Consider the following 112,354-nt stretch of genomic DNA (forward strand, 5'->3'; position numbering starts at 1 on the left):
GCGGCGGCTTTGTGGGCTTTGACCGTGGTCGAGTCGACCAGCACCCAAGCATAATCCGGCTCCTGCACCGCCTGGAACAGGCCCTCCCAGACCCCAGCCAGCGCCCAGCGGCGAAAGCGTCGGGCTACCGTGTTCCAAGGGCCAAACCGTTCGGGCAGGTCGCGCCAGGCGCAGCCCGTGCGCACCCGGTAGACCACGGCGTTGACAAAATGGCGGTTGTTGCGGCCTGTGCCGCCTGCCGTACCGGCCTGCCCAAGTGTGTGCGGCTGAATCAGTTCCCATTCACGCTCAGTAAGTTCGTGGCGTCGCATCCCGCAAATTTAAACATGACTGTCCACACACTCTAACTCCTTTTTTGAAAAATACGGCAACCCCACCGGCAGCAATGCCGCGTCCACTAGATCGGCCGGGTACTCGACGCGGCACAGGAACAGGCCACCGGCCAGGGCTGCGCCGCTGGCGTGTACCCGACTCAGGCTCCGAAAAATCTCGCCGAACTCGGCCGGGCTCAACTTGCCGCGGCCCACGCTCAGCAGCGTACCCACTACCAACCGCACCATGCCCCGCACAAAGCGGTTGGCCCGGATGCGGAACACCAGCCCGCCCGGCTCCAGGTGCCAGCCGGCCTCGAAACAGGTGCAGTTGTAGTGCTTCTCGGCCCCTTTTACCTTCGAAAAGCTGGTGAAATCGTGGGTGCCTACCAGCATAGCGGCGGCCTCGTTCATGGCTTCCAGGTCGGGCGCACGGTCGAGGTAGAGGCTGAAACGAGTGGCGAACGGGTCGGGAGTGAGGCGCACGTGGTACTCGTAGGTGCGGGCCCGGGCAGCAAAACGGGCGTGGGCGTCGGGCGGCACCGGGTGCAGCACCTGCCCCCGGATGCCGGTGGGCAGCGCCCGGTTGAGGCGGTAGAGCAGCGTGGCTAAATCAAGGGTGTCGGGCAGGTCGGCATCGAAATGCGCCACCTGGTGGCTGGCATGCACGCCCGAATCGGTGCGGCCGCTGCCCAGGCAGTACACCGGCTGGCGCAGCACCTGGCTCAGGCAGCGGTCCAGTTCCTGCTGCACCGTCGTCACGCGCGGCTGAATCTGCCAGCCGTGGTACTCGGTGCCATCATAGGCCAGGTGCAGGAAGTAGCGCATTATTCTTAAGCTATTAGCTATTAGCTTTTTTGTGAAGTTGTTTATCAGGGGAAAGCTAACAGCTGTCAGCTAATGGCTAACAGCTCAAAACAGCTATACCACCAGCGCGTAGAGCAGCGAATCCAGGGTCTGGTTGTCCTTGACCACGCTACGGCGCATGCGGCCCTCCAGCTCGTAGCCGGCTTTTTCCAGCACCCGGGCCGAGGCGGGGTTATTAGCGAATACCACTGCGTAGAGCCGGCATACGTCGAAATGGGCCAGCAGGTAGGCAGAAGTAGTGCGCAAAGCAGCCGTAGCCAGCCCCCGGCCCCAACAGGCGGGCGTGAGCCAGTAGCCAATTTCGGCTGAGCGGCGGCGTACATCAGTTTTGAAGTGTACGCCCACGCTGCCCACCGGCTCGCCATCTACCTCAATGGCCAGAAACAAGTCGCGGTTACTGTCGACTACCAGACACAGAAAAAACTCCGCGTCGCCGGCCGAATATGGAAACGGAAACGTGTCGCGCAGATGGCGGGCCACCCGTTCGTCGTTGGCATAGCGGGCCAGGGCCAGCGCATCAGCGAAGGTCCAGGGCCGCAGCCGTGCCCCGGGCACGGGCAGCTCCAGCGTCGGGTTAAGCAGCGGGTCGGGCATGTATGCGTTTCGGAGTTGGTGAGGTTTGGGGTATCGAATAGCAGCATTCCATCCAGTATCCCAAACCAGCCTACAGCTTCTCGTAAATGATGGCCGCGCCCTGGCCCACGCCTACGCACATAGTAGCCAGACCATAGCGCACGTTTTCGCGGCGCTGCATCTCGTGCAGCAGCGTAGCCGTAATGCGGGTGCCGCTGGCGCCCAGTGGGTGGCCGATGGCAATAGAGCCGCCGTTCACGTTCACCTTGGCCGGGTCGATGCCCAGCTCGCGCATAGAAGCCAGAGCCTGGGCGGCAAAGGCCTCGTTGAGTTCAAACAGGTCGATATCGTCGATGTTGAGGCCCGCGCGCTCCAGCACTTTGCGGGTGGCCGATATTGGCCCGATGCCCATGTAGGCGGGGTCGACGCCGGTTACGGCCGAGGCCACTACCCGGGCCATGGGTTTGAGGTCGTACTTTTCCAGGGCCGTTTCGCTCACCAGCAGCAGGGCGGCAGCCCCGTCGTTGATGCCGGCCGAGTTGCCGGCCGTTACGCTGCCATCTACCTGGAAAGCCGGCCGCAGCGTGCCCAGCTTTTCGAGCGTGGAAAGGCGCGGGTGCTCATCCTGGTCGAAGAGGGCGGCGTGGCCTTTGGGGTTGGCAATGAACACGGGCACGATTTCGTTGCGGAAACGGCCTTTTTCGAGGGCCCGCTGGTACTTGCGCTGCGAGTCGAAGGCGAACTGGTCCTGGTCGGCGCGGCTTACCCCATACTGGCGGGCCACGTTTTCGGCCGTTTCGCCCATGGCGTAGGGGTGGTGCAGCTTCGAGAGCTTGGGGTTGACAAAGCGCCAGCCCAGCGTGGTGTCGTGGGCCGTAAAGTCGCGGTCGAAGGCCATGGTCGATTTGGCCATTACGAAGGGCGCGCGGGTCATGCTTTCGGTGCCGCCGGCCAGGTACACGTCGCCCTCACCGGCCCGAATGGCCCGCGAGGCATCCATGATGCTTTGCAGGCCCGAAGCGCAGAGACGGTTGACGGTTGTGCCGGGCACCGTAACGGGCAGGCCCGCCAGCAGCGCGGCCATGCGGGCCACGTTGCGATTGTCTTCGCCGGCCTGGTTGGCGGCCCCCAAAATCACGTCCTCAATGGCGCTGGGGTCGAGCGTAGGATTGCGGCGCAGCAGCTCACGCAGCACGTGGGCGGCCATATCGTCGGGGCGGACGCTGCTGAGCGCCCCGCCGAATTTACCAATGGGAGTGCGGACGGCGTCCACGATATAGGCGGTAGGCATGGGGAAGAATCCGGTTTTTCTGGTCGTAGTTGGCTACTTTTGTCGGCCCGCAGGGGCGTTTTTAGTCAGCCAGAAAGTCAATTCACAAAGATGATACAAAGAATCCAAAGCGTATTTCTGCTGCTGCTGGCCCTGTCCATGCTCAGCGTATTGGTGGTGCCTATCTGGAGCAAAGTAGACCCCGCAAGCCAGGGCACGGCCCTGCTGACGGCCTTTTCGCTCAGCTTCGCCAGCGCCGCGCCGGGCGGCAGTACTCTTGGTGCCACCAGCACCTGGCCCATTGCGGCACTGGCCGTAGCTTCGGCCGCCGTGGCGCTGTTTGCCATCTTTCAGTTCCGCCACCGCTTCAACCAGCTCAAGCTGGGCATGATCAACTTCCTGCTGATTGTGGGCACTATCGGAGCCAATTTCATTTACTCCAACATGGGTGAGGGCCTGCTCAACATCAAGCTCATCGGCACCTACCAGGCCGGCTTCTACCTGCCCACGCTGGCCCTGATCCTCAACCTGCTGGCCAGCCGCTTCATCCGCCGCGACGAGCGCCTGGTGCGCAGCATGGACCGGCTCCGGTAGTGGTAAACTAGTGAGCTGGTGAAATGGGGAGTTGCTGTTTGAGGGGCCTGATTGCGCAGCCTGCGCCGGTAGACCCCTCAAACAGCAACTCCCCATTTCACCAGCTCACTAGTTTACCCTAAAGCCCCCACACCAGGGTCAGGAGTTCCTGCTGGATGGCGCGGGTTTTATTGTGGGCATACCAGCCGTGGAGCTTCTCGGCGAATTCTTCGTGGGTGGCGCCGGCGGCTTTGGTTTCCAGAAACAGGTCCTGGGCTTCGGCGGGGCGCGGGCCCCAGTTGGCTACTTCGGTGCGGGTGTCAGCATGCAGCACCAGCAGCTTCGGAATGGCGCGGCCGCCGTTGGTGAGGTAATGGTCCATCAGGTCCAGGTTTTCATCGCGCAGCAGATAGTGCGTGCGGATGCGGCCCTGGCTGGCCTGGGCCACCTTTTCGAGCACGGGCACAATCTGGGCCGCGTCGCCGCACCAGCCTTCAGTAATCACCACCCAGGCATAATCGTGCGTCAGGGCCTGCAGGGCCTCCTGCAATTCGGGCGACAGCTCTGCTTTTTTGTCGAGGCGCTCCATCCGCTGGATGTTGAGCTTGGCATAGGCCGTCAGCTCGGGCGACTGGTTTTCGCCGGTCGTCTGGCCCACGGCCATCAGGTTGTCGATTCGCTGGCGGTACTCGGTATAAGAGAGGGCGGCGGCGAGGCGTTCGGCGGTAAGTACGGGCGGCTGGGCCGGAATAGGTGAGTTGATCATGGAGAGTGGAATGGATGAGGACTGCCCGACCGCACTAGCGGGGGCCGATGTAGGCTAACAAACGCAAACCCCCTTCGGTTGGCTGCCTAAAGCCACTCGAAAGGGGTTGGTGTTTGCCAGCCGATAGCTGGCAGCCAGTATGGCCGCTACTTATAAGCTGGGTACGTCGGCCGCAGCAGCCTTGGCCGACAGTTCGCGGCAGTAGGTAATGAAATCGGTGTTGATGGGCTCCAGGCCGGCGGCGCGCAGCTCCTTGGCTACCTGCGCACGGTGGTAATTGCCGTGGATGGGCATGTGCGTCAGAATATCAGAAACCTGGCTGGTGAAGCCGTCGCCCGCCGAATTGGTGTAGGTAATGAGGCGGTTCAGCTCGGTGTCGTCGGCCTGCTGGCCGTACTCGTGGAACCGCGCCGATGTTTGCTCGTGCCAGTGGTGCAGGCCGGCCAGATCGTGCTCCTGCCACACCTTCACGGGGCTGGCCGTATTGGTAAGGCGAGCCAGCCAGATAGACTGGGCGTTAAGGGCGTGGCTGTAGATGCGCATCCCGCCGGCGGGCAGCGTGGCGCCCTGGGCCACGAGGCCGTCGAGGTGGCCGAGTAGGGTTTCGTTGGCCCATACGTTGTAAGCGCCGAGCTTCTCAATGGTGTTTATCATAGTATAGAAGGGAGGGGTGAGACAGGAAAAGTGAGACCCAGGTGCCAGCAGGAACTGCGGGACGACACAAAACTACGTCATCTTACTTCCCCTGTCCCGCATCTCACTTCTATTAAAAAAACTACCGAGGGTCTTCCCAGATAAGCTTTTCTTCGGTTCGTTTTTCGGTGAAATCAGCGCACTGACCGTCGCCGCGGCCGGTGAGGCCCCCATCGGGGTGGCAGAGCAGCTTGCCGTCGGCGGCGTAGAGGTTGCTGAACTGGTCGCAACAGCCAACCGTTTCGAAATACACGGTGGCCCCGTTGTACTTGTAGCTGTAGATGTGGATGGGCGGGTTGGCCTTCTTGGCCTGAAAATGTACACGGATCTTTTCCTCCAGCCAGGCCGGGCGCTTAGCGGTGCTGAAAGCCGGCTCGGGATTGGGAGTGGGCTCGATGGTGTTGGCGCTGGTAGGTGCGGGCGTTGATACGCCGTTGGCATTGCCCGACTGCGGCGGATCGGTGGGGGTAGTAACGGCCACGCCGCGCTGGCAGGAGGTGGTGGTGCTGAACAAAGCTGCCGCCAGAACGGCCGTCAGAAGGAAAGAATTTTGCATACGAGCAGGAGGGTAGCGGAAAAGCAGCCTTCACCAGCAACTGCCGGAAAGCCGCAACGCACCCCGCCCATGGTACGAAGCCCCGCTGTAGTTCGTTGGCCGGCCCGGCCTGTACGACTGCTTCTGGCTCCTGCCTTCTAACTCCTAGCTTCCAAAAAAATATGGTCCGAACACCAGCCCGCCCACCGCCAGCGCGGCCAGGGCCATTGCCAGCACGGCCCCGGCGGCCACGTCTTTGGCGCGGCCCGCCAGCGGGTGGTACTCCGGCGACACCAGATCGACCACCGCTTCAATGGCCGTGTTTAGCAACTCGGCGCACCACACCGCGCCCACACTCAGGGCCACGGCCACCCACTCCCAGCGTTGGAGCCCGCAGTACAGCCCCAGCCCCAGCACCGCGGCCGCGGCGGCGGCATGAAGCCGCAGGTGCACCTCGGTGCGCAGGGCCGCCCCCACACCCCGCACCGCGTGGCCGAAGCTGGCGGCGCGGCGGCGCAGCAGGGTAGGGCGGGGGCCAGCTGGCGGAGGCAGCTTAGATTCGGTCGTCATCGGTCTGGCGGAACACGCGGGCCCGCAGCTCGTTCCAGTCGGCGCGGATGACGCTGAAAATCACCGTGTCGCGCCGGATGCCGCCCTGGGTGTAGCGGTGGCTGCGCAGCGTACCTTCCTCGGTAGCGCCCAGCCGCCGCATCGCCTCCCGCGACTTGGTGTTGCGGGCATCGGTTTCCAGCTCCACCCGCTCGCAGCCCAGCTCCTCGAAGGCGTAGCGCAGCAGCAGGTACTTGCAGGCCCGGTTGAGGCCGGTGCGCTGAAACTCGGTGCCCAGCCAAGTGTAGCCGATGCTGACACGCGCCTCCTCGGCACTTATGTTATAGAAGCTGGTGCTGCCGGCCGCCAGCCCGGTTTGCTTATCGATGATGAGAAAAGGGTAGCGCTGGCCCTGCTCGCGGCCATCCAAAGCCTGGGCAATGTAGGCGGCCAGCCCAATGGTGTCGTCGGCGCGGGTGAGGGTATAGGCCCACAGCGCGGGGTCGGCGGCCACGGGCAGCAGGGCTTCGTAGTCGGCCGTGGTCAGGGGCCGCAACTGGGCCCGCTCGTTTTCAAGGATGATGTTCTGAGAGAAATTCATAGCAGAATCAATTTACGGATATTAGTAAAGATGCCCGGAAAAAAAGTAAGCCGCCACCCCGGGCGGGGCAGCGGCTTACGATTGGATAGCCGAAACGCCATTGCGTGCGGAGTACCGCCCTATGTTCTTCAGCAGGCCGCTAAAACCTACATGCCCACCATTTCTTCGGGTTTCATCCAAGCATCAAAATCTTCGGCCGTGATGTAGCCGAGCTGGATGGCGGTTTCCTTCAGGGTTGAGTCGTTTTTGTGGGCGGTCTGGGCAATTTCGGCGGCTTTGTAGTAGCCGATGTGCGGGTTGAGGGCTGTTACCAGCATCAGGCTGCTGTCGACGTGCTTCTTGATGTTGGCCTTGATGGGCTCGATGCCCACGGCGCACTTGTCGTTGAAGCTCACGCAGGCGTCGCCAATCAGGCGGGCCGAGTGCAGGAAGTTGTAAATCATCATTGGCTTGAACACGTTCAGCTCGAAGTGGCCGTTCATGCCGCCGATGTTGATGGCCACATCGTTGCCCATTACCTGGGCGGCTACCATCGTCAGGGCCTCGCACTGCGTGGGGTTCACCTTGCCGGGCATGATGCTGGAGCCGGGCTCGTTGTCGGGAATGTGCAGCTCGCCGATGCCGGCGCGCGGGCCCGAAGCCAGCAAACGGATGTCGTTGCCGATTTTCATCAGCGAAGCGGCTACCGTTTTCAACGCGCCGTGGGCTTCCACAATGGCGTCGTGGGCGGCCAGGGCCTCAAACTTGTTTTCGGCCGTGATGAAGGGCAGGCCGGTAAGCTGGGCAATGTGGCGGGCCACGTTTTCGGAGTAGCCGGCGGGCGTGTTGATGCCCGTGCCGACGGCCGTGCCGCCCAGGGCCAGCTCGCTCAGGTGGGCCAGCGTGTTCCGGATGGCGCGCAGGCCGTGGTCGAGCTGGCTCACGTAGCCCGAAAACTCCTGGCCTACGGTCAGTGGCGTGGCATCCATGAGGTGGGTGCGGCCGATTTTGACAATGTGCATGAACTCCTCGCTCTTGGATTTCAGCGTATCGCGCAGCTTCTCGATACCGGGGATGGTGAGCTCCATCAGCATTTTGTAGGCCGCAATGTGCATGGCCGTCGGAAAGGTGTCGTTGCTGCTCTGGCTCTTGTTGACGTCGTCGTTGGGGGCCAGCACCTTCTTCTCGTCGGTGAGGCTGCCGCCTTGCAGCACGTGGCCGCGGTAGGCAATTACCTCGTTCACGTTCATATTGCTCTGGGTGCCCGAGCCAGTCTGCCACACCACCAGCGGGAACTGGTCGTCGAGCTTGCCTTCCAGGATTTCATCGGCCGCGCGGCCAATCAGGGCGGCCTTGTCGGCGTCGAGCACGCCGGCTTCCTGGTTGGTGAGGGCGGCGGCTTTCTTGAGGTAGGCGAAGGCCCGGATAATCTCCTTGGGCATCCGGTTGATGTCCTGGGCAATCTGGAAGTTGTCGATGCTGCGCTGGGTCTGGGCGCCGTAGTAGGCGTCGGCCGGCACCTGCACGGTGCCCATCGTGTCTTTTTCCTGGCGGAACTGGGTCATAATCAGCAGTAGAATGGTAATAGATGAAGGGGAAGCCCTGCGGCAAAAGTACGCAGCCCGGCGTGAGCCGCCCAAAGCGGCCGGCCGCGGCCGCGGCGCGGGTGCAAAAAAGAGCCGACCATCTGCGGCCCGCGCCCGTAGAAGTACCGGGTGCGGAGCCGCTTCGGCCCCGGCCTTTCCATGTTTATCTATCAGCCCATCCATCCCATGAAAAAGACTTTCGAAGACGAATCGGACGCCCTGGCCACGCCCGGCACTCAGCCCACTACCAGCCAGCCCTCGGCCATTACACCACCGCACACCGAAAACAAAGAGGCCCCCGCCCCCCGCCCCGGTGATGGCAACGCCAGTACCGAGGGCGAAGAAACGCCAGTGCCTACCGAGGGCAACGGCACCCCCGATTACAGCAACGTGCAAGTGAAAACCGAGTCTGACCTGCCCGCGCCCGACAAGGCCGGCGGCAGCGCTACCGCCCCCGAAAGCGGCGGCGGCTACAGCGGGTAGCTTTACGAAGCAAAGAGAAAAAGGCAAAGCCATTGAACCTCAATAGTTGATGAGGTTCAATGGCTTTGCCTTTTTCTCTTTGCTTCGCTGCTTATCTATTCTCCAAAAAAAACGGCACTTTCAGCTCGACCTTGCGGGCAGTACGGCGGTTGTTCTGAACGCCCGAAAACCAAGCCGGTCCTTCCTTTAGTAGCCGGATGGCCTCCTCGTCGCACTCGGGCGAGAGTTTGCTTACCACTCTGATATCGGTCAGCTTGCCATCTACGCCCACCACAAACTGGAGGCGCACATACCCTTCGAGGCGTTTGTCGCGGGCTACTGCGGGGTAGTCCAGGCTGTCGCGCAGGTACTGCTGGAAGGCCGGGTAGCCTCCGGTCGGCAGTGGCCCCAGGCTGGGCAGACCTGGGGGCGCTTCGCGGCGCACCATCGCCGCTTCGCTGAGGTGCTTGGTGTCGGGGGCCAGTGCCAGGGTTAGGGTCGAGTCGGAGGGTTGCAGGGTATGCACCTGAGATTTGTAGCCTGCTGCGCTGATGTAAAGTAGAGAGGTGCCAGTACCTGTTTTCCGCGAAAAATAACCCTCGAGGTCTGTGCTTACCCCATTTGGCTCGCCGGCAATTGTAATGAGGGCACCGGGCACTGGCTGGCCAGTCAAATCTACAATGCGGCCCTGCACCGTGCGGCCAACGTTGGGCGTTCTAAGTGCGGCGGCCGGGGCCACTGCCCGTAGGGCTCGGGCCGTTTCGCCCGGCTCGGCAGTACGTCGGCTGTTGCTGGCATAATCGGCCGCTGGAGCGGCGGCCTTGGCGGTAGCGGCGGAGTTTCCAGAAGCGGCCACTACCTCAGCAGTAGTGGCCGCCACGGCCGGCGCCGCGGCGGCTGGTGTTTCTGGAACCTCATCAGCTGCCACTTCTGCCGCTATCAGCCGTGCGCCTTCTGCCCCAGAACTGCTCCGTAGCAGTGGCGCCGGATATGCCGGTTTAACTGGCTGCTGGCGGGGAGCAGCAGCTACTGTGCCCGATAAGTCAGAAGACGACGCGGCAGCCCCGGGCCTTTCAGCGGTTGCGCCGGCCCCGTCGAGGTCGGCCACCGGGTTGTCGGCCGGCCGGACCTTTGAAGCGGCCGGAACCGTACGAGCGGCCAACTCAGGCTGGGCCACGGGCCGCAGCACCAGCCAGGCTACCGCGCCGAGCATGAGCAGCAGCACGGCCGCCGCCGCCAGCGGCCGCCACCACACGGGCACTACGGGCGGCGCGGGCGTGTTTTCAGTGGCTAGCTCGGCTACCCGGGCGTGCAGGCGCTGGCGCAGCTCAGCCAGACTGGCATCGGTAACGGGGGCGGGCTGCATTTCCAGGCCCTCCAGCACCTCGGCGCACTGTTCGCATTCCAGGGTGTGGGCTTCCACGGCGTGCTCCTGGGCCGCGCTCAGCTCGCCGGCCACGTACCGGCACAGCAGCTCCGTCGGCAGGTGCCGGGCAGAGGGTAGGGCAGGCGTGAAGTCGTCAGGACGAGGCATTGGGGTGGCTGGCTTGCAGGTGGCGGCGCAGGTTGCGTTTACCGTTCTGGAGGTGGCTTTTTACGGCTTTCAGGTCGAGGCCGGTGAGGTCGGCCACTTCGCGGTAGCTTTTCTTTTCGAGGTAAAACAACTCCAGGCACTGGCGCTGGTCGGGGGGCAGCTCGGCGAGGGTGCTTTCGAGGCGCTGCAGCTGCTGCTCGTGCTCCTCGGCTTCGGCGGCCTCCTCGGCGGCGCTAGCTCCCTGATGCCGGGCGGCGGCCGATTCCATACCGGCAGCATCGGGAAAGTGCACTACCAGCGCCCCGCCGGCTGCGGGGCCAGCCCGCTGCCGGGCCCGCAGCTGCATCAGGCAGTGGTTGCGGGCCGTGGCGTGCAGCCAGGCCGGAAAGTTGTCCACTTCGTGTCGGCGTAGCTTCTGCACCAGCTGCTCAAACAGCTGCATCACCGCATCCTGGGCATCGGCCTCGTCGCGCAGGTAGCGGCGGGCTACGGCCAGCACCGCCGTCATGTGCCGCTCGTACAGCATCCCCACATCGTGCACATCACCCTGGGCGCGGTAGCGCGCCAGCAGCGCCGCATCAGTCGGCGGCTCGGTAGCAGCGGGCGCAGGACGGCGAAAGAACATGCGGGAAGATAGGGAGTTGAATTGAGTACCGAGAAGTGAGCGGGGAGACGTTCGTGCTGATGGCCCTAATTAGGTAGGATGCCAGCACGAACGTCTCCCCGCTCACTTCTCGGTACTCGATGCTAAGAAACTATTTCTTCTCCAGTGTGCTGCTGTAGGTATTGGCCTTGCCAAACGACTCCTTGATTTCGTCGACGGCGGCGCGGCTGCTCAGGCGCTTGGGACGGGTGTTGAGGAAAGTGCCGTCTTCGGCCAGCAAAAAGTACGTGGGCACATCCTGCACGCCGTAGGAGCGAGCCACGGCCGAGCGCAGCCCCCCACCGGCCCGCACATGCATGCCCGGCAGCTTCTTGCTGACTACCAGTTGCTTCCAGGCGCCCTCGTTCTCATCAAGGGCCACGTTCAAAAACACGATATTCTTGCCCTCGAAACGCTTGGCCAGGTCGGCGGCGTAGGGCAAATCGCGCAGGGCCAGGCCGCTGGTGGTGCGCCAGAAGTTGAGGTATACCAGCTTGCCCGCGAACTGCCGCAGGCTGGTAGTGTCGCCGTTGGTCGAAATCAGCCGAAAATCGGGGGCCGGCGCTCCAATAGCGAAGGCCTTGTGCAACTCGTAATCAGCCATCAGCAGGGGGTAGTACTGATTGGTTCTGTCCACGGTCCGGTAGTCGTTGAGCATAGTCGCCGACTGCTTGATGTGTCCGAAACGAAACGACTCCTTCAGGATGCGACCCATTACGATGGGTTTGATGGGGCCGCTCAGCCGCTGGCCAGCCAACTCGTAGCATACCTGGTAGAAATCGGGGTCGTTACGCTGCTTGCCGCTGCTTGTGGCCAGGTAGTGGATATAGTTAAGTAAAAACTCCTGGTACAAGCCGTTCTGGCTGGCTGAGGGGTTTTCAATCAGGCTTTTGTCTTTGAGGAAATCGTAGTAAGTAGGCGACATTTTCAGCCGGCCCTCGGTAGCTACCACCTGCTCGCGCAGGTCTTGGAACGTGAGCCGGTCGTTGGCGTAGCTGTACGTAATACGGGCCCGCACGAAGTCTTTGAAAGCCTGGCTGAAACCATCGGCGTTGTTTTCCAGAAACTTGAGCTCCTCTTTGCGGCGGTACTCCAGAAATTCCAGAAAAGGCGTTTCATAGAACATAATGTTGTCGGGCAGCACCTGGAAGCCTTCGTTTTCCACGAATTTTTCTTCCATCTCGGCCAGGAATGCATTGGCCTCAGACCCGCGGCCCTTGTAACGTACCGTGCCTGCCAGGTCGGTGCTTTTGAAGCGCACATCGAGCTGGTTGCCCGGCTCCAGAAACAGTTCCGTCACATCGTCGTCGTACACCAGCTCGGCCCGGGTGGGGCCCTGCAACGCCAGCGCCAGCCGAAACTCGCCCTTACTGTCGAGGCGGGCGTAGGTAATTTGCTCATGCGCTTCCAGCGGGTTTTCACGCACCGATACGGCTACCGTGTCGCTACTAGGCCGCCCACTGACTTTGCCCGTCAGCACCACCGTGCCCTGGGCCAGGGCCAGCACCGGCGTCAGCAGCAGGCCAACCCAAACCATAATCGGAAGAAGCGAAAAGCGAAGCGTCATCGGGCGAAAGCAAAGGAGCGGTTTACCGGTAGCCCGCCCCCGAAGGAGAGATTGGGTCGCGGTAAAAGTCAATTTCAAATTCGAAGATACGTTGGAATAAACCACAACGACCAACAAGAACCAGCAGTTTTTTCGGCGGTTCAGGCAAAAGAGACAAAGTTTTATACGCTTGCTGCACGGGGCGGCATCAGTTCCGGAAAAGATAGGATTTTATAACGGCAGTAGTTGTTGCAGCTGCCATAAATTATAGCGACCCCTTAGCTGGCTAACTCAGCCAAACAAGCCCGTCAGTACCTCATCAAGGCGGCCGGCGGGGTGTACCCTGATACCGTAGCGGGCCAGATCAACCCCCTTGGCATTAAACTGCGAAATGTACATTTCCGCAAAACCCAGCTTCTCGGCTTCGCTTAAACGTTGGTCGAGGCGGCTCACCGCCCGGATTTCACCGCTCAGCCCTACTTCCGCTGCCAGGCAGATTTCGCCCCGAATGGGCACGTCATTCAGCGAGCTAACCACGGCCGCGCACACGGCTAAGTCCAAGGCCGGGTCTTCGAGGCGCAGGCCCCCGGCAATGTTCAGAAACACGTCGTGCTGGCCCAGGCGCAGGCCGCTACGCTTCTCCAGCACGGCCAGCAGCATTTGCAGGCGCTTGCCGTCGAAGCCGGTGGCCGAGCGCTGGGGCGTGCCGTAGGTGGCCGGCGTTACCAGGGCTTGCACCTCTACCAGCAGCGGCCGGTTGCCCTCCACGGTGGCCCCAATGGCCAGCCCGCTCAGGATTTCGGTTCGCTGGCTGAGCAGGATTTCGCTTGGGTTGCTCACCTGCCGCAGCCCCGCGCCCTGCATCTCGTAAATACCCAATTCCGAAGTCGAGCCGAAGCGGTTTTTGATGGTGCGTAGGATGCGGTAAGTCAGGTGCCGGTCGCCCTCAAACTGCAACACGGTATCCACCATGTGCTCCAGAATTTTGGGGCCCGCAATGGAGCCGTCTTTGGTGATGTGGCCGATGAGCAGCACCGGCACGCCCGTGTCCTTGGCGTATTTGAGCAACTCGGTGGTACACTCGCGCACTTGGCTCACCGAACCCGCACCCGACTCAACCAGCGTACTGTGCAGCGTCTGGATGGAGTCGACCACGACCACGTTAGGCTGGAGCTGGTCGATCTGGCGGAAGATATTCTGGGTGTTGGTTTCGGTGAGGATGTAGAGGCCGGGTTGCTGGCGGCCCAGGCGCTCGGCCCGCATCTTTATCTGCTGCTCGCTCTCCTCGCCGCTCACATACAGAATCTTCAGGCCGTCGAGCTGCATGGCAATCTGGAGCATGAGCGTGCTTTTGCCGATGCCCGGCTCGCCGCCGATGAGCACCAGCGAGCCGGGCACCAGTCCGCCGCCCAGCACCCGGTTCAGCTCGTCGTCGTGGGTGTTGAGGCGCGATTCCTCCTCGTAAATAATCTCGCCCAGCGGCTTGGGCTTGGCGGCTTTAGAGGTGGTACCGACCGAAGAGGAGGCCTTCCAGGCGTTGGCGGCCGTGTTGGGGTCGGTTTTCTCGATCACTTCTTCCACGTAGGTGTTCCACTCGCCGCAGCTGGGGCAGCGGCCAATCCATTTGGCCGACTGCGCCCCGCAGTTCTGGCAGAAATACAACGTTTTGATCTTGGCCATGCCCGGCAGTAAAATCAGAGAGGAGAAAACTAAGAAATGCGGCACAAAGCCAAAAAGTTTGGCAATAAACATCTTTCCTGCCAAGCCCGGCGCAGTCTGTAGCTGGCAACAAGAGTGGCACCTGCGCGAAGGCAGCAACGCACGCGCTGAGCCATCGGGTTAGTGTGCTCATAATGAGTAATTTTTCACCGGTCTGGCTATGTGTGCGGGCCTCGGTTCCTCCTGTATTCTGGTGGCTGCGCAGTTTTGGCGGCCTCCAAAGCGGCTCGTTCGCGACCCTGATGCGGCTGGTACCGGCCGCAGAAAATGGAGCCAGCAGACCGGTCACCGGTAACGGAATGAGTTTGTACTGAAAATTTTTGCCGGAAACTCAGATTTTCTTCAGATTGTCTGCCGCTTTGGTTTTTCCGGTCAGCTTCTTCTAAAGGGACTTCTGGTTGGAAACGCGGCGCCTTGGGTGCGCTGTGCTGGAGCTCAGGCGTGACTCTGGGGTCAACAAACCGCCTTTTTGCACGGTATTAGGTATTGCCCGTTCAGCAACGACCTTCTGTTGCTGCCCGCGAAGCATATAAATCGAGCAGCATGTTTTCTTCTTTTTCCTCTGCCTTTTTGCGGACGGCACTTATCGGGGCGCTGGCTACCGGATTGAGCGCCTGCGAGTTGGTGGAGTATAGCCCCAACGACCACCGCGCCCCCGCCGACCAGAAAGATCTGACGGCCAAAAACCTGGCCCGCCTGGCCGCTGCCCCGCTACCGCCCGGCGATACGCTGCGCTTCGTATTCAGCGGCGACTCGCAACGTTTTTATGATGATGCGCAGGACCTGGTAAAGAGTGTCAATCAGCAGCCCGGCATCCAGTTTATGCTGGTAAGCGGCGATATTTCTGACTTCGGGCTGGGCCGCGAGATGCGCTGGGTGGATAATGAGCTACGCCAGCTGAAAGTGCCCTACCTAACCGTCATCGGCAACCACGACCACGTAGCCAACGGCCGCGACGCCTACCAGGAAATTTTCGGCCCCCTGAACTACTCCTTTGTGTTCGGCGACACGAAGTTTGTGCTGATTGACACGAACAGCCGCGAGTACAACTTCAATGGCCGGGTGCCCGATGTGCCGTGGCTGCAGGGGCAGCTGGCCGACCTGGGCGGGGCCCGTCGCTCGGTGGTTATCAGCCATGTACCGCCCCAGGATGGGGATTTCGACCCGACCCTGCGCGACGCCTACGCGGGAACCCTGCGCGAAACGCCTAGCCTGGTATTCGAAATGAACGGCCACCGCCACGACTACGGCGTGACTCAGCCCTTCAACGATGGGGTTACCTACGTCAACTCTTATGCCTTTGAGAAGCGGCGCTACATCCTCGTGACGGTGTGGGGCGACAAGCAGTTCCGGCTCAAACAAATCAACTTCTAATGGTCCCGACTCTCCTTCTGGCGGCGCTGTTAGCCACCCCGGCTGCGGCGGCCACGCCTGCCACCAGCAGCCCCACTGGCTCCGATTCGGCTGCTGTATCCGTAGCAGCCCCGCCTGTTTTGGGCCTGCTACGGCCGGCCCCGCAACGCGCAGCCGTTTACCGGCCGCGCCACCTGCTGCTGCAAACCGGCGGTGGCGTGGGGATGCTGAGCGTGGGAGGGGGCCTGAGCTTCGCCCACCGCCACCTCGACTTTGATGGGCTGCTGGGTTACGTGCCGGCCCGCCACGCCGGTACGGCCCTCACGATTGCCTCGCTAAAACTGAAATATGCGCCCTGGGAACTGCCGCTGGGCGGCTCTGGACTGGCCCTCACGCCGCTGGCGGTGGGCGTGTACGGTAGCTATACCTTCGGGGTGCGCAATGTGGGCGAAGATGGCCAGTACCCCGACGATTACTACTGGTGGTCGCGCACCATGCGCGTGGGGCCGGTGCTGGGCAGTAGCCTGAGCTACGCGTTGCCGGACGCCGCCAGCGGCCGGGCCCGCCGCCTCACGGCCTATTACGAGCTGGCCACCAACGACCTGTACGCCATCAGCTACTACCAGAACCGCCGGGCCCTTTCGCTACGCGACATTGCCACGCTGGCCCTGGGCCTGAAGCTGGAGTTTTAGCCGCGGCGGAAACCCTTACGCTACGGCGCTCTGCCACCTTTCGTCCTCAGTTTAGCTCCTGTTTCTACTTCGGCCTTCGTTGGTCTGGTAGCGGCGGGGGCTTTCTTTATGGGCCTTGGCTTCCCGGTACTTTCAACGGCCCGCTCACCGGCCGCCGTCGCCTCGTTCCCACCTCGTTCCGGCTGCTGTACGCCACCATGATGAGCGCCCGCCTGGCCGACCCCACCGGCCAGTACATTTCGCTGCTGCCGACGCTGCAAGAAGTGGACAGCCGCATGGCCACGGTCCAGGCCGCCGCCCCCGGCAGCCGGCCCGTGTTGCGGCAAGGAGTCGGAAACAAAATTCTTTGATACAGGCACTTGTATATGGCCTGACAAGCCTATAGCTTACTTGCAATATATCTTCATCCGCTACCGGCTGGGGCCTTATCGCTCCCTCTCTCAGATTGATTCATCCCCGCGTCTTTTTCCGCCTTTTCCCATTCGCTGCTATGAAATACGCAACCCTACTGCTGGCGGCCCTGCTGGGCCTGAGCCAGTGCCACAAGAAAGACCAGGGCCCGGCCCCCGCGCCCGAAAGCCTGCTGCCGCCCGCCACCCAGACCGGCGCCAATACTTTCGGCTGCCTGCTCAACGGCCAGCCCTGGACTCCAAGCGGCTTCAACGGCACGTCAAATTACAGCGTGTCTTATGACCCAACTTATAATGGGGGGACATTTGACTTACGCACGTATCGCTACCCAAGCGGCAACCAAAACAGTGATAAAGACCAACAATACATTATTTTATATGCTCGAGGGTTAACTCAGATTGGAACACATGATTTAGCAAACGACAATAAGGTGAATTCGACTGCTACTCTAAATGATAGAAAAAGTGGTTGTGATTATCATGATAGATATCCACAGTTTTACCGCCGAGGCAGCCTTATGATAACCCGCCTAGACCTACAAGCGGGCATCATCTCAGGCACGTTTGACTTCACGCTCTACAAGCCCGGCTGCGACACGATAAAGATAACGAACGGCCGCTTCGACAAGAAGCTGTAGGCGACTGACAAATCACTCTTTGTTAGTCCTAACGACCTGCCTCCCAAAACCCGCGCCCCAATCCGGGAGTTAGCCTGGCATGAACCTGTACCTGCGTACCCACGTTGCCGCCGCGCCCGCCGAAGTCTGGGAGGGCTTCACCCGCGAGTTATTTCTGGCCCTGGCCCCGCCGTTTCCGCCGTTTAAGCTGCTGCGCTTCGATGGCTGCCGCCGCGGCGACGAGGTGCACCTGGAGCTGGGCGCCGGCCCGCTGCGCCAGCGCTGGACTTCGCTCATCACCGACCACGGCATCACGGCCAACGGTGCCTATTATTTTGTGGATGAAGGTGATAAGCTGCCCGCGCCGCTGCGCTACTGGCAGCACCGACACCTGCTGCAGCCCGCGCCCGGCGGCGGTACGTATATTGTGGAGGACCTGGAATACCGCACCGCTTCGCCGCTGCTCGACCGCCTGCTGTGGCCGGCTGTATGGGCACAGTTTGCCTGGCGGCAGCCCATCTACCGGCGCTGGTTCGGGCGGCCCGCTGCCGAATAACCGTTGTGTTGGGCGACGCCATTGGGCCGGTTGCCGTATAGGGCCCGGCAAGCCGCGTATCTTGCCGCCTCTCAGCCCAATGCCCATGCTCTTTTTTACTGCTCCCGCCCGTCGCCTTCTCTTCTCGTGCGCTGTTGCCGCAGGGCTGCTGGTGGCGGCCACTGGCTGCCGTAGTACCCAGTCGGCCTATCAGTTCCGGCCCGGGCCCACGGTTGCCAGCGCGCCCCAACCAACTGCCCCGGCCCAGCCACTACCGGCTGTTGCTCCCGTGCCGGTGGCTGTGGCGGCCACCCCAGGGCCACTGTCGCCGCTGCCACTGCAGCCGCTGCAGCCGCTGCAGCCGCTGCGGCGGTCCACCCGCCCGGCCGCGTTGGCAGTTCCGTCGCGGCTGGCCCAACAGCTTTCTTCCCCGGTCCGGAAGGCGTACGCGGCCGTAGCGCGACCCGCCCGGCGCGGTGCTACCGATGGGGCGCAGGCCACGGCCGAAGTGGGGTTGGGCACCACGGTGCTGGGCGTGCTGGGCCTGATAGTGGGGCCAATTTCACTTATTGGCCTGCTGATTTGGGGTGGGCCGGTGTGGGCCATACTGCTGGGCCTGTCGGCGCTGGCGGTACTGGTGGCTTACCTCGACCCGTTCCGGTAGGGCCGCCGTATCTTTGCGGCTTCATTTGCTACTTCCTGTTGCCATGTCTGCCGCCACCATTACGCTCAAACCCGGAAAAGATCAGTCGCTACGCCGCCGCCACCCCTGGGTGTTTTCGGGGGCCATTGGCCGCATGGAGGGTGAAGTGACGGAAGGAACCCCAGTAACGGTGCGGGCGGCCAATGGCGAAGTGCTGGGCGTAGGCCACTACGCCCCCGGCTCGATTGCCGTGCGCCTGCTCGATTTCGGCCCCGATGCACAGCTGCCCGATGCTGTGTTCTGGGAAAACCGCCTGCGCAACGCCTACCAGCTGCGCCAGGGCCTGGGCCTCACCGGCACCGGCAACACCGATGTGTACCGCCTCACCCACGCCGAGGGCGACGGCGTGCCGGGCCTCATCATCGACGTGTACGGCGACACGGCCGTGGTGCAAACCCACAGCGCGGGCATGTACCAGTCGCGCCCGCTGATTGCCGCCGCTTTGCAGGCCGTGATTCCGGGCCTGCGGGCCATCTACGATAAGAGCGCCGAGACTGTGCCCGCCAAGGCCGCGCCGGGCGCCCAGAACGGCTACCTGCTGGGCGAAAGCAGCGGCCAGGAGCACCTTGTGCACGAAAACGGCCATCCGTTTGCCGTGGACTGGGAAACGGGCCAGAAAACCGGCTTCTTCATCGACCAGCGCGACAACCGCAGCCTGCTGGCCCGCTACGCGCCCGGCCGCCGGGTGCTCAACACGTTCTGCTACACCGGCGGCTTCAGCAGTTATGCCCTGCAGGCCGGCGCCGAGCTGGTCCACTCCGTCGATTCGAGCAAGCGGGCCATCGAGCTGACCGAGCGCAACGCCGCCCTCACCGGCCTGGCCCACAAGCACGAGGCCTTCGCCGAGGACGTGTTCAGCTTCATGAAGCAGCACCGCGACGAAAAGTACGACCTCATTGTGCTCGACCCGCCCGCCTTCGCCAAGCACCTCTCGGCCCGCCACAACGCCCTGATGGGCTACAAGCGCCTCAACGCGGCCGGTATCAGCCAGATTGCGCCCGGCGGCCTGCTGTTCACTTTCAGCTGCTCGCAGGTAGTGTCGCCCGAGCTGTTCGAGGGGGCGGTGCTGGCCGCCGCCATCGAGGCCGGCCGCCCCGCCCGCATCCTGCACCGCCTCACCCAGCCCGCCGACCACCCCGTCAGCCTCTTCCATCCCGAAGGCGCTTACCTGAAGGGCCTGGTGCTGGCCGTGGAGTAGGTTTTTTGAGAGCTGTTAGCTTATAGCTGTTAGCCGTTAGCTTTCGTGCTGACACTGTACGGTCGCCTCGGGGCTGCTTTCCTGTAGTTTTCGCAGGAAAGTGGCCGGGCTTAAACCGAACGAGCCGTAGCAGGTTTGCAGGTGGGTTGCTTTCGGGCAGCGTACTCCGGCTGCTTTTTCGGAAATGCGAATTCAGCCAGCACAAGAAAGCTAACAGCCATCAGCTAATAGCTAAAAGCTCCAAAAACAATGATTCCATCCACTGCCATCATCGGGGCCGGAATTGGTGGCATTGCCACGGCCGTGCGCCTGGCCGTGGCCGGGCACCGCGTGGTCGTATTCGAGGCCCAGGAAAGCTTTGGCGGTAAAATGCACCAGCTGGAGCTGCCCGGCGGCTACCGTTTCGATGGCGGCCCCTCGCTCTTCACGCTGCCGCACTTGGTGGATGAGCTGTTCCGGCTGGCCGGCCGCCGGCCCGCCGACTACTTCCGCTACCAGCGCCTCGACCCGATTACTGAGTATTTTTTTGCCGACGGTACCCGGGTTACAGCCTGGGCTGATGAGAAGAAATTTGCCCGCGAAGTAGAGGAGAAGCTGAACGTGCCGGCCGCCGACGTGCTGGCGTTTCTGGCCCGCAGCGGCCGGGCCTACGACGCCACGGCGGGCACGTTTCTGCAGAAAAGCCTGCACAAAGCCGGCACCTACCTCAGCCCCGAGGTGCTGAAGGCCCTGGCCGCCCTGCCCCAGCTGGGCCTCACCAGCACCATGCACCAGCGCCACGAGGCCGCGTTTTCCGACCCGCGTCTGGTACAGCTCTTCGACCGGTTCGCCACTTACAACGGCTCCGACCCCTACCAGGCCCCGGCCACGCTGAGCATGATTCCGCACCTGGAGCACGGCATTGGGGCTTTCTACCCCGAAGGCGGCATTTATGCCATTGCCCAAAGCCTGGTGCGGCTGGCCGAGGAGCTGGGCGTGGAGTTCCGCTACAACGAGCCGGTGCGCGAAATAACCACCGAAAACGGCCGCGTAACCGGCCTGCGCACCGACCAGGATACCTACCCCTTCGGGCAGGTGGTGAGCAACATGGACGTGGTGCCCACCTACCGTCACCTGCTGCCCACCCAACCGGCCCCCGAGCGCACGCTCAGCCAGCCCCGCTCGTCGTCGGCGCTTATTTTTTACTGGGGTATAGCCCGCCGATTTTCCGAGCTGGGCGTGCACAATATCTTCTTCTCCGAGGATTATAAGCGCGAGTTCGAGGCCATTTTCCAGGAGCAAACCGTCAGTTCCGACCCCACGGTGTACGTCAACATCACCAGCGGCCACACGCCCACCGATGCGCCCGAGGGCCACGAAAACTGGTTTGTGATGGTGAACGTGCCTCACGACCAGGGCCAGGACTGGCCCGCGCTGGTGGCCCAGACCCGGGCGGCCGTCATCAGGCGCGTAAACCGCGCGTTGGGCACTGATATCGGGCCACTGATCTGGGCCGAGCATGTGTGGGACCCGCCGGGCATTGCGGCCCGCACTTCCTCGTTTGGCGGGGCGCTCTACGGCAGTTCCAGCAACAACGCGCTGGCCGCTTTTCTGCGCCACCCCAATTTTTCGCGCCGGCTGAAAGGGCTGTACTTTTGCGGTGGTTCGGTGCATCCGGGTGGTGGTATCCCACTCTGCCTGCTCTCGGCCCGTATTGTTTCTGATTTAATTAGTAATTGAGAATTAGGAATTAATAATTGAAGCCCGGGTATTACCAATCCTTCGTCCGACGTTGGAGCCGCCCTGTTTCATGACGAGTTGCTAATTACTAATTCACCCATATGCCCGAATTCACCCAACAACATCCGGCGGCAGTTGCGGTAGCTGAGGCCCGCACCGAACAGCTACAACGGCGGTTGCGCTGGGCCCAGGGCGTGCTGCTACTGTTTCACGTTACGGGCTTCGCGGGGCTGGCTTTCTCCGAGAGCCCCGAGTTTTTCCTGCGCTTCATGCCCCTCACGCTGCTGCTCACGGTGGGGCTGCTGCTGTCCTTCCAGGCCCGGCGCACGCCGGCGTTTTGGGGTTTTTGCGCGGTAATTGCCGTTGCTGGCTTCTTCGTCGAAGTGGTGGGAATTCGTACGGGCCTGTTATTCGGGAACTATGAATACGGGGCCTCACTGGGCTTCAAGTGGCTGGACGTTCCCTTAATCATTGGCATCAACTGGATTATTGTGACCTACTCGGCGGGTATTCTGGCTACCTACCTGCCGGTGCCGGGCTTTGTGCGGGCCGTGGCCGCCGCCCTGCTGATGGTTGGGCTTGATGTTTGCATTGAGCCGGTGGCCGTGCATTACGACTTCTGGAGCTGGCAGTACGATGTTATTCCGTTGCTCAATTTTAAGGGCTGGTTTGTAGTGAGCCTGATTTTTCAGGTGTATTTCAACCGGGTCGAATTCAGTAAGCGCAATGCGTTGGCGCCTTTTGTGTATCTGGTGCAGTTGCTGTTTTTCTTTAGCCTGGGGATGTTGCTCTGAGGGTGCACGGCGCCAGTCAAATTTCTCTCTGTCGCCTTCATCTACTTACTATGGAGCAACTTGTACGTCAGAAACTTATTGAGCGCGCTGCTTCCCTATTTCGGCAGGTAGGAGTGCGCCTGCCCCACGAAGAACAGCTGGCGGCTTTTCTCGACTATACGCCCGACGAATTCCGGCAGATCTTTTGCTCGAAGGAAAGCCTGCTATATGCCGTAATCGAAAGCAATCTGGCCCGCCAGCGCCAGGAGCACGCCGAGCTGTTCGCCAACCTCGATACGCCCGCCGAGTGCCTGGTAGGACTGCTCCGCTACAGTATGAACGAGCTGCGCCAGGCCTCCCACTACGATTATCACATCATGCGGACGCAGTTTCCGCAGGCGTGGCAGCTTATCGACGAGCAACTGCACCACTATACTCGTCCGTTGCTGGTGCGGCTGCTACAGGGCGGCATCGACCAGGGCCAGCTCCGGGCCAGCCTTGATGCCGGCCTGATTGCCCACATTATTTTGGCGCAGTTTAGCCTCGTGGTCAACGAGCAATTCTTCCCGCCCGACGAATCAGACCTGCCGGTGGTATACCACAATATTTTTGCGCCCTACGTGCGCGGCCTCTGCACGCCCGCTGGCTTACGCGCCGTCAGCAGCCACTTCGAGCGGTTCTAGCGACGGGCGAGCCGCTGATTCATTGCCAGTTGAAACCACGGCAACTTTTCTTTCGCCCTGCACAAAGCCTTGTACAAGCAGCAAGCCCCTGACATCAGCACGGATATCAGGGGCTTGCTGCTTGTACAAGGTGTATGTATCAAAAGAATGTGCCAGCGGCGCATACTAGCTTTAGGCTTTGCACGCCTCGCACTAACAGCCCGCAAACATTGAGCGGTTTACGCAGCTGCAATCTTGCTCACCCGGGTTTGGTGGCGGCCACCTTCGAAGGCGGTGTTGAGAAACTGGCTGGCAATGGCCCGGGCAGTTTCATCGCTCACGAAGCGGGCCGGGATGCAGATAACGTTGGCGTTGTTGTGCTGGCGGGCCAGCGTAGCCAGCTCGGGCTCCCAGGCAATGGCCGCCCGGATGCCTTGGTGCTTGTTGGCCGTAATGCAAACGCCATTGGCCGAGCCGCACAGCAACAGCCCCAACTCAAACTCCCCGTTTTCCACGGCCGTCGCCAACGGGTGCACATAGTCAGGGTAGTCCACCGAATCGGCCGAATCGGTGCCAAAATCCTGCACCTCGTAGCCATTGTCGCGTAGCCACTGCAGCAACATTTGCTTGTAGTCGAAGCCCGCGTGGTCGGAGCCGATTGCTAGTTTCATGGGGTGAGAGAGTTAGTGGGGTGATTAGCGGGAACCGAGTTGTCATCCTGAGCGGAGCGAAGGACCTTGTAATACAAGGTAGTCCGAGTGGTATGAGGTCCTTCGCTCCGCTCAGGATGACAGCTCGGTTCCCGCTAAGTCTCAAAAAGCGTTACTCCGCTACGCCTTTATTCTCGGCCAGCTGGGCGTTGAGGGAGGCAGTGCGGTTGCGCGCTACAACCCGGGCAATATTGATGCTCAACTCGTAGAGCAGAATAATGGGGATGGTAACGATGATTTGCGACGTGACTTCGGGCGGGGTGATGATGGCGGCAATAACGAGCACGACCACAATGGCGTGCTTGCGGTACACGCGCATGATTTCGGGCGTAATCAGACCCGCTTTGGCCAGGAAAAACACAATCATCGGTAGCTCAAACACGAAGGCACATGAGAGGCTCATGGTGGTGAGCGTGCTCAGGTAGCTCTGCATGTCGATCTGGTTCTCGATGCTGGCATCGACCACGTAGCCGGCCAGGAACTGGATGCTCATGGGCGCGGCAATGTAGTAGCCGAACAGCAGACCCAGAACAAAGAGCACCGACACGAAAAACACCGCGCCGCGCGAGTTCTGCCGCTCGTGTGGGTAGAGGCCCGGCTCGATAAAGCGCCACAGCTCCCAGAACAGGTACGGAAAGCCCAGCACGATGCCCACGATAAAGCTCGTGCTGATGTGCATGGTCAGCTGCCCGCTCATCTCGCGGTTCTGAATCACGAACCCGATTTTATCAATGCACAAACCGGGCGCACCCAGCCACGCCGCCAGCTTGCACGACATTTGATAGGTCCAGAAGTCGGACCGCGAAGGGCCCAGCATCAGGTCGTGGAACAGAAAATCTTTGGCAAAGAATGCGCCGGTGGCAAATACCACCACGGCAATGGCCGCCCGGATAACGTGCCAGCGCAGCGCCTCTAGGTGGTCGATAAACGACATTTCCTGCTGGTCGCCCAGCATGGGTTGAGTTGCAGACACTGAAGGAAGGAGTGAATCGGTGGATGAGCGACTCGGTGAATGAGGGAGCCGGTGAATGAGTGAGAACTAACGGAATTATAAGCTGTCGGGATGTTAGTGCGTCACCAACTCACGCGTTCGGCTAGGCGAAGAGCGGGTACTGCTGCATCCACTCGTTGATTTCGCCGCGCACTTTGGCCAGGCGGGTATCGTCGGCGTTGTGGGTCAGGGCCTCGTCGATAAACTCCACGATGCGCACCATATCGGGTTCGAGCAGGCCGCGCGTGGTTACGGCGGCCGAGCCAATGCGCATGCCCGACGTCACGAAGGGCGACTTATCGTCGAAAGGCACCATGTTTTTGTTGATGGTGATATCGGCCTTCACGAGCGTGTTTTCGGCCAGCTTGCCGGTCAGGCCCTTGCTGCGTAGGTCAATTAGCATCAGGTGGTTGTCGGTGCCACCGGAAATCAGCTGGTAGCCGCGCTCCACAAAGGCGCCGGCCAGCGCCTGAGCATTGGCAATTACCTGGCGGGTGTAGTCGGCATACGTGTCGGTGAGGGCCTCGCCAAAGGCCACGGCCTTGGCCCCGATAACGTGCTCCAGGGGGCCGCCCTGGGTGCCGGGAAACACGCCCGAGTCGAGCAAAGCCGACATCATGCGGGTTTCGCCCTTGGGCGTCTTCAGGCCGAAGGGGTTTTCGAAATCCTGGCCCATCATAATCAGGCCGCCACGGGGGCCGCGCAGGGTTTTGTGGGTGGTGGTGGTTACGATGTGGCAGTGGTCGAAGGGATTGTTGAGCAAGCCCTTGGCAATCAGGCCCGAGGGGTGCGAAATATCGGCCAGCAGCAGCGCGCCCACTTCGTCGGCGGCTTCGCGCAGGGCCTGGTAGTCCCAGTCGCGCGAGTAGGCCGAGGCGCCGCAGATGATGAGCTTGGGCTTTTCGCGGCGGGCCGTTTCCTTCACTTTCTGAAAGTCGATGAGGCCGGTTTCCTTGTCTACCCCATAAAAGCTGGGCTGGTAGAGTTTGCCCGAGAAGTTGACCGGCGAGCCGTGCGTGAGGTGGCCCCCGTGGCTCAGGTCGAAGCCCAGAATTTTGTCGCCGGGGTTGAGGATGGCCAGCATAACGGCCGCGTTGGCCTGGGCGCCGGAGTGCGGCTGCACATTCACCCACTGCACGCCAAACAGCTCCTTGGCCCGGTCGATGGCCAGTTGCTCGATCTGGTCCACGATTTCGCAGCCGCCGTAGTAGCGCTTGCCGGGCAGGCCCTCGGCGTACTTGTTGGTCAGGATGGAGCCCTGGGCCCGCATCACCTGCTCCGAAACGTAATTTTCGGAAGCAATGAGTTCAATTCCGTGGGTTTGCCGGGCTTTCTCCTGCTTGATGAGGTCGAAAATGGCAGTATCGGGGGCGAGGATGCGGGCTTGAGTTTCCATATCTTCAAAGGTAAGGCGAATGAGTGAATGAGACGATGAAATGGCAAGTTTGCTATCCGGCAGGGGCAACGGCGCAAGTACGGCCATCAAGCCTGCCGAACGAGAACTCAACCTTGCACTACCTCGCTCATTCACTCATTCGCCTTACCTTGTCCTTCCTATGGATACACCCCAGCAACTTGCCGAAGTCCTGACGAGTCTTCGCGTAGGCAATCAGTCGTTTCTGGTGCAGTTCTACGAGCAGAACCGGACGCTGTTTGCGCGCTGGGCGCGGCGTCAGCATCAGCTGGAACCCGTGGCCGCCCACGAGCTGCTACGCACCGTGCTGGTCGAGTTCTACGATCAGGTAGCCGACGGCCGCCTCACTATGCTGCCCGACAACGTGCGGGCGTATGTGTATGGCTTGGCCGACGAGCAGGTGCGGGCTGCCCGCACTACCGCGCGGCTGCCGGCCCATGAGGACGGGCGGCGCCAGCGCCTGCTGGCCCTGTTCCGCACCCTGGGCCTCGACTGCCAGAAGATGCTGATGTATTTTTATTTTCGGGGCTACCACTTCGAGAAAATGGCCGGCAAGATGGGTTTTGCCAACGCCAACGTGGCCCGGATGCAGAAATCGGCCTGCCTGCGCAAGCTATACGAATTGCGCCTGCGCGCTGCCGCTTAGCCTGCTTGCACCGGGCTTCTGCGTAGCTTAGCTCCGGCGTGTCCGCTTCCAATTTCACCTGTCTGCTGCTATTTCTGCCTCTATGCCCCTGCCCGCCCCCGACCTGCGCCCCTACCTGGAAGAGCTGGAACGCTTTGCCGATGGCCAGCTGAGTGCCGCCGAGCAGGAAGCTTTCGAAAGCCGGCTTGAAACCGACCCCGCCCTTTACCAGGCTTACCAGCAGTACGAGCAGCTTACGGCCGACCTGCGCTGGGTAGCGGGCCACGAAACCTTGTACCAGCGCCTGCTGGCCCTCGACCAGCGCCTTGATCAGCGCCAGCTGGCCCTTTCGCGGGTGCGGCGGCGCCAGCGCCAGCAGCAGCAGCGTTGGGGGATGGGCGTGGCGGCGGCCCTGTTGGCGCTGCTGGCGCTGTGGCTGCTCTGGCGCCCCGTGGCGCCTTCGGCTGCCACCGAGTGGGCCCGTTACTACGAGCCTGAAGCCGGCCTGCCCGATTCGGTGCTGCGCGACAACCAGCGGCCGCTGCTGGCCGAAGCCATGCGCTACTACCGCGAAGGACAATACCAGCCGGCTCTCCAAACGCTGAGCCGCATTCCGGCCACCGCCATCGGCCAGGATACGCTCACTTACTACCACGGTATCTTCCTGCTCAGCCAGGACGGCCCCGAACAGATTCAGGCCGCACAGCCATTTTTGCGGCGGGCCGCCACGCAACCCGGCTCGCCGCTGGCGGGCCGGGCCCGTTACCACCTGGGCATGGCCTACTGGCGCAACCAGCAAACCAGTGCCGCCCGCAACACATTGCGCGCCGTGTCCAACGACGTAAAAAACCCTTACCAGCAAGCTGCCCGCCGCGTTCTGCGCTCCGGCGCCATGAAGGACTAAGTAAAGGCACGGTTAGAAGAGGGAAGCACCGACTTGCTACCCTTCACCTTCAGCGCTTCGCAATCGGATATTCCGGCTCCATATTGGGCTGCAAAATCAGCTCATTAGTGTCGAGGTTGAAGGCGGCCAGGTGGCGTAGCTCGGGGTTGTGACGGTACACGCAGCCGGTGTCGAGGCAAATGGCACCGGGCTGGTGAGCGAGGTGCCGCCGCACTTCGGCGTAGGGCGTGGGCACGTGGCCATGCATCAGCCGGCGGCCATGCAGCCGCGCGGCATCAAACGCAAACTCCTTGGTATTTAGCATGCTGTGCCAGTCGTGGCGCATGGTGGCGGCGGGCTGGCGAAAGTCGTAGCCGGCGTGCGTCAGCGTCCAGCCCTCGATATCAAACTGGTAAGGCAGTTCGTGCAGCCAGCGCCGGTAACGCAGGGGCAACTCCTCGGGGCGGTCAATACCGAAGCTGCGAAGGGTCAGCAGGCGTTCCGGCTCCGTAACCCAACTGCGGCCGGTATGGCCCTCGGCGGCATCGAGCAACTCCTGGTCGTGGTTGCCACGCAGACAGACTACGCTGTATACCTGGCCGGGCAGCGCCATCAGGTAGTCGAGTACGCCACGGCTATCGGGGCCCTTGTTCACGTAGTCGCCCAGAAAATACAGCTCGTCGGTGGGGGATACCCGGAGCTGGGTTTCCAGTAGCTCGCGTAGCGTCAGGAGGCAGCCGTGAATGTCGGTAAGGGCGTAGCGGGCCATATTCCTGCGCTTTTAACTGGTAGCCGCTAGCTTTTCAACTGAACAGCGGATGTATTCTGTTACATGAAGAGGCACCTACTGCTGCCTGGAAAACACAACAGCAGGAACTTGCCGAAAACCAAACGAGCACCCAGTTATCTGAATGCTCGTCTGGTTTTCAACTACTTATCAACGGCCTAGCTGTAAGGGGGCTTGTCGATATCAGGCTTGTCGTAGTTACGGTTAGGGTTATTGACGAGGTGGGGCGGAATTTCGTCCAGCCCATCTTCGGTGTACTCATCGGCAAGGTCCTTCTGGCCGTCGCCAGTGGCGAGAGGCTTGCTGTTCGGATCAGCCTGGCGCTGGCCCTGGCCGGCCGGGTCGCCGCTATGTTCCGGCGACTGTTGGTTGCTTTTATCAGACATGGTAGAGCGGTTTAAAGGTGAGTTATTGGTCGTCAGCAGAAAAACGACGGCCTTTCACGGGTAGCTTTTCAGCTGGTGCTGAACAAAACTATTGGTCGATGGCCGTGTCTTTGGCGTCGTAGTCGGTCAGGTCGGCGTTGGTGCCTTCGCTGGCTAGTTTGGCGTTGGAAGGCGGGTTAGCCTCCATCTGGCCCATTCCTACGCGCGAGTCGGGGTTTTCCATCTCGTCGGGGCCTTTGCGGGCGTCGTCGCCATCGAGCTCATCAACGGGGCGTCGGGGCTCCTGCGTGAGGTTGCGTTCGGCCGGCATATCCTGGTTCGGGCGGTAGGGGCGGCCTTCCTCGGTGGTGCGCATGTTGTCGTGCGGCGGGGCGGTCTTGTCCGCGTTCTGGTTCATCGACACGGCCGTAATGCCATCGGCGCTGTCGGTGCCAAAGCCCTGCTTGCCGTCGCGGTTACCGAAGCCACCGCGGGCGTCCTCGTTTTTGGGTGGGTCGGCGCCGGGCACAATGTGGCCGGCCTTCATTTCCTGGTCCGAAGTATCGTCGTTGATGACGCGCACGGGGCGGTCGTTGGGATCAATAGCCATAGTGTTGCGGGTTGAGGTGGATGGGAGAGCGTTTGATAAAGTGTACTCTGGTTTGCGGGTTTGGGTTTAGCTTTGAACTCCCCCTTTGCCCCTTCACCCCAACCCGCTATGTGGATCGAACAAGACAATACCTTCTGCAACGCCTTCCGCTTTAAAGACTTTAAAGTAGCCTTCAGCTTCATGAGCGACGTGGCCGAGGAAGCTGAATTCCAGAACCACCACCCCTGGTGGAGCAACGAGTACAACACCGTCAGCTTCCGCCTGCGCACCCACGACGCGGGCAACACCATCACCGACAAAGACCGAAAGCTGGCCGCCGCCATCGATACGCTGGCCGCCGAATACGGCGGGGAGGAAGCTGCTTAGTGGTTAGTGGTTAGTGATTAGTGCTTAGTGATGTTCCACTATTAATCACTAATCACTAAGCACTAATCACTAAGCGATACCTTTGCGGCTATGTCGGAACCTACGCCTACGCTGCTCTACCTTGTGCCCACGCCCATCGGCAACCTGGAGGATATCACCTTGCGGGCCATTCGGATACTGGGCGAGGTGGATTTGGTGCTGGCCGAGGATACCCGCACCAGCGGGCGGCTGCTGCAGCATCTGGAGCTGAAAAAGCCCCTCCTCAGCTACCACCTGCACAACGAGCACCAACAGGTGCCGCGGCTGCTGGAGCGGCTGGCCAAGGGCGAAACCATGGCCTTGGTATCCGATGCCGGCACGCCGGGCATCTCCGACCCCGGTTTCCTGCTGGTGCGCGAGTGTCTGGCGCGGGGTTTCAAAGTTGAGTGCCTGCCGGGCGCTACGGCCCTGGTGCCGGCGCTGCTCAAGTCGGGCTTCGGGGCCGAGCGGTTTACGTTCGAGGGGTTTCTGCCGGTGAAAAAGGGCCGCCAGACGCGCCTGCAGGAGCTGGTGCCGGAAACCCGCACCATGATTTTCTACGAGTCGCCGCACCGGATTGTGAAGACGCTGGAGCAGCTGGCCGAAGTGCTGGGGCCCGGGCGCCTCGCCTCGGTAAGCCGCGAGCTGACCAAGCTGTTCGAGGAAACCGTAACGGCCCCGCTGGCCGAGTTGGCCCAGAACTTCGCCGCCCGGCCGTCTATTAAAGGCGAAATTGTGCTGGTGGTGCAGGGCCGCCCCTACGAGCGCCCTGCCAAAGCCGAACGCTACAAAAAGTACGACGACCACGACGACCAGACTGACGACGACGATGCCGAATAACCTCACCCTGCCCGAGCCTGCCACGGCTGCTACCCACCCCAGGGGCCTGGCTTACTGGGTGCCGAGCCTGTTGGCGCTGCTGAGCGCCGGGCTGCTGTGGGCCGGCTGGCCGGTAAACCCCGCTCCGCTGGCGCTGCTGCTGCTGGTAGCCTGGGTGCCCTACCTGCTGCTGGAGCAGCGCCTGACCCAGGCCGGAGCCAGCGGCTGGAAAGTGTGGCGCTACGGCTACCTCACGCTGGTGCTCTGGAACCTGTTTACCACGTATTGGGTGAGCTTCAGCACGCTGGGCGGCGGCATTGCGGCCGTCATCTGCAACGCCCTGATGATGAGTGCGGCGCTGGCGGCCTTCTACCACACCAAAAAACGGTTCGGCCCGACGCTGGGCTACCTCTCGCTGCCCGTGTACTGGATTGCCTTCGAGCAGTTGCACCTGCACTGGTTTCTTACCTGGCCCTGGCTCACGCTCGGCAACGGTTTCGCCTCGGCCAACTACTTGGTACAGTGGTATGAGTACACCGGCTTTCTGGGCGGCTCGCTCTGGATCTGGCTGGTAAACTTGCTGGTATTCAAGGCCATCAGCCAATGGCGCAGCGCCGGCCCAGCCCTGGGCCGGGTGCAGCGCCAGCGCCTGCTGGTCGCGCCGCTGCTGGTGGCGGTGCTGCCTATTCTGCTGTCCAAGTACATAGCCAGCAATTACCAGCAGAAGGGCCCGGCCGCCGAAGTAGTAGTGGTGCAGCCCAACCTCGACCCGTTTCTGGAGAAGTTTGATAGCTCGCCCAACTTTGTGCCCTACGACCAGCAACTGGCGCGGATGATGGCCCTGACCGAGCAGCAACTCACGACCCAAACCCGGCTCGTGCTCTGGCCCGAAACCAGTCTCGATGAAATCTACTTCGAGAACACCATCGAAACGTACCCGCGCATTGTGCAGCTCCGGCAGTGGCTGGCCACGCACCCGGGCCTCGACCTGGTAACCGGCCTTACTTCAGTAGGCCAGTACGGCCCCGACAAAGGTCAGGCCAGCGCCACCGCCCGCTTTCGGGATGATATGGGCTACTACGACCTCTTCAACGCGGCCCTGCACCTGGGGCGGGCCACCGATCCGGCCGCGTTCTACCACAAAAGCCGCCTCGTGCCGGGCGTAGAGGGGGTGCCGCCCTGGCTGTCGATGTTCGTGATTGATTTGGGCGGCTCGGCCGGCGGGCTGGGCTCGCAGCCCGAACGCAGCGTGTTTACGGCCGCCGCCGAACCAGCCCTGCGGGTTGCGCCCGTTATCTGCTACGAGTCGGTGTACGGTGATTTCGTGGCCGACTACGTGGACAAGGGGGCCACGCTCATTGGCATCATCACCAACGACGGCTGGTGGAGCGACTCGCCGGGGCACAAGCAGCATATGCAGTACGCCACGCTCCGGGCCATCGAAACCCGCCGCGACGTGGCCCGCTCGGCCAACACCGGCATTTCGGGCTTCATCAACCAGAAAGGCGAAATCACGCAGCAATCGGGCTGGTGGGTGCAGGCCGCGTTGCGCGGCACCGTGCACCTCAACACCGAGCTCACCTTCTACGTCCGCCACGGCGAGCTGATTGGCCCCGCCTGCCAGGTGCTGGCCGTGCTGTTGCTGCTGGGCACTGTGGTAGCGGCCGTGGTGGAACGGAAGTGGGTGGCTGAGGCCGCGTGAGAATAAATAAGGAACGTCATACTGCGCCTGTCGAAGCATCTCTACTGATTCGTGGCAGTCGTTCAACGAAGCGGTAGAGATGCTTCGACAAGCGCAGCATGATGTTCTGTTAAGCACTACCAACCAAGCACTACGTACTACACACATGGATTACAACCAAATCAGCTTTCAACTAGCGGCCGTAACGCGCTTCGCGGGGCAGTTTATTCGCCAGGAGGCGGCTACGTTTAACCGCAGCCACATCGAGAGCAAAGGCGTCCACGACCTGGTTTCGTATGTGGATAAGGAAACCGAGAAGCTGCTGGTAGCCGGCCTGCGCGAGGTGCTGCCCGAGGCCGGCTTCATCACCGAGGAAGGTACCGAGGGGGCCGTGCGGGCCGAGGAGTACAACTGGATTATCGACCCACTCGATGGTACCACCAACTTCGTGCACGGCCTGCCGGTGTACTGCGTGAGTGTGGGCCTGATCCGGGGGCAGGAACTGGTGGCCGGCGTGGTGTACGAGGTAGTGCGCGACGAGTGTTTCCGGGCGGCCAAGGGCGCCGGGGCCTTCTGCAACGAGCAGCCCATCCACGTTTCCGACGTGCCCGACCTCAACAGCTCGCTCATCGCCACCGGCTTCCCCTACACCGATTTCGGCCTCATGGATGACTACCTGAAGGTGCTGGGGGCCTTCATGCGCGGCTCCCACGGCGTGCGCCGCGTAGGTTCGGCCGCCGCCGACCTGGCCTACGTGGCCGCCGGCCGCTTCGAGGGCTTCTTCGAATTCAACCTCAACTCCTACGACGTATCGGCCGGCATTCTGCTGGTGCGCGAAGCCGGCGGCCGCGTCACGGAGTTTCTGGAAGATGGCGACCCGCTGTTTGGCCGCGAGGTGCTGGCCAGCAACGGGTTGGTGCATGCCGAGATGCAGGAGCTGATTGGGCAGGTGTGGCGGAAGGGTTAGTTCTGGGCAAGGAGTGCGTAGTGCCTGGAAAAAAACGGTCATTCTAAACCCGAGGAACTTTGTCTGCTGGTGCGGGTTCATCTTAACGCAAGCAGCGCTTTGTTCGTCATCATAACGCCCAGTTCTAAGCACCGGCAACGAAGCACTAAGCTCTAATGACTATGTGGATTCAATACCTCATCATCGTACTGTTGTTTGCCGGGGCGGCCTTTTACGTGGGGCGCATCTTTTGGCGGGCTTTCGACAAAAGCCAGAGTGGCTGCGCCAAAGGCTGTGGTGGGGCATGCTCGGGCTTCAATGTGGACCAGATTCAGCGCACGATTGACCTGGCCACGCAGCGCCAGAAAGCTGGCGGCTAAGGTCGCGCTTGCTTTTTCGGGCTTTGGCATAACCTGCCCCCGTGCCGGCTACGTATAGCCTGGCACGGGGGCAGCCGCGTTTGCGGCCCCTCCTATTTCTTTCCCGTACCTCTCTCTCCGACACCTAACTTACCCTGGTCATGCAAGACAACGAAAAAGAACGTAGCCTCGTGAATGTAGAAAGCAAGCTGAACGCCGACGGCTTTACGGCTGATTTTCGGGTAACCGATGGCAAGCTTTTTCCCCTCACCGACGATAACAGCGCCCGCGGCTACATGCCGGACGAAGTAACCATCGTCGATTTCTACCGCTTCGAAGGCGAGAGCAACCCCGATGATATGTCGATTCTCTATGCCATCCAGACCACCGATGGCGTGAAAGGTACCATTGCTACGGCCTACGGTACCTACGGCGACACCAGCGTCGACGAGTTCCTGAAAACGGTGGAGGACCTGGGCAAAAACCTCGACAAGAACCACAAGTAGAGCGGCTAACTGCTCTGCAGCTAAAACTGCCCCCGCAACGCTCATTTCCGCTTCATCGGAATGGTCGTTGCGGGGGCAGTTTCTATTGCTCTGGCTCTGGCTCTGGTTGCGGCGGGCGGCCCAGCCGCTGGCCAATTTTATCGAGTAATTCGGGCGAAATATCGAAGGTGCGGATGGGGAACGGAATGGAAATGCCGGCGTGGTCGAAGGCCCGCTTAATGCGCAACATTGCCTCACTCTTGGCACTCACATAATCGGTCTGGCGGCGATACGGGATCCAGAAGCGCAGGGTGAAATTGATGGAGCTTTCGCCAAATTCGGTGAACATGACCTCCAGCGGCCGTTGCGTAAGCATGTCCGGAAAGTCGCGCATGCATTCCAGCACCACTGCCCTTACCTGCTCCAGATTAGCATCGTAGCTAACCCCGCAGGGCACATCAACCCGGCGCTGCGTGGTTTCGGTGAAGTTGATAACCGAGCTTTCAAAGACCTTGCGGTTGGGTACGCGCACCAGCTCGCCCGTTACCTGGCGCAGATCGAGCGTGCGCAAATTGATTCGCTCGATAGTACCAAAATAGGTTTCGGTCTGGATAACGTCGCCCACCGTGAAGGGCCGCTGCACGGCAATGAGAATGCCACTGATAAAGTTGGCCGCAATATCCTGAAAGGCAAAGCCCAGGGCCAGACCAATGATACCAACACCGGCCAGCAAGGAGGTTACGGTTTTATCGAGCTGCAGTACTTCGAGCGTGAAAAACAGGCCAATAAGCAGCACACCCATGCGCACAATAGTGGCTACCAGGCTATTGAGCGTAACGCTGGGCGATACCCGGGGCAGCAGCCGCTCGATAACCCGATGCACCATCTTGGCGACGAAGAAGGTAACCGTCAGAATCAGCAGCGCGATAAGCAGATTGGGCAGCAGCAGAATCAGGGCCTGGGTCCAGCGCGTCAGCTTATCCGAAATAAGCTCAAAGGCTCGTTGAAAATCTGTTACTCCAAACATGAAATAGTGCTAAAATACAAGGCAAGTTGTTGTCGGGTTGCTGCGAGCAAAAATTGTACTTGTTTCCTATCCCCACACTTTCGTGCCTTCCGAGCAGTTGCGGCACATCTCAATCTGGTCGCGGCCTTTGAGCAGCGAGGCGCGAAACTGCCGGTACTTGGGGCCGTGCCAGAGCTGGCGGAAGGTCTGGGTCTGCAGGTCGCCGAGGCGGTATTCGGCGTCTTTATCGAAGCAGCAGGGCACCACGAGGCCGTCCCAGGTTATCACGCACGAGTGCCACATCTTCCAGCAGTGGTTGAGCAGCTTGTTTTTTAGATTCCAGGTGCCGTCGCCCTGGTTTTCGTAGCGCGAGTAATAGTCGATGGTCGGAATGAGGGGCGAGCCGTTGTGGTGGTCGTAAATCTGGGCCGTTTTAAACCACACGTCGTCCACGCCCAGCTCGCGGGCCAGCGTGCGGGCCTCGTCCAGCTGGTGCTCATTGGGCCGCACCACCAGAAACTGAAATACAATGCGCGGCGTGCTCGACTTCAGCTCTTTACGCCACTTCACCACGTTGCGGGTACCCTCCAGCACCTTGTCGATTTTGCCGCCTACCCGGTACTGCTGGTACACCTCCTGGGTGGTGCCGTCGAGCGAGATGATGAGCCGGTCGAGGCCCGACTCGACGGTGCGGCGGGCGTTGTCGTCGTTGAGGTAATGGGCGTTGGTGCTGGTGGCGGTGTAAATGCCCTTGCCGGCCGCGTACTTCACCAGCTCCAGAAAATTGGGGTGCAGGTAGGGCTCGCCCTGGAAGTAGAAAATCAGGTACCAGAGCCGCGAGGCCACCTCATCAATGGTTTTGCGGAACAGCGCGTCGGGCAGCATACCGGTGGGCCGCGTGAAGGAGCGCAGGCCACTGGGGCACTCGGGGCAGCGCAGGTTGCAGCTGGTGGTGGGCTCGAAGCTGAGCGCCACCGGTAGCCCCCAGTGCCGGGCCTTGCCCGTGGCCTTGCTCAGCAGGTAGCCACCCACCACCTGGGCCCCGTTCCAGAGGCGCCGAGGAGTGGCTTTAGAAAGAAAGTTGAGCGAATCGGTAAGCAGTGAGGACATAAGCGAGGTAAAGGTACAGCCCTTGTCGGCAGCTATCAGCCATTAGCTGTTAGCCGACGGCCATTCAGAAAAGAGCGAACAGCTATCAGCTAACGGCTAAAAGCTTTTTTCTCGCCTCCGTGTGGAATCTGCGTCGGCCGTGCATCAGCTACCCAGAACCCGGCCGGTTCGCGATGGTTCCACCTTCTATTCTTTCTGCTGATGCATTGCTTCCTCTATCTCGCGCTGGTGACCGGGCTGCTGCCCGCCGGTTCCGCTATGGCCCAGCCCAAGCCGGCCCCAACCGCTGCCGTGGCACCGGCCACCTACTCCGTTAACGGCCGCGTAACCGACCGCACTAGCGGCCAGGGCCTGCCCGGCGTTACGGTGCTCGTGAAGGGTACTTCCATCGGCGTCAGCACCCTGGCCAATGGCACGTATCAGATTGAAGTGCCCCAGGCTGGCAAAGTGCTGGTGTTCAATTCGATTGGCTTCGTATCGAAAGAATTGAAGCTGACCGGGCAAAAAGTGGTGGATGTAGGATTGCAGGTCAGTAGTGCGCAGTTGAGCGAGGTGGTGGTCACGGGTAACGCACCGGAGCGTCAGACTAAATCGGTGAGCTATAGTGCCGCAACTATTCAGGAAAGCGCCCTGCAGGGGCGGGTGTCCGGTGTAAGTGTGGGTAAGGCAGCGATAGTCCGCGCCCCCCAACGTTCCCGCCCCAGTGCGTCTCCCGTGGCTGATATGGCTGGGTATTCTTCAGCTTACATCCCGCAGCCCCGGCCCGAGCCCGGCGCGGGCGATACCTACGCCAGCGTGGCCGAAAACGGCTTCCGGGTGGCCCAAAAGGAGCCGCTCAGCACGTTTAGCATTGATGTGGACGCCGCCAGCTACAGCAACGTGCGCCGCTTCCTGCAGCAGGGCCAGCTGCCGCCACCCGAGGCCGTGCGGGTCGAGGAAATGCTCAATTATTTCCAGTATGACTACCCCCAGCCCGCCGCTACGGCCGCCGAGCCGTTTCGCGTGTTAACCGAGCAGGCCCAGTGCCCCTGGAACCCGCAGCACCAGCTGGTGCAGGTGGCCCTGCAGGCCCGCCGCGTGGCTACCAACCAGCTTCCGCCCGCCAACCTCGTATTCCTGGTCGATGTGTCGGGCTCGATGGACGGCCCCGACCGGCTGGGATTGGTGCAGCAGGGCCTGAAACTGCTGGTGCAGGAGTTGCGCCCCCAGGATAAAGTGGCGCTGGTAGTGTATGCCGGCGCGGCCGGCACCGTGCTGCCGCCCACAGCCGGCTCCGAAAAAGCCACTATCCGCCGGGCCATCGACAACCTGAGTGCGGGCGGCAGCACGGCCGGGGGCGCGGGCCTGCGCCTGGCCTACGATGTGGCCCGCCAGAACTTCAACCAGCAGGGCAACAACCGCGTCATCATCTGCTCCGATGGCGACTTCAACGTGGGCGAGCAGAGCGACAGCGCCATGGAGCGCTTGGTGGTGCAGCAGCGCGAGTCGGGTGTTTTCCTGACGGTGCTGGGCGTGGGCCGCGGCAACTACCAGGACCAGAAAATGGAGCTGCTGGCCGACAAAGGCAACGGCAACTACGCCTACCTCGACAACCTCGACGAGGCCCGCCGGGTGCTCGTGCGCCAGTTCGGCGGCACGCTGTTTACGCTGGCCCAGGATGTAAAGCTGCAAGTCGAATTCAACCCGGCCCGGGTGCGCGAATACCGCCTCGTGGGCTACGAAAACCGCCTGCTGGCCGCCGAAGACTTCAACAACGACCGTAAAGACGCCGGTGAGCTGGGCTCGGGCCACACCGTGACGGCCCTCTACGAAATAGTGCCCGTGGGCGCGCCGGCCACCGTCGATGCGCTTAAATACCAGCCTGCTCCGGCCACGCGCCCGGCCCTGGCCTCGGCCGAGCTGCTGACGGTGAAGCTGCGCTACAAGGAGCCGCGCGGCACCGCTAGTCGCCTGCTGGCGCTGCCGCTGGCCGGCGTGGCCCGGCCTCTGGCCGATGCCAGCGAAAACCTGCGCTTTGCCGCCGCCGTGGCCCAGTTTGGCATGCTGCTGCGCCAGAGCGAGCACCGCGGCAGCGCCACCTACGAGGCCACCGCCCGCCTCGCCGACGGTGCCCGCCGCTTCGATCCCGAAGGCTACCGGGCCGAATTGGTGCGCCTTGTGCGCCTGGCCGAAGGGCTGCAGCCGGCCCCGGTGGTGGTGGGCGCACGGTAGCAGGCAAAACGCGCCGCCGGTTTTCAGCCCGCACTGGTAGCGGAAGCTGAAAACCGGCGGCGCGGCTGTCATCAAAATAAATGCGAATACGGGCCGTTAGTCTTGCAACCTGGCGGGCCCGGCCGGTGCTCCTGCTTTCAGCAGCATTGCCTGGCCCCCCAGTGGTCAGCGTCGGCAGTTCCAACCCCCATTTCCGAAGGTGGCCCACCTCACTCACAGACGGCGGACGCAGCGAGTTGCAGCTCCTGTGTTGCTCACGCCGCCGGGCCGCCTTCGGTTTTTTTATGAGAAGTTAGATAATAGAGGTGAGCAGTGAGCTAGACGAAGCCCTTGGGCAACCCCAGCACATGTCTCACCTCTTATTTCTAAAACGAGTAGTTCAGCGAAGCCTTGATGACGCGGTTCTGGGCGTCGAAGTTGTTGTTTTTGTCGAGCGAAGACAGGCCGTAGTCGTAGCCGGCGCTCAGGCCGAAGCCGTTCTGGAACTGGTAGCCCAGGCCGCCCACTACGGCAAAGTCTACGGTCCGCAGCTGGTCTTTCACGTCGAAATCGGTTTTGAACGCCGAGAAACCCAGGGCGCTGGCCTGCACGCGGGCCTTGCCCGAAAGTAGCACCGAAGCCTGGGGCCCAGCGTACACGTAAAGCCCGTCGGTGATGTAGGCCTTGGCCAATACCGGAATATCGAGGTAGGCCAGGCGGGCCGTAGCGTCGAGCTTGGCATTGAGGAAGTTGAACTGTTCGAGCGGAATGCGGCCGTTCAGCTTAACGCCCTTCTCGGAGTAGCCCAGGCCGGGCTCGATGGCAAAGCGTGGGCCGAGCGGCAGCGTGGCATACAGGCCGGCATAGAAGCCCGGTTTCATTTGCTTGGTAACGGCCCCGTTGGTGTAATCCGCCAGGTCGGTGAAGGTATTCACGGCATCGCCCGACAGATCGGCCACGTTTACGCCGGCCCGGATGCCGAATTTTACGCCGTCGGTGGCCGACGACGGGGAGGAATAGGACGACGCAGGCCGGGCCGGTACGCGGCGCACCTGCGCTTCGGCAGCGGTGGCAAAACCGGAAACAAGGAGAGTGGCGGCGGCGAGGCGAGCGAAGAGCTGAGCAGTAGTCATGAGCGGAAAGTATTGGAAAGAAAGGGCTGAGAGGGTATTAAGCAGGACCGTATGGCAAAACCGTGCCAGACTATTGGCTGGCCGTGCTGCTCCGCGCGGGCTTCTGCCAGGCTCAGCCCAAAGGCATTGGCTATAAGGCCGTATGGTGAAGCAGGGTGGTTGGACCGAGGTGGCCATTGCCGACCAGTTTGGTAGTGTCACCCTTCTAATTGACTACCGTTCGTTAGGATTTTTTTAAGCTCCGAATTTGGAATTGCCAGTTTGCCTCTCCACCTTGCCGCCACTAAAACGCCTCGTTGCCCCCATGCTTCAGTCTGCCGTTCGCTTTTATTTCAGCTTTTATTTCTACTGCCTCCCCAGCAGTCGAGCGGCCGTTCTGTAGTATTTCGATTCGAAATTTTCAGCGCCTCCCGACACTTTCGGGAGGCGCTTTTTTTGTGCCCGTAGCCAAGCGTTTCAAACACCAGATTGCCCATTTTACCACCTCACCTCATGGTTGCTATTCAAGGTTTCGAAGGCTGTTTCCACCAGATTGCGGCCCGCCGGTACTTCGGGGCGGCGGTGGCCGTGCAGCCGTGCGCCACCTTCGGCCAGCTGGTGGCGGCTGTGGCCGAGGGGGTGGTAGCGGCCGGGGTGATAGCCATCGAAAACTCGCTGGCCGGTAGTATTCTGCCCAACTATGCGCTGCTGCGCCGGGCCGGGCTGCGCATCACGGGCGAGGTGTACCTGCCCATCCGCCAGCACCTGCTGGGCCTGCCCGGCCAGACGCTGGCCGAGGTGCGCGAGGTGCATTCGCATCCCATGGCCCTGCTGCAGTGCGCCGATTTTCTGGGCCGCCACCCGCACTGGCAACTCGTCGAAACCCAGGATACGGCCCTGAGTGCGCGCCATCTGCGCGAGCGGCCCCAGCCAGGGCGGGCCGCGGTGGCTGGCGAGCTGGCCGCCGAGCTATTCGGGCTCGATATCCTGGCGCCCGATATCCAGACTGAGCCCCATAACTACACTCGCTTCCTGGTGCTGCATCGGGCGGCCGCCGCGCCTTTCGAGCCCCGGCCCAACAAAGCCTCGCTGTATTTCGAAGCGCCAAATGTGCCCGGAGGCCTTGCACAGGTGCTTACGGCAGTGGCGGCGCAGGGCGTGAACCTCTCGAAGCTGCAGTCGTGTCCCCGGCCGGGCCGCACCTGGCACTACTATTTTCACGCCGACCTCGAGTTCGATGAGCCAGCCCAGCTCGCGGCCACTCTCGCGGCCCTGGTCCCGCTCACCGATAGCCTGCAGGTGCTGGGCACCTACTGCCGGGGGGCTATGGAACTTGGGATGCGTGAGGGAGCCACTCTTGTGCTGAGCGCATCGGAACGGCCGCAGAATGCCATAGTCGCTACCCCAAAAATCGTTGTGCCAGAGCTGCGTTGAGCCGACTCTGGGCTCAACGCAATTCACTGTTCGTTCCAACCGCTAAAATACCGCCCAGATGCAAGTCGCCAGCCGCCTGCAGCATACTCAGGAATATTACTTTTCGCAGAAGCTGCGCGAAATTGCCGCGCTTAATCAGTTAGGAGAGCCCGTGATTAACCTGGGAATCGGCTCGCCTGACTTGCCGCCCCACCCGCACGTGGTGGCGGCCCTGACGGACGCCGCCCAGCGGCCGGACGCCCATGCCTACCAGAGCTACCAGGGCGTGCCCGCCCTGCGGCAGGCCATGGCCGGCTGGTACCAGCGCCAGTATGGCGTAACGCTCGATCCGGCCACCGAAATACTGCCCTTGCTGGGCTCCAAGGAAGGCATTATGCATATAAGCATGACCTTTCTGGAGGCTGGCGACGAGGTGCTGCTGCCCAACCCCGGCTATCCGGCCTACCGCGCCGCCGCCCAGCTCAGCGGCGCCACCCCCCACGACTACGACCTGACGGCCGAAACCAACTGGCTGCCCGACCTGGAGGCGCTGGCCCGCCAGGACTTGCGCCGGGTGAAGATTATGTGGGTCAACTACCCGCACATGCCCACCGGCACCCCGCCGCCGCCGGGCTTCTTCGAGCGGCTGGTGGCGTTTGCCAGGGACCATGATATTCTGTTGGTTCACGATAACCCTTACAGCTTCATTCTTAATGAGCGGCCTGCGCAAAGCCTGCTGGCCGTAGCCGGGGCCCGCGAGGTGGTGCTGGAGCTGAACTCGCTCAGTAAGTCGCACAACCTGGCGGGCTGGCGGGTGGGGCTGCTGGCCGGCCGCGCCGACTTGCTGCAGCAGGTGCTGCGCTTTAAAAGCAACCTCGACTCGGGCATGTTTCTGCCGGTGCAGCTGGCGGCCGTGGCGGCTCTGGGCCTGGACGACAGCTGGCAGCACGAGCTGAATGCCCGGTATGCCGCCCGCCGCGAGCTGGTGCTGGAGCTGTTGGCGCAGCTCGGCTGCTACCCCACACCGGGCCAGGTGGGCCTGTTTGTGTGGGCCGCCGTGCCGCCCGAATACGCCGACGGCTACGCCCTAAGCGACGCGCTGTTGCACCAAGCCCGCGTGTTTCTGACACCCGGCGGCATCTTCGGCAGCAACGGCAACGGCTACATTCGCGTGAGTTTATGCCAGCCGCCCGAAGTGCTGCAAGCGGCGCTGAAACGGGTGCAGGCCGTGAGCTGGTAAGCAGCGGAAAGAAAGCCGATGTCATGCGGAGCGCAGCCGAAGCATCTCTACCGCTTCGTTGCCAAACCAACCAAACGTCAGGATTAGCACTGCAGTAGATATGCTTCGGCTCCGCTCAGCATGACACTGGAGGTTGTTACTTTTCCACATCACGCACATTCTAGACAGTAAAAACATGGTTGTCAGCATCATTGGAATTGGGTTGATTGGCGGCTCACTGGCCCTTAGCCTGCGCGAAACCGGGCTGGCCCACCACATTATCGGCCTCGACCACAACCCGCAGAACCTGGCGCAGGCCCTAGCGCTGGGGCTGATTAATGAGTCAACCCATGACCTGGCCGAGGCTGTTGACCGGGCCGATTTAGTGGTGGTGGCGGTGCCCATGGATGCTATGCTCACGGTGCTGCCCCAGGTGCTCGATGCGGCCACCGACCGGCAGGTAGTTATTGATGTGGGCTCGACTAAGGAGCTGCTGCTGCGCCAGGTAGCCGGTCACGCCAACCGGGCCCGCTTTGTGGCGGTGCATCCTATGGCAGGCACCGAGCACTCGGGGCCCGAAGCAGCGGTGCCGAAGCTGTTTGAGGGTAAAACGCTGGTGGTGTGCGATGCGGCCGCCAGTGCGCCCGATGCGCTGGCGCGGGTGGAGGCCGTATTTAGGCGCTTGGCCATGCAACTGACGTATATGTCGGCCGCCGCCCACGACCTGCACGCTGCGTACGTGTCGCACATCTCGCACATCAGCTCGTTTGCTTTGGCGCTTACGGTGTTGCAGAAAGAGCAAAGCGAACAGCAGATATTCGCCCTGGCCAGCGGCGGTTTCGAATCGACGGTGCGGCTGGCCAAAAGCTCGCCCGCTATGTGGGTGCCCATCTTCCGCCAAAACCGCGACAATGTGCTGGATGTAGTAGATGAGCACCTGCGCCAGCTCCAGCACCTGCGCGACCTGCTGGCCGACGGCAACGACGCCGGCCTCTATGAGCAAATCGAGCAGGCCAACCGGATTAGGAAAATTCTAAAATGAGGAGATAGGGAGGGGGACGCGCCGTCATGCTGAGCCCCGTCCCATCTCCCAAATAACCAACACACTCATTCCCCGAACTCATGCCCCATACTGAAGCCCAAACGGCTGCTGCCACCAACTTTCCCGGTAAAAAGCCGCTGATTATTTCCGGGCCATGCTCGGCCGAAACTGAAGAACAGCTGCTGGCTACCTGCACGCAGCTGGCTGCCACTGGCCGGGTTGATATGCTGCGGGCAGGCATCTGGAAGCCGCGCACCAAGCCGGGTATGTTCGAGGGTATTGGCACCAAAGGGTTGCCGTGGCTACAGAAGGCCCGGCAGCTCACGGGCCTGCCAACTACCGTGGAGGTAGCCACGCCCAAGCACGTAGAAGATGCGCTGGCCTTTGAGGTAGATGTGCTCTGGATTGGGGCCCGCACCACGGTAAATCCCTTTTCGGTGCAAGCTTTGGCCGATGCGCTGCGCGGCGTGCAGGTGCCGGTGTTTATCAAAAACCCGGTTCATCCCGATCTGGAGCTGTGGCTGGGAGCGGTGGAGCGCCTCGCCAAGGCCGGGGTGCAGAATATTGGTTTGATTCATCGGGGATTCGCCAGCTACGGCAACACCGAGTACCGCAACGCGCCCATGTGGCATCTGCCTATCGAAATGCGGCGCCGCCTGCCCGATTTGCCGCTCATCTGCGACCCCAGCCACATCTGTGGCAACCGCACGGGCCTGGCCGCCGTGGCCCAGCAGTCCATCGACCTGGGCTTCGACGGCCTGATGCTCGAATCGCACATCGACCCCGACAATGCCTGGTCCGATGCCAAGCAGCAGGTAACCCCGCAGCGTCTGGCCGAACTGCTCGACGGCCTGATATGGCGCCAGGAAACCACCGACCAGCAGGAGTTCCTGACGGTACTGGCCCAACTGCGCGAGCAAATCAACCAGCTCGACGATGAAATTCTGCACTTGCTGGGCCGCCGCATGCAGGTGGCCGAAAGCATCGGCCGCTACAAAAAGGAAAATGACATCACGATCCTGCAAACCAGTCGCTGGAACGAAATTCTGGAGCGCGGCATCCGCAAAGGCGACCAGCTGGGCCTCACGGCCGACTTCATCCGCAAGTATTTCGACGCCGTGCATCTCGAATCCATCAACCGGCAGAACAGCGTGATGAACAAGTGAGTGGGTGGCTCGGTGCAAGAGTAAGTTGCCGTTCGAGAGGCCGGTTAGCTCAGGGCGCCGGAGTTCCTATGGCCGGCTGGCTGGGCTTCGGTTTCTGACTGTGCTGCTTGTTGGGAACGGTGCTTTTGCCCGAGCTGGGTTTCGGGCTTTTAGCAGCAGATGCGGGCTGCGCGGAAGTTGCCGGGCGCGCTTTGGTTGTAGTTGGGGTGTTGGCAGCCGGCGCTTTTTTTGGGGTTTTGCCTGCCGCGGACTTTCCTTGCGCGGGTTCAGCCTTTTTGGGCTTGGCCTCCGCTGCCTCCTTCGGCTTAGCCTCCTGCTGGGCAGTTTCGTCGCTCATCGTTTCTCCATCCGCTGCGTCGGCATTGGTGGGGGGCAGTGGCGCGGCGGCGGGCACTGCCGAGGCCCCCGAATCCCCACGGCTGGTCTGGCTGATTCGTTCCTCAATTTCCTTCAGCAGAAAGCCGGCATCCTCTTTATGGTGGGCATCGGGGAAGTACTGCTGGGCGCGGCGGGCATGGTCGCGGGCTTTTTCCAGCTCCCGGAGCTCCAGCATCACGAAAGCCATGTTCAGGTGCGCCGTGGGGTTGCGGGGACGTAGCTCCAACGACCGCTCGAAGGGCGCAATGCTGGCCTGAAACCGGCCCAGACGCTGGTAGGCATAGCCCAGGGCAAAGTAAGAAAGGTAGTCGCCTTGGCCGTGGGCGTGGGCCTGCTGGTACTCGGTAATGGTGCGCAGAAATACCTCGTCTTCGCCGATGCCCTCCTCGGCGCAGTCGCACTGCTGCACTGTGTAATAATAATCGCCCAGGGCGCGGGCGAGGCGGTAGTTATCGGGGTAGCGGCGCTGCAGCTGCTCCAGCACCTGCCGCACCGCAAACCGGTAGCGCAGGCTGTCGTGGCCCAGTTGGCGCAGGCTGTCGGGGGCCAGGTCGAGCAGCTTCAGGTCGCGGAAGGCGAAGCGCGTAAGCTGGTCGGTGGCGGTGTAGTAGCGCAGGGCTAAATCGGCCTTCTCAATGGCAATGGCCGGGTCGGCGTTGCGTGCATCGAGCTGGGCCAGCAGCCGCCAGGCACTGTCGTAGCGGCGTTCCAGCACCAGTTGCCGGGCCTGGCGCAGTGTGGCCGCCGGGGCTGGGGCCGCAGGTGCGGCGGGGCCGAGCGTGTCGGGGGCCAGGGTCTGGGCACGGGTAGCCGCCGGCCGCATCAGGCCACCAACACACAGCAGAAGAAGGAGCAGCAGGCGGTTCATGAAACGTAAAGATGCGCGACCCTGCGCAAACCAGCGCCCGCGTCAGCTGAAAAGTCTGAATACAACGAATAATGGTTTGGTGGCCACCGCTGGCGGCCGCACCTTCGTTCCGGAACCCGCCACCGGTTTCCGCCCAAAATCTGCTTTTCTTGTAGCTATGCTTTTCTACACCGTTATGAAGCCCCTGGTGCAGGTGGCGTTGCGCGTATTCTTTCGCCGGCTCGAAGTACGCCACCGCGAGCGGCTGCAAGGGGCCGGCCCGCTGCTTATTGCCAGCAACCACCCCAATACGCTCATGGACCCCTTGGTGGCCGCCATTAACCGCCGCCAGCCCATTGCGTTTCTGGCCAAAAGCACGTTTTTTCAGAATCCGATTCTGCGGGCCATTATGGAGTCGGGCAATTCCATTCCCATCTACCGCCGCCAGGACCTCGACACCGGCGCCGAAACACTGACGCCCGCTCAGCTCGAAGCCCAGAACGAAAAGGCGTTCGGGCGCTGCTACGACTACTTCGACCGGGGCGGGACCATCATGATTTTCCCCGAGGGCACCAGCGTATCGGAGCGGCGGCTGCGGCCGCTTAAAACCGGGGCCGCCCGCATTGCTCTCGGAGCCGAGGCCCGCCGCAATTTCCAGCTGGGGTTGCGCATTCTGCCCTTGGGCATCAACTACTTCGACCCCCAACGCTTTCGTTCCGACGTTTTCATCAACCTGGCCGAGCCTATTTGCGTGGCCGATTACGCCGCGCAGTACCGCGAGAACCCCGAGGCTGCCGCTGAGGCCCTCACCGAGGAAATCCGGACCCGCCTGGAGGCCCACCTCGTCATCACCGTTTCCGATGAAGAAGACGAGCTGATAACCCAGGTGGAGCGCACTTTCGGCCAGCACCTGATTCAGGACGATGAGGAAACACTCTACGACAACTTTCTGCTCAGCCGCACGCTGCTGAAGGCCGGCCGCTACTTCGAGCAGCACGAGCCGGCGCGCCTGCTGGAGGTGCGCCAGCGCCTGCATGCCTACCTGCAGCAGCTCCAGCAGCTAGGCCTGACCGACGATGCCCTGGCCGCCCGCGGTCCGTCCAGCCACCGCGGCCGTCGGGCCGCGGTGGCCGCGGGGCGCCTGCTGCTGGGCCTGCCAGTATACGTTTATGGGTTAATCAGCAGCTACTTGCCCTACATTATTCCGTCGTGGGTGGCGCGCCGCGCTACCAGCGAGGTCGAGTTTGTGGCGCCCATTATGCTGACGGTGGGCATGCTTTCATTCACCGGCTTCTACTTAGGCCAGACGGCGCTGGTACACCACTTTACCCAGGACTGGCGCTGGACGCTGCTCTACTTCCTAAGCCTACCGGTATCGGGCTTTTACGCCCTGGGCTACGCCGGTACACTGCACGAGCGGCGGCGGCGGCTACGGGCCCTGCGCCTGTTCGACAGCCAACGCCCCACCATGGAGGCATTGCTGCGCCAGCGCGCCACCCTGCTGCGGCTGCTGCGCGAAGCCCGCGAGGCCTACCTGGCGCGGCGCTAAAGCAGGCCGTTGCCGGTAGGTTTCGGTTCCTCGCGCAATAGCTCGTTGTGCAGCATAGCCTCGGCGTAGGGCGTGAGCTTCTTTTTCTTTATTGCTCGCCGCTGCTGCCAGGTAAGTTTGGTGTCGGCCGCCGGGGTGCGCGCGGCCTGGGCAGTGCCGACGGGATGATTGGTTGTGGACTTAACGCCCGGCTCGGCAGTGGGGCGGGCAGTTGGCTGCTGGGCATGGGCTGGGGTTGCCAGCGCGGTAGCTCCTGCCAGCAGGAGCAGCGACATGAACGTTTTCATAAGCGAGGAAGCCTAATAATAAGATCAGCAGGCGGATTGAGAGCAGCTCAGTCTACTTGAAGTGAGAACTCTGATATGCGCCTGAAGCAAGTATTTATATTGCTTTTACAATTATAGGGATAAATGTTTATTGATAAAACTATATTTATACTAGTGGGTCATGAAAAAGCCTCTTCCCATCGGAAAGAGGCTTTGTTTCTGACTTTAGTCAGGGCCTGTTAAGGCACCGCGGCTATTCGTCGTCGTTATCTTCAAGGATCTGGGCTGTTTTCGACACGGCAACTACTGCCACGCTGGCCAGTACGGCAATACCCACAATAATCTGGACGGGCGTGAAGCGCTGCGAAATTTTGCGCAACAGCGAGCTGCCGTGCTTCACCATATCCTCGAAGTGCTCCTGCTCGCCCCGAAACACCCGGTAACCGCTTTCCAGCGCATTGATGATGTCTTCGGGTACGATTTTGTCGATGTCGGTAGTGAGTTGGTTGCTCATAAGAGAAAGGGCAGAATCAGCTGAAAAAAGAAGTAGGGAGCGGCCCGAATGGGCAGCCTGCGAATCTGTACGCATGGCAGCCGATTTTGATACCTGCTCCGGCAAAAGAAAGCACTACGGACGGGTTTGCCGGCGTGCCATTTCTACTCCAAAGCCAGCAACAGGCTGCTGCTACGCTGGCCTTCGCGCACTTGGCAGTAGTAAGCTCCGGCGGCCAGACCGCTTAAATCGAGTGGTAGATGGCGCGGGCCGGCGGTTACGGTCCGGTCGAGGGCGCGGCGCACTTCGCGGCCCACGGTGTCGAGCAGCAGCACCTGCACGTGGCCGCCCTGGGCCTCAAACTCGGCGGTGGCCCGGCCCTCACGCACGGGGTTGGGCCACACCCGAAAGCCTGGCACGTTGAGCGCCGCCGGGTGGGTGCCCGTCACTACTTCGGGCCGGATAACCGGCACGTAGGGAAATGCCCCGCCCGCCGAGGGTAGTAGCGCATCCAAAGTAGCCTGCGGTACCTTAAACCAGTCTTTGAGTACGCTGGCGTAAATGGCCCGAAAGTCGAATTGCATCGGTACCTGGTCGTTGACGGCGGCGCTGGCGGGCAGCTGCGGGTTGGTGCCATGGATGCGCGGGTTCACGCTGCTGCCGAACACGAACAGCGGGGCGGCCGCGCCATGGTCGGTTCCATTGCCCGAGTTGGACTTGATGCGCCGCCCGAACTCGGAAAACGTGAGGCCTACCACCCGATCCTGCACCCGCAGCAGGCCCAAGTCGTCCTGGAAAGCCGCAATTGCCTCCGATACCTTGCCCAGCAGCGTGGCGTGGGTGCCGGTGGTAGGGTCGCCGGCCACTACCTGGCTCACGTGGGTATCGAAGCCGCCGAGGTTGCAGACGTACACCCGGGTCTGGAGGCCGCCGGCCACCAGCTGGGCCACTATTTTGAGCTGGTCGGCCAAAGCGTTTTTGCCGGCGGCCGGGTAGAGGGCGGAAAGGTTTTTGGCCTTGACCGCCGCCGTCTGAATGGCCGTGGTGTACACCTGGGTTTGCTGCACCACGCGCCGGATAAACGTTATTTCGTGGCCGGCCGGGGTGTTGGGAGCCGTATCGACCGAGCCGGTGAGCAGCTGGTAGAACGAGCTGGTGCTGGCAATGGCCATGCCCATGTTCACGCTGGGGCCCTGCACGCAGTTGCTCACCACCGAGCCGATGCTGATGGCCAGCGGGTCGGGGTTCTGGGCGCTGGGGTAGCCGGTAGGGTAGCCCCCAAACTCGCTGTCGAGGTAGCGCCCGGCCCAGCCCGAGGTGATGGTCACGTTCGAGTCGGAGGCCGAAGTCCAGATGTCGGTGGCCCGAAAGTGGCTGAAGTTGGGGTTGGGGTAGCCCACGGCCTGCACTAGCCCCAGCTGCTGGTTGTCGAACAGGTTCTTGAGGCCCGTCATGGCCGGGTGCAGGCCGGTGGCCGCGTTCAGGCGCAGGGCGGCGGCTTCGGGAATGGCAATGTTGGCCCGCGCGTTCATCAGGGCCGAATACTGGTCGAGGGGCAGCACGGTATTGAGGCCGTCGTTGCCGCCATTCAGCTGCACCAGCACCAGTACCCGGTCGGTTTGGGTGGCTCCGCCGGTGAGGGCGTAGAGCTCGGGCGAAAACCCGTAAGCCCCCAGGGGCAGGCCACCGAGCAGCGTCGGCACCACCGCGGCCGCAGCCGTCGTCTGAATAAAATGTCGGCGTTGCATGGGGCTGGAATTTGGGAGATTGAGAGCTGAATGACGCTTTTTTGACCCTAAGACACTACGAAATATGGTACTCGGCCAGGCCCATCAGCTGGCGGGTGAGGGCACGGAGCTTGGTGTCGACGGCTGCTTTTTTGGTTGCATTGGTGGGGGCGGCCAGGTAGGCATTCCACTCCACGGTCCACTCGAAGTCGGGCAGGCCGGGGATGAGCGTGTCGTTGAGGAACGCCAGCTGGTTGGCCGTCAGCTCCACCGGCACCAGCAGCCGCACCAGCTCCCCGACGAGCAGGTTCGGGTCGGCGGCAGTGGCAGTGGGCAGGGCCTGCACCCAGCCTACGATGTCGGTGAGCAGCTTGTAGTTGCCGCCGGTGTAGTAGCGCGTGTAGCCCTTGGCATCGATGAGCTGGTCGGTGTACTGATTGCGCCGGGGCAATGTCACGGCGTTTATCCACATTTCGTAGAACTCGGGCGTCTGCCAGTAGGCAGGCCAGCCGGCTACGTTGGGCGGGTCGCCGAGCTTTTGCTGCATCACGGTGGCACGATCGACCAGCCAGTCCCACACGCCGTACTGGGCCAGCACATCGGAAGCCGGCGGCAGGCTCACGGGGAGCTGCCGGGCGGCACTCAGCACGGCATCGAGGGGGCTCTTAATCACGCAGCCCACGTTCTGTACATCGAAAAAGTGCTGGCTGCCCAGCAGCTTGCGCAGCACCGGGGCCACGTTGTAGCCGTTCTGCCGCAAATCGGCCGCCAGGGGCTGGATGATGGTCTGCTCAGTGTCGGCATCAATCACGTAGTAGACGAACCAGCGGTAGAGCTTGCGCACCAGAAACAGGGCCGTGCTGGGCTGGTCGAATACCAGATCCACCAGTGCCTTGTACTCCTGGTCGCCCTGGTTGGTAATGGTTTTGTTGCCGAACGCGGCACTGAACTGCTTGGTGGTTTTATCGTGGCGCGAGTCGGTGTAGAAGCCGTTGATATTGTCGCGCGAATCCTGCCAGCCGGTAAGCACTTTGGCGGCGGCCTGCACATCGGCTTCGGTGTAGGTAGTGTAGTTGCCGGCGCCAATCAGCGGGCCTTTGCCCACCGTAAATAGCTCCAGCAGCTCGCGGCCGTAGTTTTCGTTGGGGGCGCCCACCCGGTTCTGGTTGCCGCCCAGGTAGCGCAGCATCATCGGCTCGATGGTTACGTCTTTGGCCAGCTGCCTGATATTGCCGAGGGCCGCACGGCGCAGCAGCGCCACGTAGCGGTAGGCGTAGCGGCTCTCAAACACGTCGTCGAACTCGGCCACGAAGTGGTTGTGCCAGAACAGCGTCATCTTCTCCGTCAGCGTCGGGCTCTGCAGTTGCTGGCCCATCCACCAGGCCCGCAGGCTCCGCAGCCGCCAGTATTCAAAGTCGTTGTTGAACGGGGCCGTTACCCAGCTCTGGCCCACCGGCACGCTGGTATCGTTCTGAAAGCCATTGACGGGCGGCGCGGGCGTGGCCGGCACCGCCAACAGGCCATCGAGCACCTGAGCCAGCGACTTGCCGGCCGCAGCGAGTATCTCGGCCCGGGTGGGCCCGAACGTAGCGCGCCGCAGCAGGTGGGCCGCCTGCGCCGCGCCCCAGGGGCCGGTGTAGGCGGCCAGGGTGCCGGTGGCGCGGGCCGTATCGGGCAGGGCCCGGTTGGCAAACTTACTGACGGTTTCCTCCTCGCCGGAGGCCGCGCCCGGTGCGGTTTGGGCGGGCAGAAAGTCCAACTCTGCCGCAGCCGCAGGTCCGGCCACAGATTTGCGAAAAAAGGCGCGGCGGTCCATAAAGCAGGCGAGTTGGTGAAACAGGAAGAACGGAGTAAGCGGCTGTGAAGAAGCGAAGTAAGTATCGAACAGGCAAGAGGCCGAGCTCCTGTTTCAATAGCGAATATAGAATATAGGGTAATTTTCTTGGTGCGCTGCTACGCAGCCGGGGTAAAGTGCTGTAAAAGATTATGGTTAAACGGGTTGGGGGCGAGCTGCTCTCCGCGCAGCGCACAAAAAAGCCCTACCGCCGAAGAAGTAGGGCTATGCCAACAGGCTTGCTACGCGAAGCCTATTCGTACACTTTCACCACGAACACGTAGTCCTGGAGCTTGCGGATTTGCTGGGGGCGCGCGGTACCGCTGAGCTGGTTGTAGCGCGGCAGGTTGTAGGGCCGGCCCGATCCGGCGGCACTCAGCGAGTCTACCAACCGCATCAGGTACGACGATTTGGTGGCGAAGGCGGCGCTCTGCACATCCATCTGCCGCCCACTCACCACGCCAATCAGGTTGCCCCGGTCATCGAGTAGCGGGCCGCCCGAGTTGCCGGGGTTCACCGGAATGCTTATCTGGTAAAAGCCCGTGTCGCCCTCGAAGCCCGAGCGGGCACTCAGCGAGCCATCGTTGAACACGAGGTCTTCGCGCGGGTAGCCCAGCGTGTACACCTTCTCACCCAACTCCGACTGGCCCCGCTTAAAGGCGTAGGGCAGGCGGCCGAAGCCAGTGAAATCCTTGTCCGTAATCTGCAGAATAGCCAGGTCGTGGGCCACATCGGTAAACACCGGCTCGGCCCGGAAGCGCTGGCGGGCACGGTTTTCAATCAGCAGCGAATCGGCCCCCTGAATAACGTGGTAGCTGGTTACCAGGTAGCCATCGGCAGTCAGGGCGAAGCCCGTGCCGCTGAACTTTCCGGGGTTAATACGCTCAGTAGGAGTAGTGCCATCTATCTGGTTGATCGCGCGGTTCATGCTGCGCTGGTCGCGCTTGATGCGCTCTACCTCGCGGCGCAGCATGGTGTAGCCGTAGCGCGACGACGTGCTTTGCTGGGAATTGCGGTACATTTCCAGGCCCAGCAGGGTGGTAAACACGGCCAGCACGGCCACGGCGGCGGCCACCATCATGGTGGCGCGGTGGCCCTGCCAGAAGGAGCGCAGTTTCTGCTCGGTGCGCGAAATGCGCAGCATGGGCCGCGGGGCCTGGCCGGTGGCAAACTGCTCGCCCCGCTCGTCCTGCTCGGCTACTTTGGCCAAATCGAGGGTCGGCGTCTGCTCGGCCAGCATATTGGCATGGATGGTTTGCAAGCGGCGCCGCAGCGCCTGCCGCCGCCCGTAGGCCGTTAGGGTGCCGGTCAGTTCCTCAAACTCGTGCAGGCGCCGGGCCAGTGCGGAGTCGGTGGCAAGGCGGTGCTCCAAGGCCGTCCGTTCCGCGTCGGCCAGGCCGCCGGCGCGGTAGGCTTCAAATAAGGCGTAGTAGTCGGCTTCGGTTTTCATTTTATACAGCTTGGGGCTTCGTGGCTAGTGCCTGGGTGACGGGCTTTGTGTTCTACGGGTAGTGATTGGGGAAGTCATCAGGAAAACCTTAAAAACTGTCCGCTTACTTCCTACGCACTGAAAACCAAGCGCTAGGCACTAATTAGATTCCTGATACTGATTGAAAAAAAGCTTTTTCAGGCGTACCAGACACTTATACTTCTGATTTTTGGCGTTGTCGGCGTTGGTGTAGCCAAACTCGTCCGTTAGTTGCTGCATCGACTTGTCGAGCAGGTAAAAGCCTTCGAGAAGCGAACGGCAGGGCTCCCCAATCAGGTCGAGCGCCTGGGCCATAGTGCCCAATTGCAGTTCCCGTTCCTCGGCCCGTTCCAGATCGGCCTCGGCGCCGGTTTCCAAAAAGGGCTCATGGTCGTCGAGGCTGCCGCCGAAGCGGGTTTTCTCGGCGAGCCGCTTGAGCCACAGGCGGCGACACACGGCGTAGAGGTAGGTTTTGATCTGGCAGCTCAGCTCCAGCGAGCCTTCCCGAACCTTCTCGTAAAATACCATCACGCCCTCCTGGTACACATCCTTGGCGTCGTCGTCGGTGCCGCTGTTTTGCAGCACGTAGTGCGAAATCATGGGAAAATGCAGCCGGTAGAGCTGTGCCAGCGCCCGGTCGTCGTCGCGGCGGATGGCCGCCATGAACTCCTCATCGGTGTAGGAAGGTTGCCCCTTACCCATTCGCTTTCTTGCTTAATACGTGGAGAGGGGTTGGGTAACCCGCCGAAAATTTATTTTTCGGCCGTGGGTTACTATTGGCTGATTCCCGGATGAACCACGTTTTTCGGACCATCAATCTCAACCAACCCCCAACATGAAAAATTTCCTGAAAGCTTCGGCCCTGGTAGCCGTTTTCGCCGCCACCCTCACTTCGTGCGAGCAGAAGGCTGTTGAAACCACCACCGCCACCGAAACGACCACCATGGACGCTACCACGACCACGATGGACACGACGGTGACGACCGAAGTTGCTCCGGTTACTACCGAAGCTGCTCCCGTAACCACGGAGGCCACTTCGACCACCACCACCACCACCACGGAGGAAGTGAAGTAATAAGTGCCGGCCGGCCCTGCCGGTTTGCCATAACAGCCCGGGTTCCGCTACAGCGGAGCCCGGGCTGTTTTTTTGACCGAAGCAGGCCGTAAGATACGGCGCAACAGCAGGAGTTGCGTCGACTGCAACGCTATGGTCTGTTCTTCAGCTAGATAAGATTTTGGCTGAGCCGGCCGTCTTACAGCTTCTCCTCCAGCCACAGCAGCCCTGCACCCGCTACGAATAGCACATAGCCCCACCAGCGGGGCCAGGTTTCGCGGGCAGGCACAGTGGTGCCTGCCACAGTAGGGCCGCCCAGGGCAACCATGGGCAGGGCTGAGGCCTGAGCGGCGGCCAGCTGCCATTGCGGCTGTTCGGGGCCGCGCCATTGGCCGGGGGCGTACACGTAGAACCACTGCCGGGCCGTGCCTACCCGGGCTTCGTGCCATCCGGCCGCCGTGGGCCAATAGGTGGCAGTGCTCCATTCGGGCACATTGGCGTCGGGGCGGCGGGCGGCAGCTACGGCCGCCCCGTTGGGGCCGCTGAGGCTAAGCGGGCCGGTAGCTGCGCCCGTAGTGCGCAGCTCCAGCGGGGCATTGGGGTGGGGCCAATGGCTGAGCGGCGCGATGCTGAGCGCGGCGGGTCGGGGCGGCCGGGCAGCCCCAAACAGCCGGCTCCAGTAGGCCCCGTACTCCGCCGACTGCCCCCGCAGCTGCCACGGAAACGTTTCGGTAACCGTCGTTACTACCACTGCCCCCAGGCCCAGCCGCCGCGCTGCCGCCACCAGTTGCTGGTCGGGGCCGCTACTGATGAGCGGGCGCAGATTTCCGGCCGGCCGCAGCGTGGCCGGTACCAGCGCCGTGGTGCCGGCCGGGGCCTCGGGCCAGCGCAACGGCTGAGCCGTTACCGCTGCGGCGGCCGACCGGGCCTGCAGGCTGAAAGCCGCGCCCCCGGGCAATTGCCGGGGCAGGGTAGCGGCATCGGCCAGCAGCAGCAACCCGGCCGTGCCGTTGGCAACGGCCGCGCGCAACGCCGCCATTTCAGTCCCGCCAAAGCTGGCCAGGGTTGCCGCATCGGTCATTACCACATCGAAGCGGGCGAGCAGGGCGGGCGTGAGGCTACCCAGGGCGGGTGGGTTAGGCAGGTTGAGGAATTCGGTTTGCGTAAGACCCCGGCTCAGGCCGGTGCGCAGCGCTACGGCATACTGGCGGCCGGCCAGGTAGTTTTTCAGAAACCGCAATTCAAATGAAGGCGCGGCGGCCAGCAGCAGCACCCGCAACGGCTCGGGCGCGCGTACCTCTACCGGCACCGGCTCGCGGGCCAGCGGCTGGTTGTTGCCACGGGCTTCCAGTGCGTACACCGCCCGGCCCGCGGCCCGCGGCGTAAAGCGCAGCTGGAAGCTGCCCGAACCTGTCGGCAGCCGTACCGAGTCGCGCACGGTGCCGGCCGCGTGCAGCCGTAGCCATAGTGGGCCAGCCCGGGTTGCCGCAAACGAGCCGCTTACCGTCCAGGTTTCGCCCAGGGTGGGCCGCGCTTCCCAGGCTGCCTGCCGAAAACCAGCTACCGGGGCATCGGCGTGGGCTGCCAGTGCTATGCCTGCCAGCGCGGGCACATCGGCGGCGGGCAGGCCCCGGCCCAGTACGTGCAGGCGGCGCAGGCCCGGCAACTTCGCCCGAACAGCGCTGGTGTTGCGGAAGGTGGGGGTATCGGCGGCCAGGCTGGTTTCGTTGGGGGCAAAGCGCCACAGCGGCGTAGCCGGCCCGAGGCGGGCGAGCAGGGCAGCCAGCGTATCGGGCGAATAGCCGGGCGTGAGCAGCACGGCCGTGGTGGCGCCGGGGGCAACGGCCGGTCCCGTTTTGGTGGGCGGAAAGGCCGCCAGCGCCAGGCCCGCCGCCGCCAGCAGGCCGGCCGCCACGCGCAGCCCCCGCCGCCGCGTATCGGCCCGGCGCAGGGCCAGCACCGTGAGCAGCACGGCCAGCAGCAGGGGGAGCAGGTAACGCATTTTTTTGGTTGTAGAGCGTAATTATCAGGTATTGGTGCAGGCAATGCTGCCGGGCTAACTCAGTTCAGCAGGTCGAAATAGCGACGGGCGAGTTGAGTGCCGGGAGCAGGACGAGCAGCGGGCGCCGGCGGCGGCACGGGCAATAGGTCGGTGAAAGCGCGCTCCAGCGGTAGTAGCTGGACTTTATCAACTGGCTGGCCGGCCCGGATGGCCGCCGTTACGTCGCGCAGATTACGCAGCGCGGCCAGATAGCGGCCGGGCGTTTGCAGCGCCGCCCGCGAAAGCGCTGGCCCCGCCTGCTCCAGAGCGGCCGCCGCGCCTGCCGGAACCGGGACCGATGCACGCAGCTGCCGCACAGTGGCCAGGGCCGCGCGCAGAGCGGGCTGTTGGGGCGGTGCATCGAGCTGGCGCTGGCGGCGGGGGGCACTGGCCCCGGCCAGGTCGCCGGTGAGGCGGGTGGTAGCCTCGGGCATGGGTGGCGGCGTGAAACCGGCCTTTTTTACATAGGCGCGGGTTTGCTGCTGCACCTCTTTCAGCAGCCGCAGGGCGCGGTACTCGAAGGGCAGCGCTTCCCGCAGCTGCCCGGTGCGCAGCCGCAGTTCCGATTCCCACATCTGGGCCAGTACCGCCTGCAGCTTGGCCTTCACGGCGGGCTCCAGAAAATCGGCCGTTTCGGCGTCATCGTGGCGGTGCATATAGGGCTCCATTAACTCGGCCGTGCGCGCCTCGGCAGCCGATTGCCCGGCGCGCGCCGGCACGCCGCTGCTGTGGTCGTGGCCGTCGCCTTCGTGGTGCTCTGCGGCGCTGGCAGCGGGCTCGGGGCTGGCTGGTTCGGGGGCCGTATGGTCTTCGGCTACCACCGAGCCCATGCCGGGCGGCTCGGCTGGTCGGGTGGCCTCATCGCGCTCATCGGGGCGGGTGGCGCCGCCGATACTTTCGTCGGTTTCCTCGCCCAGAAACTTGCCGTAGCGCATGCGCAGCAGCTTCTGATCAACCCCAATACTGTTGGCGCGCTCCTGCACTGTGGCGGCGGGCAGCCGGCTTCGTTCGGCCAGCAGCTTTTCGGTATCGATGATGATCTGGCGCTGGCTGCGGAAGTAGGCCGGGGCCGTATTCACACCCAACGACGCATCGAGGGTGCTGTTCTGCACCGTCGTATCTTCCCACTGCACCAGGTAGGTGTCGGAGCGGGTGAGCTGCTGGTGGTTGTCCCAGGCCTGCAGGTAGAAATACACCTCGTCGCCGTAGCTTAGGCCCAGGGCAGGCAGGTTGAGCACCGGCCGCAGCGTGGCGCTGGTAGGCTGGCCGCCCAGGCCGGTACTCAGCTCGGTTACCACTTCCGTAAATTTTACCGCCTCCCCCTGGCCCTGGGCCACGGTGGCCACCAGTCGGGCCCGGCTCAGGCCGTAGTCGTCCTTCAGCTGGGCCTCAATGGCCACCCGCGGCGGCTGGCCGAATTCCACCAGCGTATAGGCTTTGGGCTGAAGCAGGCGGATAACCGGGGCCTGGTCGGCTACTACTTCAATCGAATAATCGTCGGATACCTGCCCGCCCAGCCGCAGCCGGTACAGGGCCGAGGCTACCAGGGATTCCTCGCGGCCGAAGGCCAGCGAATCGCCCGGCACTGGCTGCAGCGGCAGCTTGCGGGTGCCCAGCTCCAGTACCGGCGGCGTTTTGGAGGGGCGGCTCAGCCGCACCTGCCAGCGTACGCGGCTGCCGGCCGGGCACCGGAATGAGCCGGCCGCCGGCGTAAACGCTGGCTGGCGGGTATAGGCCGGTGGCTGTAACCGCAACCGGGTTTCCACAATGCGCGGGGCCGCAGCCGGCTGGGCTGGCGTTTCATGAAAACGCAGCGCTACGGGTGCTCCAGCCGCGGCTGCAACTGCGGCCGGGCCGGGCCGCTGCCACCACGCCAGTGCCGCCAGCAACAGCAGGACCGCCGCGCCACCCAGAGCAGGCCGGAAATTTACAGGGAGCAACGGTCCGGTAGCGGCCAGCTTCGGGAGGCGCTCGATCAGACGCTGCTGCTGCAGCTGCTCCAGCAGATTCAGGTCGGCCGCGGGGCGTAGTAGCAGCGCAGTGCTGTCTTCCAGAGCCGGGTGCTGCCGGTTGAGCCGGCGGGCAGTGGCGTCGGCCGGCTCGTGCCAGATGCGCCAGAGCGCCCAAGCCGCGAGCCCCATCAGGGCCAACGCTACGCCCGCCACGAAATACCCGGCGCCCGGCCAGGCCTTTGCTACCGTTAGCAGCAACCCGGCGGCGGCCAACGCGGGCAGCAGCAGCGCCAACGTGCGGCGGCGGGCCCTGCCCTGACCAGCGGCCTGCACTAGCCCGGCTGGGGCGGGCGCTTTGGTAGCAGCGGGGGCAACTGCAGGGCTCATGCGGACTGGCGTTGGGCGGTGGAAGATTTAGGCGCGGGCATAGCGGCCAGCACAGAACGGTTGCGCCGGGCCGCCAGCAACCGTTCGAGCCCAAACAGCCCGCCCGCCACCAGCACCAGCCAGGGCGCCAGCGGCCGGCGCGGCGCGGCCGGCTCTAAGCCGTTGGCTGCCGCCGCTACCGGCGTTTGCAGTTGGCTCAGGGCCAGTTGGCGCGAGTCGGGTTGAAAGGTGGCGGGGGCCGGTGGCAGCAGTAGGGGCAGCAGCAGCGCGGGCAGTTCGGGCAGTTCGGCCAGCGTACTCCAGGGGGCGTCGAGGCGGGTGTGCAGGCGGTAGCGGCCGGGCCGCTGAAGGCGCAGCAGCGGCCGGCCGGCGGCCGTCATCCATACCGGTACGGCCCCCGCGCCGGAAGCAGTGTCGAGGCGGAAGATGCTGCTGGTTCCGGAACTGGCTGCCGACTGAAATCCGGTGGCGAAAGGCCTGGTGGATGACCCGGCTTCCTGCCAGACGTGCACCGTGGGGTCGGTGGCCCAGCGGGCGGGCAGCGGGGCGTCGCGCAGCCAGAACAGCCAATCGAGCGAATCGGGCGGCATCACTTCCGAAGTGGAAACCACGAGCCGGGGCTGCAGCGGCAGCGTGGGGGCCACGGCCCGCAACGCGGCGGCCAGTACCCGGGCCGAGGCGGCGTGGGCGGCATCGTGGCTCAGGTGCCAGCGCGGCGCCCGATTCAGCAGCGGCAGGGTGCGCCGGGCGCCGTTTTCGGTTACCAGCAGCGTGTTTGGGCTGCTCAACCTGATTTCAGCCCCGCCCCAATTGCCACCCAGCGGCTGGCCGGCTGCCGGCTGCCGCACGCGTATCTGCTGGTAGGCTATGGCCAATTCCGAGCCATTGGCTACCCGTACTATCAGGCTGTCGGGGTGTATGCGCCAGGCGGCCACGGGCCAGCGGCTCGAATCGGGCGGGGGTAGGGGCAGCCAGCGCACGGCGGCCGGCAGGGTGGGGCGGGTACCCCGGAACGAGGCTACACTCAGCGGCGCCACCACCACCAGCGGCCGGCCGGGCAGCGAGTCGGCGGCCAGTTGCACGGCGTTCCAGAGGTTGGGCGCAGGCGCTAAAACGGTATCGGTAGTGAGGCGGACCGGTGCCGGCCCGGTCGTATCGGCACCGAGGCCCAGCGCCGCCCAGGGCCGCACCGCACTCACAGGCCGAACATCGGAAAGCTGCCGCAGCTCGTAGCCGCGCTGCCGCAGCGAATCGAGCAGGGGGCGCACCGGGGCCAGGGCTTCGGCCGTTACGCCGGGGGCCAGCAGCACCTGCCCGTGGGCGGCCGGCACGGGCAGTAGTTGCTGCGGCTCGGCCACGGCCAGCGCCAATAGGCCCAGCACGGCGGCCCGCAACAGAAACAGCAGCAGCTGCTCGGGTTTGATGTTGCGCAGGCGCTGGTTGGCGGCGGCCTGCAGCCACCGCACACTGCCCACCCGCACCACCCGGCCCGGCCGACGGTTCCAGAGGTAAATGGCCAGCGGCACAGCCAGCCCCAGCAGGGCCAGCCAACCAGCGGCGGCATGAGGGAAAAAAATCGACGGCAAAAGGGTGGGCGCTATAAGTGGTAAGTCGCAAGCTACGCGCTTCAGACTACTACTTCAGAAATTATTGATAAGGGCAAAATGCGAAAATACAGACGCGAAACGGTGGCGGTAGTTGCGGCAAATTATTGTGCCGCTACGCTCCGCGGGCGCGGCGGCGCAGGAACTCGCGGAGGGCATCGGTGAGGGGTTCGGTGGTGTTCAGCAACTGGTAGTCGAAGCCCAGGGTGCGGGCGCGGCGGGCGGTGGCCTGCAGCCAGGGTTGCAGCTGCTGCTGCCAGGCGCGGCGCTGCTGGCCGGCATCGAGCTGGAGCTGCTGGCCGGTTTCGAGGTCCTCGAACGTAACGGCCCCGCGGAACGTGAATTCCAGCTCGTTACGGGCCATCAGGTGCAGCACCAGCACCTCGCCCGCGGCGGCGCGCAGCCGCGTCAGCAGCCGCTCGACTTCGCCGTTTTCCTCGTACCAGTCGGTTACGCAAACCGTGAGGGCGGGCTGGCGGCGGGCGGTGAGGGGCGCCAGGGTGGCCGTATCGGGGAATTGGCCGGCCGCATCGGTGGTTGCGAGGGCATGGTAGAGGCGGGGCAGCTGGCGGGCGTCGGCGCGGGCGGGCAGGTGGCGCAGGCCGCCGGGATGCAGCACCGTGAGGGCCACCGCGTCGCCCTGCTGGGTGGCCACGTAGGCCAGCGCGGCGCACAGCAGGCGGCCGTATTCGAGCTTGCTCAGGCCGTTGTCGTCGCGGTGGTTCATGCTGGCTGTGGCATCGAGCACCAGGTGCACCGTCAGGCTGGTATCCACCTCCGATTCGCGCAGGTAATAACGGTCGGAGCGGGCCGCTAAGCGCCAGTCGAGGCGGCGCAAATCGTCGCCGGGCTGGTAGGGGCGATACTGGCTGAACTCCATGCCCGCCCCCTTGCGGCGGCTCAGGTGGGCGCCGTGCAACAGCCCCTCGGCGGCCCGTTTGGCGGCCAGCGGCAGGTTGTGCAAGGCGTGCAGGTGTTCGGGGGTGAGCATGGCGGGCGGTTGTTGGTGGGTGGTTTGAACGGTCAGGCTGAGCGCAGCCGAAGCATCTCTACCGTTTCGTTACAGTCGTCAGAATTAGCACTGCGGTAGAGATGCTTCGACTACGCCTCCGGCTTCGCTCAGCATGACATAGTCCTTTCACTTCTCACGCTCCTCACGCCCCTCATGTCCCTCACGAAACCGCCTCTATCAGCGCCGCTACCGCGTCTTCCGTCGTCAAACCTTCGGCTTCAGCATTGAAATTGAGCAGGATGCGGTGGCGCAAAACGGCCGGCGCCAGGGCCCGCACATCCTCCGGTGTAGTCGCGAATCGGCCCTGCAATAAGGCGCGGGCTTTGGCGCACAAAATCAGGGCCTGGCCGGCGCGGGGGCCGGCGCCCCAGCGGCCGTAATCCTGGATAAACTTGACCTGCGAAGTGGCCGGGCGGGTGGCCCGCACCAAGCGGTTCACCAGCTGCACCAGCTCTTCGCTGATGCTCACCTGACGAGTCAGGAGCTGCAGCTGGCGCACATCGTCGCCGCTGAGGATGGGCTGCACTTCGGGGCGGGCGGTGCCGGTGGTGCCGGTGAGTACGGCCAGCTCCTCGGCTTCGGTGGGGTAGCCGATGCGCACGTAGAGCAGGAACCGGTCGAGCTGGGCCTCGGGCAGCGGGTAGGTGCCGCTCTGCTCAATGGGGTTTTGGGTGGCCAGCAGAAAGAACGGCTTGGGCAGCGCGTGCTCTTGGCCGGCGTAGGTGACGTGGCCTTCCTGCATGGCTTCGAGCAGCGCGGCCTGGGTTTTGGGCGGCGTCCGGTTGATTTCGTCGGCCAGCACCAGACTGGCGAAAATGGGGCCGGGGTTGAACTTGAACGAGCGGTGGCCGGTGCCGTGGTCTTCCTCCAGAATCTCGGTGCCCAGAATGTCGGTGGGCATCAGGTCGGGCGTGAACTGGATGCGGCGGAAGGGCAGGTCGGTGGCCTGGGCGAGCGTGCGCACGAGCAGGGTTTTGGCCAGGCCCGGCACGCCCTCTAGCAGCGCGTGGCCGCCGGCCAGCAGGGCCACCAGCACTTCCTCCAGCACCTGTTGCTGGCCCACAATCACCTTCCCGATTTCGGCTTTTAGCAGCGGGATTTTCGCCAGCAGGCGCGTTACGTCTTGTTCAGTCATTTTAGATGCTGGAGGAGCTTAGGTTCTGGGGTGATAGGGAAGCAGGCAGCGAATTAGCGGCGCGTCAGGCCGTGAGGGCGTACAGGATGATATTGACGCCGAATTTGGTGTTGTCTTCGGCCAGGAAGCGTTTGTTGCGGAAGTCGTAGTCCCACTCGCAGCCGTAGTCTTTGTTGGAATAGAGCACCCGCAGGCGGCCGTCAATTTCGATGCCCTTGAGGTAGTCGTGCACCAAGTCGTCGCCCCAGCCGTTGAGCTCGAAGCCGGTGTTGGGCGGGCCTTCCGGAAACTGGAAAAACTGCGAGTAAATCGGGTGCGACTTGGGCAGCTTCTTCAGCGCCCCGGCCCCGAAACACACCCGCATCTGCTCCTCGAAGGAGCGCGCAAACAGCCCGTCGATGTCGTGGTTGCAGTCATCGACGAACACGAAGCCGCCGCCGCGCACGTACTGCTCGAAGTTCTTCTTTTCGGCGGCCGAAAACTGCACCAGCCGGTGCCCCGACAGGTAGCAGAACGGATAGCGAAACAGCTCTTCAGAGTCCAGCGCCACTACTTTCTCTTTGGGCGCTACCGGTACTTTGGTGTACTGCACCAGCGAGTGGAGCAGGTTGGCCGGCATGCGCTCATCCACCGCGTCCCAGTCGCCGGAGCGGTACTTGAGGCGCACGAAAGTGAAAGCAGCAGCGGGCATGTAGGACAGTTTGAAAGACAATGATACGAGTGGTCAAGCAAGGAAACGCCGCCGCCGCCGGAGTTGCATGCGCGCCTGACATTTCTGGCGGCTTCAGGTGCCCCCTATCAGCAAGGCAGCTATTGCCAGCAGTTGCGCGGCTACCACCAGCGCCTGCCGCTGCACCAGCTGCCGGGCCCCGCGCCAGCGGCTTTCCGGCGTGCTGGAGGGGGGCGTGGTGCGGCCCCGGAAATTGGCCAGCGCCGCGTCGAAGTCGGCCGTAGCTTCGGGCTGCTCGTGCAGCAGGGCGAAGAAGTCGGCATCGAGGGCCACGCGCCAGGCATAGTACTTGGCCAGTGCAGCCAGCAGCAGCGCCCCAACCAGCCCGACGGCCGCGCCCATTTCCAGCGGTAGCAACCCCCGGCCCAAAGTCGCCAGTAGTAGCACCGACGAGGTCCCATCAAGGACCCGGCCGGCCCGCAGGAAGCCTAGGGTTACGCGGTAGATCAGCGGGTTTTCGGATGGGAGCATCAGCTTAAAGCGGGGGGAGGTTCGACAGCCGAGATAGCCTGATACGCGGCCAGCACCGCCAAATGGCGTTCGGTGAGATGCACCTGGGGCCGGGCGGTCCGCAGGTGGGTTACGGCTTCGGCGGGCGTAGCGGCGCGGCCGGTGGCCAGCAGCCAGGCGGCCACCACCAGCGCGCTCCGCGAGTAGCCCAAGGCGCAATGCACGAGTACCGGCCGGTGCGGCCACAGCTCGTGAAGCGCTGCTACGGCCCGTTGTAGCTCCTGTTGGGAAGGCAGCACTAAATCCAGCAGTGGTACGCTTTGATGGGGCCGGGCGCGGGCGGCGGAACTCAGGTTGAATTCGGCTGTGAGGTCGAGCACCGCGCCGTAGGTGGGTTCGGGCCAGTCAGGTCGGCCGGGGGCGCGGCCCAGCCAGAGGCCGGGCAACACCTCGGCGGCGGGCGCCTGCCGGCGCGTGAGCAGGCGTGAGGAAATCCAGGCCCCCAGGCAGTAGGGCGCCAGCAACAGTTGGGCGGCAACGCGCTGGCGGCCGTCGTGTTTCTGAAACACCGATGCGCCCAGCCCGGCGTAGGCCAAACCAACCAGCAGCAGGGCGCCGGCGGGCCACAGCAGCCCCCAGCCCCCGCCACCCAACAAAGTGGCCGCGGCCAGCAGCAGGGCCGCGCCCAGCCCGTAGCCGGCGGCCAGCTTGCGCCGCCAGGGCCGGTCGGCGGGGGCGCGTACCGGCCGCCAGGCCTGCGGGGCATCCGGGAACAGGTAAAGGCATACTACTCCCACTACTGCCCCGGCCACCCCATCAATAAAATGGTGCTGGTAGGTAGTGAAAACAGACACCACAATCAGCCCGAACCAGGCCGCCAGCAGCCCGCGCAACAGCCCGCGCGAGTGGTGCCAGTACACCAGCCCCACCAGCAGCGCCAGGCTCACGTGCAGCGAAGGCGCCTGGTTGTAGGGCTTATCAAACCCCGCCAGTACCTCAAATAACCAGCCGTTAAACCCGTCTACGGTCGGCCGCGCAAAGCTGAACTGCAGCGGAAACAGCAGAAACCCCAGCACCGACAGCACGCTGGCGCTCAGCAACCGCTTCGCGTGGGCGTCCAGCTCGGCGCGGGTGGCGCACAGCAGCAGCGAGCCGGCATAAAACGCATCGAGCGACATATAGGGCACGATGGTCCAGGCCCAGAAGGGAATGCGGTGCTCCCAGCCGAACACGTAGGAGCCAACGTGTCCCAGCTGGCCCGTCCACCAATTAGCCAGGCCGTAGGAGAGGAAAAAGAACGGCCCCAGCAGCAGCAGCCACCCCAGCGCCCGGCGCCAGGGCCGGTGTTGCTGCCGTACTGGCGGAACAGGACTGCTTTTAGCTGGAAATGGAGTGTTCACGAAGTGCCCAGTTGAATTTCAGTGTGTTAGTGTCCAGCTAGCTGCATTAGTACAGCCGAATTCAACACCAGGCCGTCAGTGGCAGGGTTAATCACTACCCCGGTGTAGAGGCTGTCGGCCAGGGCAAAAGCCCAGGCTTCGGCTGCCGGCATCATCAGGCCCGATACCGGTTCAAAACAGCGGTAGCCGGTGGCCGCCGTGGCCGTCGCCGCTCAGTAGCACGCTAAAGGCTGAACCGGCTTTCCAGGTGGCTCTATCGGAAGCAGGGGCCACTTCTTCCGACGCATCCGGCGCGATAAAAGCGACTAGAAAGGTGGCTTGCAGGAGCTGCTCCGTGAGTGCGCGGCGCGAATCGGGCGTGTCGTTACGGGCATTGTCGGCTAAAGCTCGCGTCAGCTTTGGATTGTTTACGGGATGGTGGATATCCATGAGAGCGGGGAGAAAATAACAACGAATGCAGCACGAATTACCGGGTGTCGGGCTGGTAAAACAATCGTTTACACGAGTGCCTAAACCATTGCGGCGGCTGATTCTGTCGTTGTTCCGCCTCCCCGCCGGGCGATGGACACCGTGAAGATGCCCCACTGGTCGGTGAGCTGGTCGAGCTTCTCGAAGCCGGCCTGGGCGACCAACTCGTCCATTTCGGCCTGCACGCGGCGGCGCATCACCCAGGCGCCGTTGTCGCGGTGGCTGGTGAGCGAGCGGGCAATCATTTCGAGCTGGGGGTGCCAGGGCTGATTGGTGTAGAGCAGGTAGCCGCCCGGCTCCACGGCATCGGCGAGGCCCGCCAGCGACGTGCGCACCAAGTCATTATCGGCAAAAAGCTCGTAGAGGCCCGACACGATGGCCAGCGTGGGGCGGGGCTGCAGGGCTGCCAGCCCGGCCGCGTCGAAGGCGTCGCCCTGCTCAAACTGCGCGATGCCGGCCAGGCCCTGCCCGGCAATCAGGCGGCGGCCGTCGGCCACGTTGGCGGGGCTGTAGTCGCGCAGCAAAATGTGCTCAATCTGCCCGGGGTTTTGGGCTGCGGCGGCCAGCGCATAACGGCCGTGGCCGGCGGCAATATCGAGCAGGCGCACGGGCTGGCCGGCGGCATGCAGCAGCCCAATGGCCTGCCCGATGAGCCGCTCCAGGTGGGCCCGCCGGATGCGGATGCCGCGCCAGCCGATGCTGTTGAGAAATACGCCGTCCACTATTTTACCAATGGGCGTGAGGCCCTGGCGGTGGTTTTGGTACACGTAATCGAGGGTGCTGCCCGAGTCGAAGCCAGTGGCCAGCCCGTTTTTGATTCCCTTGGAAAACCGGCCGCCCACCTTAATCCAGAACCGGCCCATGGCCCAGTACAGCCGGGCCAGTGCCGAGCCGGCGGGCCGGCTCAGCTGGTCGAATTCAGTTTTGGTGAAGCCTTGCTGGTGCGCCTCCAGCAGTGCCAGGGGCCGGGCCGGCGCTTCGGCAAAAACCCGCATAATAAAGGCGCGGGCCAGGGCAATCGGCTGGGCGCGGTCCAGCTCGCCGAGGTTGTCGTGCAGGAAGCCGGGGAAGCGGTGGATTTCCTTGATGGGGCTACTGAGGTTACCAAAAAAGCGGTCCTGAGGCTCTTCGTACACCACCTGGTCGTCGCCCGAAATCAGGATTTGGGCGGGTACGTGGATGGCGGCCGCATCGGCTACCACGCGCTGGCCGGCGTCGGCCACGTCGAGCAGGATGTTGGCCGCAATGGGGCGGGTGATGAGCGAATCGGCCGCGTAGGAGGCAATGCGGGCGGGGTCGTGGGTGAGCTGGGTGGGCTTGACGTAGGATTTCACGAAGTAGTTGCCGCGCACCGCGTACAGTAACCGCAGCCCCGCCAGCGCGCCTGGCACTAGCAGGTTGATGCGGAAGGCCGGCGCGGCCAGTACCATGCCGCGCAGCCGGGGCGCGTAGTCGTGCACCCAGGTGGCCAGCGTTACGGCCCCGAAGCTCTGCCCGATGGCGGCCACGTTTTCGATGGCAATGCTGTGGGTTTGGGCAATGTGGCGCATGAATTCGTCCACGTCCTTCACCAGCACGCCGTAGTTCTCGGCCGCCCCCCGCTCGCCTTCCGACAGGCCCAGCCCGCGGGCATCCCAGGCGAAGATATCGAAGCCCGGCAGCTCCAGCTCGTCGGCCAGGTGGGCCATGCGCCCGCCGTGCTCGTGCCCCCGGTGAAACAGCACGATGGCCCGCCGCGGGCCGTCGGAAACCTCAGTGGCCGGCCAGTGTCGATAGAACAGCTCCGCGTTATCGAACGACGAAAAATGGCGCTCCTCGCAGGGGCGGGTGGTGGCGTAAGTGGGCTGCATGGCTATCGGAGTGATGAAGTAATGAGGTTATGAGGTGATGGAAGGTGATGGGGCGATGGGGGTGATGGTGAACGAAGCCGAAGCAGCTCTACCGCAATGGTAAACATGTCGGCTGCAACGAAGCACTAGAGCTGTTTCGACTTCGCTCAGCATGACACGTCTTTAGCCGGTTCGTTCAAGTCTTCTTCCTCTCCAAACCACGCCTCTTCTTTCTCCGCATCTGGTAGGGCTGTCTTGCCGCGCAGGTGTTCGAAGGTGCTTCGTAGGGAAGCCAGAAAGGCGGCTTTGTCGGGGAGCAGGGGCACGGGGCGGCCCACGGCTACTTTCACCTGAAAGGGCACCGGAATGGTGCGGCCGCGGGGCAGCGCGCGACCCAACCCGTGCAGGTACACCGGCACGATGGGCACTTCGGGGAAGCGCTGGGCCAGGTGCCAGACGCCGGGCTTCAGTTCGGCCAGATGTTCGGGTTGGCCGCGGGTGCCTTCGGGAAACAGGAACAGGATCTGACCTGCTTCCAACGCCCGGTAGCACTCTTCGAGCGGGTCGGCTTCGCCCTTGCGGGCCCCGCCGCGCTCAATCGGGATGATGCCCACGAAGTTGCGGGCCAGCCACTCGAACCACTTAAACCTGCAGAAGTAGTCGGCGGCGGCCGCCGGCCGCACCCGCGGCACGCTCAGGAAGGGAAACAACGCGAGCAGGACCATGAAATCGAGGTGGCTGTTGTGGTTGGCCACCACAATAGCCGGCCCGGTTGCCGGTAGCCGCTCCCGGTGCCGTACCCGCAACCCCAACCCCAGCAGCACCATCGGGTAGGCCACGAACAGCATAAACAGCCACCGCAGCACCGCTTGACCAGCTTTCAGGAAGGGATTGGTGGGCATTTTTTGAGGAGCTAGGAGCTAGGAGCTAGAAGTCAGGAGTCGGAATGGGGATACAGCCTGTCATTCTGAGCGGAGCGAAGAATCTCGCGTGCCAAAGTATATACTGATGTCAGTGTTGCATGCGCCGAGATTCTTCGCTCCGCTCAGAATGACAGGGGACATCCCAGACCTCAACTTCTTCAATAATAGAAGTAATAAATGAAGTGGAAGAACAGTGGCGCGGTATAGGTTAGCGAGTCGAGCCGGTCGAGGGCTCCGCCGTGGCCGGGCAGCAGGTGGCCAGAGTCCTTCACGCCGATGTCGCGCTTGATGGCAGAAATTACCACGTCGCCGGTGAAGCCGAAGAGGCTGATGAGCCCGCCCGCCAGCACGGCATCGAGCGGGCTGAACGGGGTGAGCCAGGGCGCCAGCAGCCAGGCCAGCAGCGTGGTGGTCAGCACGCCCCCCAGCAGCCCTTCGAGGGTTTTGTTGGGGCTCACGCGGGGCGCAATGGCGCGACGGCCCAATAGCTTGCCCCACAGGAATTGCGCGACGTCGTTGAGTTGGGTGAGCACGAGCAGGTAGAACACCAGCATCTCGCCGCTTATGGGCCCGTGGGTTCCGGCGTGGGCGGGTAGTGCCAGCAGGTAGGCCAGGTGACTGATGCTGAAAACGGTCGTCATCAGGCCCCAGTGCAGCGTGCCGGCGGCCCGCAAAAAGCCTTTAGTTTCGCCGGCTACGACCATGCGCAATGGCAGCAGCAGAAACACATATACCGGAATAAAAATGATGAACATGCCGTACCAGGCCATGTGCACCCACAGGTATTGCACCGGAATGGCGAGGTAGGCCAGCAGCAGCGTGGGGTTATCGGTGGGCCGGGTGGGCACCAGCGAAACGAATTCCTTGAAGCCTAGGTAGCTCACGAAAGCCGTCAGCCCCAGCGCCACTAGCGGGTCAAAGCTGAGGGCCAGAAACAGCAGGCCCGCCAGCCACCACCACGTCTGGATGCGCAGCCGCACCGACGTGTAGCTGCGCGCCGGATACCGCCGGATCAGCGCCGCCGTAATGGCCGAAGCTACCACCAGCAACGCCAGAATTCCCCCGAAAGCATACGCCAGAACGCCGTGCATTTTTGTGGTGATGAAGTGAGCGGGGAGAAATGGGTGGCATGCTCAGCATGCCACGTGCTGTTGCTGACAATTAACCGCTCAGCCCAACGCCTTGCGGGCGCGGTTCCAGCAGGTGAGCAGCAGCAGCAGCGCCACGATACCGAATAAGTAGTGCAGGTAGGGCCCGGCGGGTAGCCCCAGGCCCACGGCCAAGGCCAGCGCCCCGAACACAAAAGCCCGGTCGCTCTTGCCGGCGGGGCCTTCGTAGCGGCGTTCCGCGCCGACTACCTGGCCGAGTACGCCCACGAATTCGGTCAGCACCGCCAGTACTACCACTAGGCCCACTAAAGCCGCTGATGCGCCGGGCAGCAGGGCGAAGGGGGCATACAGGGCCGCGTCGGATACCACGTCGCCGGTTTCGTTGAGGATGGCGCCGAGGCGGCTCTGCTGGTTGAACTCGCGGGCCAGCAGCCCGTCGATGGCGTTGAGGGCCATGCGCAGCAGCAGAAACGCGGGCAGCAGGCCCCAGGCCCAGCGGCTGCCGGGATACAGCCACAACCAGCCGCCGTAGGCCACCGAGGCCAGCGCGGCCGCCACCGTTACGGCGTTGGCCGAGATGCCGGCCCGGTGCAGGCCCGCCAGTACCGGCCGCAACAGCTGCTGAAAAAGGGGTTTGAGTTGGTAGATGGACGGCATGGCGGAAGATAGGAAACGCGGCACCGCTTGCACGGCAGCCACACGGTAAAGCTGAGCAAAGCTGCCGCCGTTTGAGCCCGAATAAAAAGCAGAAAAGGGAATAATCAGATTTTTGATCAGCGAAATCAAGCAATCAAAAAGGCGGATTTTGCTGCATGTGCAGCGGAAAAGGTCGGCTGCATCAGATTTTACAAATGCTGGTTTGGCGCTGTGGTTTCAACAGGGTTTGGTAGCGGCGGTAATTGAAAAACCCATCCGGCAGCTTGCCAGATGGGCTTTTTAACTTGCAAAACCAGCGCAGCCTTACGCCTTACACCGCGTCCGACAAGCTGGTGAACGTGAAGTCGCGGATTTTGAGCGGCGGCACCAGATTACCGCCGATGCGCACCGGACGGCCAATGGCCTCCACGTTGTTGAGCATAATTACCGGCGACTCGTTGAAGCGGAAGTTCTTGATAGGAAACTTGATCTGGCCATTCTCAATATAGAACGTGCCGTCGCGCGTGAGGCCGGTGTAGAGCAGCGTCTGCGGGTCTACGTCGCGGATGTACCAGAGGCGCGTGACCAGAATGCCTTTGGCCGTGCCCTTAATCAGGTCCTGCACGCTCTGGGTGCCGCCTTCCATAATCCAGTTGCCGGGGAAAGCCGTGGCGGGCTTGCCGGATTTCTGGCCCCAGAAGCGCGAGTAGTAGAGGTTGGAAACCTTTCCCTTATCAATCCAGGTCATGCGCTTTACCGGCAGCCCTTCGCCGTCGAACACGCCGCTGGGCACCTCGGCATTCAGCGGGTCGGAGTAGATGGTGATGCGCTCATCGAAGAGCTTTTCGCCCACCTTGTTTCCGCCGCCCTTCTTGCTCAGAAACGAGCGGCCCTCATCGGCTTCGCGGGCCCCGAGGCTGTACATGAGGTTGTTGAGCAGTCCTTCATCCGACGCCAGCGCGGCGGGCTCCAGAATGACGGTGTACTTGCCGGGCTCCAGGGCCCGGGCGTTGCGCGAACCGGCCGCTTTGTCGGCTGCCAGCTGGGTGAGGTTTTTGGCGTTGAACTTGGCCGCGTCGGTGTAGTCGGCTGTGGCGTAGCCCGAGCCGGTGCCGTCGGGCGTGCGCACCGTAATGCTGAAATCGACGTTGGTGCTCTGCTGGTAAGCTTCGAGGCCCTTGTTGTTGCGCAGGGCCTGGAAGTAGGCACCGTCTTCGAGGTAGCCGGCAGCCGTCAGGTTTTTGGCCGTGCACAGCGCAATGCTGTCGCCGGCCGCCTGGGCCCGGAAATCGGGCGTGATGGCGGCAGTGCTGGCGGCGTAGGCCGTGGGCGTGAGGTATTGCTGGGGCCCGAGCAGGGGCATATACTCGGCGTCTTCGGGAGCGAGCCGCGCAATTTCCTCGGCCCGCTGCACGCAGCGCTTCAGCGTGGCATCGTCGAACTCGTTGCAGGTGGCAATGCCCGAGCGTTTGCCGAAGCGCGCTTCCACCGCCAAGCTCACGTTGTCGGTGCCTCCGGCGGTGCTCACCGAGTTGCGGGCGTAGCGCACGTTGCCGGTGGTGCGCCCGCTCAGGTTGGCCTGGCACTCATCAGCTTTGCTGAAGCCGAGCACCTTTTTCAGGATGGCCTGGGATTCGTCTTTGGAAAGGATAGCCATGTTTTAATTTTAAGCTGTTAGCTGATGGCTATTAGCTGTTAGCTTATCGGCTGTTAGCTTTCTGAGAGAACAAAAAGCTAACAGCCGACAGCTAATAGCTAACAGCTTAAATTTTACGGGCGACGTTGATCACGTTCACGTTGTTGAAGCGCGTGGTGGCCGAGCCGTGGCTGACGGCCGAGCTCTGGCTGGGCTGGCCCTTGCCATCGTTGAAGAAGCCTGCCAAGCGGTAATCCGACTGGTCGCAGGAGCCGGCGCAGGAGTTCCAGAACTCGAGCGTGTTGGTCTGGTAAGCCACATCTTCGAGCATCTCCGTGATTTTGCCCTTGTCGATGGCGTAGAACACCTGGCCGCCAAACTGCGAGTTGTAGCGCTGCTGGTCGATGGAGAACGAGCCGTTGCCGGCAATGTAAATGCCTTTATCCACCTTGCTTACCATCTCATCCACGCTCATTTTGCTGGTGCTTGGCTTGAGGCTCACATTGGGCATGCGCTGGAACTGCACATCCTGCCACGACTGCGAGTAGCAGCAGCCATCCGACTCCTTCTGCCCCACAATGTGCGCCTGGTCGCGGATTTTTTGGTAGTCCACCAGCTTGCCCTGCTCAATCAGGTTCCACTCCTTGGTTTTCACGCCTTCATCATCCCAGCCTACCGCGCCCAGCGAGCCGGGTTGCAGCTTATCGGCCACAATGTTCACCTGCTTCGAGCCATAGGGCTGGTTTTTGGCGCGCCATTCCAGCGTGGCAAACGAGGTACCGGCAAAGTTAGCCTCGTAGCCCAGCACGCGGTCGAGCTCCGTGGGGTGGCCCACCGATTCGTGGATGGTCAGGCCCAGGTGGTGCGGGTCGAGCACGAGGTCGTACTTGCCGGCCGTTACCGATTTGGCCGTGAGCTTTTGCTTGGCTTGCTTGGCGGCGCGGGCGGCATCCTCCAGCATGTCGTAGCTGTTTTTGTAGCCGATGACATCGGAGCCCTGGGGGCCGGCAATTTTGTCGGCGGCCTTGGGCTGCAGGTACTCGTAGCCCAGGCCCATGGGGGCGCTCAGGGCCGAGCGCGAACGGAACTTGCCCGAGGCGCGGTCGACCACCGTTACGCCAAACGTGGGGAAGATGCGGTGGATGTCCTGGTCGATATACGAGCCGTCAGTGGAGGCAAAGTACTTCTGCTCGTTCACCTGAAACAGCACCGAATTTACGAACGACGCGCCGTTATCCATAGCCGCCGCATTGGCCGCCAGCAACAGATCTACCTTGTCCTTAATTGGTACCTCGAAGGCGTTTACTTTAATGGGCGCCTTCCACGAAACCTCGCCGAAACCCTTCTGCGGAGCTAGTTGCACCTGCTCCTTCTGCACCTTGCTGTTGGCTTTGGCAATCTGCACGGCCAGTAGGGTGGCTTTGGCAATGCCGGCATCCGTTACGGTGTTGGTGGCCGCGAAGCCCCAGGTGCCGTTGGCAATTACGCGCACGCCGGCCCCAAAACTCTCGGAGCTGACAATGTTCTGCACTTGCTTCTCGCGGGTAAACACGCCTTGGTTGAGGTAGCGCCCGATGCGCACGTCGGCATAAGAGGCCCCGGCCGACTTGGCCGTGTTCAGGGCCACATCGGCCAGGCGCTTCTTCATGGCCACATCCAGGCCCGGCTCCAGCAGGCGCAGCGGGTCTACAATGTCGCCGGCGAAACCGGGAATAGCGGGCAGCCACAGGGCGCTGGCGGCCAGGCCCGTGAGGCCCACAAAATCACGTCGTTTCATAAAATCACAGATGGTGCAGATGGTGCAGATGAAAAGGATGAATCACAGATGGTGCAGATGGTACAGCTAAAAAGGATTCATTCGGATGAAATTCAAAATCAATCATCCGAACGAATCCTCTTCAACAGCACCATCTGCAAAACCGGCGATTTTAGACGGCGTCGGAAAGGCTGGTGAAGGTGAAGTCGCGGATTTTGAGCGGCGGCACGAGGTTGCCGCCTACCCGCACGGGCTTGCCGATGGCTTCGAGGTTGTTGAGCATGATGATCGGGCTCTCATTGAAGCGGAAGTTCTTCACCGGAAACTTGATCTGGCCATTCTCAATATAGAACGTACCGTCGCGCGTCAGGCCAGTGTAGAGCAGCGTCTGGGGGTCGACGGGGCGGATGTACCACAAGCGCGTGACCAAGATACCTTTGGCCGTGCCCTTAATCAAGTCCTGCACGCTCTGGGTGCCGCCTTCCATAATCCAGCCGCCCGGGCGTGGAATGTCGGGAATACCGGCTTTCTGGGCCCAATAGCGCGAGGTATAGAGGTTTTTTACCACGCCCTTTTCAATCCAGGTCATCTTCTGCTGGGGCCGGCCGTCGCCCGAGAAAACCAGGTCGGGCACCTCGGCGTTGGCGGGGTCGGAGTAGATGGTGACGCGCTCATCGAACAGCTTTTCGCCCTTGCGGTTGCCTCCTCCCTTCTTGCTCAGAAACGAGCGGCCTTCGTCGGCGTTGCGGGCATCCATGGCGCTCATCAGCGCCTGCAGCAGTGAGGCATCGGTGTTGGCGACCAGGGCGGCGGGCTCCAGGATTACGGTGTACTTGCCGGGCTCCAGGGCCTTGGCGTTGCGCGAGCCAGCGGCCTTGTCGGCCGCAATGCGGGTCAGCACTTTCGCGTCGAACTTGGCCGCATCGTTGTAGTCGGCCGTGGCGTAGCCCGAGCCGGTGCCGTCGGGCGTGCGCACCGTAATGCTGAACTCCAGGCCCGACTGCTGCTGGTAGGCCTCCAGGCCCTTGCTGTTGCGCTTGGCCAGAAAGCCAGCCGAATCGTTGAGGAAGGCCGCTGAGCTGAGCTTGCGCTCGTCGCTGACGGCCATGCTGCTACCCACCTGGGCGGCGCGGTAGTCGGGCGTAATGTCGGCCGTGGCTTTGGCGAAGCTGTTGGTGATGGGCAGGTACTTCTGGGGCCCGAGCAGGGGCATGTACTCGGGGCTTTCGGGGGCGAGCCGGGCAATTTCCTCGGCCCGCGTTACGCAGGTGCGCAGCGTGGCGTCGTCGAACTGGTTGCAGGTGGCCACGCCCGAGCGCTTGCCGAAGCGGGCTTCCACCGCCAGGCTCACGTTGTCGATGCCGCCGCTGGTGCTGATGGCGTTTCGCGCCGAGCGCACGTTGCCGCCCGACTGCCCGCTAAGCGTGGCTTCGCACTCGTCGGCTTTGCTGAAGCCAATTACTTTGGTAAGAATTGCTTGGGCTTCGGTCTGGGAAAGGATGGCCATGTTGTTTGTTTAAGCTGTTAGCTAATGGCTATTAACTGTTAGCTTTTGGCCAGGCCTCCAAAGTAGAAGCGAACAGCCAGCAGCTAACAGCTAACAGCTTAAATTTTACGGGCAGTGTTGATGACGTTCACGTTGTTGAAGCGCGTGGTGGCCGAGCCGTGGCTCACGGCCGACACCTGGCTGGGCTGGCCCTTGCCGTCGAAGAAGGAGCCGAACATGCGGTAGTCCGACTCGTCGCAGATGGCCGAGCAGGAGTTCCAGAACTCGAGCGTATTGGTCTGGTAGGCCACGTCTTCGAGCATGCCCGATATTTTGCCCTTGTCGATGGCGTAGAACACCTGCCCGCCAAACTGCGAGTTGTAGCGCTGCTGATCGATGGAGAACGAGCCGCGGCCAGCAATGTAAATACCTTTATCCACCTTGCTGATCATCTCATCCACGCTCAGCTTGTTGGTGCCGGGCTTGAGGCTGATGTTGGGCATGCGCTGGAACTGCACCGTGCTCCACGAGTCGGCGTAGCAGCAGCCATCCGACTGCTTCTGGTTCACGATGTGGGCCTGGTCGCGGATTTTCTGGTAGTCCACCAGCTTGCCTTGGTCGATAATGTTCCACTCCTTGGTCGGCACGCCTTCGTCGTCGTAGCCCACGGCGCCCAGCGAGCCGGGCTGCAGCTTGTCGGCCACAATATTCACGAGCTTCGAGCCATAGGGCTGGTTTTTGGCGCGCCACTCCAGCGTGGCAAACGAGGTGCCGGCGTAGTTGGCCTCGTAGCCCAGCACGCGGTCGAGCTCCGTGGGGTGGCCCACCGATTCGTGGATGGTCAGGCCCAGGTGGTTGGGGTCGAGTACGAGGTCGTACTTGCCGGCCGTTACCGATTTGGCGGTGAGTTTTTCCTTGGCCTGCTTGGCTGCCAGCGCGGCGTCGGCGAGCATGTCGAAGCTGTTTTTGTAGCCGATGAGGCCGGTGCCGGCGGGGCCGGCAATTTTGTCGGCGGCCTTGGGCTGCAGGTACTCGTAGCCCAGGCCCATAGGCGAGCTGAGCGCATCGCGCGAACGGAACTTGCCGGTGGCGCGGTCGATGGCCGTCACCGAAAAGTTGGGCCAGATGCGGTGGATATCCTGGTCGATGTAGGAGCCGTCGGTGCTGGCGAAGTACTTCTGCTCATTCACCTGAAAAAGCACCGAATTGACGAACGAAGCGCCGTTGTCGAGGGCGGCGGCGTTGGCGGCCAGTAGCAGGTCCACCTTATCCTTCACCGGCACCTCGAAGGCGTTTACCAGAATCGGGGTTTTCCAGCTCACCACGCCTTGGCCCTTCTGCGGAGCCAGTTGCACGGGCTCTTTCTGCACCTTGCTGTTGGCTTTGGCAATCTGTACGGCCAATTGGGCGGCCTTGGCAATGCCGGCTTCGGTTACCGTGTTGGTGGCCGCAAAGCCCCAGGTGCCGTTGGCCAGCACCCGCACGCCAGCCCCAAAACTCTCGCCGCTGGCAATGTTCTGCACCTGTTTTTCGCGGGTGAACACGCTCTGGTTGAGGTAGCGCCCAATGCGCACGTCGGCGTAAGTGGCGCCGGCCGACTTAGCCGTGTTCAGGGCCACATCGGCCAGGCGTTTCTTCACGGCCACATCGAGGCCGGGTTCCAGCAGGCGGGCGGGGTCTACGAGCGAGCCGCCGAAGCCCGGCACGGCCGGCAGCCACAGGGCGCCGGCAGCCAGGCCCGTGAGGCCCACAAAGTCACGTCGTTTCAAATCAGGTAAATTTTAGGTGAATGGAGGAAGGAATTCGGCAAGAAGGTACAGCCTTCCTTGCATTTGTTGCAACCCACAGACAAAAAACCCGTAGCGGGGCTGCATTAAGGTTGATAAAATGAAGTAGGGGCAGGGCTTGCCCCCGCCCACCGTCAAACGGCACGCATCCGGTCCGCTGGTGCGGCGGGTGGGGGCAGGGCTTGCCTATAAGTGTTTTGGCTGAATGCCCCGGCAGACGCGCACAGGGCGTCTCTACGCTACCAGGGCTAATAAATCAGCCGCAATACCTTCCCAGGGCTGGTTCAGGTCGAGCGTGACCACGCGCACGGGGTGGCCGCCGAGGGTATAGCGCAGGTCCACGGCCTGGGCGGCGGCCGGGTACAGCAGGATGCCTTCGAGGAGCTGGCCGGGGCGGGCGGGCTGGTTTTGCAGGTAGGCGTAGAGTTGATAGAGGTGGGGCGAAATGAGCCGGGCCTGGTCGTGGTGGCGCTTGAGGGCGGCGGCGTAGTACTTGGTGTCGAGGATGATTTTTCGCGCCGGGCTTTCCAGGCTCGTGTCGGTTATCATGGCCGGCAGCAGCGCCAGGGCCTCGGGCGTTTCGGCCGCCGCCTGCCAGGCAATGGTTTCCGAAGACACCCGAAACTGCCGCTGCTCCAGTCGGTAGAAGTTGCGCACAAACTGCTCGAACAGCCGGGCCATCAGCCGCTCATCGCGCCGGAAGTCGCGGAAGCGGGCCGGGCCCTCGGCGTCGGGGGCGGGCAGGGCGCTCAGGTGCAACAGCTCGCATACATTCAGCAGAAACCCGCCTAGGCCAGTTGGCCGCAACCGCCGCACGGCCCGCAGGCTGGCCGCCCCCAACGGCCGCGCCACTACCGCCGCCGGAAACCGCCGCAGCACCTGCCGGATTTGTTGGCGCTGGGCCAGTGGCAGGGCCCGGCTGCGGCTTAGCTGTTGCAGCGTGCCCAGCAGCAGCCCGGCCAGCGGCGCGTCGGGGCTCAGCTCATCAAAAGCGCACACGGCCCGGCCGCGGCGGGGCAAATCCTGGCTGAGCGTGGGCGTGAGCAGCACCCGGCCGCGCAGCTCGGGCAGCTCATCTACCCGCTCGGCATAGGCCACCGGCAGGCCTCGGGCCAGCAACCGGCGCGTGCCGCCCAGCAGCACCTGGGCCAGTAGCGGCAGCGGCCACTTGAATGCCTGCCCGCTCACCGCCCGCACCTCCGCTTCCTCGGGCAGCCGGTTCCAGGCGTAGCACAGCAGGTAGTACAGGTTTTGGATGGGAATCATAGGCAGGCCATAAAATGCCCCAGGGCTGAAGCCCTGGGCTATTGAGTGGAGGATACACGGGACTATTCGGGCCGGACTAGCCCAGGGCTTCAGCCCTGGGGCGACCGTGCAAATGGGTTATAGCCCGTTCAGCAGCCGTTTTTTCTGCGCCGCGGCTTTGGCTGGTTGGTCGAGCCAATAGTCATCCAGCAGCGGGCCGATTTCCTGCTGCAGAATCAGGCGCAGCCACTCCGGCGCTTCGGTGGGGTGGGTGGGGGGCTGGCAGAAGTAGCTGTGGCCCACGCAGAAATCGGGGCCCAGCTCGGGGTCGTCGGCAATGGTTTGGTTGAGGGCCGTGAGGCGGGTGATGAGCTGGCTGATGAGCGCGGCCGGTACGCCGTGAGCCGCCAGCAGCGCCCGCAGCGGCTCGCCGAACTCGGGTTGCAGGCGCACGAAGGCAAAGCGGCGGCGCAACGCGTAATCGAGCGGGGCCAGGCTGCGGTCGGCCAGGTTCATGGTGCCAATAACGAACACGTTTTCGGGCACGAAAAATGGCGGGCTGCCGGCCGGGGCGTAGGGCAGGCGCACGGCGTGGGCGGGCCCGCGCTTGTCGGCCTCCAAAAGCAGCAGCAACTCCCCAAAAATACGAGCCACGTTGCCGCGGTTCAGCTCGTCAATCAGCAGGAAATACGGCCGCCCGGGGTCCTGCGAAGCCCGGCGGCAGAACTCCACCAGCAGCCCGTCGCGCAGCCGGAACGTACCCCGCTCGTCGGGCCGGAAGCCCTGCACAAAATCCTCGTAGCTGTAGCTCGGGTGGAACTGCACCAGCTCGATGCGGGCCGTGTCGGTGCTGCCCAGCGCCAGCCAGGCCAGCCGCCGGGCCAGAAACGTTTTGCCCGTGCCCGGTGGGCCCTGCAGCAGCAGGTTGCGCCGCCGTTGCAGGGCCGCCTGCGCCGCCGCCAGCTCGTCGTCGGATAAAAACAGCTCGGCCCGTGCCATTGCCGGCGTGTAGAGCGTGGGCGCCGGCCGCTGGTAGGGCGCGGTGGGTTCGTGGGCCTCGGCGGCCGGGGCCTCTTTGTGCGGCCGCTGCTGCGCCGTGCCGGGCTTGTCGGCCTCGGATGCGGTGCCGGTATACAGCTCTTGCATGGCCTCCTGCGCGGCTACGTCGCCGTCGTGGGGCGAGTTGGCCAAAATGGGCCGCTTGGTGGTCACGGTGAAGTCGAGGCGTTCGAGCAGATTGTTCGTGGGGTTGCCGGCCAGCAGCGGCAAAGTGGCTTCGGGCTGCCCGCTGGCCAGCTGAAAAGCCAGCTGCAGCACCGGGCGGGGCGGGTAGCGGCGGCCCTTGTATACCAGATCGTACACGGTGCTGGGCGGTAGCGGGGGGCCTTGGCGCTCAATCAGGCGCAAGGCCCGCAGGATATGGTCGCGGGTGAGCTGGGCGGGTGAGAACGGGGTGGCGGAATCGGGCATGCAGGAGGAAAGGTACACGCAAAACAACGTTGCCAGGGTTTTCAGTTGCCTGCTTCGCAGGAATAGATGGCAGTAGGGCAGCAGTGCGTAACCCTACGAATGGCGCACTGTGGGGCTGAGTTCAGGCGGGCTGAAGCAGCCAACGCCGGCCTCAGAAGAAGCCTTTGCGTAGTTTCGGCGGTCTTTAGCTACCACTTCATCTCTTAAAGCTGTTTAGAAAGTCGATTTTCAGAGTGGATTTGTCATCCTGAGCTTGCGAAGGACCTAATCACGTTGCTAACGACTTGTTCATTCGTGATAAGCTCCTTCGCAAGCTCAGGATGACAGGAAAGCCCGACTTTCTAAACAGCTTCCTTACCTAACTCTACCGATGTTTACTGTACTGTTCCGCTATCTGCTGGTGGCGCTTTGCCTGCTGGCCACCGCCCCGGCCGCCACCGCCCAGGAGCTTACGTTTGAGAAAGACTCGCTGGGCCAGGTGCTGCAGCGGGCCGCCCGGCTGCAAAAGCCGGTGTTTCTGCTGCTCACCATGTCTCCCCCGCCCAGCGCCGCCAAGCTCAGCCGGCAGGAAGCCGAGCGGATGTATGGCACTTCCTTGAACGATCCGGCGGTAGTGAAAGCCCTGCAGCCCGACTTTCTGGTGGTGCGGGCTTTCGGCAACACGCCGGCGGGGCAGCGCCTGGCCCGCCGCTACCACGTGAGCACCTTCCCGACCTACCTCTACCTGCATCCCGATGGCACCGTGCTGCACCGCAGCTTCAGCAACGTGCGCGACCCACAGCGCTACCTGGCCGATATCGAAACGTTTCGGCAGAAGCTGGCCAGCCCCGATAACCTGAGCAGCCTGGAAAAGCGCTACACCCAGGGCGAGCGAAGCGCCGCGTTTTTGCGTCAGTACCTGCAGGCCCGCCGCAGCGTCGGCGCTACCGTCAGCCCGGAATTGCTGGATGACTACGTGCGGGAGCTGCCGGTAAAGGCCTTCGACCAGTTCGCGGAAGTGGTGTTTGTGCACGAATACGGCCCCGTGCTGAACAGCCGCGCCTACAACGCCGCCCAGCTCAATAAGCACCTCGTAGACAGCCTGTATACCACGCTGCCCCTGCCCCGGCGCGTGGCTATCAACAACGCCATTATTGCCAATTCCATGCAGGCCGCTATTGTGCGCCGCGACGTGCAGCTGGCCACCCAGACGGCCGGTTTCGCCAGTGCCTCCTGGAACGCTTCGTCCGACCGGCAGCGGGCCAGCCAAGCCTACGGCCGCAATATGCTGCGCTATTACAAAGCCGTGGGCGACACGGCCCGTTACCTGCCGTTGCTCGTGAGCTACTACGAGCAGCACTACATGGCCACGCCCGCCGACACCATCCGCCGCCAGCGCACCCCGAAAAATCCGTTCACTGCCCCCACCCCCTACACCAACCTAATCCGCCCAGATTCGACGGTGAAAATGGTAGGCGTATCCCGCTCCGGTGGCGACGTGTATGCTATGGAGCTGAACAATGGTGCCTGGGAGGTGTACCTCTCCGGCACGCGCCGCACCGCCTACCTGGCCCAAGCCATGCGCTGGAGCCAGCGCACCATCGGCCTCGACCCGCGCGCCGGCTACTACGACACGCTGGCCCACTTGCTGTATGCCCTGCGTCTGAATGCCGAGGCCGAGGCCACGCAGCAGAAAGCCGTTGCCCAAGCCAAAAAGGAAGGCCAGCCGGTAGCTGCCTACCAAGAAGTACTGCGTAAAATCAAGTCCCGGACGCTGTAGCAGGCGCTACTCGCTCACCCTGATGGTGCGCTCAATGCCCAGCTTTTTCATGCGGGCTTCGAGGGTTTTGGGGTTGATGTCGAGCAGAACGGCCGCGCCCTGGGGGCCGCTGACGCGCCCGCCGGTGCGGTGCAGGGCCGCCAGAATATGGTCGCGCTCCTGCTCCTTGAGGGTTTTAAGCGGCCCGCCGGATTCGGCCGGTGCTATGGTGACCGCGCCGGCCGTAGCCCCGGCCGCAAAGCCCTGAAACTCCAGAAACCGGCCCTGGCTCACAATTACGGCCTGCTCCATCACGTGTTCCAGCTCGCGCACGTTGCCCGGCCAGCCGTACTGGCGCAGGGCCCGCAAATCCCGCTCGCGCAGGCGGCGCACCGGCTTGCCCATCTGCTTGGTGAAGCGCTCCAGAAAGTGGCGCACCAGCGGCTCCACATCTTCGGGCCGCTCGCGCAGGGCCGGCAGGCGCACCTCAAACACATTGAGGCGGTAGTAGAGGTCGGCGCGGAAGCGGCCGGCGGCTACTTCCTGCTCCAGCACGCGGTTGGTGGCGGCAATCACGCGCACATCGCTCGTAATTACGCGGCGGCCGCCCAGGCGCTCAAACTCTTTTTCCTGCAGTACCCGCAGCAGCTTGGCCTGCAGATCGAGCGGCAGCTCGCCCACCTCATCCAGAAAAATAGTGCCCCGGTCGGCCAGCTCGAACTTACCAATGCGGCGCTCCACGGCCCCGGTAAAGGCGCCCTTCTCGTGGCCGAACAGCTCGCTTTCGATCAGTTGGGCGGGTAAGGCGGCGCAGTTGAGTTTGATGAGCGCCCGCTCGTGGCGGGGCGAAAGCTGGTGCAGGGCGCGGGCCACCAGCTCTTTGCCGGTGCCGGTTTCGCCGGTTATCAGCACCGTGGTATCGGTGGGCGCCACCTGGGCCAGGCGGGTGTACACCTGCTGCATTACGGCGCTGCCGCCCACAAAATCGTCGAGGCGGGCGGCGGCGGCCGTGTTTATCTCGTCGATGAGGTAGGTGCGCTCCCGCTCCAGCTGGGCGCGCAGGGCGTCAATCTGCTCGAAGGCCAGCACGTTCTGCAGCGCCAACTGAATCTGGGGCAGCAGCGTCTGCATCAGCTCCAGGTGCTCGTCGGTAAAGGCCTGGGGCTCGCGGCTGGCCAGAATGAGGGCCGTGGGGGGCTCGTTGGTGGTGTCGAGCGGGGTGCACAGCAGCGAGTGAATACCATAGCTGGCCTCGATGTAGGCCAGCAGGGTGTAGCGCCGGGCCAGCTCCTGAAAAACCAACCCGCCATACACGCCGGGCCGGGCAAAAACCTCGGCAATAGCTTGCTGGGCCTGCAGGGCGTCGGGCAGGCCGTCGTAGCGCTGCTCGTCGGGTGAGGTGAAGGTACCATCGGGCTGCTTGCGGAACTCGGCCAGGGTACGGATGAGCGAGTCGGGCTCGCGTACCCGCAGCCCGAAGTAGTCGCAGGGCACCACCCGGTTGATTTCGGCGGCAATAGTGCGGAACAGCTCGTGCCGCTCCTTGATGTGCAGCAGCGCATTGCTCAAAGCCAGCTGCATGGTTTTCTCCTGCTCGCGGCGGGCAATGTCCTCGAAGGCCAGCATATTGGTCACGGCCACGGCCACCAGGCTGCCAATCTTTTCGAGCAGGTCGGCATCCATAACCGAAAACTCGGGCTGCCGCCGCGCTACCATCGACAGCAGCCCGATGAGGCGGCCGCCGGTGCGCAGGGGTACGGTGGTCAGGTAGCGCATGCGCGCCTCGAGCAGCGCCTCGAACGGCTGAAAGTGCGGGTAGTCGCGCAGCAGCTCGGTCAGGTCGAATTGCTGGAGGCCGGCCGCGCGGATCAACCGCTCGATGGGGGTGTTTTCGATGCTGGAGCGGCTGGGCTGGGCCGCAGAACTGGCCGGCAGCAACACCTCGCCCAGGTAGTCGCGCAAAAATACGCGGCGGTACTGGTGCTCGGCATCGAGGGTGATAATGGTAATGGCGTCGAAGGGAAAGATGAGCCGTAGCTTTTCCGTAACGCTGCGAAACAGGTCCTCTTTGGTGCGGGTAGTGGCAATAGCTTCGTTGAGCCGCAGTAGCAGCGAATCGTCCTGATCGGGCATCGGTCCAGTATTTTTCCTTAAATATCGGGAACGAAGATGAGGAAATCCTGAAATAGCAGGAATAATTATTGCCCGCCAATGGGCGGATACCAATCTCTTAGAAAATATTATCTGCTTTTTCGGCGCTTAAAAGCAGTTTTCGGGGCTTTGTGAACCTGGGTTTCGGGGCTGGCACAACTTTCGGATAGGGGGATGCACGACCAAGCCGCCGTATCCTATGCTTTTCCGACCAACATTTGCCGCTCCTTCTCTGGCCCTGGGCCTGCTGCTGACGGCTGGCGCGGCCCGCGCCCAACAGGGGCCGGTGCTTTCCGACTCGCTCAGCCTCGACGGTACCATCCGCTCGGTGCTTGATGCCAACCCGGCCATTACCACGCTCGAAGAGGAGTTGAACGCCGCCACCAGCCGCGTAACTCAAACCCGGGGCGGCTTTCTGCCCCAGGTAACGGGCACGGCCACTTACACCCGCCTAGATCCGGTAGTGCGGCTGCAGCTGGCCCCCGACGCGCCCGCTTTCCAGCTGGCGCCCAACAACAACTACGATGTGCACATCACGGCCCAGTACGGGTTGGTTGATTTCGGCAAGCGCGCCGCTACCTATAACCTGGCCGAAAGCCGCCGCAACACGGCCTCCGACCAGATTGCCGTTACGCGCCGCGACTTGGCCTACTCGGCGGCTCAGAGCTACTACAACATCCTGTTCGTACGCGAAAGCATCCGGGTGCAGGACGCCCAGATTGCCTCGCTGCAACGCCACCAGAACGACATGCAGAAGCGGGTGGAAGCGGGCGTGAGCACCAGCTTCGACGTAACGACCACGCAGGTGCGCATCACCCAGGCCCGCAACACCCGCATCGATCTGGTGAACCAGCTGCAGAACCAGCAGGTGCAACTGGCCCGGCTGCTGCACAAACCCGACTACGCCAACGTGCCCGTACGCGGTACCTTCGAGTACCAGCCCCAGCCCGTCGACGTAACCGGCGCGCTGGCGCAGGCCCTGGCCAACCGCCCCGAAGTAAAGCTGGCCCGCGACGCCGAGCAGACGGCCAACCTGAACCTCAAGCTCATCGAGCGCAGCAACATGCCGCTGCTGGGCGTGGGCGCGCAGGTGGGCGGCAAAAACGGCTACCAGCCCAACCTCGACCGGTTCCGCCCCAACTCGGTGGGCGTGGTGCAGCTGTCGGTGCCGATTTATGATGGCAACAAGAACAAGAACCAGCGCATAGAAGCGGCCGCCAACATCCGCGGCGCCCAGGCCCGCATCCAGGACACCGAGGAGCAGGTTCGGGCCGATGTGCGCCAGGCGGCCAACAACCTCAACTCCAACGCCGAGCGCTACGACAACTCGCTCCAGCAGATTGCCCAGGCCTCCGACGCACTCAATCGCGCCCAGGGCCGCTACCGCTACGGCGTAGGCAACAACCTCGACGTGCTCGATGCCGAAACCCAGCTGCTGCAAGCCCGCCTGGCCCGCCTGCAGTCCATCTACAACTATACGCTCGGCCAGTACCAGCTCAAGCGCGCCACGGGCGAGGCTATCTGGGATAAGTAAGTGATAGAACGAACGTGTCGTGCTGAGCGAAGCCGAAGCATCTCTACCGCAGTGGAAACCCCGTCGGCGGCAACGAAGCAGCAGAGATGCTGCCAGAGATGCTGCGGCTTCGCTGAGCATGACAGGATTCCCCGGACACCATTTCACCACCTCACCACCTCATCGCCATGACCATCCTGTGCCCGATTGACTTTTCGGCCGTTACGGAGCAGCTGGTCGCCTACGCGGCGGCGTTGGCGGCCGGCACGGGGGGCGAGCTGCGGCTGCTGCACGTGCTGGACGCCACCGCTGCCCCGCTGCCCGATTTGCAGGTGGCCCACGCGCTGGCCCGCCACCGCGAAGCCGCTTTGCAGGCCGGCGCCCGCGTAACAACGGCCGTGGCGCAGGGCGAGGCGGCCAATGAAATAGTAGCCGATGCCCGTTTGCACCCGGCCGACATGATTGTTATCGGCGCGCACGGCCAGACGGGCCTTACCCGCTTTCTGATGGGCAGCACCGCCGAAACCGTGGTACGTACCGCCACCTGCGCAACGCTGCTCGTAAAGCCCGGCTGTGCCTCCCAGGCGCTGCGCCCCACGGGCTGACTTTTTTTAAGCTGTTAGCTAATAGCCGTTAGCGTGTCGTTCGGGCCACCTGAATGTCAACTCACCATCTCACTACTCACCATCTCACTTACATGGCAACTTCTTTTCCGAACGACCCGGCCGTAACGCCCCATGCCACGGCCCCCGAGCCGGTAGCCGAGGAGCAGAAAGGCTCCAAGCGCCCCATTATTCTTGTTATCCTGGTTCTGGTGCTGCTGGTGGGCGGCTATTTTGGGTGGCAGCGCTACCAGTTCGGCCAGGCCCACGAAGAAACCGACGACGCCCAGGTAGAAGGCGACGTGTACCCGATTATTCCGCGCGTGAGCGGGCCGGTGCTGGAGGTGAAAGTGGCCGATAACCAGGCCGTGAAGAAGGGCGACGTGCTCGTAACCGTTGACCCCGCCGACTACCAGCAGCGCGTGAATGCGGCCGAGGCGGCGCTGGCCGCCGCCCGGGCCAATGTAGTAGCCGCCCGCGCCGGCGTGGGTACCGCCCAGGCCGGCGTAAGCACCGCCCGTGCCGCCATCGGCGTGAGTGCCGCCACCCGCGTCCGCCTCGAAAAAGACCTCAAACGCAGCAAGTTTCTGCGCCAGCAGGATATCATTCCGCAGAGCGAGTACGACGCCGTGCAGGCCAACCTGAGCTCGACCAGCGCCCAGCGCGCCACCGCCGAGCAGCAGGTGCTGGTGGCCCAGCAGCAGGTAGCGGCCGCCCAGCAGCAGATTCTGGTGGCCGAAGCCGTAGTAAAACAGCGCCAGGCCGACCTCGAAAACACCCAGCTCCAGCTTAGCTACGCCACCATTACGGCCCCCGCCGATGGTTTGGTGAGCAAGAAGAACGTGCAGGCCGGCCAGAACATCGGCCCCGGCCAGCAGCTCATGGGCCTGGTGGCCTCAGGCAACACCTGGGTAATTGCCAACTTCAAGGAAACCCAACTCGAAAACATGCAGGTGGGTCAGCCCGTGAACATCGAGGTTGATGCGTACCCGAACGAGGAATTCGCCGGCGAAGTCCAGTCGCTTTCGGCCGCAACCGGCGCCCGCTTCGCCCTGCTACCCCCCGATAATGCCTCGGGCAACTTCGTGAAAGTGGTGCAGCGCATCCCCGTTAAAATCACGCTCACCAAAACCGACCCCAAGCACCCCTTGCGTGCCGGCATGAGCGTGCGGGCGACGGTGAAGGTGAAATAAGTTGAACGACTATCAGCACGTCATTCTGAGCAGCGCGAAGAATCTCGCGTGCCGACGCTGCTAACGCATTTACACGCAAGGAATTACTCTGGCAATGTCAGCACGCGAGATTCTTCGCGCTGCTCAGAATGACGTTCTGGTTATACCATCTCACCATCTCACCTCATGGAAACCGGCGCTAGAAAGTGGATTATTGTCATTACGGTGGTGCTGTGCGCGCTGCTGGAGCTCATTGATACCAGCATTGTGAATGTGGCCCTGACCCAGATGATGGGTAACCTCTCGGCCACGCTCTCGGAAGTGAGCTGGGTAATTGCCTCCTATGCCATTGCCAACGTGATTGTGGTGCCCCTGACCGGCTTTTTGTCGGAGCAGTTCGGGCGGCGTAATTACTTTGGCTTCTCGGTTATTCTGTTCACGGTGGCCTCCATTGCCTGCGGGCAGAGCACCAACATCTGGGAGCTGGTGGCCTTCCGCTTCATTCAGGGCGTGGGCGGCGGCGCGCTGATGGCCACTTCGCAATCCATCCTGATTGATACTTTCCCGCCCCGGCAGCTGGCCCTGGGCCAGGCCCTGTTTGGCATGGGCGTCATTATCGGTCCTACCATCGGACCCACGCTCGGCGGCTATATCGTGGATAACTACGACTGGCCCTGGATTTTCTACGTGAACGTGCCGGTGGGCATCCTGGCCACCATCTTCACATTCCTGTTCATCAAGGACCCCGAATCCATTGCCAATGCCATTCCGAAGCCCCTGCGGCAGCTGGACTGGGCCGGTATTTTCCTGCTGATTCTGGGGGTGGGTTCGTTGCAGTACGTGCTGGAAAAGGGCGAATCGGAAGACTGGTTCGAGTCGGGCCTGATTATCACCTTCGCGTTGTTGTCCGTTATCGGGGTGGTGGGCTTTATCTGGCGCGAGCTGACGGCCAAAAATCCCATCGTGGATTTACGGGTGCTCACGCGCAGCCGTAATCTGGCGCTGGGGGCCATCCTGTCGTTTATTCTGGGCTTTGGGCTGTTCGCGTCGATATTCATCTTCCCCATCTTCACCCAGCGAATTCTGGGCTTTACGGCGGCCCAAACGGGGTTTTTGCTGCTGCCGGGCGCCCTGCTGGCGGGCTTTATGATGCCCGTTATCGGCAAGGCCCTGCAAGCGGGCGTCCCGCAGAAATACATGCTGCCCTTCGGTTTCGGTATCTTCTTTCTGTTCACCTTCTGGATGAGCCAGAAGATTACCGGTTCGGCTGGCGAGGACGATTTCTTCTGGCCCCTGATGCTGCGCGGACTGGGCCTGAGCCTGTTGTTTCTGCCCATCACTACCATGTCGTTGCAGGGTCTGCGGGGCAAAGACGGCGCCCAGGCGGCGGGCCTCACGGGGATGCTGCGCCAGCTCGGCGGCTCGTTCGGGGTGGCCATTGTGGGCACGTATCTGGAGCGCAATATTGCCTACAACCGGGTGGCGCTGCTGCCCAATATCTCGCTCTACGACCCCGAAACGCAGCAGCGCATCCAGGCTTTCACGCAGAACTTCATGGGCAAGGGCTTCACCTTCGAGCAGGCTAAGCTGCAGGCCTATCAGGTCCTCAACTTCAGCCTCATGAAAGAAGCCTCACTCATCACCTACGCCCAGACGTTTACCCTACTGGGCCTGTTTTTCCTGGTCTGCATCCCGCTGCTCATCTTTATCAAGCGCATCCGCGACGCCGGCCCCATTGATCTGAACGCGCACTAGGCGCGACTAGCAACTGCCCGCCTAAAAACAAGTAGCTGCTGCCACCCTGGCAACGATTGCTCGTTTTTAGGCGGGCTTAATACTGCCCGATTTCGGCCACTGAACAGCGCTACGCTTTGATAATGGCCGTGGATTTTCCTAGCTTCCCGGCCAAAAGCAGCCCTCGGCACCCAACAATGTATCATCTGGTTTATACGAGTACCGCAACCGTGCATTTCACCGCCGCTGAGCTACAGCAGTTTCTGGTGTGGTGGCGGGCCAGCAACAGCCAGCTGGGTGTAACCGGAATACTGCTTTACAGCAACGAGGGCGACATTATCCAGGTGTTGGAGGGCGAGCAGCCGCAGGTGGAGGACTTATTCGCCGTCATTGAGCGGGATTTACGCCACCGCCATGTGCTTAAGCTTGCCGCTGGCCCCATAAAGCAGCGGCTGTTCGGCGAATGGTGCATGAGCTTTCGGCTGCTGGATTCGGCCGCTTTCTACTCCCTGGTAGGCTACGCCAACCCCGACGAGCCCCTTCTGCTGCCCGCCGCTTCCGGCGGCACCGATACCGAGCTGCTGCAGCTGCTGAGTGAATTTGCCAGCTCGCACCCCGATGCGCTACCGCGCTAAAAACCGCGCCCAAAGCTGAAACTCCTGCTACAGTAAAGGCCCCTAATGCATTGGCATCAGGGGCCTTTACTGTAGCAGGAGTCGCCCAGATGGTAAAGGCCGGGGTGGCGTCGCTGCTGCGGGGTTAATTCAGGTAGCTGATAATCAGCTGGTCACGGCTTACTGATACTGCACGTAGAGCGGCGAAGGCGTGAGGGCAATAACTTCGGCGGCCGTCATGATGTGGTGGGGCTTGGGTCGGGCGTCGTACTCGTAGAACAACTTGAAACCGGTGTATTGCACGGGCTCGTTGGCGATATAGGCCTTATAGGAGTCCTTTTTCAGTACCGGGTCGCCGTGGCCGTCCATGTGCATTACTACCTGCACACGCGGGTCGAGCTTGATATTTTTGTAGTTGCTCACCATTTTGCGGGTGAAGCGGTGCACCGTCAGCACCTTGGGCGGGAGCTTGTTTTCGCTCACGATGCGGGCCAGGAAGTTGATCGTGAAGTTGATATCCTTGGCGTCGAGCGTCCCGATTTTCTGGTTGGGACGCACGCCGGGCATCGTGGAAAGCGAAAACTCAGGGTCGATGCCCAGGTGTACGATGGGGTCTTTGAGGTACTGCTCCAGCTTGGGCAACTCGGCCTGCAGAGTGCTGTGGCCCGGCTGCACATCGAGGAACACAATGTAATTATGCTCTTTGCCCCAGCTGATAACCTCCTCAATCGTGGCCTTGGAATTCATCAGGCGCCATTTGCCGTCTTTGCCGGCCGTTCCCTGGGCCGTGATGGTGACGTTGTGAATGGCACCCTGCACGGGGCGGCTCGGGTCGGCGGCCTGCCACTCGCCCAGCACTTTCTTCAGCTTGCGGAACATCTGCTCCTTGGGCTCGCGGCCTAGAATACCCATGCCCTTCGAGCGAATGTTGCCATAGAAGGCCACAATGCGCTTGCCCGGCAGAATAGCCCCCGGCAGCTGCCCGCTCACCTTTACAATCGAGTCGGCCTTGAGCGAGTCGCGGCGCATGGCCAAGCGCTGCATGGCAGCCGAATCGAGCGGGGCGGGCTGCTGCACCGAGTCGGCGGCCATAGCGGCCTTTTCGGAGTCGGTAGCCGAGCGCGAGCCGCAGCCGGGCAGCGTGGTGAGGGCGAAGGCGAGGCCCAGGCTGGCCAGCGCAGGGGTCGTGAGGCGGGTGAAGGTGGAGAGGTAAGGCACTAAAACAACGGGAATTGAAGGCGAATGGAACTACGAAGGTGCGGCTTTTGCGGCTGACTTTCAACCGAAGTCCAACCGGAAGTAGGCAAAGCACCAAACAAAACGCCGCCCGAAGCATTTCGGACGGCGTTTTGGAAGCGCTAAACGAAGAAGTGCTACTCGACTGAAAACGTAATCGGGACGGTGAAATATACGGGCACCGCTTCCCCGTTCTGGCGGCCGGGCGTCCAGTTGCCCGGCAGGTTGCGCACGGCGTTCAGGGCGGCCTCATCCAGCTCCTGCGCCAGCGCCTTCGAAACCCCGGGCTTGTTCTGGGCCACGCCCTTCTGCACCTCGGTATTTTGAATGGTGCCATCGGCGCCCACAGTAAATTTCACGAAGGCCCGGCCCTCAATTTTGGCTGCCAATGCACCCGCCGGATAGTTGAGGGTTTTGCTGATATCAGCCAGAAGCTGCTCTTGGCCGCCCTCATACTGCGGCATCTGCTCGACGTAGTTGTAGGGGTCGCCGGGCTTATGCTGTACGGCCTCAACACTAGAGCCGATGGAAACCACCGTGGGCGGCGGTGGGGGCGGCACGGCGTTGTCGAGCTCCTTTTCGCAGGCCACCAGGCCGAGTAGCAGGCAGGCGCTTAATGGCAGCGGCAGCCAGCGTTTCCAGCGGCGGAGGGGGGCGGAGGTAGTCAGCATACGGATACGGGTTAGGGTGAAAGATTGGGTGAATGAATGGGCCAGGGGTAAGCCGGGGCTCAGGGAGGCCAGCGCCAGCCGGGCCAGCAGGGCCGGGTAGGGCGTGGCCGTTTCCTCCGGGGCCGCGGGGTGTGCGGCTACGGCGGCGCCCGGTGCCGCCGTGGCCCGCAGCGCCGCCGCGTCGGCCAGAAACTCGTGGATTTGGGCCAGGGCCGCGGGCAGCCGATGCACAAAGGGTATCGGCCACAGCAGCGCCCGCGCCACTTCCAGCAGTAGCCGCTCGCGGGTGTGGTGGCCGCGCACGTGAGCCAGCTCGTGGGCCAGCACCGCCCGGGCATCGGCCGTTGTCAGGGGCGCGGTTTCGTCCCAGAATACCAGCCGGCCAAAGGAGCTGATGGGCCGCTGCCCACCGGTGCGCACCAGCACGTAACCGGGCCGGGCTTCGCGGGTAAAATGCCGGGTGCTCCGGTGCAACGCAAGCAACTGGCTGGCCAGTAGCAGTAGCAGCGTCAGCACCCCGCCTCCATACAGCCCCAGCAGCCAGGGCATCGGTCCGGCTGTCGGTCCGCCGCTCAGCTCCCGCACCGTTATGGCCGGCAGCAACCCCCCGTTCAGCAGGCCCGAGCCACCGGCAGCGGGCTCCGGCAGCCAGGCGCTCAGCCACGCACCGGGCTCGGCGGCCGAAAGCAGCGGCGGAACCAGCAGCGCCACCCAGGGCAGCCCCAGCAGAAAGCGCCGGTTGAAGTGGAAAAAACGCTCCTGCCGCAGCACGTAGCGGTACAGTAGCCAGCCCGCGCCCAGTAGCAGCGTGCTTTGCAGGCCCCAGCTAAGCAGGGCGGCCGTCGTGGTCGGAAGCAGGGTCGGAGGCATCGGCGGGGGCGTTGGGGGTAGCGGTTTGGGCGTGGCGCAGCAGCTCTTCCAGCTGCGCCGCGTCGAGGTTTTCTTCCTGCGCGAAAAACGATACCAGCCGGCTGAACGAGCCGCCGAAGTAGCCACCCAGCAGCTTGCCCAGCGAAAAGCGCCGGTACTCGTCGCGGGCCACCAGGGCGTGGTAGCGGTGGGTACGCCCGAAAGCCTCGTGGCCCACGAAGCCCTTCTGGGCCAGAATGCGGATGATGGTGGACACTGTGGTAACGGCGGGGCGGGGCTCGGGCAGCGCGGGCACTACGTCTTTCACAAAGCAGGGGCCGCGCTGCCAGAGCACCTGCATTACCTGCTCTTCGGCGCGGGTTAGTTCGGGGAAAGAAGGGTCGGGCATAGATTCGTTGTTCGGTTTGCGATTCTCGTTTTCGGCGGTGGTCAGGGGGGAAACCGGAGCACAGACGGAGTAAGTGCGGCCGGTGAATCAAAAGTGAAACTAAATAATTAGTTATTCAACTATTATTTTGGCTGAAGGATAAAAATGCCCTTTCCGGCGCGGTCGGAACACGGGGGCGGCCGGTGGCGTTGGGTAGGTTCGTTTGGTAACCAACCCGCTTCTTTGTGCTGAAGACCCATATTTCCCGTTTTTCCGCGTCCGGCTGGGCAGTGGGCCTGCTGTGGCTGATAATGCTGGGTGCTGTGCCCGGCTGCAGCAGTGCCTCGCCCGAGCCTGCCACCGTTGCCCCACCCACGGCCCCGCCGCCGGTGGCGCCGCCGCCCGCCCCGGTGCTGGTGGGCAGCAGCCTTATCGGCGAGTACGCCCCGGCCCAACTGGCGGCGAGGGTGGCCGATATTCCGCTGGTGGGCGCGCTGGCGCGCTATTCGGTGCGGGTATACCGCCTCACCTACACCACCCGCAACACCGATGGGCAGGCCGTAACGGCCTCGGGGGCGGTGCTGGTGCCGGTGGCTCCGGCAGCGGTGCCGGTTATCAGCTACCAGCACGGCACGCTGCAGCCCGACGAGGAAAACCGGGCCCCCTCGTATTACAGCCAAAGCAGCGAAATCTGGTCGGCCGTGTCGGTGCTGGCGGCTACGGGCTACGTGGTGTCGGCCCCCGACTATATTGGTTACGGCGCCTCCAAGGCCCTGCCGCACCCCTACGAGCACGGCGCCTCGCTGGCCTCGGCCTCGGCCGATATGCTGCGGGCCACCCGCGAATTCTGCGCCCAGCAGAACATCAATATCAACAAGAAAAACTTCCTGCTCGGCTACTCGGAGGGCGGCTACGCCACCATGGCGCTGCACCAGCTGCTGGAGGAAAAGTACGCCGCCACGCTGCCCGTTACGGCCAGCGCCCCCGGCGCCGGAGCCTACCACAAATCGGCCTTCGCCCGCTACATTCTAAACTCGACGGAGCCGCTGAATTTCCTGAGCACCTACGTGTGGGTGCTGCGCACCTACGACCGGGTGTACCAACTCAACCGCCCGCTCAGCTATTACTACCAGCAGCCCTACGCCACCCGCCTGCAGGCCGACCCATTCAGCGCCGTGCCCCGGCAGGCCGCCGAGCTGTTCGCGCCCGCCTTCCGCCAGGCCGTGCTCACGAGTTCCGATGCGCCATTAACGGCCACGCTCACCGCCAACGACGTGTATGACTGGCAGCCGCGCGCCCCGCTGGCCCTATTCCACGGCACCGCCGACGACTATGTGCCCTTCTTCAACTCGGAGGATGCCTACAACGCCATGCGCGCCCGCGGTGCCATCCAAGTCGAGCTACGACCGATTCCTGGCGGCACCCACTTTACCGCCGCTCCGGTGTACACGCTGCAGGCCTACGCGTTTATCTCGCAATTTTAGGGGGAAACATGAGCAAGTGCGTGAGGGCGTGCGCAGAGGAAGCGACGGCCGGCTAGAATCCCGGTTCCGGCCGGGGGGCGGCGGCACCCCGCTGGCTTAGCAGGGCCTCGTAGTCGGTTATGATTTCGGCCAGAAAAGTTAGGTTGTGGTTGCAGCGGTCCAGGTCGAACTGAGCGGGGTCGAACTTGCCCAGGCCGGCGTACTCGCCGGGCATGCGCTTGCGCTTGCCGGCAGCTTTCTCGGCCAGCAGCGCCAGCAGGTTCTCGAAGCCGGGCGGGCCGCCGATGTCTTCGGGCGGCGCGGCCCGCTTGCCGGCCAGGCAGCGCACCGATTCCAGGCGGGCCGCCTCGGGCAGCAGGGGCGTTAGCTGCTCCACCACTATATCGTGCTGCCAGTAGTCGCCGAAGTCGTAGGTGTAGGTTACTGTGTCGCCGGGGGTGGCCAAAATGGTACTCAGCGGTGCTTTTCGCGGGTCGTGCTTGCTTTCTTCCGGGTCCGAGTCGTCGTCTGACCCAGCCAGTGGCATGGCTACGAATTCGGGCACGGATTCAGTCCCTCGGTCCCCGCGCCCCCGCTCCTGGCGGAATTCCCAGAGGTGGTAGTTTTCCCAATCGAACAGCAGCTGGAGCACGAAATGCAGCTCCCAGAACGTGAGGGTGTCGGGCAGCGCCACGCGCCGCCACACGGGCGGCCTGGTATAGCGCAGGCTTGCTTTAAGTTGCAGTAAGTTAGCCATCGGGCAGAGACGCTGGTTGAAAGCGCAACCTACTTATTTCGCCCGAGAAGAAGCGGCCCGCTACCGCTTCATTGGCTGGCTGCCGCCGCCCGCCCCCACGCCCCGGCCAGCGCGGCCAGCCCGCCCACCAGCCCGGCGAGTAGGCCACCAAGCAGCACCAGCCGCCAGGAGTTGCCGCCCAGTGGCAGCAACGTAGCCACGCGGCCAGCCAGCAGGCCTGCACCATGGAGGTTGAGCCAGGCGGCGGGCAGCCACCAACTGAGCGCCGCACCCAGCAGCCCGGCCCCAAAGGCAGCCCCGGCCGAACCGCCCCGCCACGCGGCCAGCCCCAGGCACAGCGGCAGCACCACCCACCAGGGTAGCACCAGTTGGGCCAAGCTGGCCAGCACGAAAATCAGCAGGAAAAGAATAAAAAACGATTTCATAGGAATTGGGCTGGCTTACTGCTCCAGCCGCCAGGCGGCTTGCAGGCGGGGGTGGTTTTCGTCGGCGGCTTGCAGAAACACCAGCTCATCCAGCTTACCGGTGCGCCAGCTTTCCAGCATGTCGTCGTAATGGGCCGAGGCGGGGTTGCCGCTCTGGCCGCCGGGGAAGATGCCGTAGGCGCGCACCGGCGTCGACAGGTCTACGACCATGCGCCAGGAGGGGCCGTTGCGCGGGCCGGTGGCATTCACGCTGCCGGGGCTGCCGCCGCACGCAATATCCTGGTGGCCGAAGCCGGGCAGCTGGGCCAAATGGTTGATGTCGGTGCTTTTCTGGTTGGCCCAGGCCCATTTCGGCCCTAGTGGTCCAAACTTGCGGGTCAGCGAATCCAGCGCAAACTGCAGCGAGGCCGCGAGCAGGTCGGGGGCGGTTTCCTTCTGGGGCGTGCGCCGGTCGTCGAGCCAGGGGCTGCGGGGCTCGGCCAGCAGCAGTTGGTTGGTTCGGTCGCGGGCGGGGAAGCGCATTTCGAGGCCGGTGGCTGCTTTGCCGAAATCGTCCTCCCAGAGCCGCCGCACTAAATCCTGGTACCAAAGCTCGAAGATGGTGGCCTCCACGGCTTCGGCGGCATAGTGGTAACGCCAGCGCGCCAAGGCGCGGCGGGCGGCCAACGTAGTTGCTATGTCGGCCGCCGGGTTCCCGGAAACCGCGGGCAGGTGGGCCAGCATCCAGGGCAGCATCAGCTGCGCATTGAGCCCCAAATTATCGTTCTGCAGCACCCGCAGCGTGTCGGCGGTGGCGCGGCGCATGTGGCTTAGCTGCTGGTTGATGCGGTGGGCCCGGTCCCAGGGGGCGTAATCCCAGCCCAGGTAATACGGGTAGCCCGGCCCGGCCGAGTGCTGGTTGGCCGACGACACGTAGCCGCGGGCCGGATTCAGCACCCGCGGCGTCTGGCTCATCGGAATCCAGCCCTGCCAATCCTGGCGCGGGTCGGATCCGTCGAGGATGAACTTGCCCTGCTCGGCGTACTTGAGCGGGAAACGGCCGTTGGGCCGGATGGCCACGTCGCCGCTGCGGCTGGCGAAGATGAAGTTCTGGGCCGGCGAGGCGTAGGTACGCAGGGCCCGGTCGTAATCCTGGTAGTTGCGGGCGTGGTTGAGCTTCACGAAGGCCAGCACCTCGTTGGCCCCGGCGGCCTCGTGGGCCGTCCAGCGCAGGGCGTGGCGCACGGGCGTTTGGGCGTTGAAGGTCTTTTCGTCGTGGTCGTACACCACGGGGCCGTGGTGGGTGTAGAGCACGGTATCGAGTTGGTCGGGGCGGCCGCGCACGGCAATGCGCTCCACCACCCGGCGCACCGGCTTCCAGCGCCCGTCGTGCCAGTATTCGCGCCGGCGGGCGTCTTTGAACTTCAGCTGGTACCAGTCGAGCACGTCGCCGCCCACGTTGGTTACGCCCCAGGCCACATCCGTATTGAAGCCGATGATAACGGCCGGCGCGCCCGGAATCGTGACGCCGTACACGTTCTGGCCCGGGCCGTGCAGCTGCACCTGGTACCAGATGCTGGGCAAATTGAGCTGCAGATGCGGGTCGTTGGCCAGCAGCGGCCGGCCCGAAGCCGTGCGCGAACCGGCCAAGGCAAAGTTGTTGGAGCCCAGCTCGGCATCGGGCTCGCGGCTCGGCTCCAGGCCCGACACGGCCGCCGCGAACGGGGCCGGCACGGGCGGCACGGCCAGCGGTTTAAAGTCGAGCGGCGTACCCTCGGGTACCACCGGGTCGGCGCGGAAGGGAAAGTCGGGAAACAGGTCGCGGGTGACGTCGGGGCCGTATTTGCTCAGGACGTTGCTCAGGCGCAAATCGTCGGAGCGGCCGCTCAGGTCCCAGGCCATCAGCTTGAGCAGCAGGGCGCACTTGAGCGGTTGCCAGGGTTCGGGGGCATAGTCGAGCAGCTTGTACTCAAACGGATACTCTTTGGGGCTGAGCTGGCTGATATAGGCATTCACGCCCGCCGAGTACGACTCCAGCACCAGCCGGGTGGTGTCGTTTTTGAGCATCTCACGCAGCGAGTTTTCGGCCCCAAAGGGCAGGCCCATGCGGCGCTGAAACCGGTCGTACTCCAGGGCCCGCTCACCCACCACTTCCGAAATCCGGCCGGCCGCCACGCGGGTCATAAACTCCATCTGCCAGAGCCGGTCGCGGGCCGTGAGGTAGCCCTGAGCGTAGTACAGGTCGTGGTCGTTTTCGGCGAAGATGTGGGGCACCCGCCGGTCGTCGAAGCGCACCCGCACCGTTTGGTGCAGGCCGGGCAGGCGCAGGGTTTGCCGGGCCGGGAAATCGGCGGCCGTTTCGCCGTTCTGCCAGAACCCCGAGTAGGGGCTCAGCAGCCGGCCCAGCGGCGGCACCTGGCCCTGTTGGGTGTTCAGTACCCAGGCCAGCACAACGGCCGAGAGCAGGGCCAGCAAAGGTTTCAGCCAACGCAGCATACGCAATCCGGATTTTTAGGGAGCCGGAAGGTAGCAAATGCCCGGCGGTGTTGCGGTTGAAAGAATGGCCTGCCAAATGAACCACAATCCCAGCAGGGCGACCTATGGGTAGCAAACCTATCAAAAACCATATAGCCCCGGCGGAGTGCTACCGACCGTTGAACGATTGGTAGCACTCCGCCGGGGCTAGGGCGCGGCAGTGGCTGCAATAGCCAGCCGCTTCGGTGGGTGCCGCCGTTAGTTGCGGGGCAGGTAGATGCGGAAACCCAGGTTAAGGCTCAGGGCCCCATTGCCGGAGTTGCTGTTGCCCGTGATGCGTTGGTAGGCGAGCAGCCCTTCCAGACCCACGGCCGGGGTAATGAAGTAGGAGTAGCCCAGCCCGGCACTGCCGGCAAAATGTACGTCGGTGTCGAAGTAAGATTCTCCCGGGATGCCGTTATTCGAGCGGTAACTGCTGAGCACACCTCCCACGCTCAATTCCCCAAATACCTGGTGCTTGCTCTCCGAAGGCAGGTAGTAGCGCAGCCAGGGCAGCACCCCCAGGGTCAGGGAACGGTTGGTTATGCCATCGGCCACATCAAGCTTGAGGCGCGAATAGCCAAGTGGCACGGCAACCCCAACGGCAAGGTTATCGGCCACAAATATGCCAAGCGAGGGCATGAGGGTACCGGAAAAACGCTTGATGTTATCATTGCTTTGGAATGTGAAATTACCGCCGCTCAGGCCCAGTACGCGGGTGCCCTGGGCAGTTTGCGCCTGCGCGGCACTGCTGGCCAACAGCGCGGCCGCCAGCAGCGGCAAGGAAAGAAATCGGGTTGCTAGCACTATATAGAAAGTAAGAGATGGAAAGATGCGCGAATAACGGCCTTTAAAAGCACAAATTGCCCCGTCCGCGCCGGTTGTAACGGGCGGGGCAGTTTTTGGAGCGACTCGGAACAGGAGTGGTTTGTTAGGGTACGCTGTTTGAAAAAACAACGCACAACAGATTTTTTGGGGCCAACGAATCAAGAACCTCGATGCTGTAGCCGGACGGCCGAACCAGCTTGCCACGAAAGGGCAGTGGAAACGCTAAAATGAATGGTCTCCCCCGACAGCTCCGCTGGGATTAAAGTCGAAATACCAAGCTGTTACGAAGGGGCTATCGGCCTGGATGGTGACCCAACCAGGCTGCGCTTGCAGGAATTCGCGTAGTTCGGTGTCGGTGGCCACGGCTAGCCGTAGCTGGCCGAAGGGCGGCAGGATGGCCTCCCGACTCAGGGTTTGTTGGTCGGCTTCGCGATAAAACGTCAGGCGCAGGGTAGCCGTTCGGGCATATGCTTTCACCGCCGAGCCATTGAGCACCACCACCACCGAGTGCGCCCCGTCGAGAATGGGACTCCACTTGAACGTGCCAGGCTTGGTGAGCAGGTTGGCGTTGGCCAACTGGGAGTTGAAGCACACGTTGGTGGGCAGGTTCATGGCCTGCCCGATTTGCCCCACGTTCAGGCCAAACTTGAGCCGGGTCGGAATGCGGCCGCGCTCGGGCCAGTGCTTGATGATGTTGACGCCCTGGAAATGCCGCAGATGCTCGGGCGAGAAGTGCTGGCTAGCGGCGGCACGGAAATCGAGCGTGAAGAACTGGTCGGGGGTGCTTTCTACGGCCCGCCAGTTGGCAATACGGCCCACCTGCTCGCCGGCTGCGTTGTAAAATTCCAGGTCGATGCCGAAGGTGGAGGGTGAGTAGATGGGATAAAAAACCAGGTGCGTATACTGGTCATCTTCCAGAAATAGCGGCGCGAAAACGGCGCTGTCGTGAAACCGCTCATCGAGGTTGGCCCAGTAGGCCCCGTCATCGTCAACGGCCGAACTGTCGTAATAAGTGTGGGTGATGCTGAGGGCGTGGCGTTGCTGCTCGAAATTGCCGGCCACGAAGCGCGGGAAGAAGCCTAAGAAGCTGTGGCGTAACTTGATAGTGCCCTTCCCCCCCCCCCCCCCCCCCCCCCCCCCCCCCCCCCCCCCCCGCGGCCAGGTCGATATAGCGGCGTAATTCTACCACCTGAGTGGAGTAGGGCGGTACGTCGGGCAGAGTAAAAAAGCCGTGAGTTGCCTGGTTGTGCTCATCGACTATTGTCCAGTCGATACGGGGGCGCTCGTAGGCGTACACGCCGTTCACGAAGGCGAAAAAAGGCGAGTAGGCCGCATCCGATAAAATGTCGAAGCCGCATTCCGGCACGATGGTGTCCTCGTTTTCGCGTAGGTCCTCAATGTCGTTGTACACCCGGCCGGTGGTATGGACGCTGGCCATGAATTCCGGTCCGTAATAGTTGAGTACGAAGGCCGGATAGGGGTACACTAAGTCGCGGGTGGAGAATATTTCGAGCTCCAACGACCCCGTGAAATCCTCTTCTACTGGCAACTGCGCCTCGGCCAGCAGGTCGGGCAGACGTACGGCAAAAGCCTTAGGCTCGGTAACGAGGATGCTCCGGCGGGCGATAATTGCGCCGGGTTGGTCGCGTAGCGTTGCCAGTAGCTGCACCTCCGGAATCTGCCGCTTCAGCAGCCAGTACCCCATAAACAGCACCCGGCTGGAGTAAGCCGCCGTATGCAGTACCGGGAAAATAGCAGACGAGCGAAATACCGGCCGGCGGGTCAGGCTCACGGACTGGCCAGCAGCCAGCGTGGATTCCAAATGTTTTTGGTACGTTTTCATCGAAACAAATCTAGGAACAAGCGGCTATGGAACCGGGCGATTGAAAAAGCAGCAGTGGTCAGCCAGCCGCCAAAATACGGAGTCTGCGCACACTGTCTTTCCAACCGCGACTTTTACCTTCGCAATTGTCTCCCCGCCATCCATTATGCGCATACAACTGGCCCTGCCCGAAATGGAGCTGACCCGGCTGCTCCAGCGGCAACTTACGGCTCTCTTCGTATTCAACTCACCCGCCGAAGATGAGGCGCTACAGGCAGGCTGCGCCTACGCGCAAGAACGGGTAGCGTATAGTTTCCAGTTTCACCGGAACAAATATTACCGGCGAGATGGCGCGGTGTATTTTTCGCCTTTTCAATCTTCGCAGTACGCCATTTTTCTGTATTACGCAGCGTATTACCTAGGGCAGCAGGCCGCCACCGAAAGTCTGGCCGACCGAGTGTACTACCTGAACAAGGCGCTGAATGGGGTGGACTTATACCACCAGACGGTACTGCCCGCCGTGTTCGGGCTCGACCATCCGGTGGGCAGCGTAATGGGCCGGGCTGAGTATGGCAATTACTTCTCTTTTATGCAAGGCTGCACTGTGGGGCAAAACAACGGCCTGTCGCCTCGCATCGGCGAGAATGTATGCTTGATGGCCTATGCCGGTGTGCTGGGCAACAGCCATATTGGCGACAACTGCATCCTGGGGGCGCAGGCGCTGGTAATAGACGAGCACATCCCGGCCAACAGCCATGTCTTCGGACGCTCCCCTCACCTGATAGTACGAACGAAAACAGCCGAAATTATGCGTGTCCGCAGTGAAAGGTGGTGGTTTGCGACAGAGTAACACGGCGGGATACCTATGCGGTGAGGTAAGCAGAGTAGGGGGGAAATGAGCCAGTCGCACTACGCGAAGCGAGACACGACTGGTCATTGCCCGGTACTGTTCCTCTCCTTTGCCTCTAATTCCAGCCGCCGCCCAAGGCCCTGTATACGTTGACCTGGGCATTGAGCTGCTTCATCTTCAACTCAATCAGCTCATACTTGGCCTCCAGGGCGTCGCGCTGGGTGAAGAGGACTTCGGTGTAGTCGGCGCGGGCCGAGCGGAACAGGATGTTGGAAATGGCCACCGACTGGTTGAGGGCGGCTACGGCGCGGGCCTTCTCGTCGTAGCTCTGGCCCAGGTTGCGCAGGCTGGCCAGCTGGTTGCTCACCTCCACGTAGGCGTTCAATACCGTGCGCTCGTAGTTGTAGGCCGTCTGAACCTGGGCCGCGTTGGCGCTGCTGTACACCGATTTGATGCCGTTGCGGTTGATGAGCGGGGCCATCAGGTCGCCGGCCGCCGAGAATAGCAGCGACTGGGGCGTGGTAAAAATAAGCCCTGGCTTGAAGGCCTCGAAGCCGGCCGAGCCGGTGATGCGCAACGCCGGATAGAAAGCGGCGCGGGCTACCTGCACATCGAGGTTGGAAGCCAGCAGGCGCTGCTCGGCCTGGCGGATGTCGGGGCGGTTTTGCAGCAGCTGGGCTGGTACGCCGGCGCGCACCAGCGGCGGCACCAGGGCATTGAACGAGGCGTCGTTGCGGACCATCGGCTGGGGGTAGCGGCCCACCAAAAAGTTGAGGCGGTTCTCGGTTTCGACGATTTGCTGCTGAATGGTGAACTGGTTGCTGAGCGTGTTGTGCAGCTGGGCCTCGAAGCGCTGCACGGCCAGCTCCGTGACGCGCGCCGACTCTTTCTGCAGCTTCACCAGCTCCAGGGCGTTGCGCTGAATCTCGATGTTCTGGCGCGTAATGGCCAGCTGGCTATCCAGGGCCAGCAGTTCGTAGTACGAGGTGGCCACTTCGGCAATCAGGTTGGTAACGGTGAAGTTCCGGCCCTCCACGCTGGCCAGGTAGCGCAGCGCGGCGGCCTTGCGGGCGTTGCGCAGCCGCTGCCACACATCCACTTCCCAGCTCGCAAACGCGCCCACCTGGTGGTTGGCCAGCGGGTTGGGGTTGGCGTGGTCTTCCCGGATGTTCACCTGCTCCTCGGTGGCGCCACGCAGCGTGTAGCGGCCGGGCCGGCCCACGTCGGAGCGCACGCCCACGCCCAGAAACGGCATATACTCGCCCTTCCGGATCTGGATTTCGTTTTTCGAAATCTGAATTTCCTGCAGCGCAATGTTCAGCTCCTGGTTGTTGCGCAGGGCCGTATCAATGAGGGCCGTGAGGTTGGGGTCGGTGAAAAACTCCTTCCAGCGCAGCTGGGCAGGGTTGGTGCTATCGGCGGCGAGGGCGGCGCCGGGGTAGGCGGCCGGCACCGCGTGGCTGGCCGCGCGGGGCACAATGCCCGGCGTCACGCAGCCCGCCAGGGCCACCGCACAGGCGGCGGCCCCCAAAAAGTTATACAGGCTATTCTTACGCATGGGTGGTAACTTGATCTGCTTCGGTTACGGTTACGTGGGGCTCGAATTCGGAGAGCGGGTTCTCATTTTCGTCCTGAATGAGCTTGCGGCCGGCGGCCATCGTGCCGAAGATGTAGTACAGTCCGGGCACGATAATCACGCCGAACACGGTGCCGAACAGCATGCCGCCCAGCGCCGCCGTGCCAATGGTGCGGTTGCCGATGGCGCCCGCGCCGGTGGCAATCACCAGCGGAATCAGACCGGCCATGAAGGCGAAGGAAGTCATCAGAATAGGGCGGAAGCGGACTTTGGCGCCCTCGATGGCGGCGGCGCGCACGCTCATGCCCTCCTCGTGCTTCTGCACGGCAAACTCCACAATCAGCACCGCGTTTTTGCCCAGCAAACCCACCAGCATCACCAGCCCCACCTGGGCATAAATGTTGTTGGCCAGCCCCATCACCTTAATCAGCAGGAAGGCCCCGAAAATACCGGCCGGCAAACTCAGCACCACCGCCAGCGGCAGCAGGAAGCTTTCGTACTGGGCGGCCAGCACCAGGTACACGAAGCCGAGCACGATGAGGAAGATGATGACGGCCTCGTTGCCGCGGCCCACTTCGTCCTTGCTCAGCCCGCCCCAGTCGATGTCGTAACCCCGGGGCAGGGTTTTGGCCGCCACTTCCTGCACAGCCTTAATGGCCTCGCCCGAGCTGTAGCCCGCGGCGGCGTCGCCCCGGATGGAGGCCGTGGTGTACATGTTGTAGCGGTTGATTTCGTTGGCGCCCTGGCTTTTCTTGATCTTCATGAAGGCCGAAAACGGTACCATGTCGCCCTTGTCGTTCTTCACCCACATGTTCAGGATGTCTTTGGGCAGGCGGCGGTACTCGGGCGAGGCCTGCACGTACACCTTGAAAAAGCGCTGGTACTTGATAAAGCCCAGCTCGTAGGTCGAGCCAATCATGATAGACAGCGTGTTCATGGCGTTGCCGATGTTCACGCCTTTCTGCATGGCCAGCTGGTTGTCGATCTGCAGCTCGTACTGCGGGTAGTTGGCCGAGTAGAACGTGAACAGGCCGGAGAGCTCCTTGCGCTTGCGCAGGTTGGCCATAAACTCGTCGTTGACCTGCTCCAGGCTCTTGTAGTCGCCGGTGTTGGTTTTGTCGAGCAGCTGCAGCTGGAAGCCGCCCGCCGCGCCGTAGCCCGGCACGGCCGGGGGCTCAAAAAACTCGATGGTCGCGCCCGGAATTTCCTTGGCCTTTTCTTCCAGGGCCAGCACAATGTCGTGGATGGATTCCTTCCGCTCGCTCCAGGGCTTAAGGTCGATCAGGCAGGTGCCGGCATTGGAGCCGCGGCCCTCGGTGAGCACCTCGTAACCGGCCAGCGTGGAGATGCTGGCAATGCCGGGCACGTCTTTGGCCAGCCGCTGCAAGTCCTGCGAAATGGCGTTGGTGCGCTCCAGCGTCGAGCCCGGCGGCGTCTGGATAATGGCGTAGAGCAGGCCCTGGTCTTCGCTCGGAATAAAGCCCGAGGGCAGGGTAGTAGAGATGCCGAAGATGCCAAAACCGAAGGCCGCCAGCACCAGGAACGTAAGCACCCGGCGGTCAACCACTTTCTCCAGGAAGCCCACGTACACGCCCGTCAGGCGCTCGAAGCCGCGGTTGAACCAGTCGAGGAAGCGGTTGATGGGCGACTTGGGGCGGGGCTGGCCGTGGTTGTTTTTCAGAATCATGGCGCACAGCACCGGCGTCAGGGTCAGGGCCACAACACCCGAAATAACAATGGCGGAGGCCATGGTAATCGAGAACTGCCGGTAGAAAATGCCCACCGGACCGCTCATGAAGGCCACGGGCACGAACACGGCCGTCATCAGAATGGTAATGGCAATAATGGCCCCGCTGATTTCGCCGATAACCTCGCGCACGGCCCCGTAGGGCGAGAGGTGCTTCTCCTCCATCTTGGCGTGCACCGCTTCCACCACCACAATGGCGTCATCGACCACAATACCGATGGCGAGCACCAGGGCAAACAGGGTAATCATGTTAATCGTGAGCCCGAACGCCTGCATGGCCATAAACGCCCCAATCAGCGACACGGGCACGGCCAGAATCGGAATCAGCGTCGAGCGCCAGTCGCCCAGGAACAGGAACACCACGATGGCCACCAGAATAAAGGCGTCGCGCAGGGTGTGAATCACGTTTTCGATGGAGGCGTCGAGGAAGTTCGACACGTCGTAGCTGATTTTGTAGTCCATGCCGGGGGGCATGGTTTTCTTCAGCTCCTCCAGCTTGCCCTTCACCTCGGCAATCACGTCTTTGGCGTTCGAGCCGTAGGTTTGCTTGAGCACAATGGCCGCCGAGGGGTAGCCGTCGAGGTTGGAGTAGATGTCGTAGAACTCGGAGCCCAGGGCCACGTCGGCCACGTCGCTCAGGTGCAGAATTTCGCCGTCGGCGTTGGCCTTGAGAATAACGTTTTTGTACTGGTTCACGTCGCTGAAGCGGCCCTCATACGTCAGCACGTACTCCAGAGCCTGCGACTGGCCCCCGTCGGAGCGGCCGATGCGGCCCGGCGAGCCAATCACGCTCTGCTCGTCGAGTGCCTTCATCACGTCGTCGGCCGAGATGTTGTAGGCCCGCATGCGGTCGGGCTTGAGCCAGATGCGCATGGCGTACTGGCGGCTGCCCAGAATGGAGGCCCGCCCGATGCCGTTGATGCGCTGGATTTCGGGTATCATGTTCACCCCGGCGTAGTTGAACAGGAACTTCATGTCGGTGTTCTTGTCCTTGCTGTACAAGTTCACATACATGAGCATGTTGGGCACCACGCGGTTCACAATCACGCCCTCGCGCTGCACCAGAATGGGCAGGCGGTTGATAACCTGGGCAATCCGGGTGTTTACGTTCACCACGGCCTGGTCGGGGTCAGTACCCAGGTTGAACACAATCTGGATGTTGGCCTCGCCCGCACTCACGGCGTCGGCCGTCATGTACTTCATGCCCGGCACGCCGTTCACGGCCTGCTCCAGCGGAATCAGCACCGACTCGGTGAGCACCTTGGCGCTGGCCCCGGGGTAGGCCACGCTCACCATCACCATGGGCGGCGAAATTTCGGGAAACTGCGACGTGGGCAGCGTGTTCATGGCCAGCATCCCCAGAAAGAGGATGACAACGGAAATAACGATGGCAAAAACCGGCCGTCGAATGAATTTACTGAACATGGCTTTTTAAGCTGTTAGCTGAGAGCTATTAGCTGTTAGCTTCCGGGCCGATTGCATCGGCCGACAACTACCAGCTTTATTTTTTGGAAGGGAAAAGCTACTAGCCAACAGCTCCCAGTCGCCAGCCCTCCTGAAGAAGGCTAACAGCTAACAGCTCTCAGCTAACAGCTCAACCAAACTATTCTGAGTGGGTGCCCAGGTGGGTGATGACCTGCTGGGGGGCTTCGTAGGTGAAGCCAATCTTGTCGCCGTCCTTCACCTTGCGGATGCCTTCAAGCAGGAACTTCTCGCCGGGCTTCAGGCCGCTTTTGATAATGTAGAGGTCGGGCATTTCGGCCCCAACGGTGATTTCGCGCTGGTGCACTATGCCTTTGTCGTCGAGCACGTACAGGTACTTCTTCTCCAGCACCTCGTAGGTGGCTTTCTGCGGAACGATGAGGGCATGTTTAAGCGGCACGGTCATCAGCACGCTACCCGTTTCGCCGCTGCGCAACAGGCCCTCGGGATTGGGGAAAGTGGCCCGGAAGGCAATGTTGCCGGTTTCGTTGTTGAAATCGGCCTCAATCGTCTGTACCACGCCGGGGTACTTGAATTGCTCGTTGTTGGCCATCATCAACTTCACGTTGGTCTGGTTGTCGCTCTTGGCGTTGGTTTTGTAGGAGAGGTACTCGGCTTCCGGCACGTTGAAGTACACCCACATCTTGCTGTTGTCGGAAAGCGTGGTCAGCAGGTCGCCCTCATCCACCAGGCTGCCCAACCGCACCTGGAAATGGTCCATGATGCCGTTGAAAGGCGCCTTGATGGTGGTAAACGACAGGTGCGTTTTGGCCAGCGACACTTCGGCCTGGGCCTTGCCTACTTTGGCGGCGGCCAGGGCCAGCTCGCTTTTCGACACCACGTTGTTGTCGGCCAGGCGCTTGGTGTTCTGGTACTCGATGCCCACGTAGTTGGCCTCGGCCTCCGACTTCTTCAGCTCGGCCTCATACATGAGGGGCATGATCTGAAACATCAGCTGGCCCTTGCGCACCTCCTGGCCTTCATCGACGTAGATTTTCTGCAAATAGCCCTTCTCCAGGGCCCGCAGCTCGATGTGCTGAATGGCGTGCACCTGGGCCACGTATTCCTTGGTAATCGTTGTGTCTTGCAGCAGCGGGCTGGTAACGAGGTACTTTACAGCTTCCTCCTTAACTTCTTCGTGCTTGGTGCAGCTGGTGCCGAAGCACAGAATGCCGAAGCTGAGCAACAGCGTACTTTTTGTCATTAACGCGTGAGCGGCCATAGAGAAAGAGGGATGATGCGGGGTGATGTAGCCCGGGCGGACAGTGCCGGTTAAATCGTTGGATTTCAGAAATCTGCCGCCGGTTTGGCCGGGGCTGTTCCGGGAAAAGTGCAGTTGGCGCCGCTAGTGCAGCGGGCAACGAACGCCACAAAGCAACCGCCCCCTACATGAAGCGGGTGTGAAGCCCCCGGTGGGGTTCTTCTAAAAATCAATCTTTCCCCTCCTGAGCCCCAGTTCTTTCCAGGAACCGATGCAGCCACGTTTCCAGCCTCCCGAACGCCAAAAACCCGTTGCGCCGCTTCCCCAAAAGGAAAGCGGCGCAACGGGTTGTATAAAAAGTAGGCGAAGTATCGGAGGCCGGTATTTCGCGCTGTGGCCTTACAGGTTTTCGGTCTGGCGCACCAGGCCGGCCACCCCGGCACGGGCCAGGCGCAGGCGCACGGCGTTGGCCTCGGCGGCAGTAGCGAAACGGCCAACTACCACGCGGTTGAGGGGCTTGCCCTGCGCCGAGGCACCGGTGAGCGTCGTAACGGACAGCGCCGGCTCCAGACCCTGAATCTTGTCCATTACGGCGCGGGCGTTGCGCACGTCGCCGAAGGTGCCGGCCTGCACCACGTAGGTGGCGGTGGGCTCGGCCGTCAGGGCCACATCGGCGGCTTCGGCATGACCAGCCGCAATGTCGGTATGCAGCGTGGCCGTCTCGATGGGGTCGGCGGCCAGGGCCTGCAGGTCGTCGGGGGCCTCGGTGGGGCCCAGGGGCGTGGTGTCGGGCACCACTTCGGCTACCACCGATACGGCCCCGTGGGTAATGATGCCCAGTGGCCGGGCGGCTACTTCTGCCAGATCGAGAATGCGCTGGTGGCGGAAGGGGCCGCGGTCGGAAACGCGCACCACGACTGCTTCGCCGGTTTTAGGGTTCGATACCCGCAGGCGAGTGCCGAAGGGTAGGGTTTTGTGGGCGCAGGTGTACTGGTTGCGGTCGAACCGCTCGCCGTTGCTGGTGCGGCGGCCCTGGAACTCGCGGCCGTACCAGGAGGCGCGGCCCCGCAGAATAGTGCTCTTTTTGGCGGCAGTGGCAGCTTTTTCATCGTCCGTCAGCCGGGCCGTGCGGGCCTCAGCCGATTGCAGCGTCAGCAGGGCCGTCAGGCCAACTAGCAGCAAGCTTGATACATACCGTCGGTAGAGCACTTTCATCCAGAAATCGGTTGGTGAGTGCGACAAATCTAGAAGCGCCAACCAAAGCGAAGCTTACACCCCGAATCGTGTCCCTACAGCAGTAGGCTAAAAATTGACTTTTTATTAGAATCTTTGTATTTAAATAATTTAAGATAGTGCGGCCAAATAGGCGTTTGTGTTTAGTTGATACACATTTTGTACTCTTTTCAGATGATATGATAGTCCATTGAGAAATGCGACTATCCGCCGGTAAAAAAATTTGGGCCTCCAACCCCCGAAGTAGTCGGTAGGGTGGTTGCAAAAGTCCGGGAAATGTGGTAAGAGAGGTAAGGTACGCCTACACAACGTAGGGGCGGGGGCAAGCGCCGCCCCTGCGTCGTTCTTTTAACACTGTTGTCAGCCAAAACACAGCAACTCACAACGGATGCTTACCTTCGGGGATGGATTTTGGCCGCCTTTCCGACCTGCGCTACGTTGATTTCCGGCTGCCCGCCGACCACCCCGAAACGGCCGCTGTGCTGGCCCGGGCGCTGCCCGCGCAGCCCGCCCCGCCGGCCGTGTACGTGGGCTGCCCCATCTGGACCAACAAGGCCTGGCTGGGCTCCTACTTCCCGCAGGGCATCAAGGACGCCGACTACCTGCACCATTACGCCCGGCAGTTCAACAGCATCGAGCTCAACACCACCCACTACCGCATCCCCGACGCGCCTACCGTGCGCAAGTGGCGCGAGGCGGTGCCCGAGTCGTTCCGGTTCTGCCCCAAAATCCCGCAGGTTATCAGCCACGACCGGGCCCTGTACAACGCCGACGACCTGACTACGAGCTTCTGCCGGGCCATTGAGGGGCTGGGGCCGACGCTGGGCCACGCGTTTCTGCAGCTGCCGCCCACCTTCGGGCCCGAGCACCTGCGGCGGCTGGAGCGCTACCTGCTCGACTTCCCGGCCTTTGTGCCGCTGGCCGTGGAGCTGCGCCACCCCGGCTGGTTTTCCGATGCCGGCCTGCTGGCTACCGTCACGGCCATGCTCGAAGCCCTGAACAAGCCGCTGGTTATAAGCGACGTGGCGGGCCGGCGCGATGCGCTGCACCAGCGCCTGACCACGCCCATGGCCTTCGTGCGCCTCAACGGCCACGGCCTGATCGACTCCGACTTCCGCCGTGCCGACGACTGGGCCGCCCGCATTGCCGGCTGGCTCGAAGCGGGCCTGCACACGGCCTACGTCTTCATCCATCAGCGCGACATCCTGCACTCGCCACTCTGGGCCGAGCATTTCCTGCGCCGCCTGCACGAGCTGACGGGCATGGCCGTGCAGCCACCCCGCGTGATTCCGCAGCCGGTGCAGGGTAGCTTATTTTGAGAGTTGATTGGGAGGAAACCGCATGGAAAACACGACGGCCCGCCGGGGCGAAAACGGGGACAAAACCGGTAAATACGAGCTGATAGCCCGGATTTACGATGCCAACATTGACCCCGGCGACACGGTGGTCGTCGATATCTATATTACGGGTTACGGGCAGATTGCCAACTCCAAGCTGGCCCTCTACCCGCCGATTTCTATTCTGGCCGATTCCGGCTCGGCCGTCAGCTACGGCTTCGATTACCAGCAGGAGCGGGTACGCTGGGGTGGGCACACCACGGCCGTGTCGGAGCGAGGCATTGTGCTGCCCACTGCGGGCCCCGACGACGAGCCGTGGCCCGGCTACACGCGCTTCTTCGACGTCAGCGAAGATCCGGCACCCCGCATCGTAACCGAAGCTTCGCAGGGCGATAATGGCACCGCGCCCTACACGCTCAACCTGCGGCTTAGCTCCCGGGCCAAATCCGGCGACTACAATGTCACGCTGGTGTTCACGTACTTCAACGGCGAAACCTGGCAAACCTCGCGTGCCGACCCCAAATTCGCCGTCCGCAACGTGTTCGAGCGCAACGAGCGGGTAATATCCATTCTCGGCGTACTGGCCGCTATCGGCTCTATTCCGCCCATCTTTCGGGTCGGCTACAGCCTCTGGGAGTGGCTTAGTTCCTGAGCTAGCGCTTAAGCCGGTTATTTATTGGTCAGGCTGATTTTGACGCCTACTTCCAGGCCAAGGCTCAGGTCGCGCCGGTACTCGGGCATCGCGCCGATATAGTTGTGATAGGTGCGGGGGTTAGCCAGCCCGCCGCCAATGTAGGCGTTGAGCAGGCCCCGGCTGCCCAACCGGCGCTGCACGCCCCAGCGCACCGTGAGGGTGCTGTAGTCGTAGGCCAGCTCGTGCCGGCTGTAGGTGTAGTAATAGAGCAGGTCGCGCCGGAAGTAGTTGCCGAGCTGCAGGGCTACGTAAGGGCCCTGGTAGGGGCCCGTCCGGCGGCCGGCGGCCTGGCGCTTCTCCTGATGATAATAGTGGCGGATGCCCACATCAAGCCCCAGCTGCCGCAGGTTCAGGCCCTCCCGGTTGGAGGTGCCGTAGTAGCGGCGCTGGCCGATGTTCCAGAGGCTGGAGCCATTCAGGGTAGCCGACCACCCCGGCGCCAGCTGTTGCTCAACGCCCAGTACCAGCGGCAGGTTCAGCCCAGTATAGCCCCCCAGGCCCGCGCCGTCGGCAAGGCCCGTACCGAGCTTGAACAGCGGCCGGGGCCGAACCGCCGCATCGACGGCCGCAACCGGAGCCGGAGCTGCCGGAACCTCGGTAGGCGGAGTTGGCGGGCTGGCAAGCGTCGCCTGTTGGGCAAGGGCCGATACGCTGGCGCTGAGCAGGGCCGCCGTGGCCAGGCCTGCAACAGTCAGGGAGAAGAAGCGCATAAAAGCGAAATAGAATAAGAGGTTTAACTGCTGGCCGCGAACATAATTAATAGGTAGTGCCTATTGGTTCAGCAACAGGAGCGCGGGCCGGGGCTACGGGTTGCATAGGGCGCCGGGTGCTGGGCCTAAACTACAGCAATTCAGCCGCGAAACAGGGAAATATACTACCTTGAAGGCAGGCCAGCCGGCCGGCTCCTGCGTTTATTCCGGTATGAAATTTCCTGCCCTGTTCCTGCTGCCGCTACTGCTGCTGCCAACGCTGCTGCCAACGCTGCCGCTGGCAGCGCAAACAATAGCCCCGGGGCCCCCCGGCCCGGAAGTTACCCACTGCCTGCTCGTACCCCTCGACCCCGTGCTGCGGACCGCCCGCGCCAGCCGCATCGTGGAGGCGGCCGTAGTCGGCAGCCAGGGCCTGCAAGCTCCCAACGGCCGGCTGTACACGCGCCACCAGCTGCGGGTGTTTCGGCAACTGAAAGGGCCGTCCGATTCGGTGCTGACCGTGTTTACTGAAGGCGGAACGCTGGGCCTGCGCCGCGAGGTGCTCACCAATACACTGCAGCTTACGCCCGGCGAGCAGGGCATCTTCTTTCTGGAGCCAGCCGATGGGCCCAATGAGGCCGGCTGGCAGGTGTACGGCAGCCAGCAGGGCTTTATTCGCTACAATCTAACCGACCTGACGGCGGCCGGGCCTTTCCTGCGCTACCGCAGCCCCGAGGAGGCCGTGGCGGCGCTGGCCGTTGCGCCCCGCCAGCTGCAGCCCAACCCGGCCCTGGCGGCGGCCCGGCGCCAACTCAGCCCACGGCTCGCGGCCCGGCCCCAGGTGGCGCTTATCAGTGGGCTGAGCCCGCTACGCCTGTCGGCCGGCACGGGTGCCGTGCTCACGATAACGGGCAGCGGCTTTGGCAGCAGCCGGGGCACGGGCACCGTGGAGTTTCGCAACGCCGACGATGGTGGCGGCACCTACACGCGCCTCAACGACGACGATTACCTGAGCTGGACCGACACCCGGATTCAGGTGCTGGTGCCGGCCCTGAGCGCCACCGGCAACCCGGCCGGCACCGGGCCAGTGCGCGTAACGCCCGCCGGGGCGGGCCAGCTGCCGGTGCTCAGCCCGCAAACGGTCCTTATCGAGTTTGCGGCTACCAACGTGCGCGACACCAACTCGGGCCAGCGGTCCGGGCCCGCCCACCGCGACCAAAACGGGGCCGGCGGCCTCACGTTCCGCTTCGAGTCTGAGTTTGCCGCTAACGCAGCCGCGGCTGCGGCCTGGAGCCGGGCCCTGGTCAGCTGGCGCTGCCAAACGGGGATAAACTGGACGCTGGGGCCGCCACACACCATAGCCCGGGTGGCCGCCGACGGCGTAAACTCGGTGGGCTTTGATAATGACAGCCGGCTGCCGGCCGGGGTGCTGGGCCGCACTACCAGCTACTACGAAGGCTGCTACCGCCCCAACGGTTCCGTGGCTTTCTTCGTGAAGGAAATAGATATGCAGTACAGCTCCGGGGCGAACTGGCAGTTCGGACCAGCCAGTCCGGTCGATCCGCAGATTGATTTTGAATCGGTGGCGGTGCACGAGCTGGGGCACGCCCAGCAGCTTTCCCACCTGATTCTGCCCAGCGCCATTATGCACTACGCCATTGCCCGCGGGCAGCGCAGCCGCACCCTGGCCCTGGCCAGCGACGTGGCGGGCGGGCGCTATGTACTGCGTACCCGCAGTTTCCGGCCCGAGGTGTGTGGCCCCCCGGCGGCTATGCTGCCTGCGCCGCTGGTGAGCCAGCAGGCCGCGCCGGGCCCCACCGGTGTGGAGGTGCAATGGACCACCCGCGACGAGTGCTACCTGAGCGGCTTTGTGCTGGAGCGCGCCCCGCTCGACACGACGGCCGGCTGGCAGCGCGTGGCGGAAGTAGCCGCCGGAACCGTTGCATACCGCGCCCTCGACCCGGAGCCGCTGCCCGGCCTGAGCTATTACCGCCTGCGCCTGCGGCGGCCCGATGGCTCGCTCGATGCGGCCCGGGCGCTGCTGGTAAGCCGCGACGCGGCTGCGGAAAACGGCCTGACGGTCTTTCCTAATCCATTCGACCGGAATGGGCCGGCGCTACGCCTGTTGTATGCGGCCGGCCCCAGCACTGGTTCTCTCACGCTGCGCTTCTACGATGCTGTGGGCCGCTACCAAGGTGGCCGCCGCCTCGATTACACGCCCGGCCTGAGCT

General features: G+C 62.8%; 102 protein-coding genes (1 of these 102 cut by a window edge). 38 read left to right on the top strand and 64 right to left on the bottom strand.

The window, feature by feature from the left end; translation table 11 throughout:
* The 4 genes from BLW21_RS12755 to BLW21_RS12770 form a co-directional block, all read right to left on the bottom strand.
* Positions 1 to 311 (bottom strand): IS5 family transposase (locus BLW21_RS12755; RefSeq protein WP_139255204.1); only part of this gene is annotated, 311 nt, incomplete at its 3' end.
* 9 nt (positions 312 to 320) lie between these two features.
* Entirely contained in the window at positions 321 to 1,139 is an 819-nt protein-coding gene (gene truA / locus BLW21_RS12760; RefSeq protein ID WP_092740614.1) for a tRNA pseudouridine(38-40) synthase TruA, read from the bottom strand.
* Between the two features lie 93 nt (positions 1,140 to 1,232).
* On the bottom strand, positions 1,233 to 1,772 hold the full coding sequence (locus BLW21_RS12765) for a GNAT family N-acetyltransferase (protein ID WP_092740616.1): 540 nt from the start codon (positions 1,770 to 1,772) through the stop codon (positions 1,233 to 1,235).
* Between the two features lie 70 nt (positions 1,773 to 1,842).
* The gene (locus BLW21_RS12770) at positions 1,843 to 3,042 is read right to left on the bottom strand and encodes a thiolase family protein (protein ID WP_092740618.1); all 1,200 of its coding nucleotides are present in this window, start codon (positions 3,040 to 3,042) and stop codon (positions 1,843 to 1,845) included.
* Positions 3,043 to 3,132: 90 nt separating this feature from the next.
* On the opposite strand from BLW21_RS12770, the gene BLW21_RS12775 reads away from it, so the two are divergent.
* Complete coding sequence (locus tag BLW21_RS12775) at positions 3,133 to 3,615, top strand: DUF4293 domain-containing protein (protein WP_092740620.1); 483 nt, start codon at positions 3,133 to 3,135, stop codon at positions 3,613 to 3,615.
* 118 nt (positions 3,616 to 3,733) lie between these two features.
* Here the strand turns inward: BLW21_RS12775 and BLW21_RS12780 are convergent, their stop codons facing one another.
* From BLW21_RS12780 to fumC, 6 genes are all read right to left on the bottom strand, one after another.
* Positions 3,734 to 4,360 (bottom strand): thioredoxin family protein, encoded by a 627-nt coding sequence (locus BLW21_RS12780; RefSeq protein WP_092740622.1) that lies wholly within the window; start codon positions 4,358 to 4,360, stop codon positions 3,734 to 3,736.
* Positions 4,361 to 4,510: 150 nt separating this feature from the next.
* Entirely contained in the window at positions 4,511 to 5,014 is a 504-nt protein-coding gene (locus BLW21_RS12785) for a DinB family protein (RefSeq protein WP_092740624.1), read from the bottom strand.
* Positions 5,015 to 5,135: 121 nt separating this feature from the next.
* Complete coding sequence (locus BLW21_RS21860; RefSeq protein ID WP_245711894.1) at positions 5,136 to 5,609, bottom strand: DUF6970 domain-containing protein; 474 nt, start codon at positions 5,607 to 5,609, stop codon at positions 5,136 to 5,138.
* Positions 5,610 to 5,753: 144 nt separating this feature from the next.
* Positions 5,754 to 6,158, bottom strand: coding sequence for a diacylglycerol kinase (locus BLW21_RS12795; protein WP_092740626.1), 405 nt, complete (start codon positions 6,156 to 6,158; stop codon positions 5,754 to 5,756).
* Positions 6,142 to 6,738 (bottom strand): GNAT family N-acetyltransferase, encoded by a 597-nt coding sequence (locus BLW21_RS12800; RefSeq protein ID WP_092740628.1) that lies wholly within the window; start codon positions 6,736 to 6,738, stop codon positions 6,142 to 6,144. Before BLW21_RS12800 ends, BLW21_RS12795 begins: the two co-directional genes overlap by 17 nt.
* A 146-nt stretch (positions 6,739 to 6,884) precedes the next feature.
* A complete protein-coding gene (gene fumC, locus BLW21_RS12805) occupies positions 6,885 to 8,282 on the bottom strand; it encodes a class II fumarate hydratase (protein WP_092740630.1) in 1,398 nt (465 codons plus the stop codon).
* Positions 8,283 to 8,489: 207 nt separating this feature from the next.
* Between fumC and BLW21_RS12810 the strand changes: the two genes are divergently transcribed.
* Positions 8,490 to 8,786, top strand: coding sequence for a hypothetical protein (locus BLW21_RS12810; RefSeq protein ID WP_092740632.1), 297 nt, complete (start codon positions 8,490 to 8,492; stop codon positions 8,784 to 8,786).
* Between the two features lie 91 nt (positions 8,787 to 8,877).
* Here BLW21_RS12810 and BLW21_RS12815 read toward each other — a convergent pair whose 3' ends face one another.
* The 4 genes from BLW21_RS12815 to radA form a co-directional block, all read right to left on the bottom strand.
* Positions 8,878 to 10,299 carry a TonB family protein gene (locus BLW21_RS12815; protein ID WP_092740634.1) on the bottom strand — a complete coding sequence of 474 codons (1,422 nt, stop codon included), beginning with the start codon at positions 10,297 to 10,299 and terminating at the stop codon, positions 8,878 to 8,880.
* Positions 10,286 to 10,924, bottom strand: coding sequence for an RNA polymerase sigma factor (locus tag BLW21_RS12820; RefSeq protein ID WP_092740636.1), 639 nt, complete (start codon positions 10,922 to 10,924; stop codon positions 10,286 to 10,288). The genes BLW21_RS12815 and BLW21_RS12820 overlap by 14 nt, the downstream gene beginning before the upstream one ends.
* A gap of 130 nt (positions 10,925 to 11,054) precedes the next feature.
* Positions 11,055 to 12,509 (bottom strand): TlpA family protein disulfide reductase, encoded by a 1,455-nt coding sequence (locus BLW21_RS12825; RefSeq protein ID WP_092740638.1) that lies wholly within the window; start codon positions 12,507 to 12,509, stop codon positions 11,055 to 11,057.
* 270 nt (positions 12,510 to 12,779) lie between these two features.
* Positions 12,780 to 14,168 carry a DNA repair protein RadA gene (gene radA, locus BLW21_RS12830; protein ID WP_092741052.1) on the bottom strand — a complete coding sequence of 463 codons (1,389 nt, stop codon included), beginning with the start codon at positions 14,166 to 14,168 and terminating at the stop codon, positions 12,780 to 12,782.
* A gap of 582 nt (positions 14,169 to 14,750) precedes the next feature.
* Between radA and BLW21_RS12835 the strand changes: the two genes are divergently transcribed.
* The 10 genes from BLW21_RS12835 to BLW21_RS12875 all read left to right on the top strand — a co-directional run bounded on the left by BLW21_RS12835 (position 14,751) and on the right by BLW21_RS12875 (position 22,890).
* The gene (locus BLW21_RS12835; RefSeq protein ID WP_092740640.1) at positions 14,751 to 15,581 is read left to right on the top strand and encodes a metallophosphoesterase family protein; all 831 of its coding nucleotides are present in this window, start codon (positions 14,751 to 14,753) and stop codon (positions 15,579 to 15,581) included.
* Entirely contained in the window at positions 15,581 to 16,252 is a 672-nt protein-coding gene (locus tag BLW21_RS12840; protein WP_092740642.1) for a hypothetical protein, read from the top strand. Before BLW21_RS12835 ends, BLW21_RS12840 begins: the two co-directional genes overlap by 1 nt.
* 197 nt (positions 16,253 to 16,449) lie before the next feature.
* Positions 16,450 to 16,602 (top strand): hypothetical protein, encoded by a 153-nt coding sequence (locus tag BLW21_RS21540; RefSeq protein ID WP_175470958.1) that lies wholly within the window; start codon positions 16,450 to 16,452, stop codon positions 16,600 to 16,602.
* Between the two features lie 140 nt (positions 16,603 to 16,742).
* Positions 16,743 to 17,300 (top strand): Riean_0653 family protein, encoded by a 558-nt coding sequence (locus BLW21_RS12845; RefSeq protein ID WP_092740644.1) that lies wholly within the window; start codon positions 16,743 to 16,745, stop codon positions 17,298 to 17,300.
* 79 nt (positions 17,301 to 17,379) lie between these two features.
* Entirely contained in the window at positions 17,380 to 17,835 is a 456-nt protein-coding gene (locus BLW21_RS12850) for an SRPBCC family protein (protein WP_092740646.1), read from the top strand.
* 85 nt (positions 17,836 to 17,920) lie between these two features.
* Positions 17,921 to 18,478, top strand: coding sequence for a hypothetical protein (locus tag BLW21_RS12855; RefSeq protein ID WP_139255205.1), 558 nt, complete (start codon positions 17,921 to 17,923; stop codon positions 18,476 to 18,478).
* A gap of 43 nt (positions 18,479 to 18,521) precedes the next feature.
* Positions 18,522 to 19,715: a class I SAM-dependent rRNA methyltransferase gene (locus BLW21_RS12860; protein WP_092740650.1), complete on the top strand. Its 1,194-nt coding sequence runs from the start codon at positions 18,522 to 18,524 to the stop codon at positions 19,713 to 19,715.
* 252 nt (positions 19,716 to 19,967) lie between these two features.
* The gene (gene crtD / locus BLW21_RS12865; protein ID WP_092741054.1) at positions 19,968 to 21,434 is read left to right on the top strand and encodes a 1-hydroxycarotenoid 3,4-desaturase CrtD; all 1,467 of its coding nucleotides are present in this window, start codon (positions 19,968 to 19,970) and stop codon (positions 21,432 to 21,434) included.
* Between the two features lie 101 nt (positions 21,435 to 21,535).
* Entirely contained in the window at positions 21,536 to 22,228 is a 693-nt protein-coding gene (locus BLW21_RS12870) for a carotenoid biosynthesis protein (protein WP_092740652.1), read from the top strand.
* A gap of 50 nt (positions 22,229 to 22,278) precedes the next feature.
* Positions 22,279 to 22,890, top strand: coding sequence for a TetR family transcriptional regulator C-terminal domain-containing protein (locus BLW21_RS12875; RefSeq protein WP_092740654.1), 612 nt, complete (start codon positions 22,279 to 22,281; stop codon positions 22,888 to 22,890).
* Positions 22,891 to 23,108: 218 nt separating this feature from the next.
* Here the strand turns inward: BLW21_RS12875 and rpiB are convergent, their stop codons facing one another.
* The 3 genes from rpiB to BLW21_RS12890 all read right to left on the bottom strand — a co-directional run bounded on the left by rpiB (position 23,109) and on the right by BLW21_RS12890 (position 25,966).
* On the bottom strand, positions 23,109 to 23,540 hold the full coding sequence (gene rpiB, locus BLW21_RS12880; protein WP_092740656.1) for a ribose 5-phosphate isomerase B: 432 nt from the start codon (positions 23,538 to 23,540) through the stop codon (positions 23,109 to 23,111).
* A 151-nt stretch (positions 23,541 to 23,691) separates the two neighbouring features.
* Positions 23,692 to 24,552, bottom strand: coding sequence for a twin-arginine translocase subunit TatC (tatC, locus tag BLW21_RS12885; RefSeq protein ID WP_317040236.1), 861 nt, complete (start codon positions 24,550 to 24,552; stop codon positions 23,692 to 23,694).
* 121 nt (positions 24,553 to 24,673) lie between these two features.
* The gene (locus BLW21_RS12890) at positions 24,674 to 25,966 is read right to left on the bottom strand and encodes a serine hydroxymethyltransferase (RefSeq protein WP_092740660.1); all 1,293 of its coding nucleotides are present in this window, start codon (positions 25,964 to 25,966) and stop codon (positions 24,674 to 24,676) included.
* Positions 25,967 to 26,126: 160 nt separating this feature from the next.
* Between BLW21_RS12890 and BLW21_RS12895 the strand changes: the two genes are divergently transcribed.
* The gene (locus tag BLW21_RS12895) at positions 26,127 to 26,630 is read left to right on the top strand and encodes a hypothetical protein (RefSeq protein ID WP_092740662.1); all 504 of its coding nucleotides are present in this window, start codon (positions 26,127 to 26,129) and stop codon (positions 26,628 to 26,630) included.
* 82 nt (positions 26,631 to 26,712) lie between these two features.
* Positions 26,713 to 27,513 (top strand): hypothetical protein, encoded by an 801-nt coding sequence (locus BLW21_RS21545; protein WP_092740664.1) that lies wholly within the window; start codon positions 26,713 to 26,715, stop codon positions 27,511 to 27,513.
* 49 nt (positions 27,514 to 27,562) lie between these two features.
* Here the strand turns inward: BLW21_RS21545 and BLW21_RS12905 are convergent, their stop codons facing one another.
* From BLW21_RS12905 to BLW21_RS12915, 3 genes are all read right to left on the bottom strand, one after another.
* Positions 27,563 to 28,261, bottom strand: a complete 699-nt coding sequence (locus BLW21_RS12905) for a metallophosphoesterase (protein WP_092740666.1) — start codon at positions 28,259 to 28,261, stop codon at positions 27,563 to 27,565.
* A 176-nt stretch (positions 28,262 to 28,437) separates the two neighbouring features.
* Positions 28,438 to 28,665, bottom strand: coding sequence for a hypothetical protein (locus tag BLW21_RS12910; protein ID WP_092740668.1), 228 nt, complete (start codon positions 28,663 to 28,665; stop codon positions 28,438 to 28,440).
* Positions 28,666 to 28,753: 88 nt separating this feature from the next.
* A complete protein-coding gene (locus BLW21_RS12915) occupies positions 28,754 to 29,254 on the bottom strand; it encodes a hypothetical protein (protein ID WP_092740670.1) in 501 nt (166 codons plus the stop codon).
* 108 nt (positions 29,255 to 29,362) lie between these two features.
* On the opposite strand from BLW21_RS12915, the gene BLW21_RS12920 reads away from it, so the two are divergent.
* The 6 genes from BLW21_RS12920 (at position 29,363) to BLW21_RS12945 (ending at position 33,949) form a co-directional block, all read left to right on the top strand.
* Positions 29,363 to 29,620 carry a 4a-hydroxytetrahydrobiopterin dehydratase gene (locus tag BLW21_RS12920; RefSeq protein WP_092740672.1) on the top strand — a complete coding sequence of 86 codons (258 nt, stop codon included), beginning with the start codon at positions 29,363 to 29,365 and terminating at the stop codon, positions 29,618 to 29,620.
* 90 nt (positions 29,621 to 29,710) lie between these two features.
* Positions 29,711 to 30,478, top strand: coding sequence for a 16S rRNA (cytidine(1402)-2'-O)-methyltransferase (gene rsmI, locus BLW21_RS12925; RefSeq protein WP_092740674.1), 768 nt, complete (start codon positions 29,711 to 29,713; stop codon positions 30,476 to 30,478).
* Positions 30,468 to 32,159: an apolipoprotein N-acyltransferase gene (lnt, locus tag BLW21_RS12930; RefSeq protein ID WP_092740676.1), complete on the top strand. Its 1,692-nt coding sequence runs from the start codon at positions 30,468 to 30,470 to the stop codon at positions 32,157 to 32,159. Before rsmI ends, lnt begins: the two co-directional genes overlap by 11 nt.
* A 145-nt stretch (positions 32,160 to 32,304) precedes the next feature.
* Positions 32,305 to 33,105 (top strand): inositol monophosphatase family protein, encoded by an 801-nt coding sequence (locus BLW21_RS12935; protein ID WP_092740678.1) that lies wholly within the window; start codon positions 32,305 to 32,307, stop codon positions 33,103 to 33,105.
* Positions 33,106 to 33,266: 161 nt separating this feature from the next.
* Positions 33,267 to 33,464, top strand: a complete 198-nt coding sequence (locus BLW21_RS12940) for a FeoB-associated Cys-rich membrane protein (protein ID WP_092740680.1) — start codon at positions 33,267 to 33,269, stop codon at positions 33,462 to 33,464.
* A gap of 140 nt (positions 33,465 to 33,604) precedes the next feature.
* Positions 33,605 to 33,949 (top strand): hypothetical protein, encoded by a 345-nt coding sequence (locus BLW21_RS12945; RefSeq protein ID WP_092740682.1) that lies wholly within the window; start codon positions 33,605 to 33,607, stop codon positions 33,947 to 33,949.
* Positions 33,950 to 34,031: 82 nt separating this feature from the next.
* On the opposite strand, the gene BLW21_RS12950 is transcribed toward BLW21_RS12945, so the two are convergent.
* Entirely contained in the window at positions 34,032 to 34,955 is a 924-nt protein-coding gene (locus tag BLW21_RS12950; RefSeq protein WP_092740684.1) for a mechanosensitive ion channel family protein, read from the bottom strand.
* A 66-nt stretch (positions 34,956 to 35,021) separates the two neighbouring features.
* On the bottom strand, positions 35,022 to 36,044 hold the full coding sequence (locus BLW21_RS12955; RefSeq protein ID WP_092740686.1) for an SPASM domain-containing protein: 1,023 nt from the start codon (positions 36,042 to 36,044) through the stop codon (positions 35,022 to 35,024).
* A 201-nt stretch (positions 36,045 to 36,245) separates the two neighbouring features.
* On the opposite strand from BLW21_RS12955, the gene BLW21_RS12960 reads away from it, so the two are divergent.
* Positions 36,246 to 38,255: a vWA domain-containing protein gene (locus BLW21_RS12960; protein ID WP_092740688.1), complete on the top strand. Its 2,010-nt coding sequence runs from the start codon at positions 36,246 to 36,248 to the stop codon at positions 38,253 to 38,255.
* Between the two features lie 365 nt (positions 38,256 to 38,620).
* Here BLW21_RS12960 and BLW21_RS12965 read toward each other — a convergent pair whose 3' ends face one another.
* On the bottom strand, positions 38,621 to 39,367 hold the full coding sequence (locus BLW21_RS12965; RefSeq protein WP_092740690.1) for a porin family protein: 747 nt from the start codon (positions 39,365 to 39,367) through the stop codon (positions 38,621 to 38,623).
* 492 nt (positions 39,368 to 39,859) lie between these two features.
* On the opposite strand from BLW21_RS12965, the gene BLW21_RS12970 reads away from it, so the two are divergent.
* From BLW21_RS12970 to BLW21_RS12985, 4 genes are all read left to right on the top strand, one after another.
* On the top strand, positions 39,860 to 40,780 hold the full coding sequence (locus BLW21_RS12970; protein WP_092740692.1) for a prephenate dehydratase: 921 nt from the start codon (positions 39,860 to 39,862) through the stop codon (positions 40,778 to 40,780).
* Positions 40,781 to 40,838: 58 nt separating this feature from the next.
* On the top strand, positions 40,839 to 41,999 hold the full coding sequence (locus BLW21_RS12975; RefSeq protein WP_092740694.1) for a pyridoxal phosphate-dependent aminotransferase: 1,161 nt from the start codon (positions 40,839 to 40,841) through the stop codon (positions 41,997 to 41,999).
* 175 nt (positions 42,000 to 42,174) lie between these two features.
* Complete coding sequence (locus BLW21_RS12980) at positions 42,175 to 43,020, top strand: prephenate dehydrogenase (protein WP_092740696.1); 846 nt, start codon at positions 42,175 to 42,177, stop codon at positions 43,018 to 43,020.
* Positions 43,021 to 43,100: 80 nt separating this feature from the next.
* Positions 43,101 to 44,186 carry a chorismate mutase gene (locus tag BLW21_RS12985; RefSeq protein ID WP_092740698.1) on the top strand — a complete coding sequence of 362 codons (1,086 nt, stop codon included), beginning with the start codon at positions 43,101 to 43,103 and terminating at the stop codon, positions 44,184 to 44,186.
* 49 nt (positions 44,187 to 44,235) lie between these two features.
* Here BLW21_RS12985 and BLW21_RS12990 read toward each other — a convergent pair whose 3' ends face one another.
* Complete coding sequence (locus tag BLW21_RS12990) at positions 44,236 to 45,432, bottom strand: tetratricopeptide repeat protein (protein ID WP_092740700.1); 1,197 nt, start codon at positions 45,430 to 45,432, stop codon at positions 44,236 to 44,238.
* 157 nt (positions 45,433 to 45,589) lie between these two features.
* Here BLW21_RS12990 and BLW21_RS12995 point away from each other — a divergent pair, with 157 nt between their 5' ends.
* Entirely contained in the window at positions 45,590 to 46,960 is a 1,371-nt protein-coding gene (locus tag BLW21_RS12995; RefSeq protein ID WP_175470960.1) for a lysophospholipid acyltransferase family protein, read from the top strand.
* Here the strand turns inward: BLW21_RS12995 and BLW21_RS13000 are convergent.
* The 6 genes from BLW21_RS13000 to BLW21_RS13025 form a co-directional block, all read right to left on the bottom strand.
* A complete protein-coding gene (locus BLW21_RS13000; RefSeq protein ID WP_092740704.1) occupies positions 46,957 to 47,247 on the bottom strand; it encodes a hypothetical protein in 291 nt (96 codons plus the stop codon). The two genes, BLW21_RS12995 and BLW21_RS13000, sit on opposite strands and share 4 nt — an antisense overlap.
* Positions 47,248 to 47,479: 232 nt before the next feature.
* On the bottom strand, positions 47,480 to 47,740 hold the full coding sequence (locus BLW21_RS13005; protein WP_092740706.1) for a hypothetical protein: 261 nt from the start codon (positions 47,738 to 47,740) through the stop codon (positions 47,480 to 47,482).
* A 143-nt stretch (positions 47,741 to 47,883) separates the two neighbouring features.
* Positions 47,884 to 49,467 (bottom strand): DUF1501 domain-containing protein, encoded by a 1,584-nt coding sequence (locus BLW21_RS13010; protein ID WP_092740708.1) that lies wholly within the window; start codon positions 49,465 to 49,467, stop codon positions 47,884 to 47,886.
* A gap of 55 nt (positions 49,468 to 49,522) precedes the next feature.
* A complete protein-coding gene (locus tag BLW21_RS13015) occupies positions 49,523 to 51,262 on the bottom strand; it encodes a DUF1800 domain-containing protein (RefSeq protein ID WP_092740710.1) in 1,740 nt (579 codons plus the stop codon).
* Positions 51,263 to 51,533: 271 nt separating this feature from the next.
* Positions 51,534 to 52,730 carry a S1 family peptidase gene (locus BLW21_RS13020; protein WP_092740712.1) on the bottom strand — a complete coding sequence of 399 codons (1,197 nt, stop codon included), beginning with the start codon at positions 52,728 to 52,730 and terminating at the stop codon, positions 51,534 to 51,536.
* 138 nt (positions 52,731 to 52,868) lie between these two features.
* On the bottom strand, positions 52,869 to 53,450 hold the full coding sequence (locus BLW21_RS13025; RefSeq protein WP_092740714.1) for an RNA polymerase sigma factor: 582 nt from the start codon (positions 53,448 to 53,450) through the stop codon (positions 52,869 to 52,871).
* A gap of 133 nt (positions 53,451 to 53,583) precedes the next feature.
* On the opposite strand from BLW21_RS13025, the gene BLW21_RS13030 reads away from it, so the two are divergent.
* Positions 53,584 to 53,823: a hypothetical protein gene (locus BLW21_RS13030; protein WP_092740716.1), complete on the top strand. Its 240-nt coding sequence runs from the start codon at positions 53,584 to 53,586 to the stop codon at positions 53,821 to 53,823.
* A gap of 178 nt (positions 53,824 to 54,001) precedes the next feature.
* Here BLW21_RS13030 and BLW21_RS13035 read toward each other — a convergent pair whose 3' ends face one another.
* The 19 genes from BLW21_RS13035 to BLW21_RS21550 form a co-directional block, all read right to left on the bottom strand.
* Positions 54,002 to 55,804 (bottom strand): hypothetical protein, encoded by a 1,803-nt coding sequence (locus tag BLW21_RS13035; RefSeq protein ID WP_092740718.1) that lies wholly within the window; start codon positions 55,802 to 55,804, stop codon positions 54,002 to 54,004.
* A gap of 59 nt (positions 55,805 to 55,863) precedes the next feature.
* Positions 55,864 to 58,182 (bottom strand): hypothetical protein, encoded by a 2,319-nt coding sequence (locus tag BLW21_RS13040; RefSeq protein WP_092740720.1) that lies wholly within the window; start codon positions 58,180 to 58,182, stop codon positions 55,864 to 55,866.
* Positions 58,179 to 59,768, bottom strand: coding sequence for a BatA domain-containing protein (locus BLW21_RS13045; RefSeq protein WP_175470961.1), 1,590 nt, complete (start codon positions 59,766 to 59,768; stop codon positions 58,179 to 58,181). The genes BLW21_RS13040 and BLW21_RS13045 overlap by 4 nt, the downstream gene beginning before the upstream one ends.
* A 133-nt stretch (positions 59,769 to 59,901) precedes the next feature.
* On the bottom strand, positions 59,902 to 60,777 hold the full coding sequence (locus tag BLW21_RS13050) for a DUF58 domain-containing protein (RefSeq protein ID WP_092740724.1): 876 nt from the start codon (positions 60,775 to 60,777) through the stop codon (positions 59,902 to 59,904).
* 181 nt (positions 60,778 to 60,958) lie between these two features.
* Positions 60,959 to 61,933: an AAA family ATPase gene (locus BLW21_RS13055; protein WP_092740726.1), complete on the bottom strand. Its 975-nt coding sequence runs from the start codon at positions 61,931 to 61,933 to the stop codon at positions 60,959 to 60,961.
* Positions 61,934 to 61,997: 64 nt separating this feature from the next.
* A complete protein-coding gene (locus BLW21_RS13060) occupies positions 61,998 to 62,624 on the bottom strand; it encodes a DUF4159 domain-containing protein (RefSeq protein WP_092741056.1) in 627 nt (208 codons plus the stop codon).
* A 93-nt stretch (positions 62,625 to 62,717) separates the two neighbouring features.
* Positions 62,718 to 63,134 carry a hypothetical protein gene (locus tag BLW21_RS13065; RefSeq protein WP_092740728.1) on the bottom strand — a complete coding sequence of 139 codons (417 nt, stop codon included), beginning with the start codon at positions 63,132 to 63,134 and terminating at the stop codon, positions 62,718 to 62,720.
* On the bottom strand, positions 63,134 to 64,513 hold the full coding sequence (locus BLW21_RS13070; protein WP_092740730.1) for a phosphatase PAP2/dual specificity phosphatase family protein: 1,380 nt from the start codon (positions 64,511 to 64,513) through the stop codon (positions 63,134 to 63,136). Before BLW21_RS13070 ends, BLW21_RS13065 begins: the two co-directional genes overlap by 1 nt.
* Positions 64,514 to 64,684: 171 nt before the next feature.
* Positions 64,685 to 64,942: a hypothetical protein gene (locus BLW21_RS13075; protein ID WP_092740732.1), complete on the bottom strand. Its 258-nt coding sequence runs from the start codon at positions 64,940 to 64,942 to the stop codon at positions 64,685 to 64,687.
* An 80-nt stretch (positions 64,943 to 65,022) separates the two neighbouring features.
* Complete coding sequence (locus BLW21_RS13080; RefSeq protein WP_092740734.1) at positions 65,023 to 66,831, bottom strand: bifunctional alpha/beta hydrolase/class I SAM-dependent methyltransferase; 1,809 nt, start codon at positions 66,829 to 66,831, stop codon at positions 65,023 to 65,025.
* Positions 66,832 to 66,977: 146 nt separating this feature from the next.
* Positions 66,978 to 67,712 carry a lysophospholipid acyltransferase family protein gene (locus BLW21_RS13085; RefSeq protein WP_092740736.1) on the bottom strand — a complete coding sequence of 245 codons (735 nt, stop codon included), beginning with the start codon at positions 67,710 to 67,712 and terminating at the stop codon, positions 66,978 to 66,980.
* A 179-nt stretch (positions 67,713 to 67,891) separates the two neighbouring features.
* Positions 67,892 to 68,824 (bottom strand): phosphatidate cytidylyltransferase, encoded by a 933-nt coding sequence (locus BLW21_RS13090; RefSeq protein ID WP_092740738.1) that lies wholly within the window; start codon positions 68,822 to 68,824, stop codon positions 67,892 to 67,894.
* 78 nt (positions 68,825 to 68,902) lie between these two features.
* Complete coding sequence (locus tag BLW21_RS13095) at positions 68,903 to 69,499, bottom strand: CDP-alcohol phosphatidyltransferase family protein (RefSeq protein WP_092741058.1); 597 nt, start codon at positions 69,497 to 69,499, stop codon at positions 68,903 to 68,905.
* 310 nt (positions 69,500 to 69,809) lie between these two features.
* Entirely contained in the window at positions 69,810 to 71,135 is a 1,326-nt protein-coding gene (locus BLW21_RS13100; RefSeq protein ID WP_092740740.1) for a TldD/PmbA family protein, read from the bottom strand.
* Between the two features lie 106 nt (positions 71,136 to 71,241).
* Entirely contained in the window at positions 71,242 to 72,891 is a 1,650-nt protein-coding gene (locus BLW21_RS13105; RefSeq protein ID WP_092740742.1) for a TldD/PmbA family protein, read from the bottom strand.
* 151 nt (positions 72,892 to 73,042) lie between these two features.
* Entirely contained in the window at positions 73,043 to 74,377 is a 1,335-nt protein-coding gene (locus BLW21_RS13110; protein ID WP_092740744.1) for a TldD/PmbA family protein, read from the bottom strand.
* A gap of 98 nt (positions 74,378 to 74,475) precedes the next feature.
* Complete coding sequence (locus BLW21_RS13115) at positions 74,476 to 76,125, bottom strand: TldD/PmbA family protein (RefSeq protein ID WP_092740746.1); 1,650 nt, start codon at positions 76,123 to 76,125, stop codon at positions 74,476 to 74,478.
* Between the two features lie 252 nt (positions 76,126 to 76,377).
* The gene (locus BLW21_RS13120) at positions 76,378 to 77,409 is read right to left on the bottom strand and encodes a 5-methylcytosine restriction system specificity protein McrC (RefSeq protein ID WP_092740748.1); all 1,032 of its coding nucleotides are present in this window, start codon (positions 77,407 to 77,409) and stop codon (positions 76,378 to 76,380) included.
* A 117-nt stretch (positions 77,410 to 77,526) separates the two neighbouring features.
* Positions 77,527 to 78,858: an McrB family protein gene (locus tag BLW21_RS21550; protein ID WP_175470962.1), complete on the bottom strand. Its 1,332-nt coding sequence runs from the start codon at positions 78,856 to 78,858 to the stop codon at positions 77,527 to 77,529.
* Between the two features lie 370 nt (positions 78,859 to 79,228).
* On the opposite strand from BLW21_RS21550, the gene BLW21_RS13130 reads away from it, so the two are divergent.
* Positions 79,229 to 80,617, top strand: coding sequence for a hypothetical protein (locus tag BLW21_RS13130; protein WP_092740750.1), 1,389 nt, complete (start codon positions 79,229 to 79,231; stop codon positions 80,615 to 80,617).
* Between the two features lie 6 nt (positions 80,618 to 80,623).
* Here BLW21_RS13130 and BLW21_RS13135 read toward each other — a convergent pair whose 3' ends face one another.
* A complete protein-coding gene (locus BLW21_RS13135) occupies positions 80,624 to 82,729 on the bottom strand; it encodes a sigma-54-dependent Fis family transcriptional regulator (RefSeq protein ID WP_175470963.1) in 2,106 nt (701 codons plus the stop codon).
* A 217-nt stretch (positions 82,730 to 82,946) separates the two neighbouring features.
* Here BLW21_RS13135 and BLW21_RS13140 point away from each other — a divergent pair, with 217 nt between their 5' ends.
* The 5 genes from BLW21_RS13140 (at position 82,947) to BLW21_RS13160 (ending at position 88,403) form a co-directional block, all read left to right on the top strand.
* Positions 82,947 to 84,281, top strand: a complete 1,335-nt coding sequence (locus BLW21_RS13140) for a TolC family protein (RefSeq protein WP_092740752.1) — start codon at positions 82,947 to 82,949, stop codon at positions 84,279 to 84,281.
* Positions 84,282 to 84,448: 167 nt separating this feature from the next.
* A complete protein-coding gene (locus tag BLW21_RS13145; RefSeq protein WP_092740754.1) occupies positions 84,449 to 84,865 on the top strand; it encodes a universal stress protein in 417 nt (138 codons plus the stop codon).
* Between the two features lie 92 nt (positions 84,866 to 84,957).
* Positions 84,958 to 86,055 carry an HlyD family secretion protein gene (locus tag BLW21_RS13150; RefSeq protein WP_092740756.1) on the top strand — a complete coding sequence of 366 codons (1,098 nt, stop codon included), beginning with the start codon at positions 84,958 to 84,960 and terminating at the stop codon, positions 86,053 to 86,055.
* Between the two features lie 165 nt (positions 86,056 to 86,220).
* Positions 86,221 to 87,789 (top strand): DHA2 family efflux MFS transporter permease subunit, encoded by a 1,569-nt coding sequence (locus BLW21_RS13155; RefSeq protein ID WP_092740758.1) that lies wholly within the window; start codon positions 86,221 to 86,223, stop codon positions 87,787 to 87,789.
* A 176-nt stretch (positions 87,790 to 87,965) separates the two neighbouring features.
* A complete protein-coding gene (locus BLW21_RS13160; protein ID WP_217633868.1) occupies positions 87,966 to 88,403 on the top strand; it encodes a BLUF domain-containing protein in 438 nt (145 codons plus the stop codon).
* Between the two features lie 159 nt (positions 88,404 to 88,562).
* On the opposite strand, the gene BLW21_RS13165 is transcribed toward BLW21_RS13160, so the two are convergent.
* The 3 genes from BLW21_RS13165 to BLW21_RS13175 all read right to left on the bottom strand — a co-directional run bounded on the left by BLW21_RS13165 (position 88,563) and on the right by BLW21_RS13175 (position 91,547).
* Positions 88,563 to 89,600 (bottom strand): hypothetical protein, encoded by a 1,038-nt coding sequence (locus tag BLW21_RS13165; RefSeq protein WP_175470965.1) that lies wholly within the window; start codon positions 89,598 to 89,600, stop codon positions 88,563 to 88,565.
* A 155-nt stretch (positions 89,601 to 89,755) separates the two neighbouring features.
* Entirely contained in the window at positions 89,756 to 91,159 is a 1,404-nt protein-coding gene (locus BLW21_RS13170; protein ID WP_092740762.1) for a TonB family protein, read from the bottom strand.
* Entirely contained in the window at positions 91,116 to 91,547 is a 432-nt protein-coding gene (locus tag BLW21_RS13175; RefSeq protein WP_092740764.1) for a BlaI/MecI/CopY family transcriptional regulator, read from the bottom strand. Before BLW21_RS13175 ends, BLW21_RS13170 begins: the two co-directional genes overlap by 44 nt.
* A 224-nt stretch (positions 91,548 to 91,771) precedes the next feature.
* On the opposite strand from BLW21_RS13175, the gene BLW21_RS13180 reads away from it, so the two are divergent.
* A complete protein-coding gene (locus BLW21_RS13180) occupies positions 91,772 to 93,010 on the top strand; it encodes an alpha/beta hydrolase family protein (protein ID WP_092740766.1) in 1,239 nt (412 codons plus the stop codon).
* A gap of 52 nt (positions 93,011 to 93,062) precedes the next feature.
* Here the strand turns inward: BLW21_RS13180 and BLW21_RS13185 are convergent, their stop codons facing one another.
* From BLW21_RS13185 to BLW21_RS21555, 6 genes are all read right to left on the bottom strand, one after another.
* Positions 93,063 to 93,746, bottom strand: a complete 684-nt coding sequence (locus tag BLW21_RS13185; protein WP_092740768.1) for a plasmid pRiA4b ORF-3 family protein — start codon at positions 93,744 to 93,746, stop codon at positions 93,063 to 93,065.
* 68 nt (positions 93,747 to 93,814) lie between these two features.
* The gene (locus tag BLW21_RS13190; protein ID WP_092740770.1) at positions 93,815 to 94,171 is read right to left on the bottom strand and encodes a hypothetical protein; all 357 of its coding nucleotides are present in this window, start codon (positions 94,169 to 94,171) and stop codon (positions 93,815 to 93,817) included.
* A 15-nt stretch (positions 94,172 to 94,186) separates the two neighbouring features.
* Positions 94,187 to 96,646 carry a penicillin acylase family protein gene (locus BLW21_RS13195; protein WP_092740772.1) on the bottom strand — a complete coding sequence of 820 codons (2,460 nt, stop codon included), beginning with the start codon at positions 96,644 to 96,646 and terminating at the stop codon, positions 94,187 to 94,189.
* Between the two features lie 237 nt (positions 96,647 to 96,883).
* The gene (locus BLW21_RS13200) at positions 96,884 to 97,471 is read right to left on the bottom strand and encodes an outer membrane beta-barrel protein (protein WP_175470966.1); all 588 of its coding nucleotides are present in this window, start codon (positions 97,469 to 97,471) and stop codon (positions 96,884 to 96,886) included.
* Positions 97,472 to 97,714: 243 nt separating this feature from the next.
* Positions 97,715 to 98,554 (bottom strand): hypothetical protein, encoded by an 840-nt coding sequence (locus tag BLW21_RS13205; protein WP_092740776.1) that lies wholly within the window; start codon positions 98,552 to 98,554, stop codon positions 97,715 to 97,717.
* Positions 98,481 to 99,314: a hypothetical protein gene (locus tag BLW21_RS21555; protein ID WP_175470967.1), complete on the bottom strand. Its 834-nt coding sequence runs from the start codon at positions 99,312 to 99,314 to the stop codon at positions 98,481 to 98,483. The genes BLW21_RS13205 and BLW21_RS21555 overlap by 74 nt, the downstream gene beginning before the upstream one ends.
* Before the next feature lie 166 nt (positions 99,315 to 99,480).
* Here BLW21_RS21555 and BLW21_RS13215 point away from each other — a divergent pair, with 166 nt between their 5' ends.
* Positions 99,481 to 100,164: an LbetaH domain-containing protein gene (locus tag BLW21_RS13215; RefSeq protein WP_217633869.1), complete on the top strand. Its 684-nt coding sequence runs from the start codon at positions 99,481 to 99,483 to the stop codon at positions 100,162 to 100,164.
* A gap of 115 nt (positions 100,165 to 100,279) precedes the next feature.
* Here the strand turns inward: BLW21_RS13215 and BLW21_RS13220 are convergent, their stop codons facing one another.
* The 4 genes from BLW21_RS13220 to BLW21_RS13235 all read right to left on the bottom strand — a co-directional run bounded on the left by BLW21_RS13220 (position 100,280) and on the right by BLW21_RS13235 (position 107,385).
* Complete coding sequence (locus BLW21_RS13220) at positions 100,280 to 101,722, bottom strand: TolC family protein (RefSeq protein ID WP_092740780.1); 1,443 nt, start codon at positions 101,720 to 101,722, stop codon at positions 100,280 to 100,282.
* Positions 101,715 to 104,912, bottom strand: a complete 3,198-nt coding sequence (locus tag BLW21_RS13225; RefSeq protein ID WP_092740782.1) for an efflux RND transporter permease subunit — start codon at positions 104,910 to 104,912, stop codon at positions 101,715 to 101,717. Before BLW21_RS13225 ends, BLW21_RS13220 begins: the two co-directional genes overlap by 8 nt.
* 178 nt (positions 104,913 to 105,090) lie before the next feature.
* Positions 105,091 to 106,173, bottom strand: a complete 1,083-nt coding sequence (locus BLW21_RS13230) for an efflux RND transporter periplasmic adaptor subunit (RefSeq protein ID WP_092740784.1) — start codon at positions 106,171 to 106,173, stop codon at positions 105,091 to 105,093.
* Positions 106,174 to 106,569: 396 nt separating this feature from the next.
* Entirely contained in the window at positions 106,570 to 107,385 is an 816-nt protein-coding gene (locus BLW21_RS13235) for a septal ring lytic transglycosylase RlpA family protein (RefSeq protein ID WP_092740786.1), read from the bottom strand.
* 422 nt (positions 107,386 to 107,807) lie between these two features.
* On the opposite strand from BLW21_RS13235, the gene BLW21_RS13240 reads away from it, so the two are divergent.
* On the top strand, positions 107,808 to 108,722 hold the full coding sequence (locus BLW21_RS13240) for a DUF72 domain-containing protein (RefSeq protein WP_092740788.1): 915 nt from the start codon (positions 107,808 to 107,810) through the stop codon (positions 108,720 to 108,722).
* A 22-nt stretch (positions 108,723 to 108,744) separates the two neighbouring features.
* Positions 108,745 to 109,392, top strand: coding sequence for a DUF8164 family protein (locus tag BLW21_RS13245; RefSeq protein ID WP_092740790.1), 648 nt, complete (start codon positions 108,745 to 108,747; stop codon positions 109,390 to 109,392).
* A 17-nt stretch (positions 109,393 to 109,409) separates the two neighbouring features.
* On the opposite strand, the gene BLW21_RS13250 is transcribed toward BLW21_RS13245, so the two are convergent.
* The gene (locus tag BLW21_RS13250) at positions 109,410 to 110,144 is read right to left on the bottom strand and encodes a hypothetical protein (RefSeq protein ID WP_092740792.1); all 735 of its coding nucleotides are present in this window, start codon (positions 110,142 to 110,144) and stop codon (positions 109,410 to 109,412) included.
* A 211-nt stretch (positions 110,145 to 110,355) separates the two neighbouring features.
* On the opposite strand from BLW21_RS13250, the gene BLW21_RS13255 reads away from it, so the two are divergent.
* On the top strand, positions 110,356 to 112,354 hold the 5' portion of the coding sequence (locus BLW21_RS13255; RefSeq protein ID WP_092740794.1) for a matrixin family metalloprotease. The gene runs 101 nt beyond the window's last position; only the first 1,999 of its 2,100 coding nucleotides appear in the window; the start codon lies at positions 110,356 to 110,358; its stop codon lies off the right edge, out of view.

The organism is Hymenobacter psychrophilus (genome assembly GCF_900107135.1).
Taxonomy (GTDB): domain Bacteria; phylum Bacteroidota; class Bacteroidia; order Cytophagales; family Hymenobacteraceae; genus Hymenobacter; species Hymenobacter psychrophilus.

Excerpts from the sequence above, each read along its gene's own strand:
- BLW21_RS21540 (WP_175470958.1), top strand. The coding sequence starts at position 16,450 with ATGATGAGCGCCCGCCTGGCCGACCCCACCGGCCAGTACATTTCGCTG.
- BLW21_RS13095 (WP_092741058.1), bottom strand. The coding sequence starts at position 69,499 with ATGCCGTCCATCTACCAACTCAAACCCCTTTTTCAGCAGCTGTTGCGG.
- rsmI (WP_092740674.1), top strand. The coding sequence starts at position 29,711 with ATGTCGGAACCTACGCCTACGCTGCTCTACCTTGTGCCCACGCCCATC.
- BLW21_RS12935 (WP_092740678.1), top strand. The coding sequence starts at position 32,305 with ATGGATTACAACCAAATCAGCTTTCAACTAGCGGCCGTAACGCGCTTC.
- BLW21_RS13060 (WP_092741056.1), bottom strand. The coding sequence starts at position 62,624 with ATGCCCGCTGCTGCTTTCACTTTCGTGCGCCTCAAGTACCGCTCCGGC.
- BLW21_RS13080 (WP_092740734.1), bottom strand. The coding sequence starts at position 66,831 with ATGCAGCCCACTTACGCCACCACCCGCCCCTGCGAGGAGCGCCATTTT.
- BLW21_RS12980 (WP_092740696.1), top strand. The coding sequence starts at position 42,175 with ATGGTTGTCAGCATCATTGGAATTGGGTTGATTGGCGGCTCACTGGCC.
- BLW21_RS13170 (WP_092740762.1), bottom strand. The coding sequence starts at position 91,159 with ATGCCTCCGACCCTGCTTCCGACCACGACGGCCGCCCTGCTTAGCTGG.
- BLW21_RS13065 (WP_092740728.1), bottom strand. The coding sequence starts at position 63,134 with ATGCTCCCATCCGAAAACCCGCTGATCTACCGCGTAACCCTAGGCTTC.
- BLW21_RS12850 (WP_092740646.1), top strand. The coding sequence starts at position 17,380 with ATGAACCTGTACCTGCGTACCCACGTTGCCGCCGCGCCCGCCGAAGTC.
- BLW21_RS12780 (WP_092740622.1), bottom strand. The coding sequence starts at position 4,360 with ATGATCAACTCACCTATTCCGGCCCAGCCGCCCGTACTTACCGCCGAA.
- BLW21_RS12860 (WP_092740650.1), top strand. The coding sequence starts at position 18,522 with ATGTCTGCCGCCACCATTACGCTCAAACCCGGAAAAGATCAGTCGCTA.
- BLW21_RS12810 (WP_092740632.1), top strand. The coding sequence starts at position 8,490 with ATGAAAAAGACTTTCGAAGACGAATCGGACGCCCTGGCCACGCCCGGC.
- BLW21_RS13030 (WP_092740716.1), top strand. The coding sequence starts at position 53,584 with ATGAAAAATTTCCTGAAAGCTTCGGCCCTGGTAGCCGTTTTCGCCGCC.
- BLW21_RS12960 (WP_092740688.1), top strand. The coding sequence starts at position 36,246 with ATGCATTGCTTCCTCTATCTCGCGCTGGTGACCGGGCTGCTGCCCGCC.
- BLW21_RS13110 (WP_092740744.1), bottom strand. The coding sequence starts at position 74,377 with ATGGCCATCCTTTCCCAGACCGAAGCCCAAGCAATTCTTACCAAAGTA.
- BLW21_RS13240 (WP_092740788.1), top strand. The coding sequence starts at position 107,808 with ATGGATTTTGGCCGCCTTTCCGACCTGCGCTACGTTGATTTCCGGCTG.
- BLW21_RS12765 (WP_092740616.1), bottom strand. The coding sequence starts at position 1,772 with ATGCCCGACCCGCTGCTTAACCCGACGCTGGAGCTGCCCGTGCCCGGG.
- BLW21_RS13220 (WP_092740780.1), bottom strand. The coding sequence starts at position 101,722 with ATGCGTAAGAATAGCCTGTATAACTTTTTGGGGGCCGCCGCCTGTGCG.
- BLW21_RS12990 (WP_092740700.1), bottom strand. The coding sequence starts at position 45,432 with ATGAACCGCCTGCTGCTCCTTCTTCTGCTGTGTGTTGGTGGCCTGATG.
- BLW21_RS12985 (WP_092740698.1), top strand. The coding sequence starts at position 43,101 with ATGCCCCATACTGAAGCCCAAACGGCTGCTGCCACCAACTTTCCCGGT.
- BLW21_RS13195 (WP_092740772.1), bottom strand. The coding sequence starts at position 96,646 with ATGCTGCGTTGGCTGAAACCTTTGCTGGCCCTGCTCTCGGCCGTTGTG.
- BLW21_RS13150 (WP_092740756.1), top strand. The coding sequence starts at position 84,958 with ATGGCAACTTCTTTTCCGAACGACCCGGCCGTAACGCCCCATGCCACG.
- BLW21_RS12940 (WP_092740680.1), top strand. The coding sequence starts at position 33,267 with ATGTGGATTCAATACCTCATCATCGTACTGTTGTTTGCCGGGGCGGCC.
- BLW21_RS12995 (WP_175470960.1), top strand. The coding sequence starts at position 45,590 with ATGCTTTTCTACACCGTTATGAAGCCCCTGGTGCAGGTGGCGTTGCGC.
- BLW21_RS13055 (WP_092740726.1), bottom strand. The coding sequence starts at position 61,933 with ATGACTGAACAAGACGTAACGCGCCTGCTGGCGAAAATCCCGCTGCTA.
- radA (WP_092741052.1), bottom strand. The coding sequence starts at position 14,168 with ATGGCCAAGATCAAAACGTTGTATTTCTGCCAGAACTGCGGGGCGCAG.
- BLW21_RS12845 (WP_092740644.1), top strand. The coding sequence starts at position 16,743 with ATGAAATACGCAACCCTACTGCTGGCGGCCCTGCTGGGCCTGAGCCAG.
- BLW21_RS12775 (WP_092740620.1), top strand. The coding sequence starts at position 3,133 with ATGATACAAAGAATCCAAAGCGTATTTCTGCTGCTGCTGGCCCTGTCC.
- BLW21_RS13250 (WP_092740792.1), bottom strand. The coding sequence starts at position 110,144 with ATGCGCTTCTTCTCCCTGACTGTTGCAGGCCTGGCCACGGCGGCCCTG.
- BLW21_RS13185 (WP_092740768.1), bottom strand. The coding sequence starts at position 93,746 with ATGGCTAACTTACTGCAACTTAAAGCAAGCCTGCGCTATACCAGGCCG.
- rpiB (WP_092740656.1), bottom strand. The coding sequence starts at position 23,540 with ATGAAACTAGCAATCGGCTCCGACCACGCGGGCTTCGACTACAAGCAA.
- truA (WP_092740614.1), bottom strand. The coding sequence starts at position 1,139 with ATGCGCTACTTCCTGCACCTGGCCTATGATGGCACCGAGTACCACGGC.
- BLW21_RS13245 (WP_092740790.1), top strand. The coding sequence starts at position 108,745 with ATGGAAAACACGACGGCCCGCCGGGGCGAAAACGGGGACAAAACCGGT.
- BLW21_RS13050 (WP_092740724.1), bottom strand. The coding sequence starts at position 60,777 with ATGCTCACCCCCGAACACCTGCACGCCTTGCACAACCTGCCGCTGGCC.
- BLW21_RS13105 (WP_092740742.1), bottom strand. The coding sequence starts at position 72,891 with ATGAAACGACGTGATTTTGTGGGCCTCACGGGCCTGGCCGCCAGCGCC.
- BLW21_RS12955 (WP_092740686.1), bottom strand. The coding sequence starts at position 36,044 with ATGTCCTCACTGCTTACCGATTCGCTCAACTTTCTTTCTAAAGCCACT.
- BLW21_RS21860 (WP_245711894.1), bottom strand. The coding sequence starts at position 5,609 with ATGCAAAATTCTTTCCTTCTGACGGCCGTTCTGGCGGCAGCTTTGTTC.
- BLW21_RS13230 (WP_092740784.1), bottom strand. The coding sequence starts at position 106,173 with ATGACAAAAAGTACGCTGTTGCTCAGCTTCGGCATTCTGTGCTTCGGC.
- BLW21_RS13020 (WP_092740712.1), bottom strand. The coding sequence starts at position 52,730 with ATGAAAACCGAAGCCGACTACTACGCCTTATTTGAAGCCTACCGCGCC.
- BLW21_RS12875 (WP_092740654.1), top strand. The coding sequence starts at position 22,279 with ATGGAGCAACTTGTACGTCAGAAACTTATTGAGCGCGCTGCTTCCCTA.
- BLW21_RS12945 (WP_092740682.1), top strand. The coding sequence starts at position 33,605 with ATGCAAGACAACGAAAAAGAACGTAGCCTCGTGAATGTAGAAAGCAAG.
- BLW21_RS12950 (WP_092740684.1), bottom strand. The coding sequence starts at position 34,955 with ATGTTTGGAGTAACAGATTTTCAACGAGCCTTTGAGCTTATTTCGGAT.
- BLW21_RS12890 (WP_092740660.1), bottom strand. The coding sequence starts at position 25,966 with ATGGAAACTCAAGCCCGCATCCTCGCCCCCGATACTGCCATTTTCGAC.
- BLW21_RS12855 (WP_139255205.1), top strand. The coding sequence starts at position 17,921 with ATGCTCTTTTTTACTGCTCCCGCCCGTCGCCTTCTCTTCTCGTGCGCT.
- BLW21_RS13215 (WP_217633869.1), top strand. The coding sequence starts at position 99,481 with ATGCGCATACAACTGGCCCTGCCCGAAATGGAGCTGACCCGGCTGCTC.
- BLW21_RS12965 (WP_092740690.1), bottom strand. The coding sequence starts at position 39,367 with ATGACTACTGCTCAGCTCTTCGCTCGCCTCGCCGCCGCCACTCTCCTT.
- BLW21_RS13100 (WP_092740740.1), bottom strand. The coding sequence starts at position 71,135 with ATGGCTATCCTTTCCAAAGACGAATCCCAGGCCATCCTGAAAAAGGTG.
- BLW21_RS21545 (WP_092740664.1), top strand. The coding sequence starts at position 26,713 with ATGCCCCTGCCCGCCCCCGACCTGCGCCCCTACCTGGAAGAGCTGGAA.
- BLW21_RS12825 (WP_092740638.1), bottom strand. The coding sequence starts at position 12,509 with ATGACGCTTCGCTTTTCGCTTCTTCCGATTATGGTTTGGGTTGGCCTG.
- BLW21_RS12915 (WP_092740670.1), bottom strand. The coding sequence starts at position 29,254 with ATGGCTATTGATCCCAACGACCGCCCCGTGCGCGTCATCAACGACGAT.
- BLW21_RS12975 (WP_092740694.1), top strand. The coding sequence starts at position 40,839 with ATGCAAGTCGCCAGCCGCCTGCAGCATACTCAGGAATATTACTTTTCG.
- BLW21_RS13000 (WP_092740704.1), bottom strand. The coding sequence starts at position 47,247 with ATGAAAACGTTCATGTCGCTGCTCCTGCTGGCAGGAGCTACCGCGCTG.
- BLW21_RS12920 (WP_092740672.1), top strand. The coding sequence starts at position 29,363 with ATGTGGATCGAACAAGACAATACCTTCTGCAACGCCTTCCGCTTTAAA.
- BLW21_RS13140 (WP_092740752.1), top strand. The coding sequence starts at position 82,947 with ATGCTTTTCCGACCAACATTTGCCGCTCCTTCTCTGGCCCTGGGCCTG.
- BLW21_RS12820 (WP_092740636.1), bottom strand. The coding sequence starts at position 10,924 with ATGTTCTTTCGCCGTCCTGCGCCCGCTGCTACCGAGCCGCCGACTGAT.
- BLW21_RS12895 (WP_092740662.1), top strand. The coding sequence starts at position 26,127 with ATGGATACACCCCAGCAACTTGCCGAAGTCCTGACGAGTCTTCGCGTA.
- BLW21_RS12785 (WP_092740624.1), bottom strand. The coding sequence starts at position 5,014 with ATGATAAACACCATTGAGAAGCTCGGCGCTTACAACGTATGGGCCAAC.
- BLW21_RS12770 (WP_092740618.1), bottom strand. The coding sequence starts at position 3,042 with ATGCCTACCGCCTATATCGTGGACGCCGTCCGCACTCCCATTGGTAAA.
- BLW21_RS13040 (WP_092740720.1), bottom strand. The coding sequence starts at position 58,182 with ATGAGCCCTGCAGTTGCCCCCGCTGCTACCAAAGCGCCCGCCCCAGCC.
- fumC (WP_092740630.1), bottom strand. The coding sequence starts at position 8,282 with ATGACCCAGTTCCGCCAGGAAAAAGACACGATGGGCACCGTGCAGGTG.
- BLW21_RS12800 (WP_092740628.1), bottom strand. The coding sequence starts at position 6,738 with ATGAATTTCTCTCAGAACATCATCCTTGAAAACGAGCGGGCCCAGTTG.
- BLW21_RS13160 (WP_217633868.1), top strand. The coding sequence starts at position 87,966 with ATGTATCATCTGGTTTATACGAGTACCGCAACCGTGCATTTCACCGCC.
- BLW21_RS13225 (WP_092740782.1), bottom strand. The coding sequence starts at position 104,912 with ATGTTCAGTAAATTCATTCGACGGCCGGTTTTTGCCATCGTTATTTCC.
- BLW21_RS13145 (WP_092740754.1), top strand. The coding sequence starts at position 84,449 with ATGACCATCCTGTGCCCGATTGACTTTTCGGCCGTTACGGAGCAGCTG.
- BLW21_RS13035 (WP_092740718.1), bottom strand. The coding sequence starts at position 55,804 with ATGCGTTACCTGCTCCCCCTGCTGCTGGCCGTGCTGCTCACGGTGCTG.
- BLW21_RS13015 (WP_092740710.1), bottom strand. The coding sequence starts at position 51,262 with ATGGACCGCCGCGCCTTTTTTCGCAAATCTGTGGCCGGACCTGCGGCT.
- BLW21_RS21550 (WP_175470962.1), bottom strand. The coding sequence starts at position 78,858 with ATGCCCGATTCCGCCACCCCGTTCTCACCCGCCCAGCTCACCCGCGAC.
- BLW21_RS12835 (WP_092740640.1), top strand. The coding sequence starts at position 14,751 with ATGTTTTCTTCTTTTTCCTCTGCCTTTTTGCGGACGGCACTTATCGGG.
- BLW21_RS13075 (WP_092740732.1), bottom strand. The coding sequence starts at position 64,942 with ATGGATATCCACCATCCCGTAAACAATCCAAAGCTGACGCGAGCTTTA.
- BLW21_RS12970 (WP_092740692.1), top strand. The coding sequence starts at position 39,860 with ATGGTTGCTATTCAAGGTTTCGAAGGCTGTTTCCACCAGATTGCGGCC.
- BLW21_RS13130 (WP_092740750.1), top strand. The coding sequence starts at position 79,229 with ATGTTTACTGTACTGTTCCGCTATCTGCTGGTGGCGCTTTGCCTGCTG.
- BLW21_RS13025 (WP_092740714.1), bottom strand. The coding sequence starts at position 53,450 with ATGGGTAAGGGGCAACCTTCCTACACCGATGAGGAGTTCATGGCGGCC.
- BLW21_RS13120 (WP_092740748.1), bottom strand. The coding sequence starts at position 77,409 with ATGATTCCCATCCAAAACCTGTACTACCTGCTGTGCTACGCCTGGAAC.
- BLW21_RS13190 (WP_092740770.1), bottom strand. The coding sequence starts at position 94,171 with ATGAAATCGTTTTTTATTCTTTTCCTGCTGATTTTCGTGCTGGCCAGC.
- lnt (WP_092740676.1), top strand. The coding sequence starts at position 30,468 with ATGCCGAATAACCTCACCCTGCCCGAGCCTGCCACGGCTGCTACCCAC.
- BLW21_RS12870 (WP_092740652.1), top strand. The coding sequence starts at position 21,536 with ATGCCCGAATTCACCCAACAACATCCGGCGGCAGTTGCGGTAGCTGAG.
- BLW21_RS13235 (WP_092740786.1), bottom strand. The coding sequence starts at position 107,385 with ATGAAAGTGCTCTACCGACGGTATGTATCAAGCTTGCTGCTAGTTGGC.
- BLW21_RS13090 (WP_092740738.1), bottom strand. The coding sequence starts at position 68,824 with ATGCACGGCGTTCTGGCGTATGCTTTCGGGGGAATTCTGGCGTTGCTG.
- BLW21_RS13085 (WP_092740736.1), bottom strand. The coding sequence starts at position 67,712 with ATGCCCACCAATCCCTTCCTGAAAGCTGGTCAAGCGGTGCTGCGGTGG.
- BLW21_RS13155 (WP_092740758.1), top strand. The coding sequence starts at position 86,221 with ATGGAAACCGGCGCTAGAAAGTGGATTATTGTCATTACGGTGGTGCTG.
- BLW21_RS12905 (WP_092740666.1), bottom strand. The coding sequence starts at position 28,261 with ATGGCCCGCTACGCCCTTACCGACATTCACGGCTGCCTCCTGACGCTA.
- BLW21_RS12815 (WP_092740634.1), bottom strand. The coding sequence starts at position 10,299 with ATGCCTCGTCCTGACGACTTCACGCCTGCCCTACCCTCTGCCCGGCAC.
- BLW21_RS13010 (WP_092740708.1), bottom strand. The coding sequence starts at position 49,467 with ATGCAACGCCGACATTTTATTCAGACGACGGCTGCGGCCGCGGTGGTG.
- BLW21_RS12795 (WP_092740626.1), bottom strand. The coding sequence starts at position 6,158 with ATGACGACCGAATCTAAGCTGCCTCCGCCAGCTGGCCCCCGCCCTACC.
- BLW21_RS12840 (WP_092740642.1), top strand. The coding sequence starts at position 15,581 with ATGGTCCCGACTCTCCTTCTGGCGGCGCTGTTAGCCACCCCGGCTGCG.
- BLW21_RS12910 (WP_092740668.1), bottom strand. The coding sequence starts at position 28,665 with ATGTCTGATAAAAGCAACCAACAGTCGCCGGAACATAGCGGCGACCCG.
- BLW21_RS13175 (WP_092740764.1), bottom strand. The coding sequence starts at position 91,547 with ATGCCCGACCCTTCTTTCCCCGAACTAACCCGCGCCGAAGAGCAGGTA.
- BLW21_RS13135 (WP_175470963.1), bottom strand. The coding sequence starts at position 82,729 with ATGCCCGATCAGGACGATTCGCTGCTACTGCGGCTCAACGAAGCTATT.
- BLW21_RS13005 (WP_092740706.1), bottom strand. The coding sequence starts at position 47,740 with ATGAGCAACCAACTCACTACCGACATCGACAAAATCGTACCCGAAGAC.